Annotated in this window: 101 protein-coding genes, 3 tRNA genes and 1 pseudogene; 66 read left to right on the forward strand and 39 right to left on the reverse strand. The window is 68.0% G+C overall.

Features of this window, described 5'->3' with window-relative positions; translation table 11 throughout:
* A pseudogene (locus FHU13_RS00005) lies at positions 1–180 on the forward strand (glucose-1-phosphate thymidylyltransferase); the annotation flags it as partial.
* A 160-nt stretch (positions 181–340) separates the two neighbouring features.
* Here FHU13_RS00005 and FHU13_RS00010 read toward each other — a convergent pair.
* Both FHU13_RS00010 and FHU13_RS00015 read right to left on the reverse strand, forming a co-directional pair.
* Entirely contained in the window at positions 341–1,021 is a 681-nt protein-coding gene (locus FHU13_RS00010; RefSeq protein WP_183434280.1) for a hypothetical protein, read from the reverse strand.
* Positions 1,022–1,546: 525 nt separating this feature from the next.
* On the reverse strand, positions 1,547–2,986 hold the full coding sequence (locus tag FHU13_RS00015) for a multicopper oxidase family protein (RefSeq protein WP_183433822.1): 1,440 nt from the start codon (positions 2,984–2,986) through the stop codon (positions 1,547–1,549).
* 163 nt (positions 2,987–3,149) lie between these two features.
* On the opposite strand from FHU13_RS00015, the gene FHU13_RS00020 reads away from it, so the two are divergent.
* The 6 genes from FHU13_RS00020 to FHU13_RS00045 all read left to right on the forward strand — a co-directional run bounded on the left by FHU13_RS00020 (position 3,150) and on the right by FHU13_RS00045 (position 9,967).
* A tRNA-Leu gene (locus tag FHU13_RS00020) sits at positions 3,150–3,234 on the forward strand.
* 114 nt (positions 3,235–3,348) lie between these two features.
* A complete protein-coding gene (gene tig / locus FHU13_RS00025) occupies positions 3,349–4,785 on the forward strand; it encodes a trigger factor (protein WP_183433823.1) in 1,437 nt (478 codons plus the stop codon).
* Positions 4,786–4,920: 135 nt separating this feature from the next.
* Positions 4,921–5,547, forward strand: coding sequence for an ATP-dependent Clp protease proteolytic subunit (locus tag FHU13_RS00030; RefSeq protein WP_183433824.1), 627 nt, complete (start codon positions 4,921–4,923; stop codon positions 5,545–5,547).
* 252 nt (positions 5,548–5,799) lie between these two features.
* Entirely contained in the window at positions 5,800–7,071 is a 1,272-nt protein-coding gene (gene clpX / locus FHU13_RS00035) for an ATP-dependent Clp protease ATP-binding subunit ClpX (protein ID WP_183433825.1), read from the forward strand.
* A gap of 267 nt (positions 7,072–7,338) precedes the next feature.
* A complete protein-coding gene (lon, locus tag FHU13_RS00040; protein ID WP_183433826.1) occupies positions 7,339–9,762 on the forward strand; it encodes an endopeptidase La in 2,424 nt (807 codons plus the stop codon).
* 129 nt (positions 9,763–9,891) lie between these two features.
* Positions 9,892–9,967, forward strand: a tRNA-Val gene (locus FHU13_RS00045).
* A 382-nt stretch (positions 9,968–10,349) separates the two neighbouring features.
* Here the strand turns inward: FHU13_RS00045 and FHU13_RS00050 are convergent.
* The 5 genes from FHU13_RS00050 to FHU13_RS00070 all read right to left on the reverse strand — a co-directional run bounded on the left by FHU13_RS00050 (position 10,350) and on the right by FHU13_RS00070 (position 14,484).
* Positions 10,350–10,580: a hypothetical protein gene (locus FHU13_RS00050; RefSeq protein WP_246714428.1), complete on the reverse strand. Its 231-nt coding sequence runs from the start codon at positions 10,578–10,580 to the stop codon at positions 10,350–10,352.
* 306 nt (positions 10,581–10,886) lie between these two features.
* Positions 10,887–11,834 (reverse strand): L-histidine N(alpha)-methyltransferase, encoded by a 948-nt coding sequence (gene egtD / locus FHU13_RS00055; protein ID WP_183433828.1) that lies wholly within the window; start codon positions 11,832–11,834, stop codon positions 10,887–10,889.
* The gene (locus FHU13_RS00060; protein WP_183433829.1) at positions 11,831–12,856 is read right to left on the reverse strand and encodes a class I SAM-dependent methyltransferase; all 1,026 of its coding nucleotides are present in this window, start codon (positions 12,854–12,856) and stop codon (positions 11,831–11,833) included. Before FHU13_RS00060 ends, egtD begins: the two co-directional genes overlap by 4 nt.
* A 2-nt stretch (positions 12,857–12,858) precedes the next feature.
* A complete protein-coding gene (gntA, locus tag FHU13_RS00065; RefSeq protein WP_183433830.1) occupies positions 12,859–13,614 on the reverse strand; it encodes a guanitoxin biosynthesis heme-dependent pre-guanitoxin N-hydroxylase GntA in 756 nt (251 codons plus the stop codon).
* A gap of 273 nt (positions 13,615–13,887) precedes the next feature.
* Positions 13,888–14,484: a DUF1989 domain-containing protein gene (locus FHU13_RS00070; RefSeq protein WP_183433831.1), complete on the reverse strand. Its 597-nt coding sequence runs from the start codon at positions 14,482–14,484 to the stop codon at positions 13,888–13,890.
* A gap of 168 nt (positions 14,485–14,652) precedes the next feature.
* Here FHU13_RS00070 and FHU13_RS00075 point away from each other — a divergent pair, with 168 nt between their 5' ends.
* The 3 genes from FHU13_RS00075 to FHU13_RS00085 all read left to right on the forward strand — a co-directional run bounded on the left by FHU13_RS00075 (position 14,653) and on the right by FHU13_RS00085 (position 17,349).
* On the forward strand, positions 14,653–16,674 hold the full coding sequence (locus tag FHU13_RS00075; RefSeq protein WP_183433832.1) for an OPT family oligopeptide transporter: 2,022 nt from the start codon (positions 14,653–14,655) through the stop codon (positions 16,672–16,674).
* 194 nt (positions 16,675–16,868) lie between these two features.
* Positions 16,869–17,012 carry a hypothetical protein gene (locus FHU13_RS00080; RefSeq protein WP_183433833.1) on the forward strand — a complete coding sequence of 48 codons (144 nt, stop codon included), beginning with the start codon at positions 16,869–16,871 and terminating at the stop codon, positions 17,010–17,012.
* A 261-nt stretch (positions 17,013–17,273) separates the two neighbouring features.
* A tRNA-Ala gene (locus FHU13_RS00085) sits at positions 17,274–17,349 on the forward strand.
* A gap of 233 nt (positions 17,350–17,582) precedes the next feature.
* On the opposite strand, the gene FHU13_RS00090 is transcribed toward FHU13_RS00085, so the two are convergent.
* Complete coding sequence (locus FHU13_RS00090) at positions 17,583–18,305, reverse strand: hypothetical protein (RefSeq protein WP_183433834.1); 723 nt, start codon at positions 18,303–18,305, stop codon at positions 17,583–17,585.
* A 223-nt stretch (positions 18,306–18,528) separates the two neighbouring features.
* On the opposite strand from FHU13_RS00090, the gene FHU13_RS00095 reads away from it, so the two are divergent.
* Positions 18,529–19,713 (forward strand): YihY/virulence factor BrkB family protein, encoded by a 1,185-nt coding sequence (locus FHU13_RS00095; protein WP_183433835.1) that lies wholly within the window; start codon positions 18,529–18,531, stop codon positions 19,711–19,713.
* A 322-nt stretch (positions 19,714–20,035) separates the two neighbouring features.
* Here the strand turns inward: FHU13_RS00095 and FHU13_RS00100 are convergent, their stop codons facing one another.
* On the reverse strand, positions 20,036–20,371 hold the full coding sequence (locus FHU13_RS00100) for a hypothetical protein (RefSeq protein WP_183433836.1): 336 nt from the start codon (positions 20,369–20,371) through the stop codon (positions 20,036–20,038).
* A 500-nt stretch (positions 20,372–20,871) separates the two neighbouring features.
* On the opposite strand from FHU13_RS00100, the gene polA reads away from it, so the two are divergent.
* Positions 20,872–24,012: a DNA polymerase I gene (gene polA / locus FHU13_RS00105; protein ID WP_183433837.1), complete on the forward strand. Its 3,141-nt coding sequence runs from the start codon at positions 20,872–20,874 to the stop codon at positions 24,010–24,012.
* Between the two features lie 18 nt (positions 24,013–24,030).
* Here polA and nfi read toward each other — a convergent pair whose 3' ends face one another.
* The 5 genes from nfi to FHU13_RS00130 all read right to left on the reverse strand — a co-directional run bounded on the left by nfi (position 24,031) and on the right by FHU13_RS00130 (position 27,955).
* Positions 24,031–24,693, reverse strand: a complete 663-nt coding sequence (gene nfi, locus FHU13_RS00110; RefSeq protein WP_183433838.1) for a deoxyribonuclease V — start codon at positions 24,691–24,693, stop codon at positions 24,031–24,033.
* A gap of 12 nt (positions 24,694–24,705) precedes the next feature.
* Entirely contained in the window at positions 24,706–25,803 is a 1,098-nt protein-coding gene (ychF, locus tag FHU13_RS00115) for a redox-regulated ATPase YchF (RefSeq protein ID WP_183433839.1), read from the reverse strand.
* 79 nt (positions 25,804–25,882) lie between these two features.
* Entirely contained in the window at positions 25,883–26,515 is a 633-nt protein-coding gene (pth, locus tag FHU13_RS00120) for an aminoacyl-tRNA hydrolase (RefSeq protein ID WP_183433840.1), read from the reverse strand.
* 101 nt (positions 26,516–26,616) lie between these two features.
* Complete coding sequence (locus tag FHU13_RS00125) at positions 26,617–27,303, reverse strand: 50S ribosomal protein L25/general stress protein Ctc (RefSeq protein ID WP_183433841.1); 687 nt, start codon at positions 27,301–27,303, stop codon at positions 26,617–26,619.
* A 169-nt stretch (positions 27,304–27,472) separates the two neighbouring features.
* Positions 27,473–27,955, reverse strand: a complete 483-nt coding sequence (locus FHU13_RS00130) for a pilus assembly protein N-terminal domain-containing protein (protein WP_183433842.1) — start codon at positions 27,953–27,955, stop codon at positions 27,473–27,475.
* 373 nt (positions 27,956–28,328) lie between these two features.
* Between FHU13_RS00130 and FHU13_RS00135 the strand changes: the two genes are divergently transcribed.
* The 12 genes from FHU13_RS00135 to FHU13_RS00190 all read left to right on the forward strand — a co-directional run bounded on the left by FHU13_RS00135 (position 28,329) and on the right by FHU13_RS00190 (position 40,403).
* Positions 28,329–28,523, forward strand: a complete 195-nt coding sequence (locus tag FHU13_RS00135; RefSeq protein WP_183433843.1) for a Flp family type IVb pilin — start codon at positions 28,329–28,331, stop codon at positions 28,521–28,523.
* Between the two features lie 217 nt (positions 28,524–28,740).
* Positions 28,741–29,250, forward strand: coding sequence for a prepilin peptidase (locus FHU13_RS00140; RefSeq protein ID WP_183434281.1), 510 nt, complete (start codon positions 28,741–28,743; stop codon positions 29,248–29,250).
* Between the two features lie 192 nt (positions 29,251–29,442).
* The gene (gene cpaB / locus FHU13_RS00145; protein WP_183433844.1) at positions 29,443–30,228 is read left to right on the forward strand and encodes a Flp pilus assembly protein CpaB; all 786 of its coding nucleotides are present in this window, start codon (positions 29,443–29,445) and stop codon (positions 30,226–30,228) included.
* Positions 30,229–30,239: 11 nt separating this feature from the next.
* On the forward strand, positions 30,240–31,739 hold the full coding sequence (locus tag FHU13_RS00150; protein WP_183433845.1) for a type II and III secretion system protein family protein: 1,500 nt from the start codon (positions 30,240–30,242) through the stop codon (positions 31,737–31,739).
* Between the two features lie 125 nt (positions 31,740–31,864).
* Positions 31,865–32,611 carry a CpaD family pilus assembly protein gene (locus FHU13_RS00155; RefSeq protein WP_183434282.1) on the forward strand — a complete coding sequence of 249 codons (747 nt, stop codon included), beginning with the start codon at positions 31,865–31,867 and terminating at the stop codon, positions 32,609–32,611.
* 94 nt (positions 32,612–32,705) lie between these two features.
* Complete coding sequence (locus FHU13_RS00160) at positions 32,706–33,950, forward strand: CpaE family protein (protein ID WP_183433846.1); 1,245 nt, start codon at positions 32,706–32,708, stop codon at positions 33,948–33,950.
* Between the two features lie 47 nt (positions 33,951–33,997).
* The gene (locus tag FHU13_RS00165) at positions 33,998–35,446 is read left to right on the forward strand and encodes a CpaF family protein (protein WP_183433847.1); all 1,449 of its coding nucleotides are present in this window, start codon (positions 33,998–34,000) and stop codon (positions 35,444–35,446) included.
* Positions 35,443–36,414, forward strand: coding sequence for a type II secretion system F family protein (locus FHU13_RS00170; protein WP_183433848.1), 972 nt, complete (start codon positions 35,443–35,445; stop codon positions 36,412–36,414). Before FHU13_RS00165 ends, FHU13_RS00170 begins: the two co-directional genes overlap by 4 nt.
* A gap of 82 nt (positions 36,415–36,496) precedes the next feature.
* The gene (locus tag FHU13_RS00175) at positions 36,497–37,468 is read left to right on the forward strand and encodes a type II secretion system F family protein (RefSeq protein WP_183433849.1); all 972 of its coding nucleotides are present in this window, start codon (positions 36,497–36,499) and stop codon (positions 37,466–37,468) included.
* A 100-nt stretch (positions 37,469–37,568) separates the two neighbouring features.
* Positions 37,569–38,567 (forward strand): MaoC family dehydratase, encoded by a 999-nt coding sequence (locus tag FHU13_RS00180; RefSeq protein ID WP_183433850.1) that lies wholly within the window; start codon positions 37,569–37,571, stop codon positions 38,565–38,567.
* Positions 38,564–39,826, forward strand: a complete 1,263-nt coding sequence (locus FHU13_RS00185) for an MFS transporter (protein ID WP_183433851.1) — start codon at positions 38,564–38,566, stop codon at positions 39,824–39,826. The genes FHU13_RS00180 and FHU13_RS00185 overlap by 4 nt, the downstream gene beginning before the upstream one ends.
* Before the next feature lie 151 nt (positions 39,827–39,977).
* On the forward strand, positions 39,978–40,403 hold the full coding sequence (locus FHU13_RS00190) for an organic hydroperoxide resistance protein (protein ID WP_183433852.1): 426 nt from the start codon (positions 39,978–39,980) through the stop codon (positions 40,401–40,403).
* 54 nt (positions 40,404–40,457) lie between these two features.
* On the opposite strand, the gene FHU13_RS00195 is transcribed toward FHU13_RS00190, so the two are convergent.
* On the reverse strand, positions 40,458–41,021 hold the full coding sequence (locus FHU13_RS00195) for a CoA-binding protein (protein WP_183433853.1): 564 nt from the start codon (positions 41,019–41,021) through the stop codon (positions 40,458–40,460).
* Between the two features lie 43 nt (positions 41,022–41,064).
* Between FHU13_RS00195 and FHU13_RS00200 the strand changes: the two genes are divergently transcribed.
* A complete protein-coding gene (locus tag FHU13_RS00200; protein ID WP_183433854.1) occupies positions 41,065–41,496 on the forward strand; it encodes a PaaI family thioesterase in 432 nt (143 codons plus the stop codon).
* 36 nt (positions 41,497–41,532) lie between these two features.
* Here FHU13_RS00200 and FHU13_RS00205 read toward each other — a convergent pair whose 3' ends face one another.
* The 4 genes from FHU13_RS00205 to FHU13_RS00220 form a co-directional block, all read right to left on the reverse strand.
* Positions 41,533–42,858 (reverse strand): MFS transporter, encoded by a 1,326-nt coding sequence (locus tag FHU13_RS00205; protein WP_183433855.1) that lies wholly within the window; start codon positions 42,856–42,858, stop codon positions 41,533–41,535.
* A 368-nt stretch (positions 42,859–43,226) separates the two neighbouring features.
* Positions 43,227–43,646: a BA14K family protein gene (locus FHU13_RS00210; RefSeq protein WP_183433856.1), complete on the reverse strand. Its 420-nt coding sequence runs from the start codon at positions 43,644–43,646 to the stop codon at positions 43,227–43,229.
* Between the two features lie 155 nt (positions 43,647–43,801).
* A complete protein-coding gene (locus FHU13_RS00215; protein ID WP_183433857.1) occupies positions 43,802–44,713 on the reverse strand; it encodes a PhnA-like protein in 912 nt (303 codons plus the stop codon).
* 70 nt (positions 44,714–44,783) lie between these two features.
* Positions 44,784–45,116, reverse strand: a complete 333-nt coding sequence (locus FHU13_RS00220) for a CsbD family protein (RefSeq protein WP_183433858.1) — start codon at positions 45,114–45,116, stop codon at positions 44,784–44,786.
* A 300-nt stretch (positions 45,117–45,416) separates the two neighbouring features.
* Here FHU13_RS00220 and FHU13_RS00225 point away from each other — a divergent pair, with 300 nt between their 5' ends.
* The 10 genes from FHU13_RS00225 to bchI all read left to right on the forward strand — a co-directional run bounded on the left by FHU13_RS00225 (position 45,417) and on the right by bchI (position 53,979).
* Positions 45,417–45,791 (forward strand): helix-hairpin-helix domain-containing protein, encoded by a 375-nt coding sequence (locus FHU13_RS00225; RefSeq protein ID WP_183433859.1) that lies wholly within the window; start codon positions 45,417–45,419, stop codon positions 45,789–45,791.
* 96 nt (positions 45,792–45,887) lie between these two features.
* Positions 45,888–46,517 carry a ribonuclease D gene (locus FHU13_RS00230; RefSeq protein ID WP_183433860.1) on the forward strand — a complete coding sequence of 210 codons (630 nt, stop codon included), beginning with the start codon at positions 45,888–45,890 and terminating at the stop codon, positions 46,515–46,517.
* Between the two features lie 269 nt (positions 46,518–46,786).
* Complete coding sequence (locus FHU13_RS00235; RefSeq protein WP_183433861.1) at positions 46,787–47,545, forward strand: lipopolysaccharide-assembly, LptC-related protein; 759 nt, start codon at positions 46,787–46,789, stop codon at positions 47,543–47,545.
* Positions 47,542–48,294 carry an LptA/OstA family protein gene (locus FHU13_RS00240; RefSeq protein WP_183433862.1) on the forward strand — a complete coding sequence of 251 codons (753 nt, stop codon included), beginning with the start codon at positions 47,542–47,544 and terminating at the stop codon, positions 48,292–48,294. Before FHU13_RS00235 ends, FHU13_RS00240 begins: the two co-directional genes overlap by 4 nt.
* 17 nt (positions 48,295–48,311) lie before the next feature.
* On the forward strand, positions 48,312–49,181 hold the full coding sequence (gene lptB, locus FHU13_RS00245; protein WP_183434283.1) for an LPS export ABC transporter ATP-binding protein: 870 nt from the start codon (positions 48,312–48,314) through the stop codon (positions 49,179–49,181).
* 378 nt (positions 49,182–49,559) lie between these two features.
* A complete protein-coding gene (rpoN, locus tag FHU13_RS00250; RefSeq protein ID WP_183433863.1) occupies positions 49,560–51,095 on the forward strand; it encodes an RNA polymerase factor sigma-54 in 1,536 nt (511 codons plus the stop codon).
* Between the two features lie 112 nt (positions 51,096–51,207).
* On the forward strand, positions 51,208–51,819 hold the full coding sequence (gene hpf, locus FHU13_RS00255; protein ID WP_183433864.1) for a ribosome hibernation-promoting factor, HPF/YfiA family: 612 nt from the start codon (positions 51,208–51,210) through the stop codon (positions 51,817–51,819).
* A gap of 195 nt (positions 51,820–52,014) precedes the next feature.
* Positions 52,015–52,482, forward strand: coding sequence for a PTS IIA-like nitrogen regulatory protein PtsN (gene ptsN, locus FHU13_RS00260; RefSeq protein ID WP_183433865.1), 468 nt, complete (start codon positions 52,015–52,017; stop codon positions 52,480–52,482).
* Between the two features lie 2 nt (positions 52,483–52,484).
* Entirely contained in the window at positions 52,485–52,814 is a 330-nt protein-coding gene (locus FHU13_RS00265; RefSeq protein WP_183433866.1) for a hypothetical protein, read from the forward strand.
* Between the two features lie 181 nt (positions 52,815–52,995).
* A complete protein-coding gene (gene bchI, locus FHU13_RS00270) occupies positions 52,996–53,979 on the forward strand; it encodes a magnesium chelatase ATPase subunit I (RefSeq protein WP_210287394.1) in 984 nt (327 codons plus the stop codon).
* Between the two features lie 10 nt (positions 53,980–53,989).
* On the opposite strand, the gene FHU13_RS00275 is transcribed toward bchI, so the two are convergent.
* The 4 genes from FHU13_RS00275 to FHU13_RS00290 form a co-directional block, all read right to left on the reverse strand.
* On the reverse strand, positions 53,990–54,628 hold the full coding sequence (locus FHU13_RS00275; RefSeq protein WP_183433868.1) for a 2,3-bisphosphoglycerate-dependent phosphoglycerate mutase: 639 nt from the start codon (positions 54,626–54,628) through the stop codon (positions 53,990–53,992).
* Between the two features lie 143 nt (positions 54,629–54,771).
* The gene (dapB, locus tag FHU13_RS00280) at positions 54,772–55,575 is read right to left on the reverse strand and encodes a 4-hydroxy-tetrahydrodipicolinate reductase (protein WP_183433869.1); all 804 of its coding nucleotides are present in this window, start codon (positions 55,573–55,575) and stop codon (positions 54,772–54,774) included.
* A 140-nt stretch (positions 55,576–55,715) separates the two neighbouring features.
* On the reverse strand, positions 55,716–56,405 hold the full coding sequence (locus FHU13_RS00285) for a MarC family protein (RefSeq protein ID WP_183433870.1): 690 nt from the start codon (positions 56,403–56,405) through the stop codon (positions 55,716–55,718).
* 39 nt (positions 56,406–56,444) lie between these two features.
* Complete coding sequence (locus FHU13_RS00290; protein ID WP_183434284.1) at positions 56,445–57,179, reverse strand: class I SAM-dependent methyltransferase; 735 nt, start codon at positions 57,177–57,179, stop codon at positions 56,445–56,447.
* Between the two features lie 268 nt (positions 57,180–57,447).
* On the opposite strand from FHU13_RS00290, the gene gloB reads away from it, so the two are divergent.
* The 5 genes from gloB (at position 57,448) to FHU13_RS00315 (ending at position 63,271) form a co-directional block, all read left to right on the forward strand.
* Positions 57,448–58,227, forward strand: coding sequence for a hydroxyacylglutathione hydrolase (gene gloB / locus FHU13_RS00295; RefSeq protein WP_183433871.1), 780 nt, complete (start codon positions 57,448–57,450; stop codon positions 58,225–58,227).
* A 167-nt stretch (positions 58,228–58,394) separates the two neighbouring features.
* Positions 58,395–58,547 carry a histidine kinase gene (locus FHU13_RS00300; RefSeq protein ID WP_183433872.1) on the forward strand — a complete coding sequence of 51 codons (153 nt, stop codon included), beginning with the start codon at positions 58,395–58,397 and terminating at the stop codon, positions 58,545–58,547.
* A complete protein-coding gene (locus FHU13_RS00305) occupies positions 58,544–59,518 on the forward strand; it encodes a site-specific tyrosine recombinase XerD (protein ID WP_183433873.1) in 975 nt (324 codons plus the stop codon). The genes FHU13_RS00300 and FHU13_RS00305 overlap by 4 nt, the downstream gene beginning before the upstream one ends.
* Positions 59,519–59,699: 181 nt before the next feature.
* Entirely contained in the window at positions 59,700–60,908 is a 1,209-nt protein-coding gene (locus FHU13_RS00310; RefSeq protein ID WP_183433874.1) for a diguanylate cyclase, read from the forward strand.
* Positions 60,909–61,042: 134 nt separating this feature from the next.
* The gene (locus FHU13_RS00315) at positions 61,043–63,271 is read left to right on the forward strand and encodes a glycoside hydrolase family 3 N-terminal domain-containing protein (protein WP_183433875.1); all 2,229 of its coding nucleotides are present in this window, start codon (positions 61,043–61,045) and stop codon (positions 63,269–63,271) included.
* 6 nt (positions 63,272–63,277) lie between these two features.
* On the opposite strand, the gene FHU13_RS00320 is transcribed toward FHU13_RS00315, so the two are convergent.
* From FHU13_RS00320 to FHU13_RS00330, 3 genes are all read right to left on the reverse strand, one after another.
* Complete coding sequence (locus FHU13_RS00320) at positions 63,278–64,480, reverse strand: ABC transporter permease (RefSeq protein ID WP_183433876.1); 1,203 nt, start codon at positions 64,478–64,480, stop codon at positions 63,278–63,280.
* Between the two features lie 37 nt (positions 64,481–64,517).
* Entirely contained in the window at positions 64,518–64,955 is a 438-nt protein-coding gene (locus FHU13_RS00325; RefSeq protein ID WP_246714444.1) for a DUF4112 domain-containing protein, read from the reverse strand.
* A gap of 85 nt (positions 64,956–65,040) precedes the next feature.
* Positions 65,041–66,225 (reverse strand): aminotransferase, encoded by a 1,185-nt coding sequence (locus FHU13_RS00330; protein ID WP_183433878.1) that lies wholly within the window; start codon positions 66,223–66,225, stop codon positions 65,041–65,043.
* Between the two features lie 379 nt (positions 66,226–66,604).
* Here FHU13_RS00330 and FHU13_RS00335 point away from each other — a divergent pair, with 379 nt between their 5' ends.
* The 6 genes from FHU13_RS00335 (at position 66,605) to zwf (ending at position 78,021) form a co-directional block, all read left to right on the forward strand.
* Positions 66,605–66,835 (forward strand): hypothetical protein, encoded by a 231-nt coding sequence (locus FHU13_RS00335; protein ID WP_210287418.1) that lies wholly within the window; start codon positions 66,605–66,607, stop codon positions 66,833–66,835.
* Between the two features lie 157 nt (positions 66,836–66,992).
* Positions 66,993–68,381 (forward strand): MdtA/MuxA family multidrug efflux RND transporter periplasmic adaptor subunit, encoded by a 1,389-nt coding sequence (locus FHU13_RS00340; RefSeq protein ID WP_183433879.1) that lies wholly within the window; start codon positions 66,993–66,995, stop codon positions 68,379–68,381.
* Positions 68,382–68,393: 12 nt separating this feature from the next.
* A complete protein-coding gene (locus tag FHU13_RS00345) occupies positions 68,394–71,531 on the forward strand; it encodes an MdtB/MuxB family multidrug efflux RND transporter permease subunit (protein WP_183433880.1) in 3,138 nt (1,045 codons plus the stop codon).
* On the forward strand, positions 71,528–74,842 hold the full coding sequence (locus FHU13_RS00350) for an efflux RND transporter permease subunit (RefSeq protein ID WP_183433881.1): 3,315 nt from the start codon (positions 71,528–71,530) through the stop codon (positions 74,840–74,842). Before FHU13_RS00345 ends, FHU13_RS00350 begins: the two co-directional genes overlap by 4 nt.
* Positions 74,843–74,915: 73 nt before the next feature.
* Positions 74,916–76,403, forward strand: a complete 1,488-nt coding sequence (locus FHU13_RS00355; RefSeq protein WP_183434285.1) for an efflux transporter outer membrane subunit — start codon at positions 74,916–74,918, stop codon at positions 76,401–76,403.
* Positions 76,404–76,512: 109 nt separating this feature from the next.
* The gene (gene zwf, locus FHU13_RS00360; RefSeq protein WP_183433882.1) at positions 76,513–78,021 is read left to right on the forward strand and encodes a glucose-6-phosphate dehydrogenase; all 1,509 of its coding nucleotides are present in this window, start codon (positions 76,513–76,515) and stop codon (positions 78,019–78,021) included.
* A gap of 99 nt (positions 78,022–78,120) precedes the next feature.
* Here zwf and leuB read toward each other — a convergent pair whose 3' ends face one another.
* The gene (gene leuB / locus FHU13_RS00365) at positions 78,121–79,230 is read right to left on the reverse strand and encodes a 3-isopropylmalate dehydrogenase (protein ID WP_183433883.1); all 1,110 of its coding nucleotides are present in this window, start codon (positions 79,228–79,230) and stop codon (positions 78,121–78,123) included.
* Positions 79,231–79,310: 80 nt separating this feature from the next.
* On the reverse strand, positions 79,311–79,628 hold the full coding sequence (locus tag FHU13_RS00370) for a hypothetical protein (protein ID WP_183433884.1): 318 nt from the start codon (positions 79,626–79,628) through the stop codon (positions 79,311–79,313).
* Between the two features lie 274 nt (positions 79,629–79,902).
* On the opposite strand from FHU13_RS00370, the gene FHU13_RS00375 reads away from it, so the two are divergent.
* From FHU13_RS00375 to FHU13_RS00385, 3 genes are all read left to right on the forward strand, one after another.
* Positions 79,903–81,393, forward strand: coding sequence for a hypothetical protein (locus FHU13_RS00375; protein ID WP_183433885.1), 1,491 nt, complete (start codon positions 79,903–79,905; stop codon positions 81,391–81,393).
* Positions 81,394–81,552: 159 nt separating this feature from the next.
* Positions 81,553–83,241 carry a thiamine pyrophosphate-binding protein gene (locus FHU13_RS00380; protein ID WP_183433886.1) on the forward strand — a complete coding sequence of 563 codons (1,689 nt, stop codon included), beginning with the start codon at positions 81,553–81,555 and terminating at the stop codon, positions 83,239–83,241.
* Positions 83,238–83,684 carry a thiol-disulfide oxidoreductase DCC family protein gene (locus tag FHU13_RS00385; RefSeq protein ID WP_183433887.1) on the forward strand — a complete coding sequence of 149 codons (447 nt, stop codon included), beginning with the start codon at positions 83,238–83,240 and terminating at the stop codon, positions 83,682–83,684. The genes FHU13_RS00380 and FHU13_RS00385 overlap by 4 nt, the downstream gene beginning before the upstream one ends.
* Positions 83,685–83,691: 7 nt before the next feature.
* Here the strand turns inward: FHU13_RS00385 and FHU13_RS00390 are convergent, their stop codons facing one another.
* Entirely contained in the window at positions 83,692–84,654 is a 963-nt protein-coding gene (locus FHU13_RS00390) for a polyprenyl synthetase family protein (RefSeq protein ID WP_183433888.1), read from the reverse strand.
* Between the two features lie 36 nt (positions 84,655–84,690).
* On the opposite strand from FHU13_RS00390, the gene mtgA reads away from it, so the two are divergent.
* A complete protein-coding gene (mtgA, locus tag FHU13_RS00395) occupies positions 84,691–85,476 on the forward strand; it encodes a monofunctional biosynthetic peptidoglycan transglycosylase (protein ID WP_183433889.1) in 786 nt (261 codons plus the stop codon).
* Positions 85,477–85,481: 5 nt separating this feature from the next.
* Here mtgA and FHU13_RS00400 read toward each other — a convergent pair whose 3' ends face one another.
* On the reverse strand, positions 85,482–86,885 hold the full coding sequence (locus FHU13_RS00400; protein ID WP_183433890.1) for a deoxyribodipyrimidine photo-lyase: 1,404 nt from the start codon (positions 86,883–86,885) through the stop codon (positions 85,482–85,484).
* Between the two features lie 546 nt (positions 86,886–87,431).
* Entirely contained in the window at positions 87,432–88,553 is a 1,122-nt protein-coding gene (locus FHU13_RS00405; RefSeq protein WP_183433891.1) for a TRAP transporter substrate-binding protein, read from the reverse strand.
* 135 nt (positions 88,554–88,688) lie between these two features.
* On the opposite strand from FHU13_RS00405, the gene FHU13_RS00410 reads away from it, so the two are divergent.
* Positions 88,689–89,264 carry a tyrosine phosphatase family protein gene (locus FHU13_RS00410; protein ID WP_183433892.1) on the forward strand — a complete coding sequence of 192 codons (576 nt, stop codon included), beginning with the start codon at positions 88,689–88,691 and terminating at the stop codon, positions 89,262–89,264.
* A 21-nt stretch (positions 89,265–89,285) separates the two neighbouring features.
* Here the strand turns inward: FHU13_RS00410 and FHU13_RS00415 are convergent, their stop codons facing one another.
* The 4 genes from FHU13_RS00415 to FHU13_RS00430 all read right to left on the reverse strand — a co-directional run bounded on the left by FHU13_RS00415 (position 89,286) and on the right by FHU13_RS00430 (position 95,459).
* A complete protein-coding gene (locus FHU13_RS00415; RefSeq protein ID WP_183433893.1) occupies positions 89,286–90,410 on the reverse strand; it encodes a branched-chain amino acid ABC transporter substrate-binding protein in 1,125 nt (374 codons plus the stop codon).
* A 247-nt stretch (positions 90,411–90,657) separates the two neighbouring features.
* Positions 90,658–91,830, reverse strand: a complete 1,173-nt coding sequence (locus FHU13_RS00420; protein WP_183433894.1) for a polysaccharide biosynthesis/export family protein — start codon at positions 91,828–91,830, stop codon at positions 90,658–90,660.
* A 203-nt stretch (positions 91,831–92,033) separates the two neighbouring features.
* Positions 92,034–93,500 carry an LTA synthase family protein gene (locus tag FHU13_RS00425; RefSeq protein ID WP_183433895.1) on the reverse strand — a complete coding sequence of 489 codons (1,467 nt, stop codon included), beginning with the start codon at positions 93,498–93,500 and terminating at the stop codon, positions 92,034–92,036.
* 6 nt (positions 93,501–93,506) lie between these two features.
* Positions 93,507–95,459, reverse strand: coding sequence for a capsular biosynthesis protein (locus tag FHU13_RS00430; RefSeq protein ID WP_183433896.1), 1,953 nt, complete (start codon positions 95,457–95,459; stop codon positions 93,507–93,509).
* Between the two features lie 373 nt (positions 95,460–95,832).
* Here FHU13_RS00430 and FHU13_RS00435 point away from each other — a divergent pair, with 373 nt between their 5' ends.
* The 3 genes from FHU13_RS00435 to FHU13_RS00445 all read left to right on the forward strand — a co-directional run bounded on the left by FHU13_RS00435 (position 95,833) and on the right by FHU13_RS00445 (position 98,836).
* Positions 95,833–97,140 carry a capsule biosynthesis protein gene (locus tag FHU13_RS00435; RefSeq protein ID WP_183433897.1) on the forward strand — a complete coding sequence of 436 codons (1,308 nt, stop codon included), beginning with the start codon at positions 95,833–95,835 and terminating at the stop codon, positions 97,138–97,140.
* A 71-nt stretch (positions 97,141–97,211) separates the two neighbouring features.
* Positions 97,212–97,979 (forward strand): SDR family NAD(P)-dependent oxidoreductase, encoded by a 768-nt coding sequence (locus tag FHU13_RS00440; protein WP_183433898.1) that lies wholly within the window; start codon positions 97,212–97,214, stop codon positions 97,977–97,979.
* A complete protein-coding gene (locus FHU13_RS00445; protein ID WP_183433899.1) occupies positions 97,979–98,836 on the forward strand; it encodes a methionyl-tRNA formyltransferase in 858 nt (285 codons plus the stop codon). The genes FHU13_RS00440 and FHU13_RS00445 overlap by 1 nt, the downstream gene beginning before the upstream one ends.
* Before the next feature lie 3 nt (positions 98,837–98,839).
* On the opposite strand, the gene FHU13_RS00450 is transcribed toward FHU13_RS00445, so the two are convergent.
* On the reverse strand, positions 98,840–100,120 hold the full coding sequence (locus FHU13_RS00450; protein WP_183433900.1) for an O-acetylhomoserine aminocarboxypropyltransferase: 1,281 nt from the start codon (positions 100,118–100,120) through the stop codon (positions 98,840–98,842).
* 420 nt (positions 100,121–100,540) lie between these two features.
* Between FHU13_RS00450 and petA the strand changes: the two genes are divergently transcribed.
* The 4 genes from petA to FHU13_RS00470 all read left to right on the forward strand — a co-directional run bounded on the left by petA (position 100,541) and on the right by FHU13_RS00470 (position 104,420).
* Positions 100,541–101,089, forward strand: a complete 549-nt coding sequence (gene petA, locus FHU13_RS00455) for a ubiquinol-cytochrome c reductase iron-sulfur subunit (protein ID WP_183433901.1) — start codon at positions 100,541–100,543, stop codon at positions 101,087–101,089.
* Between the two features lie 35 nt (positions 101,090–101,124).
* Positions 101,125–102,417 (forward strand): cytochrome b N-terminal domain-containing protein, encoded by a 1,293-nt coding sequence (locus tag FHU13_RS00460; protein ID WP_183433902.1) that lies wholly within the window; start codon positions 101,125–101,127, stop codon positions 102,415–102,417.
* Positions 102,418–102,438: 21 nt separating this feature from the next.
* Positions 102,439–103,332: a cytochrome c1 gene (locus tag FHU13_RS00465; RefSeq protein WP_183433903.1), complete on the forward strand. Its 894-nt coding sequence runs from the start codon at positions 102,439–102,441 to the stop codon at positions 103,330–103,332.
* Positions 103,333–103,544: 212 nt separating this feature from the next.
* Positions 103,545–104,420 carry an S-methyl-5'-thioadenosine phosphorylase gene (locus FHU13_RS00470; RefSeq protein ID WP_183433904.1) on the forward strand — a complete coding sequence of 292 codons (876 nt, stop codon included), beginning with the start codon at positions 103,545–103,547 and terminating at the stop codon, positions 104,418–104,420.
* A gap of 114 nt (positions 104,421–104,534) precedes the next feature.
* Here FHU13_RS00470 and FHU13_RS00475 read toward each other — a convergent pair whose 3' ends face one another.
* Positions 104,535–104,798, reverse strand: a complete 264-nt coding sequence (locus FHU13_RS00475) for a YARHG domain-containing protein (RefSeq protein ID WP_183433905.1) — start codon at positions 104,796–104,798, stop codon at positions 104,535–104,537.
* Positions 104,799–104,832: 34 nt separating this feature from the next.
* Positions 104,833–105,738 (reverse strand): metallophosphoesterase, encoded by a 906-nt coding sequence (locus FHU13_RS00480; RefSeq protein WP_183433906.1) that lies wholly within the window; start codon positions 105,736–105,738, stop codon positions 104,833–104,835.
* Positions 105,739–105,929: 191 nt separating this feature from the next.
* Here FHU13_RS00480 and hisB point away from each other — a divergent pair, with 191 nt between their 5' ends.
* The 7 genes from hisB (at position 105,930) to coaA (ending at position 110,762) form a co-directional block, all read left to right on the forward strand.
* Positions 105,930–106,517, forward strand: a complete 588-nt coding sequence (gene hisB / locus FHU13_RS00485) for an imidazoleglycerol-phosphate dehydratase HisB (protein ID WP_183433907.1) — start codon at positions 105,930–105,932, stop codon at positions 106,515–106,517.
* 22 nt (positions 106,518–106,539) lie between these two features.
* Positions 106,540–107,040 carry a DUF2628 domain-containing protein gene (locus FHU13_RS00490; RefSeq protein ID WP_183433908.1) on the forward strand — a complete coding sequence of 167 codons (501 nt, stop codon included), beginning with the start codon at positions 106,540–106,542 and terminating at the stop codon, positions 107,038–107,040.
* Positions 107,037–107,699 (forward strand): imidazole glycerol phosphate synthase subunit HisH, encoded by a 663-nt coding sequence (hisH, locus tag FHU13_RS00495; protein ID WP_183433909.1) that lies wholly within the window; start codon positions 107,037–107,039, stop codon positions 107,697–107,699. Before FHU13_RS00490 ends, hisH begins: the two co-directional genes overlap by 4 nt.
* Positions 107,700–107,741: 42 nt before the next feature.
* Complete coding sequence (gene hisA, locus FHU13_RS00500; protein WP_183433910.1) at positions 107,742–108,485, forward strand: 1-(5-phosphoribosyl)-5-[(5-phosphoribosylamino)methylideneamino]imidazole-4-carboxamide isomerase; 744 nt, start codon at positions 107,742–107,744, stop codon at positions 108,483–108,485.
* A 46-nt stretch (positions 108,486–108,531) separates the two neighbouring features.
* Entirely contained in the window at positions 108,532–109,308 is a 777-nt protein-coding gene (hisF, locus tag FHU13_RS00505) for an imidazole glycerol phosphate synthase subunit HisF (protein ID WP_183433911.1), read from the forward strand.
* Positions 109,309–109,428: 120 nt separating this feature from the next.
* The gene (locus FHU13_RS00510) at positions 109,429–109,752 is read left to right on the forward strand and encodes a phosphoribosyl-ATP diphosphatase (protein WP_183433912.1); all 324 of its coding nucleotides are present in this window, start codon (positions 109,429–109,431) and stop codon (positions 109,750–109,752) included.
* The gene (gene coaA, locus FHU13_RS00515) at positions 109,749–110,762 is read left to right on the forward strand and encodes a type I pantothenate kinase (protein ID WP_183433913.1); all 1,014 of its coding nucleotides are present in this window, start codon (positions 109,749–109,751) and stop codon (positions 110,760–110,762) included. The genes FHU13_RS00510 and coaA overlap by 4 nt, the downstream gene beginning before the upstream one ends.
* A gap of 51 nt (positions 110,763–110,813) precedes the next feature.
* Here the strand turns inward: coaA and FHU13_RS00520 are convergent, their stop codons facing one another.
* Positions 110,814–111,227, reverse strand: a complete 414-nt coding sequence (locus FHU13_RS00520) for a VOC family protein (RefSeq protein ID WP_183433914.1) — start codon at positions 111,225–111,227, stop codon at positions 110,814–110,816.
* Positions 111,228–111,482: 255 nt separating this feature from the next.
* Between FHU13_RS00520 and FHU13_RS00525 the strand changes: the two genes are divergently transcribed.
* Positions 111,483–112,616, forward strand: a complete 1,134-nt coding sequence (locus FHU13_RS00525) for a transglycosylase SLT domain-containing protein (protein ID WP_183433915.1) — start codon at positions 111,483–111,485, stop codon at positions 112,614–112,616.
* The last annotated feature ends 107 nt before the right edge of the window (positions 112,617–112,723 follow it).

Raw genomic sequence — 112,723 nt, forward strand, 5'->3', positions numbered from 1 at the left:
CGGGTGCTGCAGCACCGGCAGGGGCTACAGGTCGCCTGCCTGGAGGAGATCGCCTACCTGCAGGGCTTCATCGGCCGCGAGCAGCTCCAGGCGCGGGGCGAGTTGTTCGCCAAGACCAAGTACGGCCAGAACCTGCTGCGCCTCGCCCGCGAAGGTCGCCGGCCCGATCAGGATTTTTGATCGCTCAGCCGCGCCGACTCCGGTCGGGCTTGATCGGAGCGTGCTCTCTCACGGTGAGGCGAAGCCGAAGCGATCCAGGGCGCCGCCGTCTCCGGAAAAGGCATGCTCCTGGATCGGTTCGCTCACGCTCGCAATGACGGAGCAGACCGAATCGTCCCGATCAGCGATCGCCCTGGATGAGCACCGCACCGGTATAGGTTTCGGCAACCTCGCAGAACGGCACGCCGCCGGCCGTCAGTACCGCCTCGACGGAGAACAGTGGCTCCCTGGGTCCTGGCAGGCCACCGGATTCGGGCCGCCACAGCATCGTCATCGACCGATTGCGCCGGCTCGGACCCAGCGGGCGCACGACGTGGCCGAAGGGAGCCTGCGTATCGTCCAGGGCCGCGTTCATCGCGGGCGTCAAGCGGCTGGGGACGTACCAGTTGTCGGCTTCCGACAGGACATGGGCGCCGCAGGTGAGTCGCACACGGCGGTAGCGCACGGGCTCGTCCGGCCCTACAGCGAGCCGTTCGCGCCGCGCTGCCCCGGCGGGTTTGTCCGGACCTGGAACGCGCACGGCAAGGATCCGCGGATCGGCGCTGAGTCGACGCTCGGCGCACCACGCTTCCAGAACGGCGGTGGCGCTCGGCGCTGCGAGCAAGCGGGCGCTCAGCGTTTCGATCAAGGCGCGCGCCTCGGACCCATCCTGCGCCTCCCGGCTCGTCTCGGTGGCTCCGGCGGCGGTCCCGGCTTCTTGCCCGGCTTCTTGCGCCCGTGCGCTGCCCGCATCGGCGGGTGGCACGGCGGCGCCGAGCGCCGCGAGCCCCACCGTCAGCATCCGTGTCGCCGTCCGCTCCATCGTGCAGCGCAATACGTTGCCGACGCGCAAAGGTCCATCGCATCGAACGTCGATGCCGGACTGCCGCTGCCTACCTCCATCCTCGGGGCGGCCGGCGGCGCGCTGAACCTGAGTGCCGTCGCGGGCCGGTCCGTCCACACCCTCGAGGCGGTGGCCCACAAGCCGCTCGTGCCGAACGACGTGATCCGCTCGATCGAAGGCGGCGGCTTCGATTTTTCGAAAGGGGAGGGCGGCCGACGCCGATCGCTTGAGGACCCGATCCTGTGCCATCGCACGAACGTGCATGACCGGGTGTCGAGGAGCCCTGCGGGCTTGATCGGATCCGGCCTCGCTGAGCGGCGACGCCGCGCTTCACCGCCCGGCCGACACTCGCAACCGCGCTGAATTCACGATGTGGGTCGGCGATCGCGACACGCACGCCGCCAATGCGGCCGGCTCAGCGAGGCAGTACGGCGCGCTCGCCTGCACTGAGCCTTGAAATCGCGATTTCGACGGAGCCACCCGCCGGAGGACGGCGCGCCGCCGTCAGGTGACGTCGAAGCTCGTCCACAGCCCCGTGTCGAACCGCTCCAGCACGGTCGCGCTCAGGAGCCAACGGCCCGGGTTGTCGGCGACAAAGGCGATCTGGGCGCTGCGCCCTTCCGGAATCTGGACGGTGTCGAGCCAGTAGGGCTCCCAGCCGTCATCGAGCTGGTGCAGCAGGCGGAAGACATGGCCGTGCAGGTGCAGGCTCTGGATGAAGCCGGTGTCGTTGCGGATCGCCAGCACCACGACCCCTCCGCGCTTGACCGAGAATAGGGGAGACCCACCCGCCGCCCCACTCGCACCGTTGACCTGCCAGACCTTGGCCGGATCGCCGGTGTAAGGCGTCTCGGCGCCGGGCTTGCTCTTGTCGGGCCGCACGCCACCCGCCAGCACGAGGTCACGGCGCAGGGCGCTCTGCAGGCGGATCTCGCTCGGCAGGCGCTTGTTCTCGGGCAGCGAGCCGATCGCCGCGCGCCCGCTCGGCGCCACCGGTTCGCCGGAGGCGGTCAGGGTTGCCAGCGGCAGGCCCTGACCGATCAGCGCAGTGATCGCGCCGGCCGGTCCCGCCTGGGCGGGAAGGTCGAGGAGAAGGTCGTAGCGCGTGCCCGGCGCGAGCGGCAGGGTCGCTTTCAGCGGCTCGAAGGTGTCGGTCGGCTGTCCGTCCACCGCCGCGACATAGGCCTTCAACCCGTCGAAGCGGATGCGCAGGCCGCGCGCGTTGCAAGCATTGGCCAGCCGCAGGCGCAGGCGGCTGCCGGGCCGAGCCTCGAGCTTGAGGGGAATCGGCTTTCCGTTGAGAGTGACCACGCTCCCCAGCCGCCCCGCCGCGGCAGCGAAGGCAACCTGCCCGAACGGCTGGAGTGCGCCGGCCTCATCGAGGCGCCAATCCTGCAGCAGCAGCGCGAGATCCTGATCGACCGCGGGCGGGGAGGGCTCCTCCACGATCAGCATGCCGGTGAGGCCGCGGCCCGACGGCTCGCTCGACCCGCCGATCACGAGCGGCCGGATCAGGAACGTGCCGGAATCGGGCGGTGTGAAGTCGTAGGTGAAGCTGTCGCCCGGCTTGATCGGCTCCTGCGTGACCCCGCCGACGCCGTCCATGGCGTTGCGGTTGCGTACCCCGTGCCAGTGCAGGGAGAGCGGCTTGTCGGTCCCGTTCTCGACGCGCAGCCGTACCGGGTCGCCGAGCTTGATCCGCAGGATCGGCGACGCCGCCTCGCCGAGGCGCCACACCGCCGTTTCGGGCTCGGGCTCGGGCTTCAAGCGAAGCTTGGCCGGCGCCGCCTTGAGGGATTTCGGCTCAGCAGCCCCGGCTTTCTCGGCGGGTGCTTGGGCCGCGGCGGCGCACGGCGTCAGGGCGAGGGCAGCGCTGCCGGCGAGCAGGTCGCGCCGCGAAAACGATCCCGGCTCGGGCTGGGCCATCGGGTCGGGCTTTCGCATGGCGCCTCGCGTCGTCACTGGGTCGGGCAGGCCTTGTAGACAGGCGCCGCCCGCCCCGCCACCGCACAAACCCTCCCAGAAGTTTTTTGCTGCGGCCACGGGTGCGCGTGCTATAGACGCCGGCTTCGACGGCCCGGTCCCCGGGCTCGTGTCGATGGCGCTCGCGGGCGTGGCGGAACTGGTAGACGCGCTGGATTTAGGTTCCAGTGTCGCAAGACGTGGGGGTTCGAGCCCCTCCGCCCGCACCAAGTCCGTATGGGGTCGGCGGAGGGACCGAATCGGTTCCCGCCGGGGCCTCTCCCATGGCGCAGCGGCACGCGAAGACGAGATTGCAGTTTTCAGAACACAGCGGACGAACGACGATGCAGGTGACCGAGACGACCTCCGAGGGGCTGAAGCGCGAGTTTCAGGTGCTCCTCCCCGCGACTGAGCTTGAGGATCGCCTCAACACCGAGCTCTCGAACATCAAGGGCAAGGTCCAGATCAAGGGCTTCCGCCCCGGCAAGGTGCCGGTCGCGCATCTCCGCAAGGTCTATGGCAAGTCGGTGATGGCCGATGTGCTGCAGAACGCCGTCAACGAGGCGAACCAGCAGATCGTGGCCGACAAGGGCCTTCGCCTCGCTCTCGAGCCGCAGATCGAGTTCCCGAAGGACGAGGAGCAGAACATCATCGAGCGCGCGCTCGATGCCAAGGGCGACCTCGCCTTCAAGGTGAAGCTCGAGGTGCTGCCGAGCTTCGAGCTCGCCGACCTCTCCGACGTCTCGATCAAGAAGCTCGTGCTCAAGCCCTCCGACGAGGAGATCAACGAGACGCTCGAGCGCATGGCCAAGGACAGCCGCTCCTTCGAGCCCCGCGAGGAGGGCGCCGAGGCGCAATCCGGCGACCGCGTCACCATCGACTTCGTCGGCCGCATCGACGGCACCGAGTTCGAGGGCGGCAAGGGTGAGGATGTCGATCTGGAGCTCGGCTCCAACACCTTCATTCCCGGCTTCGAGGACCAACTCGTCGGCGCCAAGGTCGGCGACAGCCGCCTCGTGAAGGTCGCCTTCCCGGCCGACTACCAGGCTGAGCAGCTCGCCGGAAAGGACGCCGAGTTCGACGTGACCGTGAAGGCGGTCGCCGCCCCCGGCGAGACCAAGATCGACGACGAGCTCGCCAAGCGCTTCGGCATGGACGACCTGGAGAAGCTGAAGGAGGCTGTCTCCAAGGCCGTCGGCGCCGATTACGAGGCGCAGTCCCGGCGCAAGCTCAAGAAGGAGCTGCTCGACGCGCTCGACGGCAAGTACGCCTTCGACCTGCCCCCGAGCCTCGTCCACCAGGAGTTCGCCGCCGTGTGGGCGCAGGTCGAGCAGGACCTGAAGAACCGCGGCAAGACCTTCGAGGACGAGGGCACCACCGAGGAGGCCTCGCAGGCGGAGTACCGCAAGATCGCCGAGCGGCGCGTTCGCCTCGGGCTGGTGCTTGCGCAAGTCGGCGAGACCGCCGATATCAAGGTCTCGGACGATGAGGTCAATCAGGCCCTGTTCGCCCGGATCCGGCAGTTCCCGGGTCAGGAGAAGCAGGTCTACGACTTCTACCGCAACAATCCGCAGGCGCTCGCCGAGCTTCGCGCGCCGCTGTTCGAGGAGAAGGTCGTTGACCATGTCCTCGGTCAGATCCAGGTCGTCGAGGAACCCGTCTCCAAGGAGGCGCTCTTCGCCGAAGACGACGAGGCCGACGCCGTGACCGGCGCGGCCGCGACGGACGAGAAGCCGAGCGAGTCCAGCAACGAGGCGGCGGCCGACAAGGCTGCCGGCTGATCGCCGACCCACCGGCTCCGCGGCGGGCGGCGATCTTGAGAGAGATCAGGCGGCATTAACGCTCGCCATGTTCGCTGTAACCATCCGGCCTCGGGCGATTCGCTCCGGGGCCGGACTCCGGAGCCGAGGGCTGAAATGAAAGATCCGGTCGCCTACTTCCACAACTCGCTCGTGCCCATGGTGGTTGAGCAGTCGAGCCGCGGCGAGCGCGCCTTCGACATCTATTCTAGGCTCCTGCGCGAGCGGATCATCTTCCTCACCGGCCCCGTCGAGGACCAGGGCGCGTCGCTGATCGTCGCCCAGCTCCTGTTCCTGGAGGCCGAGAACCCGAAGAAGGAAATCTCCTTCTACATCAACTCGCCCGGCGGCGTGGTGACCTCGGGCCTGTCGATCTACGACACGATGCAGTTCATCCGTTGCCCCGTCACGACGCTCTGCGTCGGCCAGGCCGCCTCGATGGGCTCGCTGCTGCTGGCCGCCGGTGAGGCCGGACACCGCTTCGCCCTGCCGAACGCCCGGATCATGGTGCACCAGCCCTCCGGCGGCTTCCAGGGCCAGGCCACCGACATCCTGATCCATGCCCGCGAGATCGAGGCGCTCAAGAAGCGCCTGAACGAGATCTACGTGAAGCACACGGGCCGCGACTACGAGACGATCCATCAGGCGCTCGAGCGCGACAACTTCATGACCGCCGACGCGGCCAAGGAGTTCGGCCTCATCGACGACATCCTGCACAAGCGCCCCGAACCGGCGGCCGCCTGACGGCGACCGGGGAACCCGAGGCGCCCGGGGCACGCTCGCCCGACCATGTCGGGTCATGCGTCTTTTGGGCGCCCGTCCCGGCGCGCTGCCCGGTTGATCCCGAGCCGGCTGCATGATTGCATCGGGATTCGGGCGCCTCAATCCCGACGCATCCGCCCTGTGTGACTGTTTCTTTAGGCGGATGCGCTTACATCGTATGATCGACGCGCGTGCCCTCCTGGCTGGGGCCGCGCCTGCGAACCGGAGACCGATATGAGCAAGACAGGCGGCAACGACTCGAAGAGCACGCTGTACTGCTCGTTCTGCGGCAAGAGCCAGCACGAGGTTCGCAAGCTCATTGCGGGCCCGACGGTGTTCATCTGCGACGAGTGCGTCGAGCTGTGCATGGACATCATCCGCGAGGAATCGAAGTCCTCGCTGGTGAAGTCGCGCGATGGGGTGCCGACCCCGAAGGAGATCCGGCGGGTCCTCGACGACTACGTCATCGGGCAGGACTTCGCCAAGAAGGTTCTCTCCGTGGCCGTGCACAACCACTACAAGCGGCTCGCCCACGCGACGAAGCACAACGACGTCGAGCTCGCCAAGTCCAACATCATGCTGATCGGGCCGACGGGCTCGGGCAAGACGCTGCTCGCGCAGACGCTCGCCCGGATCCTCGACGTGCCCTTCACCATGGCGGACGCGACGACGCTGACCGAGGCCGGCTATGTCGGCGAGGACGTCGAGAACATCATCCTCAAGCTGCTCCAGGCCTCCGACTACAACGTCGAGCGGGCGCAGCGCGGCATCGTCTACATCGACGAGATCGACAAGATCTCCCGCAAGTCGGACAACCCCTCGATCACCCGTGACGTCTCGGGCGAGGGCGTGCAGCAGGCGCTCCTGAAGATCATGGAGGGCACCGTTGCCTCCGTGCCCCCGCAGGGCGGCCGCAAGCACCCGCAGCAGGAGTTCCTGCAGGTCGACACGACGAACATCCTGTTCATCTGCGGCGGCGCCTTCGCCGGGCTGGAGCGCATCATCTCCCAGCGCGGCAAGGGTACCTCGATCGGCTTCGGCGCGAGCGTGCAGGCGCCCGACGACCGCCGGACCGGCGAGGTCTTCCGCTCGGTGGAGCCCGAGGATCTGCTCAAGTTCGGCCTGATCCCGGAATTCGTCGGCCGTCTGCCGGTTCTGGCGACGCTGGAGGATCTCGACGAGGAAGCCCTCAAGAAGATCCTGCAGGAGCCGAAGAACGCTCTGGTCAAGCAGTACCAGCGGCTGTTCGAGATGGAGAACGTCGAGCTGACCTTCCAGGACGAGGCGCTCAGCCTCGTCGCCCGCAAGGCGATCGAGCGCAAGACCGGCGCCCGCGGCCTGCGGTCGATCCTGGAGACCATCCTCCTCGACACGATGTACGACCTGCCGGGTCTCGACTCGGTCGAGCAGGTGGTCATCGGCCCGGAGGTGGTCGAGGGCAAATCGCGGCCGCTCTTCATTCACGGCGACCGCAACAAGGACGCACCGGCCAGCGTCAGCGCCTGACCGGCGACCATTGAGGGCCGCCCGGTTTTGAGCCGGCGGTCCTTTTTTGTTCCGGGGGAGCCCCACGCTTGAAAGCGTCCCCCGCAACGACCACTTCAGGCTCAACGCAGGACCCTACGCTTCACTCCCCCGAAAGGTTCGGGCCTGCGCCACCAGCCGCAAACTGATTATCCGCTCCCGACCCTTCGCGGCCCGGTCGGCACCTGGCAGGATGCTTGCTCTCGTTGAGGAGCGAATGCCCGGCGTCAACACATAAGGGAAGACCCCATGACCCAGTCGAAATCGCGCCAGCCGGTTGTTCCCGGTTCGACGGGCTCCTACGCCGTCCTGCCGCTGCGCGACATCGTCGTGTTCCCGCACATGATCGTGCCCCTGTTCGTGGGTCGCGAGAAGTCGATCCGTGCGCTTGAGGAGGCGGTGCGCTCGGACCGGCACATCCTGCTCGCGACGCAGATCAACGCCAGCGACGACGATCCGTCCACCGATGCCATCTACACGATCGGCACGCTCGCCTCCGTGCTGCAACTCCTCAAGCTGCCCGACGGCACCGTCAAGGTGTTGGTCGAGGGCGCCGGTCGCGCGCAGATCGAGGCCTTCGTGCGTTCGGACGAATATTACGAGGCGCAGGCCCTGACCCTCGCCGACGATCTCGGCGACCGCGTCGAGGCTGAGGCGCTCGCCCGCTCGGTGATCTCCGAGTTCGAGAACTATGTGAAGCTCAACAAGAAGATCTCGCCCGAGGTCGTCTCCGCCGTCACGCAGATCGAGGAGCCCTCCAAGCTCGCCGACACCGTCGGCTCGCACCTCGCGGTCAAGATCGCCGACAAGCAGGCGATCCTTGAGATCCCCACGGTGGCGCAGCGCCTCGAGCGTGTGCTGTCGCTGATGGAGAGCGAGATCTCCGTGCTGCAGGTGGAGAAGCGCATCCGGACCCGCGTCAAGCGGCAGATGGAGAAGACCCAGCGCGAGTACTACCTCAACGAGCAGATGAAGGCGATCCAGAAGGAGCTCGGCGATTCCGAAGACGGCCGCGACGAGCTGGCCGAGCTCGAGGAGAAGATCGAGAAGACCAAGCTGACGAAGGAGGCCCGCGAGAAGGCCACCGCCGAGCTGAAGAAGCTGCGTCAGATGTCGCCGATGTCGGCCGAGGCGACGGTCGTACGCAACTACCTCGACTGGATGCTCGGCATCCCGTGGGGCAAGCGTTCGAAGATCAAGAAGGATCTGTTGGGCGCTCAACAGATCCTCGACTCGGATCACTTCGGCCTCGATAAGGTCAAGGACCGGATCGTCGAGTACCTCGCCGTGCAACAGCGGGCGAACAAGCTCACCGGCCCGATCCTCTGCCTCGTCGGCCCGCCCGGCGTTGGCAAGACCTCGCTCGGCAAGTCGATCGCCAAGGCCACGGGCCGCGAGTTCGTCCGGATGTCGCTCGGCGGCGTGCGTGACGAGGCCGAGATCCGCGGTCACCGCCGGACCTATATCGGCTCGATGCCCGGCAAGATCGTCCAGTCGATGCGCAAGGCCAAGACCTCGAACCCGCTCATCCTGCTCGACGAGATCGACAAGATGGGCATGGATTTCCGCGGCGATCCGTCGGCGGCGCTCCTCGAGGTTCTGGATCCGGAGCAGAACGCGACCTTCAACGACCATTACCTCGAAGTCGATTACGACCTGTCGAACGTGATGTTCGTGACGACCGCGAACACGCTCAACATCCCCGGCCCGCTCATGGACCGCATGGAGGTGATCCGTATCGCCGGCTACACCGAGGAGGAGAAGCTCCAGATCGCTCGGCGCCACCTGATCCCCGAGGCCGTCAAGAAGCACGGCCTCGCAACGAACGAGTGGTCGATCACGGACGACGGCCTGATGATGCTCATCCGCCGCTACACGCGGGAGGCGGGCGTCCGGAACCTGGAGCGCGAGATCTCCAACCTGATCCGTAAGGCGGTGAAGGAGATCCTGATCACCAAGGTGAAGCAGGTCGAAGCCAACCCCGAGACGTTGCCGGAATTCCTCGGCCCGCCGAAGTTCCGCTACGGCGAGATCGACGCGGACGATCAGGTCGGCGTGGTCACGGGTCTGGCTTGGACCGAGGTCGGCGGCGAGTTGCTGACGATCGAGGGCGTCATGATGCCCGGCAAGGGTAAGATGACGGTCACGGGCAACCTGCGCGACGTGATGAAGGAGTCGATCTCGGCGGCGGCGTCTTACGTCCGCTCGCGGGCAATCGATTTCGGCATCGAGCCGCCACTGTTCGAGCGTCGGGACATCCACGTCCACGTTCCCGAGGGGGCGACCCCGAAGGACGGTCCGTCGGCCGGTATCGCCATGGCCACCGCAATCATCTCGACGCTCACCGGCATCCCGGTGCGCCGCGATGTGGCGATGACTGGCGAGGTGACCCTGCGCGGTCGCGTTCTGCCGATCGGCGGTCTGAAGGAGAAGCTGCTCGCGGCGCTCCGCGGGGGCATCAAGACGGTGATGATCCCGGAGGAAAACGCCAAGGACATCGCCGAGGTGCCCGACAGCGTGAAGAACGGTTTGGAGATCATCCCCGTCTCGCGGATGGATCAGGTGCTGCAGCACGCCCTCGTGCGCCAGCCCGAGCCCATCGAGTGGGACGAGCCGCTCCCGGCCAAGACGCCGAAGCGGGATGAGGACGGCGCGGCGGTCATCGCCCACTGATCCGATAGGCCTCCTGATGACGAAGCCCCCGGAGCCTTGCTTCGGGGGCTTTTTTCGTCGGCGGGAGAGGGCTCAGCACAGGGCCGGACTTGCGCAGCCGCGTCCGCTTCCGTAACGCTGCGCCGGTTCGGGCGGTTAGCTCAGTTGGTAGAGCGTCTCCTTTACACGGAGAGGGTCGGGGGTTCGAGTCCCTCACCGCCCACCATACAAATCAGTGACTTAGCGCAGCGGCGGCTATCGTTCCCGCGATAGCACCGAATATACTCCTTGCGCGGGATTGACCCGATCGGCGTCAAGTTCCCCCGGTCGCGAAGGGCTGTAAGTCCCGCGACGGCTTCGGCCAGGGCAGGATTGCTCGATTGCGGGCCCGACAGAGAAACTGAAACGACAGCCTGCCTTCGCGTTCTCCGTTCAGGCATGAGCGGAGGACGACATGGAAGGCGGACTGATCTGGCTCGGCATTATCGCCGGCATCTTGGGGGTGAGCGGCGTCGGCTATCTGTTTGCGTCCTGGGCCAAAGCGCGCAGGACGCAGCGCTGACGCGCCTCGCTGAGAGGGGAAACATGGGTGAGGCGGAGCCCAAGCCTCACTTCGCGACGAGCGATGGCTCCCAGTCACGCTGCCCGTGCATGTTCGGGGCTGCCTGCCCAGCCAAATTGTCGTTGTCACCGGGCTTTACGATTCCGGCAGCCGTCCGTCCGGCCTTCGCCTTCGCGCGAAGCAACAGCGGCACGAGGCGCGTCGAGCGCCGATAGATCCAGGCCTCGTGCCGCCCCCTCAGGGGCAGGCCGTACTGGACGATCTCTTTTCCAAACATGGTCATTTGTCACGGTGCCGTTTGGCTAATTTGCCCAAGAGGCTAACGGCAGACCGCCCGGACGAATTGACTGAGCGTCCCAAATTTTTGGCCGGCGTGATTCCAAGCCTGAGCGCGGCGTTGGTGCAACGCCGTATGCGGACCCCGAGCGGGCCGTGGTTTCGCTGTCTGCGGCATGCCGGTCCGCACCTGAGCGAAGCTGCCTGACGCCATTTCCCGGAAATCGGATCCAGGACGATGCGCTGGCCTCTTGTTTGCGCACCGTCGTTGATTCGAAAGCCGGCGGCCCCTTGTCGGGACATTGCTCTATCGCGCCTGGAACAGGTGCAGGCTGAAACCGCTGTCGTCGTCGACCCAAAGGCTGATCGGTTCCCAGCCCTGCGCCATCGCGAGCGCCCGAAAGGCATCGGGCGCGTATTTGTGGGAGGTGTCGGTGCGGATGCTCTCGCCGGCGGCGAAGTGGATCGTCCGGTCACCGAGCCGATAGGAGGCGGCCCGGATCGCTACGAGATGTGCCTCGACCCGGAACGGCCTGTCGGCGAGCCGTGCCTCGTGGCGGAAATTGCCGCGATCGAAGTCGCTGCCCAGCTCCCGGTTCATCCGGTCGACGAGATTGAGGTGCAGAGCCGCCATCAGGCCGCCCGACTCTCCGTAGGCGCGGCGCAGGCGGGCCGGGTCGCTAGTCGGGTCGGCGCCCACCAGGAAGTGGCTCGGACCCAGCGTCTCCCGCGCCCGTGCGAGGAAGCCGCCCGCCTGCTCCGGCGTGAAGTTGCCGATGCTGGTGCCGGGAAAGAAGCCGAGGATCGGCGGTGCCGCCGCCCCCGGCGGCAGGTGCACGGGCTTCGAGTAGTCAGCGCAGACGGGTGTCATCGCTACGCCCGGATAATCCGGCGCGAGCCGCCGGATCGCCGCTTCGAGATAGGCACCGGAAATGTCCAGGCCGAGAAAGGCGGCGGGTGCCTCCAGGGCATCGAGCAGGGTGCGGATCTTCCGGCTCGCACCGCTGCCGAACTCCACGACGCTGACCCCCGGGCCGACGAGCGCGGCGACCTCGTCCGCGACGCGGGGCAGAAGCGCCATCTCGCGCTTCGTCGGGTAGTAATCGGGGTGATCGCAGATCCGGTCGAACAGGTCGGAGCCGATCTCATCCCATAGGTACTTCCCGGGCAGGGTCTTCGGTTCACCCGAGAGGCCAGCGAGCGCCTCACGCAGGAACTCGGCGCGCTCGTTGGACTCCTCGATGACCGCGCTCATCGCGCTTCGGCCGGGCGTGTGGCGGTGAGAATGACGAGTGCGATGCGTTCGGCCGCCGCGTAACCCGGATCGTCGAGCTCCTCGCCGTACTCGTCCGGATCGAACTCGCGGTAGGACCAGTCGAGCCCAGCCCGCTCACAGATCGCCCCCGCTTCGGCCCGGAAGCCGTCATCACCCTCGACGATGGCCGAGCCCGTGAACAGGACGAGAGAGCCGCCCGGTGCCAGCCGCTCAGTCGCAGCCTCGACGACGCGCAGCGACAGCCCGGCACCGAGCGGTCCGCCGCCGTGCCGGTAAGCCCGGCCGCCGGCATCCACCATGAACGGCGGGTTGGACACGATGAGGTCGAACGAACCCTCCACGCCGGTCAGCATGTCGCTGTGGACGGGATGCGCGTTCTGCACGCCCGCGAGCCGCGCATTGTGGCGCGCCGCGCGCAAAGCGGCGGGATTGATGTCGACGAGGACGACCTCGGCTTCCGGTGCCCGCTTGGCGACGAGGATACCTGCTGCCCCCGACCCGCATCCGATATCGGCGACCCGCCGCGGCGCCGGTTGCCCGGTGCGGGCGCGCTCTTCGAGATGGGCGAGGACAGCTTCCGCGAAGCGCATGGTGTCGGGACCGAAGAACACGGAATCCGCAGCGAGCGGCGGATAGGCCGCGTGCAGGAACAGCTCGCCGTCCAGGCTCGACAGCCGCACGCGCGCCTTCATGAGGGAGCCGTCCGAGCCCTCCGTGCGATCGAGCACGCCCGCCTGCTCCATCAGGTTGGTCAGCTCCGTCGGGATCAAGCCCTCGCGGAACGGACGGCTCCAGCCCAGCACGTCGCGCAAAGACCGCGCGACGGCGTTCTCGGGCCGGGCATTGACACGGGCATGTGTGGCGGGGGTCACCGTGGTGAAGCGGTACCCGCTCTCACGCACCGCGCGGGCGAAGGCGAGAAGCGCCTCCTCGCGGTTCTCTTCGCGGGTGCCGGTCTCAGGCTGAGGGGTAGGGCGAGTCAGAACATCGGCCATGGTCATTCTCAGCCCTCCATCTGTCCGGCGACGAAGGCGCCCGAGCGCAGATCCGCCGCGACCTGCTGTGCATCCCACTGCGTCGCCCCCTCCCGGCGCCGGTAGGGGCAGACCCAATCGTCGGGCACCGCCCGCCCGCTGAACTGCCGGGCCGCAGAGCGCTCGCCGTGCTGGGCGAGCATTGGATTGACCGAGCCGGTCCAGGCGACGTCCCGCTCGACGATCGAATCGCGCAGCCGGTCGTAACGACCTTCGGCCCGCAGCCGGTCGAATTGGTCGTGCAGGTTGAACACCAGCACGGGGTGATCGAAGCGACGCGCCTTGCGGCTCGCGCCGGGATGCAGGCCGACGATGAAGAAGCCTTCGCCACCCAGGCTCATCGAGAAATGCGGGTCGTCCGGATCCGCCGAGACCCGCGGGTCCTGGGCATGACCCAGCCCGCTGTCACGGTCGGACAAGGACTGCATCCGCTTCCACAGCGCGGCCTCGAACGCTTCTTCCGTGAGGCGGGGGGATTCTTCGAACACCACGGCGAAGCTCTGAAACTGGTCGCGGCGCGCCCGGTAGCGGCAGATGAAAGCGAGGAGCGCCGGGTAGATCCGCGCATCGTCGGTATCGGAGGTGATGTCGCGGGCGACCAAAACCTTGAGCTGGCCGCGGGACAGAGCGGATTTGGCGCCGACGCAGGGGAAAGGCTGTTGGCGGATGAAGTGCCGGAAGCGCTCGGCGAGCGGATGACCGGTGTCGTCGGTAGGCAGCAGCATGACACCTCGTATGAAGCGGGCAAGCGAACGTCGCGACCAAGCCTGCCGGCCCGGTTCGGTGCAAAGCGAGATAGGTAAGGCGGCCGCCGCGCAGTCCGCCGGCCCTTGCAGAAGGTGAACTGCGCGAGGAACCTCGGCCTCGAACCATTGTTCCGCGGGGCCTGGGGATAACGATTGGGCTAGGGGCAGGGGTTCATCTGCGGATCCACTTGATCAGCGCGGCATCGTGGCGCAGATTCTAGTCGGCTTGCGAAAATATCTTCTCGGAAGCCATCAAGACTCGATCTCGTAGTGGATCGGTTTGAAGGAGAAGTTGTTCGATTGCAGCGCCGAGCAGGCGGTCAGGCCGATGACGAGATCGGTCTCCGCCACGAAGCTCACCCGGTCGCCAGCCCGGCTGAGCGGCGGGCGCACCGCGATCTCTCCACTCGCTCCATCGACGGTGACGTGCATGAACACGTTGAAGGCGACCGGAATGCGGTCCGGCACGATGCCGTAGGGTGCCAGTGCTGCGGCGAGGTTGCCGAAGCAGCCCCGGTGCGGATGTTCGTCGCCGTAGATGATCCGGAAGGTGTCGGCCGAGCAGGGCGTGAGCAGGAAGTCGTGGCGGCCCACCGTGTCCTCGACGATGCGCAGGAGAACGTTGGAGCGGTTGGAGTAGATCGGGTCGCCCGTCGTCAGGAAGATGCGCGAGGCGTAGTCGATGGTGCGGCCCGAGGAAATGACCTCGTCGAGGTCGTCCCGGCGGAAGGCGACAAGGTCGGCCACCTGCTCGCCCCGAGGGTCGATCACCGTGAGACGCTGGCCGCGGTCGAGGGTGAAGGCAGCCCCCGAGCGCGGTGGAATCTCATGACGCACGGGTCGGGTCATCTATCGTTCTCTCTTCGATGCGGGTGAAGACCGCGGGATCGCGCCGGCGCCTCGGCGACCGGGCTTGGCAGCAGCTAAGGTGCGACGGGGGATCAGACGAGGGGGCCATCGGGTTCCCGAACGGTGTCGACGTCCCGAACCGCGGGGCAGCACCGGAGACGCCTGCCCGTGGATGCACGATCCGACGAACGCTCCTCACCGCTTGGCGAGGCCAGCCAGGACGGTTCCCGTCACATTGCCGAGATTACCCTGCGAGGGCTTCTCCTCGGAGCGGTGATCACGGTCGTGTTCATGACCGCCAACCTCTATATGGGGCTGAAGACGGGCGTGACCTTCTCGACGTCGATCCCCGCGGCGATGCTCTCGATGGGCTTGCTGCGCCTTTTCGGTGGGTCCGGCATCCTCGAGAACAACATCGTCCAGACTCAAGGGTCGGCGGCGGGCACCCTGTGCAACGTCATCCTCGTCTTGCCGGGCCTCGTGCTGATCGGCCACTGGCACGGGTTCCCCTTCTGGCAGACCACTGCCGTCTGCCTCGTCGGCGGTCTGATCGGGCTCGTCTACTCGATCCCTCTGCGCCGCGCGCTGGTGATGGGCGCCGGGCTTCCCTATCCCGAGGGAACCGCCGCGGCCGAAGTGCTGCATGCCGGCGAGGCGGGCGACCGTGGCGGCCTGCGCATCCTGCTCGGGGCGGCCGGTGCGGGCGGGCTGATCGGTCTCGCCACCACCGGCTTGCGTCTCCTCGCGGACGGCCTCCACACCACGCTTGCCGCGGGGCCGGCCCTGTTCCGTTTCGCTACCGGATTCTCCCCCGCGCTCGTTGGGGTCGGCTATCTCGTCGGGCTCGGTGCCTGCCTCGCTCTGCTCGCCGGCGTGGCCCTGGCCTGGGGCATCGCGGTGCCGCTGCTCACCGCCTTCGGCGATGGCGCTGGCCCCGCAGGTGCGGAGGCGGCAGCGCGGACGGTGTGGTCGGAGAAGGTGCGCCTCATCGGTGCCGGCATCATCGCCGTCGGTGCGATCTGGACTGTCGCTTCCCTCGGCCGCTCGATCCTGGGCAGCATCCGCTCCGCGTTCCGTGCCGCACGAGGGGGCGGCCACGCCCTGCGCCAACTGCCCCGCCAGGAGCGTGACCTGCCGATCACCTGGGTCGCGAGCGCCTCGCTCCTGCTCGCGCTGCCGCTCGCATGGCTCTTCTTCCATTTCAGCACAGGTGCCGAACTCGGGGGCATGCGTTTCGCGTTGATCGCCTTCGCAACCCTGTTCACGGTCGGCTTCGGCTTCCTGATGGCGGCGGCCTGCGGCTATCTCGCCGGCCTGCTCGGCTCGTCCTCCAGTCCAATCTCCGGCATCGGTATCCTGACGACGCTGCTCGCGGCCCTGTTGCTGCCGCTGCTGCTCGGACGCGCCGCCGGGCCGGAGGGGGAGCGCTTCGTCGTTGCCGCCGTCCTCCTGCTGTCAGCCATCGTCGTTACCACCGCCTCGATCGCCAACGACAACCTTCAGGATCTCAAGACGGGCCAGCTCGTCGATGCCACCCCCTGGCGGCAGCAGGTGGCGCTGGCGGCCGGCGTCGGGGTCGGCGCTCTCGTGATCGCCCCGCTCCTCGACCTCCTCTACAACGCCTACGGCTTCGTCGGCGCCCTGCCACGCGAGGGCATGGACGAGGCCTCCGCCCTGCCGGCGCCGCAGGCGGCCCTAATGACCCAGATCGCCGGCGGTATCGTGCGCGGCGAGTTGCCCTGGTCGATGGTGGCCACGGGCGCCGGCCTCGGAGCGCTGCTCGTCGCACTGGAGACACGTCTGCGCCGGAGCGGTCGCTCCTTCCCCGCGCTCACCGTCGGGATCGGCATGTACCTGCCTCTGGAGGTGGTCGTGACAATTGCCTTCGGCGGTGTCGTCGGCTGGCTCGCTGCGCGCCGCCTCCACGGAGCCGGCGAGGCGGAGCGGGCAGGTGGGCGCCGACGCGGTGTTCTGCTGGCCTCGGGCTTCCTTGTCGGCGAGAGCGTCGTCGGCGTGCTGCTCGCGGCCGCCGACACGCTGAGCGGCCGCAGCGCCTCGCTCGCCTTCGCGGCGGATGCGCTGGGCGGGGCAGGGCCGTGGCTCGGCCTCGTCGTCTTCCTTCTGGTGCTCGCCGCCTTCTACCGCATTGCGTCGCACTCGGACGAGGCCGGACGCCGCGGCGTTTCCTGACTCGTCCTCGATTTCGTCGCGACTAGGGGCGAGCTGGTGTCGGGACGATCGCTGTGAGGATCTGTTCTATTTCAATAGGCGTTCTCTCAAGTATGTATTATCCAATTTGATTTTATATCAAAAACAGCAGTATATATCTCGTAGTATGTTGCATCGCTGGTAAAATTCAGCAATATATAATATGGAATCCGATTGTGCAGATCGTCGAGCGGGTTCGTTTGGGGCATGATCCGACGATCCCTGTCCAGATCGATTACGTCGATCTCTGCGGCTGGGTTTTCGGCAGTCTCACCATCGGATTGCTGATGGAGCGCTACGTGGTTCGGGCACAGCAGTGACGGAGACCGGGCGGCGCTGGGCGCATTCAAGCTCCGTCCCCCATGCGGCTTCATCGACCTCCGCCTGAGCCGGAGCACTTTGCGCGGACCGATCCTGAGATCGCGAGAACCCTCGGATTGAGAGACGGCTCAAAAATTCGGCCAAGCCTCCAAAAAAGGGGTTGAGTCCCGTCGATCCTCCGCTTATAGAACCGCCCATCGCCGACGCACTCAGCGCCGCCGGCGATGCCAGAGACTGGAAACGGTCACGGCAAAAATGATGGGGCCTTAGCTCAGCTGGGAGAGCGCTTCCATGGCATGGAAGAGGTCATCGGTTCGATCCCGTTAGGCTCCACCATCTTACATCTCTCGTCGACATAGCGGTAGACGCGCTGCGGATTGAACGGTCCGCAAAATGTGTCTGTGAAGTCTGCATTTTTTGTCGACGTGACTGCCGCGTTGATTGCAACTCACGCGCACGGTCGAACTTCTGCAGTGATCGGGAGCATCGTGATCAGGCAGGTGCGTCTGGGCTCCTGTTGCCCCGGCAATCTATCAGCGACGTGGCCGGATTCTCGCTTGCCGTGAGACTTATCGGGCAGTCTGCCACGGGCTGATGACGCGGGCGAGAGACGGACCTGTCTCGGCGCGGGCCTGCTGGTCGAGCGGCTCGATCGTTTCCTGCGGCGCGAGACGGCGGGCCTTGGCGAGTACCTTTCGGGCCTCATCGGCCGGCATGGCGCCCTGCGGCAGCATCATCGCCATTAACTTGCGGCGTGTCTTCACATCGATCGTGCGCGAGTGCTTCACATCCTCGAAATCGCTCATCCGGTGACGCGCGGCCTTCGCGCCGCGCCCGCGATCCTCGCGCCCCATGAAGACCTTCGGGCCGCTCGGCATGACCACGATGTCACCGGGACGAAGAGTTTCGTCGCGCAAGAGTGCCGCTGTCGGATTGGCGGCGATCGCCTTTGCATCGACTGGCTGCTTGCCGCTGATTCCGCCGCCCTCATCCTTGGGCAAGGCCGCGTAACGCACCTTCGGCAAGGCCGCGTAGCGCATCTTCGGTCGGCTCCGCTCCGCCGTGCCGCGGTGGCGGCGCCAGCGATAGCGCTCGTTGACCTCACCGCTGCCGTAGACGGGGGCTGCCGGTGACGGAGCAGGCGCCGCCTGCTGCGGGGCGAAGAGCTGCTGGAACAGGCCGCCGAGACCACCCTCCTGGGCATGTACGCCGGCAGCGGTGGAGAAAACGAGAGCGGACGAAGCCAGGACGAGCGCGAAGCGACGTCCGGAGCGGGGCGAAGTCGAGGGCATCGACGGCTCCTGAAGCGAGGTGGTCGCGTTCGACCGATGCGCTGTAAACTGAGCCGGATCTTAACAGTTCCGGCGAAAACTTGGCGCGAATGTGGACTTTTTAGGGGAGCTCGGCTCGAATACGCTGGAGGCTGAGAACCTCACATCGGTGTGAACCCGAAGTCGGGCCAAAGGGTTGCTGAACAGCGCCGCTGATCCTGCGGCGGACGGAGCCGATCTTTCGATGCCTACAACCGACCGTGCCGTTCCCGACGCCGCTGCGGGCTCAGCCGGCGCCTCCCGCTATCCGGCCCTCTGGACGATGGCGCTCGCAGCGGCCCTCCTCGGGGTCGTCGCTCTTCCGCGCAGGTCTCCTTCGTCCACGGTCGCCGCTCGGCCGCGGCCGAGCGGTGAGGCGGCGCCGGACTCGGCTCGACAGGAATCGCCCTCGCATGAGGGCGCTGACGCTCACCGGGTTGCGCAGACCGAGCGCGATCGCGGCCGTTCCGCCGACCGTCCGACCGAGGTGCCGGCCGCGGGTTGGATGGACGTCCTCAAGCGGACCTATCGCGATATCGGCGAGAATCGCCTGACCCTGGTCTCGGCTGGCGTGACCTTCTTCGTGCTCCTCGCGATCTTCCCAGCCATCGCGGCACTGGTGTCGGTCTACGGGCTCGTCGCAGACGTCGCGACCATCAACCAGCAGATCGATGCGTTGCGCGGCGTTCTCCCCTCCGGCGGCGTCGATATCGTCTCGGAGCAGGTGAAGCGGCTCACGGAGAAAGGCGACACGGCGCTTGGTCTCACAGCACTGATCGGCATTGCGCTCTCAGTCTGGAGCGCCAATGGCGGCGTGAAACACGTCTTCGATGCGCTCAACCTTGTCTACAACGAGCGTGAGCGGCGCGGCTTCTTCAAGCTCAATCTCGTCTCGCTGGCCTTCACCGCCGGTGCGCTGCTCTTCATCGTGCTCGCGCTTGCCGGCATCGTCGCCGTGCCTGTAGCGATTCAGTTCCTGGGGATGTCGGGAGACGCGTGGTGGCTCGCGCTGCTGCGCTGGCCGGTCCTCTTCGTCGTGGTGATCCTGATGCTCGCGGTGCTCTACCGCTACGGGCCGAGCCGGGACGCGCCGCGCTGGCGCTGGGTGACGCCCGGGGGGATTGGTGCCGCGTTCCTGTGGCTGGCCGGCTCACTGCTGTTCTCGTGGTACGTCTCGAATTTCGGCAGCTACGACAAGACCTACGGCTCGCTCGGCGCCGCCATCGGCTTCATGACCTGGATCTGGCTCTCGACCACGATCGTGCTACTCGGGGCTCAACTTAACGCCGAACTTGAGCACCAGACCGCCAAGGACACCACCGTTGGCGAGCCAAAGCCGTTGGGGACCCGCGACGCGCGCATGGCGGATACGGTGGGAGCCGCCGCCTGAAGGCGGCTCCTCGGCCTCAGTTTTTCGCCTTGCTTGGGGCGTCGGCGGGGGTGAGGCAGTTCACGCTGAATGCACTGCTGCCATTGACCCGGAGGACGACCACCTCGTTCGTCATCCAAGGGCGTGTGGCCTTTCCGTGGAGAGGAAGTCGAAGCCGCCCGCTTTCAGCTCGGCGCCCTCTGGCGGATCCGGCGGCTCTTTCTCCCCTCCGTGGTGGACCCATCCGTCGACGTGGCGGCGGGCGGATGGGATTACGCAAAAGAAAAGCGGCGAGGCTTGTGCCTCGCCGCTCCCTTTGACGGCGTCTGTGCGCCGGAGACGCTCAGTAGGCGGAATAGCCGGCCGCCGGACCGCGGACCGAGCCGGTCACGATGTCGTCCGCTGCGCCGACGGTCCCACCCACCACGTTGCCCGCGGCATTCACGGTGCCACCGACAATGGTCCCGGCTGCGCCGAGCGTCCCGCCGACCACGTTGCCAACGCTGCCAATGAGGCCGCCACGCTCGCGCACGGGGTCGATATGCGCACCCCAGACGTTAAGAGTGCCGTCGCGGTTGAAGCTGGCGCTGTCGGACGGAAGGCCCTGCGCGAAGCTCGGGGTCGCGGCCAGGCCGAGAGCGAGTGCGAGAGCGGTGGTGATCTTGGTGCGGTTCGTCATGATCGTACCTCTATGCGTTACGGCAGGCGACGTTGCACGGAGACTCATCTGTATTGAGCCTCGTCCAAGCCATGGACCGTCTTCGATGAGTAGGATCTGGGTTCGATCCATTCTGAGACAATGCACATTTTGTCGCAGCGCAGCATAGATATATTTCAAAACAACTGGATAAAGGGCGAAATTTCGTGCAGCGACATCGTGCGCTTTGAAAAAGGCACGTCTTTGCAGGGGTTTCCCGCATCTGCGCCGTCGGGAATCCGGCTTGTGCAGGGGCGCACACGGACACTCCGTCTCGTGATTTTCCCTGGAGCCGCCTGTTTGTCGATCGGCGTCAGGGGCAGGCCGAAGCCATCCGACGCCGCGGCACACCCCCGGCCGGGGAGAAGCGGGGGATCTGCGGCATTTCCCGACATGCGGGCGATGTCCTGAGCGGGCGAAAATGCTCTATGGATCGGCGCGGCCCGCCTCCGGGTCCCCGTTCGCCGATGGCTGTTCGACCGATGACCGCTGACACGCAACCGCAACCGGACAAGCCCGTGGGCGCCGACGACCGCGTGATCCTCGTCGACGGCTCGTCCTTCATCTTCCGTGCGTACTTCCAGTCGATCAACCAGGACCAGAAGTACAACACCCGGCCCTCCGACGGCCTGCCCACCGGCGCGGTGCGCCTGTTCTGCACCAAGATCGCTCAGTTCCTTCAGGACGGCGCGGCGGGCGTGAAGCCGACCCATCTCGGCATCGTCTTCGACAAGTCCGAGGGCTCGTTCCGCAAGGAGCTGTTCCCCGACTACAAGGGGCATCGGCCGGACGCGCCCGACGATCTCAAGCGCCAGATGCCTCTGATGCGCGACGCGGTGCGCGCCTTCGGTCTGCACGCGGTGGAGCTGGTGCGCTACGAGGCCGACGACCTGATCGCGACCTACGCGCGGCAGGCCGAGGCGCGCGGCGCCGAGGTCATCATCGTGTCCTCCGACAAGGACCTGATGCAACTCGTCTCCGACAAGATCCGGTTCTACGATTTCGAGTCGGGCGCCAAGGGCAAACCCGGCTATCGGCCCGAGCGCAACCTCGACCGAGAAGCGATCATCGCCAAGTGGGAGGGCCTCGCGCCGGAGCAGATCGGTGACGCGCTGGCGCTGATCGGCGACACCTCGGACAATGTGCCGGGCGTGCCCGGCATCGGCTTGAAGACGGCCGCCGCGCTGATCAAGGAATACGGCAGCCTGGAGCAGCTCTTGGAGCGGGCGGCTGAGATCAAGCAGCCCAAGCGCCGAGAAATGCTGCTCGCCAACATCGATCAGGCCAAGCTCTCGCGCCGCCTCGTGGCGCTCGAGGAGAACGTGCCGGTGCCGGTGCCGCTCGACGAACTCGGGGTGCCGCAGCCCGATCCGCAAAAGCTCGTCGGCTTCCTGAAGGCGATGGAGTTCAACACCCTGACGCGGCGCATCGCGCAGATGCTCCACGTCGATCCGGAGGCGGTGAAGCCCGATCCGGCGCTGCTGCCGGGCGCGCAGCCCCACGCCTACACCAACGCGGCCGGCGGCAGCGATGCCGTGCCGTTCTTCGGCGACGAGGTGCCGGTCGATCCCGAAACCGAGGCCGCACCCGAGCGGACGGATGGCGAGGCTCCGCCCGAGGCCGGCGAGGCCGATCCCTTCGCCGATCTCGACCTACCGGATCAGGCACCGAAGAAGCGTGGGCCCTCCGAGCCGACGCCCTCGACGCTGGTCGCCGCCCGCGCGGCGGAAGCCGTCAAGCCGTTCGACACGGCGGCCTACGAGACGATTTCCACGGTCGAGCAGCTCGAAGCCTGGATCGCCGAGAGCTACGAGGCCGGTGTGATCGCGGTCGATACCGAGACCGACGCGCTCGATGCGGCCAAGGCCGGACTCGTCGGCGTCTCGCTCGCCACCGCGCCGGGGCGGGCGGCCTACATCCCGCTTGCCCACGTCAAGCCCGAGGTGAAGGGCGGCGATCTGTTCGGCGACGGCGGCGCGGGGGCGGGCGCCTCCGACAAGCAGCCCGGCCAGATCGATTTCGACATCGCCCTCAAGCTGCTGAAGCCGCTCCTGGAGGATGCCGGCACGCTCAAGGTCGGGCAGAACCTGAAATACGATCTCTCGGTGCTGCACCGCTACGGCATCGACGTGACGCCCTTCGACGACACGATGCTGATCTCCTACGTGCTCGATGCCGGCAAGGGCGGGCACGGCATGGACGAACTCGCCCGGCGCCATCTCGGCCACCAGCCGATCACCTTCGCCGACGTGGCCGGGACCGGCCGCAACAAGGTCACCTTCGACCGCGTGGCGATCGACAAGGCGACCGCCTACGCGGCGGAGGACGCCGACGTGACCTTGCGCCTGTGGCGGATGATGAAGCCCCGCCTCGCCGCCGAGCACCGGGTGACCGTCTACGAGACGCTGGAGCGTCCGCTGGTGCCGGTGCTGGCGCGGATGGAGCGGGCGGGCATCGTCATCGACCGCAACATGCTGAGCCGCCTCTCCGGCGATTTCTCGCAGATCCTGGCACGGCTCGAAGAAGAGATTCAGGAGGACGCGGGCGAGCGGTTTCAGGTCTCCTCGCCGAAGCAGATCGGCGACGTGCTGTTCGGCAAGATGGGCCTGCCGGGTGCCAAGAAGACGCCGTCGGGCCAGTGGGCCACGCCCGCGACGCTACTCGAAGAACTGGCTCAGGCCGGCCACGACCTCCCGAAGAAGATCCTCAACTGGCGTCAGCTCTCCAAGCTGAAATCGACCTACACCGACTCGCTGCAGGAGCATGCCGACCGCGGCACCAACCGGGTCCACACCTCCTTCGCGCTGGCCGCCACGACGACCGGCCGGCTCTCCTCCTCGGACCCGAACCTGCAGAACATCCCGATCCGCACGGAAGAGGGCCGGCGTATCCGCCGCGCCTTCGTCGCGCCCGAGGGCAAGAAGCTGATCTCGGCCGATTACAGCCAGATCGAGCTGCGCCTGCTCGCCCACATCGCCGACATCCCGCAACTGCGCGAGGCGTTCGAGCAGGGGCTCGACATCCACGCGGCCACGGCGTCCGCCATGTTCGGCGTGCCGCTCGACCAGATGACCGGCGATCTGCGGCGGCGGGCCAAGACCATCAATTTCGGCATCATCTACGGCATCTCGGCCTTCGGGCTCGCCGACCGCCTCGGCATCGGCCGCGAGGAGGCCTCGGTCTTCATCAAGCAGTACTTTGAGCGGTTTCCGGGCATCCGCGACTACATCGACACCACCAAGCGCGCGTGCCGCGAGAAGGGCTACGTGACGACCCTGTTCGGGCGCGTCTGCCACTACCCGCAGATCCGCTCCAACAACCCGTCCGAGCGGGCGAGCGTGGAGCGTCAGGCCATCAACGCGCCGATCCAGGGCACCGCCGCCGACATCATCCGCCGGGCCATGACGCGGATGGAGGGGGCGCTCGACGCAAAAAAGCTCACCGCGCGGATGCTGCTGCAGGTGCACGACGAACTCGTGTTCGAGGTGCCCGACGACGAGGTCGAGGCGACGATTCCGGTGATCGCGCGGGTGATGGAGGAGGCGCCGGCACCCGCCCTGACGCTGAGCGTGCCGCTGGTGGTCGAGGCGCGGGCGGCAGGGAATTGGGAAGAGGCTCACTGAGGCGGCCGGAGGCGGTCCTCAAAAATCGCCGGCCGTCTTGTGAGCGAGTCGGATCGGCTCCGGCAGGCGGTACTTCGGCGAGCAGGCCAGCACCAATTCGACCGCGCTCGGAATATCGGCGCGGTGGCCCGGCGAGATGAACAGCGGGTGTGTGGCCGTGCGCGTGCGGACGACCGCGCCGATGGTCTCGCCCCGGTCGATCAGGGGGACGTGCGCGCCCTTCTCCTCGGGGAGTGGCGCGTTGGTGCCGACGAGCCGGGTCTTGCCGACGCCGATGGTCGGGCGTTCGAGCCACAGGCCCATATGGCTGGCGATGCCGATGCGGCGCGGATGGGCGATGCCCATGCCGTCGAACAGGAACACGTCCGGCTCCGCCCGCAGGCGCCCGAACGCTTCCTCCAGCACCGGGCCTTCGCGGAAACTCAGGAGGCCGGGAATGTAGGGGAACGGCGTCGGCCGCTCGGCGACCGCCGTCTCGACGAGGAGAAAGCCCGGAAACGTCACCACGACGATCGCGGCGCGGGAGCGCTCGTTCTTCACGCTGACATCGACCCCGGCCACCAGCCGCACCGCGCCGAGATCGATCGGCCGATCGGCCACGATCTCGGTGCGAAGCCGGCGTTGCAGCGCCACGGCCTCGGCCGGCGTCAGGTCCCAGGCATGGCGCGGGTGTAGCTCCATGCCGGGGCTCCCTCAGTTGGCGAAGCGGAAATGCAGCACGTCGCCGTCCTGCACCACGTAGTCCTTGCCTTCCAACCGCAGCTTGCCGGCGTCGCGCGCGCCGGCCTCGCCGTTGAGCGCGGTGTAATCCTTGAAGGCGATGGTCTCGGCCCGAATAAAACCCTTCTCGAAGTCGGTGTGGATCACGCCCGCCGCCGCCGGGGCGCGCGTCCCCTTGGTGATGGTCCAGGCGCGGGCCTCCTTCGGACCGACGGTGAAGTAGGTGACGAGGCCGAGCAGATCGTAGCCGGCGCGGATCACCCGGTTGAGGCCGGGCTCGGTCAGGCCGACGGCTTCCAAAAACTCGGCCTGATCGGCCGGCGGCATCACCGCGATCTCACTCTCGATCTTGGCCGAGACGACGACGGCAACCGCGCCCTCTGCCTTGGCCCGTTCGAACACGGCTTCAGACTTCGCATTGCCCTTGTCGGCATCGCCCTCGTCGACGTTGCAGACGTAAAGCACGGGTTTCGCCGTCATCAGGCCGAGCTGCTGGAACAGCCGCTCCTCCTCGGGCTTGCGCTCCACGAGACGGGCCGGCTTGCCGTCGCGCAGGAGCGGGAGCGCCCGGTTGACGAGGTCCAAGAACTCCTTGGCCTCTTTGTCGGCGCCCTTGGCGCGCTTCTCCAGTGCGACGACGCGCTTCTCCAGGCTGTCGAGATCGGCCAGCATCAGCTCGGTCTCGATCGTCTCGATGTCGGCGATCGGATCGACCTTGCCCTCGACGTGGGTCACGTCGCCGTCCTCGAAGCAGCGCACCACGTGGGCGATGGCATCGACCTCGCGGATGTTGGCGAGGAACTGGTTGCCGAGGCCCTCACCTTTTGACGCGCCGCGCACGAGCCCGGCGATGTCGACGAAGGTCAGGCGCGTCGGGATGATCTCCTTCGAGGAGGCGATCCGGGCGAGGTCATCGAGACGCGGATCGGGCACCGCGACCTCGCCGACATTCGGCTCGATGGTGCAGAACGGGTAGTTCGCGGCCTGGGCCGCTGCCGTCTGCGTCAGCGCGTTGAAGAGGGTCGACTTGCCGACGTTCGGCAGGCCGACGATGCCGCATTTGAAGCCCATGGCTGGTCCTAGAGGTCCGTTGTGATCGGTCGGGAGCCGCGCCCGGAAGCCCGCTCCATCGGGGTCCGGCGGCGCCGTGTCAATTCGCGTCGCGCGCTTTCGCCTTGCCGGCCTCGGCGGGCGTCTTCACCGTGTCCCAGCCGCGGCCGACCATGGCGAGATGCACCTTGTTCTGGAAGCTGGCATCCTCGCCGGCCGCGAGCAGCGGCGCATGGTCGGCCGTGGCGCGGCAGAGATCCTCGACCCACGGCTCCTCCGACTTGGCGAAGTCGTTGAGGACGTAGGCGTGCACCAGCGCCTTGTCACCGGGATGCCCGATGCCGAGCCGGACCCGGCGGTAATCGTTGCCGCACAGAGCGGTGATGGAGCGCAGGCCGTTATGGCCGGCATTGCCCCCGCCGAGCTTCACCCGCAGCTTGGCCGGCGCGAGGTCGAGCTCGTCGTGAAGCACGATCACGTCGGCGAGCGGGATCTTGAAGAATCGCTGCGCCTCGCCGACCGAGCGGCCGGATTCGTTCATGAAGGTCTGGGGCTTCAGCAGGATCGCGCGCTCGGAGCCGAGCAGGACCTCAGCGGCCTCGCCCTGGAATCGGCGGCGGAATGGCGCTGCCCCGTGAACGCGGGCGATCTCGTCCACGGCCATGAAGCCGATGTTGTGGCGGTTGCGCGCGTAGCGCGCGCCGGGATTTCCCAATCCGACGATGAGCCGCATGCTCGCTTCCGATTCGATGCCCCGACAAATGGAAATGCCCCGGCCGGGCGGCCGGGGCATCGTGTGTTTCGCAGGACAGGCGCTCGCAGCGCCCGTCGCGGCTACGCCTCGGTCTCGTTCTTCGCAGCAGTGGCCTCGGCCTCGGCGTCCGCCTTCTCGTCGGCGGATTCCGCAGCCTGCGCCTCGGCGATCGCGGCTTCCTCGGCCTCGACCTCGGCGCCGAGCACCGTCGGCGGCAGGAGATTGGCGACCGTGTCGGTCGGCTCACCCGTATAGGTGCCGGCCGGCAGGCGCAGGTCGGAGGCGTGGATCACGTCGCCGATCTCGCGACCGGTCAGGTCGACCTCGATCGCGTCCGGGATCTGGTCGGGCGCCACATCGAGGGAGACCGTGTGCAGCGCGATGTTGAGGGTGCCGCCCTTCTGCTTGATGCCCGGCGCCTGATCCTCGTTCACGAAGTGGACGGGAACATCGACCGTGACGGTCTGGCCGGCGACGACGCGCAGGAAGTCGACGTGCAGCGGCGCACCGGACACCGGATCGAGCTGGTAATCGCGCGGGATCGCGCGGGTATTCTTACCACCGACCGTGATGTCGAACAGCGTGGTCTTGAAGCCGCCGGCATAGATCAGCGTGCGGGTCCGGATGAGGTCGATGGCGATGGCCTGCGGGGCCTGGTTGCCGCCGTAGATGACGGCGGGAATCTGGCCCTGGCGACGTACGGCCCGGGCGGCCCCCTTGCCGACCCGGTCGCGTGCCACGGCCTCAAGCGTCTTGGTGGCGCTCATGGCGTGATCCTTCTCGAAGATATGGAGCCGGGCCAACGACAAAGGCCGCCCGAAGCGGACGGCCTGACCGTGTCCCAGCGCGCCCGTGCCTCCAAGGGTGTCTCAAGGGCGCGAGCGGGCCATACACGCAACGCCGCCGCGTGGCAACGACGTCTGAGCGACAGCCGCTCTACTTGTTCGCGGTCGCCATCGTGCGGCGCGCCTCGGCCTGCTTGCTGGTTTCGTCGAAGTATTTGGTGGCGTCGCCTAGCTGCACCGAGGGTTGGCAGTTCGGCGTACAGGAATAGGATTCCCGGTCGAGGCCGCGCTGAACGGTGATGATCGAGGCCTGTGGCGCCTGCACGCTGATGGTCGATTCGGCGAGCATCGCACCCTTGCCATCGAGCGCGATCAGGTTGGTGATGCCGAAGCTCTTGCCCGTCAGCACCACGACGCCGTTCTTCTGCAGGGTGATGTCGGCAATCATCGGATTGCCTACCACGACGGTCTGCGTCTTCTCCGGCAGGCGGATCACCTTCGCGTTGTCCACCTGCACCGAGACCGCGCCTTGCGACACCGCCTCGTTCGCAAGCGCGGGCGACGTCAACACGATGAGCGCGAGGACCGCCGGGACGGCGTGGAGCGGAGAGCGGTAGGGGCGCAGGCGGGGCATGAAGGGTCGGTCCGATCGCGCGGAGTGCGGGACTCGCCACCGGAGGTCGCGCCGTATCGACGGCACATATCCGGAGCAGACGCATCTCTCGTCACGGCACGGAACAGGAAACTGATGAAGGAAGCGCTAACCGTGTTCCGGACTCGGCGGTCAGCCGTCCCTGCCGGTGCTCGCACGGCACCATGCGGACCATTCGATCGATCTTTGCAATACGTCATTAACTGCTCTTGTCAGACTCGTGACAGGAGGCTTGGTTAGGCAATCGATTTAACGCAAATGCAACGCGTCGGGACTACACCTCGACACGTCGACGATCGGGGCCTCTACAGACTTCCGACGGTCGTCCATCGGATTTAAACAAGTGGAGATCATCGTGAAGAACATCGCCAAACGCTTCATCTCTGACGAGTCCGGCGCGACTGCCATCGAATACGGCATGGTTGCTGCCATGGTCGGCGTTGCCATTGTCGGTATTTTCTCCACCTTCGGCACCAAGCTGAAGACGGCGTTCGATACCCTCGGCACCGGCCTCAACACGCAGACGACGAAGCTCGGCACTGCCAACTAATTCTTCGACTAGGCGACAACGTTTTTCAGCGCATGGCGGAATTCTTCCGCCATGCCTCCTAATCAGCGATCTGTCCCGATTGATAATCGTCGCCTAGCAGAAGCGCCGGTCGCGGAAGAGACAGGCGGTCAGGAACACGACGCGCTCCGCCAGATCAAATCAGGCTGCGCATGAGACCCGAACGAACCGACCGATTGGGAACAGTTCCGTGTCGAGCATGGCGGCCTATCTCCTCCTGTGTGTCGTTTTTCCGTTCCTCATGGCCTACGCCGCTGCGAGCGATCTGCTGACGATGCGGATTTCCAATCGCGTAACCGGCTTGGTCTTCGCAGGCTTCGTGGTCTACGCACTCATATCCGGCATGGCTTGGACCGACTTGTTCTGGCACCTCGCGGCCGGCGTGCTGACCCTCGTGATCACGTTCATCATGTTCGCCCGGGGATGGATCGGCGGAGGCGATGCCAAGCTCGCCGCAAGCACCGCTCTCTGGATCGGCCTCGCTCATCTACCGGATTACCTGATCCTGGCGTCGCTTCTCGGCGGTCCTCTGACGCTTACGATCCTGTCTGCCCGCACATATCCGTTGCCGAAGCTTGCGCTCAAACTTCCCTTCGCGGTGCACCTGCACGACGCAAAGACGGGAATACCTTACGGCATTGCATTGGCCGCCGCCGCTCTGGTCGTGCTGCCGAACGCCGTCGGATTCAATCAGCTCGCGCTGCCCTGATCGACAGTCATGAGACAAACCGAGGAGGCCGCCAAAAGAGGCGGCTTTTTTGTTTGCGTAACTTCGGGCGTGAGGCGAGCGGGACAGCCCTGAAAAGAACGCGGTGACGCTCGGTTAACCCTAACTTGACGATTCCGGGGCAAGTCTCGGAACCGGACGGCGACCGAGCCGTCGCCACGGTTCCGCGCCCCCATGAAACCAGCCCGTCTCGCCGTTCTGGGAATCGCACTCGTCGCGGGCTGCGGCGCCGCCCTGCTGATGCAGGGCGAGGAGAAGGCGCCCGAGCCCGCCCCTATCGCCAAGGCCGAGCCCGTCGCGCCCATTCCGATGAGCGAGGTGCTGGTCGCCGCTGCCGAGCTGCCCATGGGCCAGACCCTCAAGCAAGAGGATCTGCGCTGGATGCCCTGGCCGGAGCAGGCGATCTCTCCCGGCCTGATCGACCGCCGCGCGGCGCCGAAGGGGCTTGAGGACTCGGTTGGCGCGATCATCCGCACCGGCTTCTCGGCCAACGAGCCGATTCGACCCGAGCGGCTGGTGAAAGCCGGCAGTGGCTTCATGTCGGCGATCCTGCCACAGGGCATGCGAGCGGTGGCGATCACGACCGACACCCGCGGGTCGAGCTCGGCCGGCGGCTTCATCCTGCCGAACGATTATGTCGACGTCATCAAGACCAGCAGCGAGGGGAGCGAGCAGTTCGCCGAGACTCTGCTGACAAATGTGCGCGTGCTCGCCGTTGGCCAGATCGTGCAGGAGAAGAACGGCGCCAATGTCGTGACGGCTGAGACGGCCACCCTGGCTCTCACGTCGACCCAGGCCGAGAGCGTGACGCTGGCGCAGAAGGTCGGGCAGCTCTCCCTCGTGCTGCGCAGCATTCAAGATTCAGCCCGAACCGCTGCCATCTCCGAGGAAGCGGACATGCCGACCGAGGGCCCGTTGACCGTGGTGCGATTCGGCGTCGCCAAGCAGCAGCGCCGGTGAGGACAGGACCGATGACGACCCCCTCTCGCTTCCGCCGCCTCGGCCTTGTTCTGCTCTCCGGCGCCTGTCTGGCTTCGACGGCCCTGTGGAACCCGGCCGCCGCCCAAGCCGGTCCCGCTGGTGCCTCCCCGGTTCTGACGATCGGACCGAACGAGGCGTCAGTGTCCCGGCGGGTTGAGCTGAGCAAGGGCCGCTCGCTCATCGTTGATCTACCCCGCGACGCTAAGGAGGTGTTCGTGGCCAATCCGGCGGTCGCGAACGCCGTTGTCCGCTCCAGCCGCAAGCTGTTCCTGATCGGCATCGACAACGGTGCCACCTCCATCTTCGTGATGGATGCCGAGGGGCGCCAGATCGCGGCGCTTGATGTCACCATCGCCCGCGACATCAACGTCCTCCGGCAGTCGCTGCAGCAGAGCTTGCCCGGTGGCCGGTTCGACGTGAAGGCGGTTGGCGAATCGCTCGTGCTGTCGGGCAGCGTCCGCTCGGCCTCGGAGGCGCAGCAGGCGCTCGACATCGCCAACGCATTCGTCGGCCTCGGCGCCGGCGTAGGGGCTGGGACTCGCGGCGCCGTCATCAACAATCTGACGATCCGCAACAAGGATCAGGTGATGATCCGCGTCACCGTGGTTGAGGTGGCGCGCACAGTTCTGAAGCAGTTCGGTATCAATGTCACCGGAAACTGGTCGGCACTGAATCCTCTGAGTCCCACGGGGAACGTCCTGACGAATAACACGCTGTTTCCGATCACCGGTGCTTACACTCCGGATGGCAACGCCTTATCTGCTTCAATCCGATCTGGCGGCGCCTCGCTCCAGGCAACGTTGCGCGCCTTCGAACAGGCCGGCGTCTCCCGCATCCTCGCCGAGCCGACGCTGGCCGCGATTTCAGGTGAGTCGGCCAAGTTCACCGCCGGTGGCGAAATCCCCGTTCCCGCGAATTGCGCCGCCGGAACAGCCGGCGCGGCCTGTACCGTCGCGCTTGAGTTCAAACCCTACGGCGTCAGCCTCGCCTTCACGCCGGTCGTGCTAGCGGAGAACCGCATCTCGATCCGGGTCGCCACCGACGTGACCGAACTCGACCGGCAGAACAGCTACAGCTTCTCCTTCCCCGGCTCCAACCGAGTCACACCCGTTCCGGCGACGACGCGGCGCAGCTCCGAGACGACGGTGGAGCTGGCCTCGGGCGCCACGATGATGACGGCCGGCCTGATTCAGCAGAAAAACCGGGCGGCGATCGGTGGCCTGCCCGGGCTGATGAACCTCCCGATCCTCGGCGCCCTGTTCCGCTCCCGCGACTATCAGCGCGACGAGACCGAACTGATGATCATGGTCACGCCGTACATTGCCCAGCCGATGGAGGCGCGGCAAGTCCAGCGGCCTGACGATGGTTTCGTCGATGCACCGGACGGGCAGGCGGTGCTGCTCGGACGCCTGAACAAGATCTACGGCACGGTTGGCGGCGGCACCCTCGGGCCGGCCTATCGCGGCCGGGTTGGCTTCATTGCCGATTGACCCCGCCTGGAGCCGTTCCTGACCGCTCTAAGTCCGGGAACGGCTCCAGGAGCTTGTTTGAACGCGCTCATACCCAGAGCCGGCCTCCACTTCGGCGGAGAGCGCTCTTGCAGGATCGAAGCCCAATGTCCTCCCCCGCTCGCAACCTCGTCGTCAGCGTCCGGCCTGTCGCCTCGGTCGTTCTGTTGGCCGCTCTGCTCGGCGCATGCCGCGCGGACCACGTCGCCACCACAGGCTCGACCTACCCGATCGATGTGCGCACCCGGCACCCAATCGTGCTGGCGGATGCCGACCGCACCCTCGATGTCTTTCCGACCGGGATTGGTCATATCGATCCCCGCCAGCGCGCGGATCTCGAGGCTTTCCTCATTGAGTATCGCCGTTACGGCCGCGGCATCCTCGTCGTCGAGGTACCGCGCGGCGTGTCGCCAGCGCTGGCAGGTCCTGTCGAGCGCACTGGCGCGGCGATTCGGCACCTCGTGGCGGAGATGGGCGTCCCGCGTGGCGGCGTGCGCATGGCCGTCTATCCGGTTGCCAGCCCGACATTGGCCTCGCCGGTACGTCTGAGCTTCCAGCGGATGCAGGCTAGGGTCGCGGATAAATGCGGGCTCTGGCCACGAGACCTCGGCGTCAGCGACCTGCGGGCCGACTGGTCGAACGAACCGACATGGAACTTCGGTTGCGCGATGCAAGCGAACGTCGCCGCCCAGATCTCCGACCCGGTCGATCTGGTCCGCGGCCGGCCCGAGGGCCGCATCGATACGATCAGGCGCACACAGGACATCGGCCAGCTCCGCGAGGGCAAGGATCCGTCAACCCGTTGGCGTCAAGATGGAAAGACCAATGTCGGCAGTGACGTGAAGAGCCAGTAGGGCACCAGACAAGACCCCAGACACGAAGATCGCCCTTCGGCAGATTTGCGGAATTCCCCGTCCACCTCGGCATAAGAACCGGAAACCACGCATCATGCCGGACACTCACGAGGCCTCAGAGCGGACCATCGCCCCGGTGCCGCGCATCACGATCCAGGCCTTCTGCGAGACGCCGGAGACGGCCGCGATGATCGAGGGCATCGCATCCGACCGCCGGATGCAGAAGGCCCATGTCAAGGTGCACATGGGCGGGGGCGCCGCGGCCCTGGAGGCCTACCGCCACGCGCCGACGCCCAATGTCATCGTGATCGAATTCCTGGGGCTCAAGTCTCGGCCGCTCGAGTGCCTCGACCAGCTCGCCGAGGTTTGCGACGAGGGCACCAAGGTGCTCGTGATCGGCCACGTCAACGACGTGCTTCTCTACCGCCAGTTCATCCAGCGCGGCGTGAGCGAGTACCTGATGGCGCCGGTCGAGCCGGTCGGCATGATCGCCGCGGTGTCCGACCTGTTCGCGGCGCCGGGCGCGAAGCCGGTGGGGCGCACCATCGCCGTCTACGGCGCCCGCGGCGGCGTCGGCAGCTCCACGATCGCCCACAACCTTGCCTGGACCGTGGCGCGCGAGCACGGCACCGCCACCGTGATCGCCGACCTGGATGTCGCTTTCGGCACGGCGGGCCTCAACTTCAACCAGGACCCGCCGCAGGGAATCGCCGAGGCGGTATTCGCGCCCGAGCGCCTGGATTCCAACCTGCTCGACCGGCTGCTCTCGAAATGCGCCGACAATCTCAGCCTTCTCTCGGCGCCGGCCACCCTCGACCGCACGGTCGACCTGATCGAGCCTGCCTTCGACGCGCTCACCGATCTGCTGCGTGCGACCGTGCCCTGCATCGTCCTCGACGTGCCGCATCAATGGTCGGCTTGGACCCGGCGCGTGCTGGTCAGTGCCGACGAGATCCTGATCGTCGCCGCGCCGGATCTGGCGGGGTTGCGCAACGTCAAGAACCTGCTCGCGCTGCTGCACCAGCAGCGTCCCAATGATGCGCGCGCCCGGGTCGTCCTCAACGGCGTCGGCATGCCGAAGCGGCCGGAGATCGCGGCCACCGAGTTCGCCAAGGCGCTCGATGTGCCGCTTCAAGCGATCATCCCCTTCGAGCCGGCTCTGTTCGGGACCGCAGCCAATAACGGCCAGATGATCGCCGAAGTGCAGGCCGGTTCGAAGCCTGCGGAGATCTTCTCCGAACTCGCAGCGGCCGTGACCGGCCGGGCCGAGATCCGCCGGGCCAGGGCGAATCTCTTGGAGCCGCTGCTCGCCCGGCTGACCCGCAAGAAGGCGTCGTGACGGTGCCCTGCGCTCTCTCCTCTCAACATTGCTGAAGGCGCGGCGCCATGTTCGGTCGACGCTCCAACGCCGCATCGGCTCCTGCCCCGGCCACTGCCGCAGCCGGGCCGCCGACGGTCGCCCCGCCGGTCCTCCAGCAGGAGGCGGTACGCGCTCGCCCCGAGCCGCCGCGCGTCCCGGTGCCTCAGGCGCCGCTGCCGAAGTCCGAAGACTACTTCCGCACGAAGAGCATGATCTTCGGCGCACTGATCGAAGCCATCGATCTCGCGCAACTCGCCCGGCTCGAAGGCGAGGCGGCGCGGGAGGAAATCCGCGACATCGTCTCCGAGATCATCGGTCTCAAGAACATCGTGCTGTCGATCGCCGAGCAGGAAGAACTGCTCGACGACATCTGCAACGACGTTCTCGGCTACGGTCCCCTGGAGCCGCTGCTGGCCCGTGACGACATCGCCGACGTGATGGTGAACGGTGCCGACCGGACCTTCATCGAGGTTGGCGGCAAGATCCAACTCACCAACGTCCGCTTCCGCGACAACCAGCAGCTGATGAACATCTGCCAGCGGATCGTCAGCCAAGTCGGCCGGCGCGTGGACGAAAGTTCGCCGATCTGCGATGCGCGCCTGCCCGACGGCTCTCGCGTCAACGTCATCGCCCCCCCGCTCGCCATCGACGGGCCGGCGCTGACCATTCGTAAGTTCAAGAAGGACAAGCTCACCCTTGATCAGCTCGTACGCTTCGGGGCGATCTCGCCCGAGGGCGCGAAGATCCTGCAGATCATCGGCAAGGTCCGCTGCAACGTAGTGATCTCGGGCGGCACCGGCTCGGGCAAGACGACCCTGCTCAACTGCCTCACCGCCTTCATCGAGCACGACGAGCGGGTCATCACCTGCGAGGACGCGGCGGAGCTTCAGCTGCAGCAGCCGCACGTAGTGCGCCTGGAAACGCGACCGCCGAACCTGGAGGGCCAGGGGCAGGTCACCATGCGTGACCTCGTCAAGAACTGCCTGCGCATGCGTCCCGAACGCATCATCGTCGGCGAGGTGCGCGGCCCAGAAGCCTTCGACCTGCTGCAGGCGATGAACACGGGCCACGACGGCTCGATGGGCACGCTGCACGCCAACTCCCCGCGCGAATGCCTCGCGCGTATCGAGTCGATGATCACGATGGGCGGCTTCTCACTGCCCTCGCGAACGCTGCGCGAAATGATCACCGGTTCGGTCGACGTAATCATCCAGGCCATGCGCATGCGCGACGGTTCCCGGCGCATCACCCACATCACGGAGGTGATGGGGATGGAGGGCGACGTCATCATCACCCAGGACCTGTTCGTCTACGACGTGCTCGGCGAGGATGCGAACGGGCGCCTGATCGGCCGCCACCGCTCGACGGGGATCGGCCGACCGCGCTTCTGGGAACGCGCCCGCTACTACGGAGAGGAGCGGGCGCTGGCCGCTGCCCTCGACGCCGCCGCGGAGACGGTGGAGCAGCCCCTGTGAGCGCACTCAACGCCCCTCTCGCCGCCGGCCTCGTGGCGGTGGCCTCCGGCGCGCTCGCCTACGTCTTCCTGATGCCCGCTCTTTCGGGCGAGCGGCGGGCCGAGCAGCGCCGCAAGGCGTTGGGTCAGCCGCGCGCGGTGCTCGCGGAGCGCGGCGCCGCTGCCAACCGCCGCGAGCAGGTCGCCAAGAGCCTCAAGGAGTTGGAGGCCAAGAAGGACAAGACCAAGGTCACCCTCGAGCTGCGCATCGCCCGCGCCGGCCTCGATTGGTCCCGCCAGAAGTATTACGTCGTCTCCGCGATCTTGGCGTTCGTCCTCACGCTCGCCGCCTTTCTCGTCTCTCAGAACCTGATCATCAGTCTGCTCGCCCTCTTCGTGGGCGGGTTCGGCCTGCCCGCATGGATGCTCAAGTGGCGACAGAAGCGTCGTGTCGCGGCCTTCATCGAGGAATTGCCCAATGCCATGGATGTGGTGGTGCGCGGCCTGCGCTCGGGCATTCCGTTGGGCGACTGCCTGCGCATGATTTCGCGCGAGGCGAAAGAGCCTCTGCGCAGCGAGTTCCGGGTGGCAATCGAGGCGCAGGCGCTCGGCCTACCGATGTCGGACGCGATTCTGCGCATGTACGAGCGGGTGCCGGTGACCGAGGTGAACTTTTTCTCCATCGTGATCGGTATCCAGCAGAAGTCCGGCGGCAACCTCTCGGAAGCGCTCGGAAATCTGTCGCGGGTGCTGCGCGAGCGCAAGAAGATGGCCGGCAAGATCCAGGCGATGAGCATGGAGGCGAAGGCCTCGGCTGCGATCATTGGTGCCCTGCCGTTTGTCGTCGGAGGAGGAACCTATCTGTCGAGCCCCGAATACACGGCACTCCTTTGGACGACCTCGGTCGGTAAGATCGCCCTGGTGGTCTCCGGTTTGTGGATGCTCGCCGGCGTCCTCGTCATGAAGAAGATGATCAACTTCAACATCTAGAGCGCTCCGCTTCGACGCGGAGATTGGACGTAGGCGGGGCGGTTCGAGCCGCGCCGCAAGGGACGGGCTGGACCGGACTGAGATGCTGGATGACTTTGTCAACACGGCGCTAGCCCCGCGCACCGTCGCCGCGGTGCTGACCGGCATCGCCGCAGCAGCCACGGTCTTCACCGTGATTCAGCCTCTGTTCGAGGGCGACCAGCTCGCCAAGCGGATGAAGCTCGTCAGCGACGAACGCGAGCAGATCCGTCAGCGCGAGCGTGAGCGGCTCAACAACCGCGCAAGTCTGCGCGTCGAGCCGAAGGCCTACATGAAGCGGGTCGTCGAGCAGTTCAATCTCAGCCGCTGGCTCGGTACGGAGACTGCCAAAGCGAAGCTGATCCAGGCCGGTCATCGTGGTGCGGGCGCGGAGACCGCCTTTCTGTTCTTCCGCCTGGTGATGCCGATCGTCCTCACGGCCGTCGCCTTGTTCTACCTGTTCGTGCTGGAGGTGCTCGATCAACCCCTCGCTGTCCGGGCCGGCCTCGTCTTCGCCGCAGGGTTCCTCGGCCTCAAGCTGCCGGAGGTCTACCTGTCGAACATCACCACTAAGCGGCAGGCCGACATCCGCCGAGCGTGGCCCGATGCCCTTGACCTGTGCCTGATCTGCGTCGAGTCGGGTATGTCGGTCGAGAACGCGTTCCGGCGCGTCAGCCTGGAAGTCGCGAGCCAGTCGGCTGTTCTCGCCGAGGAACTGGCACTCCTGACCGCCGAACTGTCCTTCCTGCCCGAGCGGCGTGTGGCTTACGAGAACCTCGCGCTGCGCACCGGCCTCGAGACCGTCAAGTCTCTCACTACCGCGCTGATGCAGGCCGAGCGCTACGGCACGCCCGTGGGTCAGGCGTTGCGCGTGCTGGCCCAGGAGAGCCGGGACTTCCGCATGACCGAGGCCGAGAAGAAGGCGGCCGCGCTCCCTCCGAAGCTGACCGTGCCGATGATCCTGTTCTTCCTGCCGGTGTTGTTCGTCGTGCTCCTGACGCCTGCGGGTATCCAGGCCTACGCGCTGATGAAGTGAGGCAGGCCCACGGGTGGATGGCCTTCGGGTTCATCGCCGGATGCGCTTGGCCGTTCGATGATGTAGCCACGCGCGGATCTCCCCCGCGACGCGGCATCCCATGGCTCTGCTTTCCCTCGACGATCTCGCTTCCGGCCAGGAGTTCACCGCCGGACCGATCACGGTCAGCCGGGACGAACTCGTTGCTTTCGCCCGCGTGTACGATCCCCAGCCCTTCCACCTCGACGAGGCGGCCGCGAAGGGCACTTTCGTCGGCACCCTGATCGGTTCGGGCTGGCAGACGGCGGCGCTGGGCATGCGCCTGTTCGCGCAGGCGCTGATCTCGCATTCGACCTCGATGGGTTCGCCCGGCATCGCCGCCCTGCGCTGGCTGAGGCCCGTCTTGCCGGGGGACGCCTTGAGCGCCACCATCCGCGTGGAGGAGGTCCGCCCGTCGTCCTCGAAGCCCGACCGCGGCATGGCGCGCCTCTCGATGACGCTGACGAACGGGCGCGGCGAGGCGGTGATGACGCAGGCCTTCGCGGTTCTGTTCGCGCGCGCCGGCGCTGTGCCCGCGCCGCGTCCGGTCGAGCTGGCGACGGAAATGGGGCCCGTGCCGGAGCCGGACGACGCGGTACCGCTGCCTTACCTCGCACGGGCGGAGCTTGGCGCCACCCGTGAACTCGGTGCCCACCGCTTCGAGGCGGACGACATCGTTGCCTTCGCGCGGGCCTACGATCCGCAGATCTTCCACCTTGATGCGGAGGCCGCGCGGGCCACGCATTTCGGCGCGCTCTGCGCCTCGGGGTGGCAGACCGCGGCGGTCTGGATGAAGCGACTCAACGCGACCTTCGCCCGGGATATCGCCTTCACTGCCCGCTCAGGCCCGGTGCCGCAGCTCGGTCCCTCGCCTGGCTTCAAGGACCTGAAATGGCTGCGGCCGGTCTATGCCGGCGACACGATCCGTTACGCCAGCACGCTCATCGACCGGCGCGCTTCCGCTTCGCGGCCCGGTTGGGGCATCGCCACGCACCACAACACCGCCGAAAACCAGCGCGGCGAGCCGGTTTTTGAGTTCACCGGCACGGTGTTCTGGCAGTGGGAGCCGCCGGCGGCATGAGCGCTCCATCTGCCCGCCGGATCCTGATCGCGAGCTTCGTCGGCACCGCGATCGAGTTCTACGACTTCTACATCTACGCCACCGCCGCCGCGCTGGTGATCGGGCCGATCTTCTTCCCCCAGGGTGAGCCCGGCGTTCAGACGCTCCAGGCGTTCGCGACCTTCGCCATCGCCTTCCTCGCCCGGCCGGTCGGGGCGGCGGCCTTCGGCCATTTCGGCGATCGGATCGGGCGCAAGGCGACGCTGGTTGCCTCGCTGATGATCATGGGCCTGTCCACTGTCCTGATCGGCTGCTTGCCGGGCTATGCCAGCATCGGCTGGTGGGCGCCGGCCCTGCTTTGCCTGCTTCGCTTCGGCCAGGGCGTCGGCTTCGGTGGCGAATGGGGCGGCGCAGCCCTGCTCGCCGTCGAGAATGCGCCGCCGGGGCGCCGGGCGCTCTACGGCATCTTCCCGCAGCTCGGCGCGCCGATCGGCTTCATCGCAGCCAACCTCCTGTTCCTCGGGCTCAGCGTCTTCTTGAGCCCGGCGGATTTCGAGGCCTGGGGCTGGCGGCTTCCGTTCCTGGCCTCGGCGGCTCTCGTCGGCGTCGGGCTTTACGTTCGCCTCAAGCTCACCGAAACACCGGCCTTCCGCGCCGCCCTCGAACAGGCGCCGCCGGAGCGGGTGCCCTTCGCCACGATTTTTTCAGCGCATCTGCTCGCAACGCTGCTCGGCACGCTCGCCATGGTGGCGGCCTACGCCGTCTTCTATCTCTCGACGGTGTTCGCGCTGAGTTACGGCACCGGCACGCTCGGCTACGCGCGCAAAACGTTCCTGCTGTTCGAGTGCGTGGCGATTCTGTTCATGGCGGTAGCCATTCCGCTGTCGGGCTGGGCGGCCGACCGTTTCGGGCGCAAGCCCGTGATGCTGTCGGGGCTCACTGTCACGGGTGCGCTCGGCGCCGTGCTCGGGCCGATGCTCGGCAGCGGCGAGCCCGCATTGGTACTTGGCTTCCTCTGCCTCGCGCTCTTCGCGATGGGCTGGATCTTCGGGCCGATGGGCGCACTCCTGCCCGAACTGTTCCCGACCCGGGTGCGCTACACCGGCGCCTCCGTCACCTACAATCTCGCCGGCATCGTCGGCGCCTCGGGCGCGCCCTTCGCCGCGCAGTGGCTCGCCGGCTGGGGCGGCATCGGCAGCGTCGGGCTCTACCTCGCTGCCGCGGCCGGGATCAGCCTCGCCGCCGTTGCTGCCATGCCTGAAACCGGGCGCGACGCCTGAAGCCGCGACGACGCCCGATCCAGACGGGACAGCCATGCACCGGGCAAATGGATCGCGCACGATTTAGATTGCGCGCAATCTAAATGCTCGGTATCAAGGTCTCCAGCCGAACGGATCGGCCCCGTTCAACCCCGATCACGAGGACAGACCCATGACCGTCGATGTGAAGTACCGGACCACTGCCTCCGCCACCGGCGGCCGTGACGGCTCCGCCCGCACCGAGGACGGCAGCTTCCAGGTCCAGCTTTCGACCCCGAAGGAGCTCGGCGGCGCCGGCGGCCCGGGCGCCAACCCCGAGCAGCTTTTCGCGGCGGGCTACTCCGCCTGCTTCATCGGTGCCCTGAAGGTGGCCGGCGGTCAGCTCAAGCTGAAGGTTCCGGCCGATACGACCGTCACCGCGACCGTCGGCATCGGCCCGCGCTCCGAGGGCGGCTTCGGCATCACCGCTGATCTCAAGGTGAGCCTGCCGGGCCTCGACCGCGCCGATGCCGAGCGCCTCGTCGAGGCGGCCCACCAGATCTGCCCCTACTCCAATGCTACGCGGGGGAATGTCGACGTCGGGCTGACGGTGGCCTGAGCCTCCCGCTCCTGCCTCGAGCGCCCCAGGCCGATGGCCGGGGGCGTACTCGTGTCAGGGCCCCTCGATCGTCCGCTTCTGCACGCCGCCCTTCGCCATCTGCGGCTTCTTCGCGCTGAGAATGCGGGAATTCACGCCGGTCCAGCCGATCTCCCCCGAGAGCCGGCCGTACTCGATCTTCGGGCAGCGGTTCATGATGACCGTCATGCCCGCCGCCTCGGCCCGCGCCGCGGCCGCGTCGTCGCGCACGCCGAGCTGCATCCAGATCACCTTCGGCGGCACCGGGAGCGCAAGTGCCTCGTCCACCAGCGGACCCGCCGCGGCGGAATTGCGGAAGATCTCGACCATGTCGACCGGCCCGGTCAGGTCAGACAGCCGCGCGATCACCGGACGGCCGAGCAGGCTCTGGCCCGCCAGCCCCGGATTGACCGGCGTCACCGCGTAGCCGCGCTCGGCCAGGTACTTGAAGACGATGTAGCTCGGCCGCGCTGGATTAGCCGAGGCGCCGACCAGGGCGATCGAACGCGTCTCCTTCAGGACGGCGCGAATCTGCGCATCGGGATAGCGGCCGTGCCGCGTGGCAATGCCCTCGGGCGCGTTGTCGATTGTCGGGATCATACCGCCCTTGTCCGCCATGCGCCGGCATGCTGCAAGGCAGGTCATGAGCGAGACCGTGATGAGCCTGGAGGAGACCGCCGCCTTTCTGGAGCGGGATTTTCCGCAGATGAACGCGGGCGGGCGCCACTACCATCTGGAGGCGGTCGGCCCGCTCTCCGCGCGGATGCGACTCGACTATCACGATCGCCACCTGCGCCCCGGCGGCACGGTGTCCGGCCCGTCGATGATGGCGCTGGCCGATTACGCCCTCTACGCAGCGATCCTCTCGAATATCGGCCCGGTGGCGCTCGCCGTGACGACGAGCCTGAACGTCAACTTCCTGCGCCGGCCCGGCCCCGCCGCGCTGGTGGCCGAGTGCCGCCTGCTAAAGCTCGGGCGACGCCTCGCCGTCGGGGAGGTCGCGATTCGGAGCCAGGGTGGCGAGGCCATCGTCTGCCACGCCACCGGCACCTACTCGATCCCACCGGAGCGGTGAGGCGGTAGAGGCCCGTGACGGGTTTGCGGGCCGAGTCTACTCGGCCGGTGCCGCGAGCGGTGTCGCGGGCGTTCTCGGTGGCGCGTCGGTCGGGCGGGACTCGTAGCCGAGCGTTTCGGGCATGAACAGCAGGTAGAGCGCGAAGCCGGCCGCTGCGATCGCCGCGAGCACGAGGAAGGCCGCCGCGTAACCGGCGCCGACGATGACCACGCCGGCCAACGTCGCGCTGAGCGCCGCGCCGAGACCCTGAGCGGTTGCCGCCGCACCCTGGGCGACGTTGAATCGGCCGGTGCCGCGGGTGAGGTCGGCCACGACGATCGGAAACAGCGCGCCGTAGATGCCGGCGCCGACGCCGTCGAGGCACTGCACGGCCACGAGGTAGAAGGGATTGTCAGAGAGCGTGTAGAGCACGCCGCGCAGGGCCAGAACGCCAAAGGCGACCAGGAAGATCGGCTTGCGCCCGAAGCTGTCGGCCTTGGCACCGACCAGCACCGCCATCGGCACCATCACGCATTGCGCGGCGACGATGCAGACCGCGATCAGCGAGGTCGCGTTGTCCTTGCCGACGACCTTGGTGAGCAACTGGCCGACGGAGGGCAGCATCGCCGCATTGGCGAGGTGGAATGCGGCGCAGAGAAGCGCGAACAGCAGCAGGTGGCGGTTGCGCAGGAGCAGGCTCAGGCCCGAGGGCTGCTCGCAGTTCTGGTCCTCGGCACAGTCGAGGCCGCGGGCGAGGTCGTCGTCGATCTCCTCGGACGGCACCACCAGCATTGCGACGATGGAGCAGGCAGCGAGAAGTCCCATGAGCCAGAACACGACGACGGGGCCGAAGGAATAGGCGAGCCCGCCCGCGAGCATCGCCGAGATCGCGTTGCCGGCATGGTTGAACCCCTCGTTGCGGCCGATGCGCTTCGAGAACTGTTTCGGTCCGACGATGCCGAGCGTGATTCCGGTGAGCGCGGGCGCGAAAACGGAGCCCGCCATGCTGGCGAGCGCCTGCGTGCCGGCCACCAGGGTGAAGTTCGAGATCCAGGGCAGGACGAGGCAGCTCACGGTCACGACCACCGCAGCTGCGATGACGACGCTGCGCTTGGCATTGGTGCGGTCGATCAGGGCTCCCGCGGGCGTCTGGGCCAGCAGCCCGGCGATGCCCGCGATCGTCATCACCAGACCGATCGTGGCCTCGTTCCAGCCTTGGTCAGGCCCGCGCACGGCAAGTAGGTAGATGGCGAGGTAAGGGCCGAGCCCGTCGCGTACGTCGGCGAGGGTAAGATTGAGCAGATCGAGCCCGCGCAGGGCACGCCGGGACGGCTTGCGCGCGTCGGAGTCGGATTCGAGCGAGGCACGTGCATCGATGCGCATCGGCAGTTCCCACGGGCGAGCGCAACCTCACGGAGCCGGGAGGAGGCTTCGGGAAGAGGACGACTCGGAAACAGAATTTCCCCATGTCGAGCACCGCGAGCTGCCTCTTGAGGCTGCTGAGCGCTGGCTCGATCCACGCGCTAAGTCTTGCTCAGCGGTGTCGTTCCGAGCCGAGATCTTTTAATCCATGCCTTTAGTTCACGTCTTCGTGCGGCTCGAGGAGCCGCCCCGGTGCGCTCCCGACGCGACGGAGGCCGGGCCTCGCGGCCGGCCCGGCCTTAGGCTCATCGCCTTGTGACGGTCATCCGCGTCGGTCACCCGCGCGCTGAAGCCGTCAGCGCCCGGGTGAACCAACGACAGTGCCGCCCTCACGGGCAGGGATGGCGCGCGCCGTCATTGCCGAGATACGTGCCGCTCCGCGCATCGTAGGAACGGAAGCGGCGGGCACAGGCAGCCACGGCCTCCGGATCGGCGCCGCCCTGGACCACGACAGGGGCCGCCTGGGCCTGCGAATTGGCGATGGCACCACCGATGATCGCGCCGGCCGCGAGTCCCGCTACGCCTGCTCCCACCGCCGCCCCGACGCCCGGTCCGCGGCGATAGCCCCGGCCGTAGCCGTAGCGGCGGGGTCCGTAATGGCGATGACCGTAGCGGCGGTACTGAACGTAGCCGGTCGACAGGTCGCCCCGGACCAGGGCATCCACCGGGCTCTGCGGCGCAGGCGCGGCCGAGGCCGGCGCACTGATGAGGAGAGCGGCGACGGCGGCGAGGGCGAAGGACGATTTCATCAGTCTGGCAAATCCTTGATGGTCTTTGAGCATCGTGTCGAGGTGAGAGCACCGGCCGATTCAACCGGCTGGCGCTGTTGGTAGAACGTGTGAGCGGCGTTTCCAAATCCGGCGGCGTGATGTCGCCGGGGCGGAGCCGGTTGTCGGTCGAAGGCTCAGTCGCGGAGAGTCAGGGAAACCGGCTTCGGCGCGGCGAGGAGCCCGCCGAGGAAGGCGGCGATGGCACCGAGTATCAGCGCGATCGAGGCGTAGAGAGCGCCCTGGGTCGCGACCGACTTCGCGGTCTTGGCAGCCTCTTCAGCCTGCTTCTTGGCACTGGCGACCGCCTGCTCGTACTGCTTCTGATAATCCTGCACCTGCTGGCGCGCCTGATCGACCGGGATGTTCTGCGCCTTGGAGAGGGCCTCGGCAGCGCGCGTCTCCGCCTGCTGCTTGTCGGCGGCATCGCCGGAGAGCAGGGCACGCACGGCCGACACGGCGGCGTCGCGGGCGGCCTGCGGATCCTGGCCGGCAGCTTGATTCTTCACCCGCTGCTCGATCTGGTCGAGGGGGTTGGAGATCTTGCCGAGCGAAGGCGCGGCAGCCTGAGCCGCGGTCTGGACCGTTCCACCGACAAGATTGCCCGCTCCGCCCAGCGCCGAGCCGACCGTGCTGACGGCGGTGCCGACGATGCCGCTGGCAGCCGAGGTCAGCAGGTAGAGGACGACGAGGGTGGTGACGACCCAGGAAACGAAACCGTGCAGCCCGGCGGTCCCGCGCAGGGGCTTGCCGGCAAGGCGCCCGGCAATGAGACCGCCGATGAGGGAGGCGATGATCCCGGAAGCAACGAACCACGCGCCGGCCCCGAGCGAGAAGTTCGATGCGGTCGGGTTCTCGGCCGTGTCGAGGCCGACCGAGGCGAGGCCGGCGGCCACGCCCACGAGGTTGATGACGACCTGAGTCACCAGCGCCGTCGCGGCACCGGCGAAGACGGCCCCCCAGGAGACTTGGTTGAGGGCGACGGTCTCATGGGCAAGAGTCCGTGTCCCATCGACGGGAGAGGGTTGAAAGCCGGAAGGATACGTCACTCTGCTACTCCAAGTCTTGAGTCGTCAGTCTCCGGCCGTCAGTTTCCGACCGGTTGTTAAGGGCTGGGCGTCAGCTGCGCCCGCGCACGAGGAGGCCGAGGCCGAAGCCGATCAGACCGGCGACGAGCAGGGAAGTGTGCGGCCACTCAACCGAGCGCTCGTGACCCTCCTGCAGGGTGCGGCGACCGCGATCGTAGAGCTCCTCGGCGGTGTCGTAGGCCTCATCGGTGGCGTGCCGCGCAGCGTCCTTCGCTTGGCCGTACAGGGTCTCCGCCCGGCCCGCGGCTTGGCGCAGGCGGCCCTCGGCGGAATCATCGCGGGAGCCGGCCGCATCTCCGAAGGCGCCCTGCACCTTGCCTCCGACTTCCCGGGCGGCACCCGTGATCCTGTTGCCATCGACCATGGTCGCGATCCTCGTTCCAAATGTTCTGGTCCGGCCGTCTTCGGGCGGAGCGTCGTTCGATGCTGGCCGTCAGCTTGGCCGGGCAGCGGTGCACGAACGGATTGCGGACAATGTGGTTCCGGCGCCGCTGCACCGATCCATGGTCACGATCGCGCCATGCCTGCACACACGTTCAACGGGCGCCGCCGCGCGAAGTGCCCGCATCGGCACGAGATTGCGTTCAAGGACGGTTCAACCAGGCCGCCCTACTAATCGAGGACCGGCGCGGCGCCCTGCCGCCCGAGCTGTCGGGAGATCGACATGCGTTCCTCACTTCTGCGCACCTTCACGATCCTGATCGGACTCGCCGCCGCTCCCGCGCTGGCGCAGGCGCCGAACCCGGTCATGCCGCCCGCCACTGGAAAGCCGCCCGCCACTGCACCCTCCACGCCGCCGCCGCCGCCGGCGGCAGCGGCCAAGCCTGATGCGAAGTCGGATGCGAAGGCCGAACTCATCGACATCAACTCGGCCAGTGCCGAGGAGCTGAGCCGGCTCAAGGGGATCGGCGAGGCGCGCTCCGCGGCGATCGTCAAGGGCCGCCCCTACCGCGGCAAGGACGAGCTGGTCCGCAAGAAGATCCTGCCGGAATCGGTCTATGCCGGCATCAAGGATCAGATCATCGCCAAACAGAAATAGAGTTTCACGTCCCCGCCCTCAGGGTGGGCCTATCGGGACGGCGCGCGCGATGCTACGCGCCGCCGGACCCGACCTTCGAAGACGCTCGAACAACCCATGTCCGCCGCCAACTTTCGGATCCGCCTCCATCAGGGCGACCTGCCGCTCGACTTCGCACCCGCTGCGGCCATTGCCATCGATACCGAGACGCTGGGCCTCAACCCGCACCGTGACCGGCTCTGCGTCGTGCAGGTCTCCCGCGGCGACGGTAGCGCCGATGTGGTTCAGATCCGGCCCGGCGATCCGGCGCCGGAGCGGTTGGCGGCGGTCCTCGCCGACCCGCAGGTCGTCAAGATCTTCCACTTCGCCCGGTTCGATCTCGCGGTGCTGTTCAAGGCGTTCGGCGTGATGCCGGCACCGGTCTACTGCACCAAGGTCGCTTCCAAGCTCGCCCGCACCTACACGGACCGTCACGGCCTCAAGGACGTGGTGCGCGAGCTCGTGGGTGTCGATCTCTCCAAGCAGCAGCAATCGTCCGATTGGGGCGCGGCGGCGTTGAGCCAGGCGCAGATCGATTATGCGGCCTCCGACGTCCTCTACCTGCACGCTGCCCGCGAGCGCCTGGACACCATGCTCGCCCGCGAAGGCCGCACCGAGATGGCACGGGCCTGTTTCGACTTCCTGCCGACCCGGGCCAAGCTGGATCTGGCCGGATGGCCGGAAGTCGACATCTTCGCTCACACCTGAGTCGCGCGCGCTCCTCGAAGGTCAGCGTCGCTTCCGCGAAGAGGAACGCGGCCGAATACGTGGCCTGAGGCCGAGGCCGGCAGCGATGCCGGCCGGCAACGCCTCCGCGGAAGAGTGCCGAGACGCGGCACTTCGCGCTGCTTTCGGTGCGGGGGCGCACGCGGGTGGCGTTGATCATTGCTCGAAGACGAGGCCATAACTTCGCCACCGCACCGGGGCATCCGGCCGGCAGGGCGCGATCGCGGGCGCGCCGACCCTTCAGGAACGCGATGCAGGCGGCCGACACCATCCAGACGGAGACGGATCTCCTCGCGCTTGCCGCGAATGAGAACGCGCGTCGCAAGCGGGCGCATGGGCGGGCGCGCCGGCACAGCGCGCAGGTGCGCACGTTGCGCCGGGTCATTCCCGTTGCCGCCGGGCTTGCCGTCTTGGGTCTTGCCGGGATCGTGCTGTGGAGCCCGCTCTCCGGCAGCATCCCCAACGTCTCCATCGGTCCGATCAGCGTCTCGGGCACGAAGGTCACGATGGAGAACCCGCGTCTGTCCGGCTTCCGCAAGGGCGAGCGGGGCTACGAGGTGGTTGCCGACGCTGCGCAGCAGGACGTGCGCAAGCCCAGCATCATCGAGCTGCAGGCCATGAAGGGCCACGTCGCTACCGACGAAAAGGGTGGCCGTGCCTATCTGCAGGCCCAGGGCGGCGTGTTCGACTCCACCCGCGAGTCGCTCAACCTCGAGAACGACATCCGCCTCTGGACCGACAAGGGCGAGGAGGTTCGCCTCTCGGTCGCCACCGTCGATTTCAAGACCGGGAGCCTGCGCTCCTCTAAGGCCGTCACCGTGACGGTGCCCTCGGGCTCCATCGTTGCCGACAGCCTCGACGTGGTCGAGAACGGCCGGGTCGTCTCCTTCGTCGGTCGCGTTCATGCCGTGTTCCACGGCGAGGACGCCGAGAAGGAGAGCGGTACCAAGGTCGCCGCGCGGGCGGACGTCGAGCGCATCCACACCTCCGCGGCGGAACCCACGCGATGAAACCGCGTCTCGGCCCGGTGCTTGTCACCGGCCTCGCTCTCCTCCTGGCGCAGTCCGCCGCCGCAGCTCCGGCCAAGGATGGTGCCAAGGACGCGGTGAAGGAGAAGTCTGCGCCGCTCGGCACCGTCGGCGGCGGCAAGGGGCCGATCAAGATCGACGCCGACCGGCTCGACGTGTTCGACAAGGAGAACAAGGCGATCTTCGCCGGCAACGTCGTGGCGGTGCAGGGCGAGAGCACGATCCGCTGCTCGGCCATGACCGTCCATTACAAGCGCGACAAGGACAAAGACCCGGGCAAGGATGCGGCCAAGGATGCGGCGAAGGCCGATCCGAAGACGGAGGCCCAGGCCGCCGAGGACGCGAAGGCCAAGGCGGCGATGGGTGGCAGCGGCATCCGCAAGGTCGAGTGCGCCGGCCCCGTCACCGTCGCACAGAAGGATCAGATCGCCACCGGCGACAACGCGGTGTTCGATCAGGAAGCCAAACGCATCGTGCTGAGCGGCAACGTTGTGCTCAGCCAGTGCCAGAACGTCACCCGCGGCTCGCGGCTCGTCTACGACATGGCGACGGGCCGGGCGAATATGGATCCGGTGGCGGGCGGGCGCGTCTCGGCGATGTTCGTGCCCGGCGAGGGTGGCGAGGCCAAGGGCGGCCAGCCGAAGGGCTGCGCGCAGCCCTCCGTGGCCGCCAAGCCCGGCGGCAAGGCGGCCGAGAAGCCGGCCGCGAAGACGCGGGCGCAGGCGAACTGACCGTGACGGGAGCCGGGATGCCCGCGGGCGTGCCGCTTCGGGCGGTCGCCGAGCCGAGGCCGGCGAGCCGCGGCCGCAGCGGCTCATGGTTCGGCCGTGTCTTCGGGCGCGGCGGATCGGCGCCGCAGACGGCGCCCGATGCCGCCCTTGCCGAGGGCAGCGGTCCGGGCGTGCTGCATGTGCGGGGCCTTCGCAAGAGCTACGGCACGCGCACCGTCGTCCACGAAGCGGGCCTCACCGTCCATAACGGCGAGGCGGTGGGGCTGCTCGGGCCGAACGGCGCCGGCAAGACCACGATCTTCTACATGATCACCGGCCTCGTGCCGGCCGACCGCGGCTTCATCAGCCTCGACGGCATGGAGATCACGCACCTGCCCATGTACCAGCGGGCCCGGCTCGGCATCGGCTACCTGCCGCAGGAAGCCTCGATCTTCCGCGGACTGTCGGTCGAAGACAATATCCGCGCGGTGCTGGAGGTGGCCGAGCCCAATCGCAAGGCTCGCGAGCGCAAGCTCGACTCGCTGCTCGAAGAGTTCGACATCGCTCGCCTGCGCAAGTCGCCCTCGATTGCGCTCTCGGGTGGTGAGCGCCGCCGCTGCGAGATCGCCCGAGCGCTCGCCTCCTCGCCGACCTTCATGCTGCTCGACGAGCCGTTTGCCGGCATCGACCCCATCGCCGTCGGTGACATCCAGGATCTGGTGAAGCATCTGAAGCAGCGCGGCATCGGCGTGCTCATTACCGACCACAATGTCCGCGAGACGCTAGGCCTGATCGACCGCGCCTACATTGCCCATTCGGGCCGCATCCTGACCGAGGGCACCCCCGAGCAGATCGTGGCGAACGAGGATGCGCGTCGGCTCTATCTCGGCGAGGATTTCCGGCTTTAAGCCGTCCTTCCCGAACGGCCGCGGGTGCCCGGTGTCGTTGAATGGTCGCTCCGGAGAAGATCCAGCGGCGGTAACCACCCCTGAACCACGCGCGTCGACGCCCAGGTCGCGCGCAAGGTTTTCTTGATCCTTGAAATGCAATCCATCCGATGAGCCTCACGCAGCGCGTGTGGGAGCTTCGTCCTGTTTGATCGGCGAAGGTCTGTGGCAATGCTGCCGGGGTGGAGGGATTTCGGGGAGTGGGCGCCAAACAGACTTTGACGGGCGGTTCAGATGTGGCTAGACCTAAACTAAGGAGAAGCAAAGAACGTGCCGAAAGCGGCGCGGCTCGCGCTCGGTCTGCGATTTATCAACGATTTCTGGGGGTTGGACGTCGAGATGAGTCTGTTGCAACGGCTCGAAATGCGCCAGGGCCAAGCCCTGGTGATGACGCCGCAACTGCTGCAGGCGATCAAGCTGCTGCAGCTCTCGCAGATCGATCTCACAGCCTATGTCGATGCCGAGCTGGAGCGCAATCCGCTCTTGGAGCGCGTCGAGGGTGACGGAACGCCGGAGCGCGAGGCGCCGGAGGCGTCAGGTGACGGCGAACACGAAGGCAGCGACGGTGCGGAGCCCGACGCGTGGCTCGCTTCCGATATGACGGCGAGCCGCAGCGAGATCGAGAGCGACCTCGACACGCGCCTCGACAACGTGTTCGCCGACGAGAATCCGGCGCCGCGCGAGACGGGGGCCGGCGACATGCTCTCCCTGACTCCCGCGCCCTACGGCAATGCCGGCGGCAGCTTCGACGGTGAGCTTCCCGACTTCGAGTCGACGCTCACCGCCGAGACGTCCTTGCGCGAGCACCTCGCCGCGCAGCTCGACCTCGCGACGCACAACCCGTCCGACCGGCTGATCGGCAGCTTTCTCATCGATGCGGTGGACGATGCCGGTTATCTGCGCGAGGACATCGACGGTGTCGCTGAGCGGCTCGGCGCCTCGCTCGATGATGTCGCTCGCGTCCTGAAGCTCGTCCAGACCTTCGACCCGCCGGGCATCGCCGCCCGAGATCTCGCCGAATGTCTCGCGATCCAGCTGCGCGAGCAGGACCGGTTCGATCCGGCCATGCAGGCGCTGGTCTCGCGCCTCGACCTCGTGGCCAAGCGCGACTTCCCGGCCCTGCGCCGTTTGTGCGGCGTGGACGACGAGGATCTCGTCGAGATGCTGTCCGAGATCCGCCGGCTCGACCCGAAGCCCGGGCGCGCCTTCGGATCGCACGCCGTCGAGGTGCTGATCCCCGACGTGTTCGTCCGCCCCGCTCCGGACGGCTCCTGGCTGGTGGAGTTGAATTCCGAGGCGCTGCCGCGGGTCCTGGTCAACCAGAGCTACTATGCCCGCGTCTCCAAGGGAGCCGTGGCAGAGGGCGACAAGGCGTTCCTGTCCGAGTGTCTGCAGACCGCCAACTGGCTCACCCGCAGCCTCGAGCAGCGGGCGCGCACGATCCTCAAGGTCGCCACCGAGATCGTGCGCCAGCAGGACGCCTTCTTCCTCCACGGCGTCGCCCACCTGCGCCCGCTGAACCTCAAGACGGTTGCAGAAGCGATCGGCATGCACGAATCCACCGTCTCGCGGGTCACCTCCAACAAGTCGATCGGCACGAGCCGCGGCACCCTGGAGATGAAGTACTTCTTCACTGCCGCGATCCCCGGCGCGGCGGGCGCGGCGGCCCACTCGTCCGAGGCCGTGCGCCACCGCATCAAGCAGCTCGTGGACGCGGAAGCCTCCGATGTCCTGTCCGACGACGCGCTGGTGCAGCGCCTGCGCGACGAGGGCGTCGATATCGCCCGCCGCACCGTCGCCAAGTATCGCGAGTCGCTGCGCATTCCTTCGTCGATCGACCGCCGCCGCGCCAAGATGGCGACGGCTGCCCGCTGACGCCGGGAGCGGCGACGGCACGCGAAAGCCTTGTGCCGGCTCGACTTCGCGTTGACTTGATCCGTCCCCCTTTCTAACTCTCGAAGCCCTCGGGAGAAAAGCGGAGACGTCGATGGCAGGTTTGCGGGTGACGGGGCATGGCCTCGATCTCGGTACGGCCCTGCGAGGCCGAGTCGAAGACCGCATGGCGGCGACGCTTTCGAAGTACCTCGATCCGCATATGAGCGGGACCTGCACGGGGCACGTGACGCTGCGGCGAGACGGGGCCGCCTTCCGCACCGATTGCGTGCTGCATCTCGTCACCGGATTGACGCTGGAAGCCTCGGGCGCCGCTCATGACGTGCATGCGAGCTTCGAGCAGACTGCCGACAAGCTCGAGAAGCGCCTGCGCCGCTACAAGCACAAGCTGAAGGCTCACGGCGCGCCGAGCCATAACGGTGCGGATGTCGAGGCCGCCTACGCCGTCTTCGCCGCGCCCGACGAGGAGGTCGATGATGAGCCTGCCGAGGCCGCCGACGCGGAGGAGGGCGATCATCCACCGGTGGTGGCCGAGAGCACCCGCACCTTGAAGCGCCAATCCGTGAGCGAGGCGGTCACTGCCCTCGACATGACCGGCGCCCCGGTCGTCGTCTTCGTTCACGCTGGCACCGGGCGCATCAACGTCGTATATCGGCGCAGTGATGGTGCGATCGGGTGGGTCGATCCGCCCGCCGACCGGGGGTAAGGCACGGCTCCGTTTCGGGGTACCTCGGGCGTGAACCTGAATCTCTCTCACGAAGCTCCGGCTGCGGCCGGAGCGCAAACTTCCGGATGCCGGAAGGCCGTGAGAGACGCTCTGCCGGGGCCGGCCGGCTCTGGAAGCCGTGCATGGGAACGCGGGACCTGACGGTGGATCCCGCCGACGAGGCGTTTAGTTTTCATGCCGATGCTCGAATTCCTGAACCCGGACTCCGTCGTCTCTGCCTTGCGCGTGCGGGATAAGAAGCATGTGCTCCAAGAGTTGGCCGTCCACGCCGCCCGCCGCGTGCCGGGCCTATCCGACCGGGACATCTTCGAGACGCTGCTTCAGCGCGAGCGCCTCGGCTCCACCGGCATCGGCGACGGCGTGGCCATTCCTCACGGCAAGCTCGCGCAGCTCGATCGGCTGTTCGGCCTCGTCGCCCGACTTGAAAAGCCTGTGGATTTCGATGCCCTCGACGGCCAGCCCGTCGATGTCGCCTTCCTGCTGCTCGCTCCAGAGACGGCGGGCGCCGACCACCTGAAGGCGTTGGCCCAGGTCGCCCGGCTCCTGCGCGAGCCCGGCATGCTGGAGCGCATCCGTAGCGCCCGCGACGCCACCGCTCTCTACGCGCTGCTGGCCAACGGTCCGACGACGCAGGCCGCCTGACCATGGTCGCGTTCCGTCCGCGCAATGCCATCATCCTGGCACTGCTCCTCGCTCCCGGCAGCCTGCGCGCCCAGGGCGAGGCGGCCTGTGCCCGTGACGTGCTGGTGGCCGGGTCGATGCAGCGGCAGGCGATCGAGCAACTCGAAGGCGGCGGCGAGGACGAGGCGAGCCTCTGCCGCGTCTGGCGCCGCCACGTCGAAACCATGCGCCGGATCGCGGGCGTCTATGGCCGCTGCCTGTCCGGGCCCGAACGGACTGATCGCCTGTCCCAGGTTCAGACCTCGGAGAAGGAGTTTGCGGGCCTCGTGCGCAGCCGCTGCCGCGGGATGTGAGGCCCGGCGCCCTCTCTCCGCGGATGACGGCCATGATCAGAGGTCGAGCGCGGCTGTTCGTGCCGCGCAATTCGTGCATGATCGGTGCAGCCGCCCGTGAGCCTCGTCCGGGCCCCTCCGGTCCGGAAGCTGATCGACCGTGCTCCCCTTTCCCTTCACCGCCATCGTCGCCCAGGAGGAGATGAAGCGGGCGCTGCTGATCGCGGCGGTCGATCCCTCCGTCGGTGGCGTTCTGATCTTCGGCGATCGCGGCACCGGCAAGTCGACCGCGGTGCGGGCGCTCGCGGCGCTGCTGCCGAAAATCCGGGCGGTGGCGGGCTGCCCCTATTCCTGCTCGCCCGACAGCCCGGCCGAGGCCTGCCCACACTGCTCTCAGCAGAGAGGGCAGGGGAGAGGCAAGAGCCATCAGATCCCGGTGCCGGTGGTCGATCTGCCGCTCGGCGCCACCGAGGACCGGGTGGTCGGCGCCCTCGATCTGGAACGGGCACTGACGCGGGGCGAGAAGGCGTTCGAGCCGGGCCTGCTGGCGCGGGCCAACCGCGGCTTCCTCTACATCGACGAGGCGAACCTGCTGGAGGACCATCTCGTGGACCTCCTGCTCGATGTGGCGGCCTCTGGGGTCAACACGGTGGAGCGCGAGGGCCTGTCGCTGCGCCACCCGGCCCGCTTCGTCCTCGTCGGCAGCGGCAATCCGGAGGAGGGGGAGCTGCGCCCGCAGCTTCTCGACCGTTTCGGTCTTGCCTGTGAGGTGACGACGCCGACCGACATCGCTACCCGAATCGAGGTCGTGCGGCGGCGCGACGCCTACGAGCGCGACAGCCAGGGGTTCTGCGCCGCGCAAACGAAGGCGGAGAAGGTGCTGCAGAAGACGATCCTGTCGGCCCGCGAGCGCCTCGTCGGCATGAGCGTGCCAGACGCGGTGCTGGAAAGTGCGGCCCGGCTCTGCCTCGCGCTCGGTACCGACGGCCTGCGCGGCGAACTCACCCTGATGCGCACCGCCCGCGCACTCGCGGCCCTCGAAGGTGCGGACGTCGTCTCGATCGGGCATCTGCGGCAGGTCGCCCCGAGCGCGCTCCGCCATCGCCTGCGCCGCAATCCCCTCGACGAATCGGGCTCCACGGCGCGCGTGGCGCGGGCCGTGGAGGAGGTGTTGGGCGCGGGCTAAGCCTTACGCCTCAGTCGTCCTGGTCGATGTCCTTGTCGAGGATCAGCTTCGACTCGACCGTGGTGTCGGCCTTGAGGTGGTAGACCAGCGGGATGCCGGTCGCGATCTCCAGGCTGGCGATGGTCTTCGTAGTCATGCCATCGAGCACCATGACCAGCGCCCGCAGCGAGTTGCCGTGGGCCGCGACCAGAACCCGCTCGCCCGACATGACGCGTGGCAGGATCGTCTGAATGTAGTAGGGCAGCACCCGCGCGGCGGTGTCCTTGAGGCTCTCGCCGCCGGGCGGCGGTACGTCGTAGGAGCGGCGCCACTCGTGGACCTGCGCATCGCCCCAGCGCTCGCGGGCGTCGTCCTTGTTGAGGCCGGAGAGATCGCCGTAATCGCGCTCGTTCAGCGCCTCGTTGCGGATCGTCTCTAGGCCGCTCTGGCCCATCTCCTCAAGGATCAGGGCGCAGGTGTTCTGGGCGCGCCGCAGGTTCGAGGTAAAGGCCACGTCGAACCGCGTGCCTTGGGCTTTGAGCCAGCGCCCCGCCCGCCGCGCCTCATCGATTCCGAGTTCCGTCAGCTCCGGGTCGCGCCAGCCGGTGAACAACTTCTTCAGGTTCCATTCGCTCTGGCCGTGCCGAGCGAGGACGAGCAGGCGCTCCATGGGAAGGGTCTCTCCGGAGAAGGGCAAGGTGAGGCCGCCGTGGCACGGCGCCTCGCCATCATGGGGCGGGCCTCTACCAGAGGCGGCGGCGCCTCCCAAGCCCAAGCCTGACGTTCCGCCGAATTCGTTATTCGAGAAACAGTCTAATCTCTCAGGCCCAGCACGTCCTCCATGCCGTAGAGCCCCGGCGGCTTGTCGAAGGCCCACTGCGCCGCCCGCACGGCGCCGCGGGCGAAGATCGCGCGATCCTCGGCGTGGTGCGAGAGCGTGATCCGCTCGGAGGGGCCCGCGAAGATCACGCTGTGGTCACCGACCACCGAGCCGCCGCGCAGGGTCGCGAAGCCGATATCGCCGGGTCGCCGCGCGCCGGTATGGCCGTCGCGGGTCGAGACGCGGGTCTCGGACAGCGCCACCCGACGCCCTTCCGCGGCCGCTTCGCCGAGCAGCAGTGCCGTACCGGAAGGGGCATCGACCTTCATGCGGTGGTGCATCTCCAACACCTCGATGTCGAAGTCCTCGCCCAACGTTGCGGCGACCTTGCGCACGAGGCCTGCAAGAAGGTTCACGCCGAGCGACATGTTGCCCGAGCGCACGATGCGGGCGTGGTAGCTCGCCGCCTCGAGCCGCTTCAGGTCGGCCTCGGAGAGTCCCGTGGTGCCGACGACATGGACGATGCGGGCCTGTGCCGCGAGCTCGGCGAAGGCGACCGTCGCCGCCGGGGCGGTGAAGTCCAAGACCCCGTCGGCGGCCACGAACAGGGACAGCGGATCGTCGCTCACGCTCACGCCGAGATCACCGATGCCAGCCAGACGTCCGGCGTCCTGCCCTATGGCGGGTGAACCCGCGCGCTCGACCGCACCGTGCAGCGTGCAGCCCCTGGCCTCCGCGACCGCCCGGATCAGCATCCGCCCCATGCGCCCCTCGGCGCCGACAACGACGAGCTTCATGATGATCGACTTCCCGCTGAGATGGGTCGTGGGCTATTGCCGGACGGCATTTAACTGAAATCGCGGCCGACGAGGCGCCAGCCTTCTGTTTTTGCGCTGCCTTTTTCCGAAAGCCGGCGGCCAACTTTCGGGAAGATGCTTCAAGCCCGCTGCGACGCGATCAGTGGTCCGAGCACATCCGATACGCCGTTGACGGTGATCTGAGTGCCGACACACAGCAGCAGAAAGGCCGAGAGGCGTCCGAGCACCCGCGCCCGCACCGGCCCGATCAGGGTCACGAGCCGGTCCGCCGATCCGTAAGCGAGGCGGATCATGCCGGCAATGGCCATGGCGGCCAGAGACGCGCCGATGAAGAAACCGGCGAGATTGGCTGGCTCGGAGGGGCGGTTGGCGCCCAGCGCAATGGCGACCGCGATGGTGCCCGGCCCTGTGGTGAACGGCAGGGTGAGCGGGAAGAAGGCGACTTCGGCGAGATTCTCGCCGGCCTCCGGCTCCGCCTCGGCATGTTTGCGCGCCTCCCGCGTCTCGGGCGCGTTGAGCAGGGTCCAGGCGAAGGCCGCCACGAACAGGCCTCCGGCGATGCGTAGGGCCGCGAGCGAGACACCGAAGAAGTTGAGGATCGGGGCGCCCGCCCAGAGGGCAGCGAGCATCACAAGGGCGGCGTAGAAGCCGATCCGTCGCGACAGCTCCGCCCGCTCCGCTTGCGAGCGGTCGGCGGTGATCTGCGCGAACATCAGCGCCGAGCCGACCGGGTTCACGATGGAGAACAGGCCGGACAGCGCGAGCAGGAAGCTCGCCAGCACGGTCTCGAATCCGATGGATGCCAGCATGCGGGCTCGGCTCGGCAGTCTGCGGGAAAGGAGCGGGCTTTAGCCCGGCTGTCCGGCCGGCACCAGCACCCGTGCGGGCACGCGGCTCTCCAGGCGACGGACCTGTCGCACCGCGACCGGTCGGTAGAGCTGCTTGGTCGCATCGACCACGTGAAGACCGGCGAACGGCATGGCGAGGCCGGTGCCGAACCGCTCCCAGGCGGCGGCGGTGCGCAGCCAGAAGCGACTGCGGATCGGCGGCATGTAGAGCGTCTCGGCCCATCCCTCAGGCGAGAACAGCGTCTCGCGCATCAGCCGCGAGAGCTGCGAGCGGCTGTACGGCTGGCCGTGACCGAAGGGGGTCGCGTCGCGCCGCGCCCAGACGCCGGTGCGGTTGGGCACGACGAGGATCAGACGCCCGCCCGGCGTCAGCACCCGCCAGACCTCGGCGAGCAGTTCGCTCGGGCTCTCCACGGCTTCGAGGCCGTGGACGAGCATGACGCGATCGACGGCCGCCTCGGGCAGCGGCAGCATGGTGAGATCCGCGAGCGCCGTCACCGAGCGCCCGCTGGAAGGCCAGTTCACCACGCCCTGCGTTGCCGGCATGAAGGCCAGCGTGCGCTCGGCGATGACGTGGACCGGGCCGAGATAGGGCGTGACGTAGCCGAGCCCGAGCACGCGCAGCCCCGAGACCGAGCCGAGGAAGCCGTGAATGGTCCGGCCGACGACACGGTGCGTGACGACGCCGAGCGGAGAGGCGTAGAAGGCGCGCAGGTCCGTGACGTCGAGGCGCATCGGATGGGGTGCCGGCACGGCCGGTTGTCCTCCACGAGACGGATGCCGCAAGGCTGGTGCCGCATCAATGGGGATCGCGGGCGCGTCCGGCAAGCGGGTTCGGCATGTCCCCCGGCGAGACGCGCGCAAGCGTGGCGGTGCCGTTGACTTCGGAACCGTCACGGTCGTGCAAAGGTTCCGAACCGGGTGCGTCCCGCGCTTGGCTTGTGCTACCGGTCCGAGCCAAAAAGTCAGCCGGAAAAAGTTAGTCCTGGCGAAAGGGTCTTCGATGACGAGAGCGGCCCCCGAAATCCGCACCTTCCTGTGCCGGAGCGACAATATCGGCGTGCTGATCCGCGATCCCGCCAGCGGCGCCTGTGCCGCCATCGACGTGCCGGAGGCCGGGCCGGTTCTCGCGGTCCTCGACGCGGAGGGATGGCAACTCACCGACATTCTCGTCACCCACCGGCACGGCGACCACATCGAGGGAATTCCGGAGGTGGTGGAGCGCACGGGCGCGCGGGTGACCGCGCCGGAGAAGGCGCGCGCGGCGGTGCCGGATGCCGCCCGCTACGTCAGGGAAGGCGACACGGTGACGGTCGGCGGTCTCTCGGCCGCGGTCTGGGAGACGCCGGGGCATTGCGCCGACCACGTCACCTATCATTTCACTGACGCCGGCGTGGTGTTCGCGGGCGACACCCTGTTCACCCTCGGCTGCGGCCGGGTGATGGAGGCCGAGCCGGCCACCCTCTGGCACTCGCTGGCCCGCTTCCTTGAACTGCCCGACGCGACGGCGGTCTATAGCGGCCACGATTACGTGCTCTCCAACGGCCGCTTTGCGCTCGCCGCCGATCCGGGCAACGCCGACCTGAAGGAGCGCGTGGCCGAGGCCGAGCGGCTCGCCGAGACGGGCGGCTTCCTGATCCCCTCGACCATCGGTGAGGAGAAGGCGACCAACCCGTTCCTGCGCGTGGGCGAGCCGGTTCTCGCCCGCTCGGCGGGGCTTGAGCCGGGCTCCGATCCTGCGGTGGTATTCACCGCTTTGCGCATGTGGAAGAACCGCTTCTGAGGCTTTAAGGACGGGCGGGGAGCGGTTTCGCATCGGTTCGATAGACCGGTCCGGGTGTGTTCGGCGAGACCTTGCCTTTGCGTCGGCGCTGTGTGATCGAAGCCCACGGTTTGCGCATCGCAACACGACCCGCTCGTCCGCGTATCCTCGGCGAAAGGCCGGTTCCCTTGCCCACCCTGTTCCGTTTCCTGGCCACGATCGCGATCCTCGCAGGCCTCGTCTTCGCCGGCATGTTCGCGCTGGCCACCTTCGTTCAGCCAACCCCCCGGGAGATGAGCGTCCCGATTCCTCCCGCGAAGCTCCAGCCGGGCAGTCGATGAGCGCGGACGGTTCCACGCTCCCGGACGGGGCGGAGGATCCGGGCCAACTCTTTCTCGACATGCTCGCGGCCGAACGTGGCGCAGCGGTCAACACCCTGGCTGCCTACCGGCGCGACCTCGACGATTACCTCGGATATCTTGCGGAAGGCGGCATCGACCCCGAGGAAGCGCAGGCCGACCAAGTCCGCGCCTACGTCGCCTCCCTGGAGCCCCGCGGGCTGAAGGCGTCCTCGGCCGCACGGCGTCTCTCCTGCATCCGCGGCTTCCACCGCTTCCTCTACGCGGAGGGCTATGCCGAGACCGATCCGACTGCCCCGGTCGCCGCCCCGCGCCGTGCAAAGGGCCTGCCGAAGATCCTGTCGGTGGCGGAGGTCGACCGCCTGCTCGCGACGGCGCGCGAGCGGGTCGATGCGGCGGGTGACAATCGGGCGGAGGCCCGGGCCGCCGCGCGGATGCTCTGCCTGCTCGAACTCCTCTACGCCACGGGCCTGCGCGTCTCGGAACTGGTGGCCCTGCCGCGATCGGCTGCCGCGACCCGTGAGCGCTATCTCGTGGTCAAGGGAAAAGGCGGGCGCGAGCGCTTGGTGCCGCTGACCGACCTCGCCCGAGATGCGATGCGCGCCCACGTCGCGCATCTGCCCGCGGACGGTCCCTGGCTGTTCCCGGCCGAGAGCGAGAGCGGTCACTTGACCCGGCAGGCCTTCGCCCGCGATCTCAAGACCGCCGCCGCCGCCGCCGGCCTGCGCACGGACCGGGTGAGTCCGCACGTCCTACGCCATGCCTTCGCGAGTCACCTGCTCCAGAACGGTGCCGATCTGCGTATCGTCCAAGAATTGCTAGGACATGCCGACATCTCAACGACACAGATCTACACCCATGTCCTCGACGAGCGGTTGAAGGGCATGGTGCGCGACCTCCATCCACTCAACGATCCAAACGATTACACCGACATCGAGACTGTTTCGACATAAGAACTGTATCGAAACATAACATAGTGCCAATTTTTCAGCAGAAGTGGCGGCGCATTGCTATAAATTTCGGACTCGATGCGATATATTGCCGTTGACATTGAGGTCGTGGTCTGCCCTTTTTAGCAGGCCACGAGACTGAGGAGGCGGTGCAGCGGCTCAACCGGGCCGGTGCCAGGATACGATGCGCCTCGATCTCGCGACTCTCTTCATGATGACGACCGCCGTCACCTTCACGGTGGGCGTGCTGTTCCTGCTGTCGTGGGGCCAGACCCGCCGCGAGCGCTCTCTGGTGGTCTGGGGCGTCGCGCACCTTATCGGTAGCTTCGCCTCGCTGATGCTGGCCCTGCGCGGCCAGATCCCGGACAGCCTGTCCATCGGTCTCGCCAACGCGCTGATGATCGGCGCCTACGGATTGATCTGGAGCGGCGTGCGCGCCTTCGAGGGCCGCCGGCTGCGGCTCGACTGGGCTTTGGCCGGCGCGGCCCTCTGGCTCGCGGCCTGTGCCGTCCCAGCCTTCTTCGAGTCGCTGGCCGCCCGCGTCAGCCTCGCCTCGACGTTGGCCGGGCTCTACTGTGCCTCCGGTGCGCTCCTGATCTGGCGCGGCCGCGGCGAGCCGCTGGTGTCCCGCTACCCGGCCCTGGCGCTGCTCGCGACCTATGCAGGCCTCTATTGGGCCCGCGTACCGCTGGCGGTCACCATGCCGCTGCCGGTCTCCGTCGCAGTCGCCTCGCCATGGTTCGCCATTCTCTGCTTCACCGGCACGTTGTTCTCGGTCGCCATCGCCTTCGTGTTCATGGCGCTGACCAAGGAGCGGGCCGAGCGCGAGCAGCGGCTGGCCGCCGAGACCGACGCTCTGACCGGAATCGCCAACCGCCGTGCCCTGGTCGCCGTGGCCGAGCGGCGTCTCGCGATCGAGCCCGCCGCGCTGCTCCTGTTCGACCTCGATCACTTCAAGACGATCAACGACCGCTACGGCCACAGCGTCGGCGATGCGGCTCTGGCCGCGTTCTGCCACATCGCCGCTCCCCTGCTGCCGCCCGAGGCGGTGTTCGGGCGGATGGGCGGCGAGGAATTCGCCTGCCTGCTGCCGCGGTTGGATGAGCGGGCGGCGGCGCGCGTGGCCGAGCGGATCCGGGCCGGCGTCGCCGGGTTCGCTCAACCGGACTATCCGGATTTGAGGATGAGCGTGAGCGTGGGCGTGGCCGCCGAGGGCCAGATCGGCGGCAGCCTCGACTACCTGCTGCGCCGGGCCGACGACGCCCTCTATCGGGCCAAGCGGGCCGGGCGCGACCGGGTGGTCACCTGTGAGGGCGATCCGCTTCCCCTCGCCGAGGAGGTCTCCGGCACAGGGCTGCGCGCCGGCCGTCGGAGCCGGATGCGGTCGCCGTGAGCGCCGTCCACATCGATTGGCCCGCAACCCGGTGAAGCCGGCCGGTGTCGCATCGACGGCACGCCCCTTCATGAGGCATCGTCGCACGCCGTGAGACAGGGCGGCCGAAACCGCTCCCGGGGGGGACGGTGACGATGCGGCGGCTGGCTCGGAGAATCGTCCACGGCATTGCGTGGTCCGTTCTCCTTATCGGTTCGGTCGAAGCGGCCGAGCCGGTCGAGAACCGGATCGAGGCGCTGCTCTCGCGGATGACGCTTGAGGAGAAGGCTGGCCAGCTCAACCTGATCTCGCACGAGCCGATCCTCGACCTCGACAGCTTCCGCCGCGGTGAGGTCGGGGCGGTCATCAACTTCAACAATGCCGGTCTCGTCGCACAGGCCGACCGGCTCGCCCGCTCATCACGGCTCGGCATCCCGCTTCTCGTCGGGCTCGACATCGTCCACGGCTACCGGACGATTTTTCCGCTGCCGCTCGCCATGGCCGCGAGTTTCGATGCCGGGCTCGTTCGCCGCGCCGCCGCCAGCCAGGCGCGGGAATCCGCGGCGGTCGGCCTCAACTGGACCTTCTCGCCGATGGCCGACGTTGCCCGCGACCTGCGCTGGGGCCGGGTGGTCGAGGGCCTGGGCGAAGACCCGTGGCTGACGGGACGGCTCACCGCCGCCCAGGTCGAGGGCTTTCGCGACGGCGGGCTCGCGAGCACGCTCAAGCATTTCGCGGGCTACAGCGCGGTGGTGGGTGGGCGGGACTACGACGCGACCTTCGTCGCCCCGACCGAACTGCACGACCTCCACCTGCCGCCGTTCCGCGACGGCATCCGGGCCGGCGCCGACGCGGTGATGACGGCGCTGACCGCATTGAACGGCCTGCCCACCACCGCCGACCCGGCGCTGATGACCGGCCTGCTGCGGTGGCAGATGGGATTTTCCGGGCTAGTCGTGGCCGATTGGCAGGCGGTCGCCAGCCTGGTGAAGCACGGCGTCGCGCGGGACGGCGCCGAGGCCGCGCGCAAGGCGCTGATGGCCGGCGTCGACATGGACATGACGAGCGGACTGTTCCTGCGCCACCTGCCCGAGGAGGTGCGCGCCGGGCATATTCCCGAAAGCGCCGTCGATGCGGCGGTGCGCCGGGTGCTGCGCCTCAAGTTCGGGCTCGGCCTGTTCGACCGCCCCGTGATCGACCCGGACGGCGCGGAGGAGAAGCTGCTGCGCCCCGAGACTCGCCGGCTCGCCCGCGAGGCGGCGCAAGCGAGCCTCGTCCTGCTCCAGAACCGGGACGGCGTGCTGCCGATCGATCCGGCCAAGGTGCGCCGCATCGCCGTCATCGGCCCGTTCGCCGATTCGGCCTGGGATCAGGTCGGGCCGCACGAGGGCGCGGGGCAGGAATGGGATGCGGTGACGATCCTGGCGGGCCTGCGCGAGCGATCCGCCGCGTCGGGTGTCGCGGTCGACTTCGCGCCCGGCTGCCCGCGGGTCTGCGACAGCCGCGTGGGTTTTGCCGCCGCGGTCGAGGCAGCGAGGGGAGCCGATCTCGTCGTGGCGGTGATGGGCGAGCCGCGAGACCGATCGGGCGAGGGCTCGTCGAGCGCCCATCTGTCCTGGCCGGGCCTGCAGCACGACCTGCTCGCGGCGGTCGCGGAGGTCGGCAAGCCGGTGGCGCTCGTCGTGGTCGGCGGACGCCCGACCGAACTCGGGGATGCCCCGTCGCGGGCGCAGGCCGTGCTGATGGCGTGGCTTTCGGGCACCGAGGGCGGCCCGGCGGTGGCCGGGACGCTGTTCGGCGACGTCGACCCGTCGGGCCGGTTGCCGGTCTCCTGGCCGCGCACCGTCGGGCAATTGCCGCTAACCTACGACACTCTGCCAGGAGGACGCCCGCATATTCCGGGCACCCGCTGGACCATGGGCTATGCCGACGAATCGCCGCTGCCGTTGTTCCCGTTCGGCTACGGCCTCTCCTACACCCGCTTCGCCTACGGCGAGCCGGAGATCGTGACGCCGCGCGTCGGTGTCGGGGACCGCTACGACGCCGTGCTGGAGGTGCGCACGCCCGTCACCAATTACGGCACACGGGCGGGGCGAGCAGTGGCGCAGCTCTATGTCAGCCAGCCGGTGGCGAGCCGCAGCCGGCCCCGGCGCCTGCTGAAGGGCGTCGCGCTCATCGACCTCGCCTCCGGCGAAACCGGAATCGCAAGTTTCCGCGTGCCCGCGCGCGACCTCGGCTACCATGAGCCGGACGGCACGCTCGTGGTGGAGGCCGGCGCCTATCTCGCTCATGTCGGCGGTGATTCCGTTGCCACCCGCAGCGCCGGCTTCACCGTCGAGACCGGCTGGCGCGGCCCACCGGGCAGCGACGAGGCGCGGCGCTGATTCACGTCAGCCGAAGGTTTTCCTCGGATCGAACGCGTCGCGCACCGCTTCACCCGCGAAGACGAGCAGGCTCAGCATCGTCGCCACCACGAAGAAGCCGGTGAGCCCGAGCCAGGGCGCGTTGATGTTGTCCTTTCCCTGCGCCAGCAGTTCGCCGAGCGAGGGCGAGCCCGGCGGCAGGCCGAAGCCGAGATAATCGAGCGAGGTCAGGGTCGTGACCGAGCCGTTCAGGATGAACGGCAGGAAGGTCAGCGTCGCTACCATGGCGTTGGGCAGGAGGTGGCGCGTCATGATGCGCACGTTCGACAGGCCGAGCGCGCGGGCGGCACGCACATATTCGAAGTTGCGGGCACGCAAGAACTCTGCGCGCACGACGCCGACGAGCGCGGTCCACGAGAACAGCGTCAGGATGCCGAGCAGGGTGAAGAAGCTCGGCACCAGGAAGGCCGACATGATGATGATGAGGTAGAGCGTCGGGATCGCGCCCCAGATCTCGATGATCCGCTGGAAGATCAGGTCGGTCCAGCCCCCGAAATAGCCCTGCACCGCCCCGGCGATCACGCCGATGACCGATGAGATGCCGGCCAGCACGAGGCCGAACAGGATCGAGATGCGGAAGCCGTAGATCACCCGCGCCAGCACGTCCCGCGTCGCGTTGTCGGTGCCGAGCCAGTGCCACTCGATGTCGCGGCAGCCGAGTTCGCGCCCCTCGACCTTCACGCCCGCCCGCTCGGCGACCGGGCGGCACTCGGCGTCGCTCAGCATCCAGGTCGGCGGCGAGGGGGCCGGCGTCGGCAGGTCCCGCATGTAGGTGTTGTCGGCGTAGGGGATCGGCGGCCAGAGCGCCCAGCCGTTCTCCTCGATCTCCTTGCGCGTCTCGGGCGCCCGGTAGTCGGTCTGAGCCAGGAAGCCGCCGAACTTCTCGTCCGGGTAATCGATCAGGACGGGGAACAGCCACTCGCCCTTGTACTGCATGACGATCGGGCGATCGTTGGCGATGAGTTCCGCAAACAGGCTCAGCACGAACAGCACGGTGAAGATCACCGCCGACCAGTAGCCGCGCCGATTGGCCCGAAAATTCGCCAGCCGCCTCCGGTTGAGCGGCGACAGGCCGCGCCGTGTGGCGGTCGGCAGCGGCTGCATCTGCGGCGCGTTGCCCGGTGCGGTGACGGGCACCGCATCGGGTTCGGGTCGCAGGTGCTCGTTCATCGGCTCCAACCCTCACGCTCGGGCGGCCGATGCCGGCTCAGTCGAGCCGGACCGCGGTGCCCTCGATCTCGCTCGGCCGCAAGTCGCCCTTGCGCTCGAGATGGCGGCGCAGCAGGCGCACGTTGCGGCGGTTCGCCTTGAAGGCCGCGTCGAGCAGGTCGCCGGCCAGCGGCACCGAGCCCACCGCCCCGTCGAGGGCGACGTTGGCCATCATGCGCCAGACCAGCCAGCGCGGCGCGCCGAGCCGTTTTGCCTCGTAGACGATGTACGAGGCGATCGCCATGCCCGCGATGTCGCCGAGCACGGGGACGAGACCGATCACCGCGTCGAGGCCGACGCGGCGGTTGATGCCCGGCAAGAGAAAGGCCGAGTCCATCAGGTGGGCGAGTTGCTCCAGCCGCTGGAGGCTTGCCTCCGTGCTGGTGTCGGTGAGGCGGCGCAGCTGTGCCGCTCCTGCAGACTCGCGATAGGCCATGCTGGGGGTATGGACGGAGGTGGTCATGGCGGATGATGTGGCCCCGCCTCGAGCCTTGCACAAGGAAGTGGATCCCCGCCCTCGCTCATGCAGGGCGGAATAATCCCGCCAGCCGCTCGACCGCCGCATCCAGGGTAGCGTCCGTCTTGGCGAAGCAGAAGCGGGCGAGGTTTTTCACCTCTCCCTGCGCGTAGAAGGCGCTGACGGGAATGGCGGCCACGCCGTGCTCCGTCACGATCCGTTCGCAAAAGGCAACGTCGTCGGCGGCGAGATCCGCGATATCAACGGTAAGGAAGTAGGTGCCCGCACTCGGAAGCACCGAGAAGCCGATCCGCGACAAACCCGCCGCCAATCTGTCGCGGGAGCGGGCGAGTTCGGCTCGCATACCCTCGAAATATCCCTCGTCCTTGGACAAACCATAGGCGACCGCCTCCTGAAGGTTCGGCGGCGTGGTGAAGGTGAGGAACTGGTGTGCCCGCGAGAGGACGCGCATCAGCGGCTCCGGCGCCATCACGAAACCGACCTTCCAGCCGGTGAGGCTGAAGATCTTGCCCGCCGAGCCGATCTTCACCGTCCGCTCGCGCATGCCGGGCTGAGCCATCAGCGGGAGGTGGCGCCGACCATCGAAGATCACGTGCTCCCACACTTCGTCGCAGACAGCGACGGCGTCGAAGCGCCGGCAGAACGCCGCGAGCAGGGCGAGGTCGTCCTGTCCGAAGACGGTGGCGCTCGGGTTGAGCGGGTTGTTGAGCAGGACGATCCGGGTGTGCTCGGAAAACACTTCCGCCAGCGCCCCCTCCTCGATCCGGAAACGCGGGGGCTTGAGTGAGACGAAGCGCGGCACGCCGCCGGCTCTGCGCACCAGCGGCAGGTAGGCGTCGTACATCGGCTCGAACAGCACGACTTCGTCGCCGGGCCGCACCAGTGCCATCAGCGCGCCGGCCAGCGCCTCGGTCGCGCCCGAGGTCACCATCACCTCCCGCTCAGGATCGAGGTCGAGGCCCTGATGGTGCCGGTAATGCGCCGCGACGGCCCTGCGCAGCGAGGGCAGCCCCAACATCGGCGGATACTGGTTGCTGACGCTCTCCAGCGCCCGCGCCGCGGCGGCGCGCAGGTCGTCCGGGCCCTGCCCGTCGGGAAAGCCCTGGCCGAGATTGATCGCGCCGTGCTGCCGCGCCAGACGCGACATCGATTCGAACACGGTTTCCGGCAACTCGGCGAAGACGGGGTGGCCGATGAGAGAGGGGGTGCGATTCGACGCAAGAGTCATGGCCGATGTCTTCGCAGAGTGGCTGCGCCGCTCCAAGCGCCTTCACGAAGAAGGGAGTTGGGAGAAAACCTGTGCGCGATTGGTCTCTTCATGCCCGAAGACAAGGGGTGTCTTGCAGGAGCTTGGCGATAACGTCGCGGCTTAGTTGATGCGACGTGCGTTCACGCACACGAGCTTGCGGATTAGCCGCCAAATCCGTTTTTTGCGACGCATCGAGGGGGTGACGAATGTTGACGATCATCAGTCGTAAGCGCATGTTCACCCCACGGTCGGACCGGCCGCCGCGCTGAAGGGACTTCGCCCCCTCGTCTCTTAGGTGTGGCAGGCCGGTCCGGTCGTCCTCATGAAAAGGCCGCCGCTCGACACGGCGGCTTTTTTCATGTCCGATCGGACCGCGCGTTTCTCGTCGCGGCGGCCTCCTCACCATCGGCGGATCATGCGTCTGGGAACCTGTCTGCTGCTGGCCTTCGTTTCCGCGGGCCTAGGGCTCGGTCTGCGCCTCGCTGTGCCGGTAACGCCTGTCGATGCATCGTTTCGCGACGTGATGCGCCTCTATCAGTCGCAGGGCGAACCGGGGCGCAGCAACATGCCGGAAACGTCGGCGCCGTAGGAACACCGCATTGCCAGGCGACGCTCGCCGGCCGTACCGAGGCAGGCCCTTTCGGGCAGCACGGTATCGACGGGATCGGACTTCCGGCCGACTGACGCGTTCCTGCGGACCGGCCCGCATTCGATGGCCGTGAACGACATCGACGAGTGTGTGAGGGATGAACGAGAGTTCGCCGATACGCAGGGAGACCGCCCGGGAGTACCGGACCGCGGACCCGGTGCCGACCGCGCCGGTCCGCCGACGCCGTAAGTTCGGCCGCTGGATGCTCGCGCTACTGATCCTTGGCGGGGCCGGCGCGGTTGCCCACCGCACCTACGACGCCCGACAGAAGCCGGCCGAGGAGTCGGCGCAGGCACCGGGACCCACCGGGCACGGCCGCGGCGGGCGGACCGGAGAGATGAAGCAGGCGGTCGGCGTCGCGCCGGTCGTGACCGGCGACATGCCGGTCGTGCTCCAGGGCCTCGGCACGGTGACGCCGCTCGCCACCGTCTCGATCCGCTCGCAGATCAGCGGCTATCTCACCAAGATCGGCTTTCGCGAGGGCCAGATGGTGAAGGAGGGCGACTTCCTCGCCCAGATCGACCCGCGGCCCTACGAGGCGCTGCTCGCGCAGTATCAGGGCCAGCTCGCCCGCGACCAGGCATTGCTGCAGAACTCGAAGCTCGATCTCCAGCGCTACCAGACCCTGAACCGGCAGGATTCGATCTCGAAGCAGAACGTCGACACCCAAGCCGCTCTGGTGAAGCAGAACGAGGGCACGGTCGCCGCCGACCAAGCGCTCGTCGATCAGCAGAAGCTGAACCTCACCTATGCTCGGATCGTCTCGCCGGTGGAGGGCCGCGTCGGCCTGAGGCAGGTCGATCTCGGCAACTACATCACCGCCGGATCGACCAACATCGTCGTCGTCACGCAGCTTCGCCCGATCTCGGTGGTGTTCGTGCTGCCGGAGGACGACGTGGCGCGCGTGATGCGCCGGGTGCGCGAGGGGGCAAAGCTGACGGTGCGTGCCTACGATCGCAGCGACCAGCACGAGATCGCCACCGGCCGCCTCGATACGGTCGACAACCAGATCGACACCACGACCGGGACGGTGAAGCTGCGGGCGATGTTCGCGAACGAGGACGAGACCCTGTTCCCGAACCAGTTTGTCAACGCGCGTCTCACCGTCGAGACGATCCAGAATGCCCCGCTGGTGCCCAACGCCGCGATCCTGCGCGGCACGCCGGGCACCTACGTCTACCTGATGGATGGCGACGAGAAAGTCACCGTGCGCCCGATCAAGACCGGCGAGACCGACGGCGTCAACACGGTCGTGCTGTCGGGCCTCGCCGCGGGCGACCGGGTCGTGACCGACGGCACCGACCGGCTGCGTGAGGGCGCACCTGTGCGTGTCGTCGGCCACACGACCGGGCCTCAGGCCGCCGGACCGGCGGCGGGTGCTCCCGGTGCGACGCTTCCCACGACGCCCGCGGCCGGAGCACCGGCCGAGACGGGGACGACCCAGGGCGGCCAGGAGCGCCGGGGACGCCGGCGCCCGGCGCCGTAAACGGGCACGGCCATGAACCCGTCTCGCATCTTCATCCTGCGCCCCGTTGCCACGACGCTGTCGATGCTGGCGATCCTCATCGTCGGCGCCGTTTCCTACCTGAACCTGCCGGTCTCGGCGCTGCCCGCCGTCGATTATCCGACGATCCAGGTGCAGACCTTCTATCCCGGCGCCAGCCCGGAGGTGATGACTTCGGCGGTGACCGCGCCGCTGGAGCGGCAGTTCGGCCAGATGGCCAACCTCAACCAGATGTCCTCGCAGAGTTCGGCGGGGGCGTCGGTCATCACGCTCCAGTTCAACCTCGATATCCCGCTCGATATCGCCGAGCAGTCGGTCCAGGCGGCGATCAATGCAGCCGGCAACCTGCTGCCGACCGACCTGCCGGCGCCACCGATCTACGCGAAGGTGAACCCGGCCGATGCGCCGGTGCTGACGCTGGCGCTCACCTCCGCGACGATGCCGCTGACGCAGGTGCGCGACCTCGCCGAGACGCGGCTCGCTCAGAAGATCAGCCAGATCGCGGGGGTCGGCCTCGTCAGCATGGGCGGCGGGCAGCGGCCGGCGGTGCGGGTGCGGTTCAACTCCCGGGCGATGGCCGCCTACGGCCTCAACATCGACGACCTGCGCACGACGATCGCCAACCTCAACGTCAACACGCCCAAGGGCAACATCGACGGGCCGACCCAGTCCTACGCCATCAACGCCAACGATCAGGTTCGCGACCCGGCGGTCTATGCCAGCGCGATCATCGCCTATCGCAACGGCTCGCCGGTGCGTCTCACCGATGTGGCTCAAGTCGTGGACGGCGCGGAGAATACCCGGCTCGGCGCCTGGGCCGACCGCACGCCCGCGGTCATCCTCAACATTCAGCGACAGCCCGGCGCCAACGTCATCGACACCGTGGACCGCATCAAGCGGCTGCTGCCGCAACTTCAGGCGACGATGCCCGCCTCGGTCTCGGTCGCGACGCTGACCGACCGCACCACGACGATCCGCGCCTCCGTCCACGACGTGCAGTTCGAGCTGATGCTCGCCATCGCGCTCGTCGTGATGGTGATTTTCCTGTTCCTGCGCAGCTTCTCCGCGACGCTGATCCCCAGCCTGTCGGTGCCGCTCTCGCTGATCGGCGCGCTGGCGGCGATGGATGCCTGGGGATTCTCCCTCGACAATCTCTCGCTGATGGCGCTGACCATCGCCACCGGATTCGTCGTGGACGACGCCATCGTCGTCATCGAGAACATCGCCCGCCACGTGGAGGAGGGCGACAGCCCGTTCGAGGCGGCGCTCAAGGGAAGCCGCGAGATCGGCTTCACCATCATCTCGCTCACCGTCTCGCTGATCGCGGTGCTGATCCCGCTCCTGTTCATGGGCGACGTGGTCGGGCGCCTGTTCCGCGAATTCGCGATCACGCTGGCCGCGACGATCGTCATCTCGGCGGTGGTCTCGCTCACCCTCGTTCCGATGATGTGCGCGCGGCTCTTGAAGCCCGTTGCCCACGGCGCCGACACGCCGGCCGCCCGCCGCGAGGGTCCCATCGCCCGGGCGGGCCGGCGGCTCAACGACGGCGTGATCGCCCTCTACGGCCGGGCTTTGCGCGTCGTGCTGGCCAACCAGGGCCTGACGCTGCTTGTCACGCTCGGGACCGTGGCGCTTACCGCCTACCTGTTCGTGGTGATCCCCAAAGGCTTCTTCCCCGTGCAGGACACGGGCGTGATCCAGGGCATCTCACAGGCCGATCAGAGCGTCTCCTACGAGGCCATGGCCGAGCGCCAGCAGGCGCTGGCCGACGTGGTGCTGAAGGACCCGGACGTCGCGAGCCTGTCCTCGTTCATCGGCGTGGACGGGCAGAACGTCACCCTCAATTCCGGCCGCTTCCTCATCAACCTGAAACCCCGCGATGAGCGCAGCGCCGATGCCAGCACGATCATCCGCCGCCTCAACGCCGCGACGAGCGGCGTGCCCGGCGTGCGGCTCTACATGCAGCCGGTCCAGGATCTGACGATCGACACCGCGGTTTCGGCGACGCAGTATCAAGTCATCCTGGAGAACCCGAACCTCGGCGACTTCGAGACCTGGGTGCCGCGCTACGTCGAGGCGCTGCGCCGCTCACCGCTGCTCGCCGACGTGACCAGCGACTACCAGGGCAATGGCTTGGCCGCCTACGTCACCATCGATCGCGCCACGGCCGGCCGATACGGCATCACGCCGGCGACCATCGACAACGTGCTCTACGATGCCTTCGGCCAGCGCATCGTCTCGACCATCTTCACCCAGTCGAACCAGTATCGAGTGATCCTGGAGGCGGACCCGAAGCTGCACACCACGCTCGCCTCCCTCGACAACCTCTACCTGCCGTCCTCGACCGCGCCCGCGGGGCAGGTACCCCTCTCGGCGGTGGCAAAGGTCGAGGAGCGACGCGCACCGCTGCTGATCGGTCATCTCGGCCAGTTCCCGGCCACCACCGTCTCGTTCAACCTCGCGCCGGGCGTGGCGCTGGGGCAGGCGGTCGATGCGCTTGACGCCGCGCGAAAGGACATCAACCTGCCGGCGAGCTTCAACGTGGTAGCGCAGGGCTCGGTCTTCGCGTTCGAGTCCGCGCTCTCCAACGAGCTGTTCCTCGTCTGCGCCGCGATCGTCACCGTCTACATCGTGCTCGGCGTGCTCTACGAGAGCTTCATCCATCCGATCACCATCCTCTCGACCCTGCCGTCGGCCGGCATCGGCGCCCTGCTCGGACTGATGTGGTTCGGGCTCTCGCTCGACATCATCGCGATCATCGGCATCGTGCTCCTGATCGGAATCGTGAAGAAGAACGCGATCATGATGATCGACTTCGCGCTCCAGGCCGAGCGCGAGGAGGGCAAGGCTCCGCGCGACGCGATCTACGAAGCCTGCCTGCTGCGCTTCCGCCCGATCCTGATGACGACGCTGGCCGCCTTGTTCGCGGCGGTTCCGATGATCGTCGGCTCGGGCGTCGGCTCGGAGCTGCGCCAGCCGCTCGGCATCGTCATCGCCGGCGGCCTCATCGTCAGCCAGGTGCTGACGCTGTTCACCACCCCGGTCATCTACCTCGCCTTCGATCGGTTGGAGCGGCGGATCACCCGGCGGCGGGAGCGGGACGGGCTGGCGCCCGGCGGGGCGGTGCCTTGAACCTCTCCGAACCCTTCATCCGACGGCCCGTCGCGACGACGCTGCTCACCATCGGCCTGCTCTTGGCCGGTCTGTTCGCCTATGTGCGTCTGCCGGTGGCGCCGCTGCCGCAGGTCGATTTCCCGGTCATCCTTGTTCAGGCGCAGATGGCCGGTGCTTCGCCGGAGACCATGGCGACGACGGTGGCCGCGCCGCTGGAGCGGCGGCTCGGGGCCATTGCCGACGTCAACGAGATGACCTCGACGAGCTCCACGGGCACGGTGCGGATCGTCCTGCTGTTCGGCCTCAACCGCGACATCGACGGTGCGGCCCGCGACGTGCAGGCGGCGATCAACGCCGCGCGCGCCGACCTGCCGACCTCGCTGCGCACCAACCCGACCTACCGCAAATTCAATCCGGCCGATTCACCGATCCTGATCCTCGGCCTCACCTCGGACACGCTGACGCCGGGCCAACTCTACGACTCCGCCGCCACGATCGTGCAGCAGCGGATGAGCCAGATCGAGGGTGTCGGCAACGTCGATATCGGCGGCTCCTCGCTCCCGGCGGTCAGGGTCGAGCTCGATCCAACGGCCCTGTTCCACTACGGCATCGGCCTGGAGGGCATCCGCGCGGGACTGGCCTCGGCCAACGCCAACTCGCCCAAGGGCGACATAGTCGCGGGCGACCGCCGCTACCAGCTCTACGCCAACGACCAAGGCCGGCAGGCCTCCGATTATCGCGACATCGTCGTGGCCTATCGCAACGGCGCCGCCGTCCGGCTCGCAGATGTCGGCGAGGTGGTCGATTCGGTCGAGGACAAGCGCAACCTCGGCCTCATCGACGGCAAGCCGGGCGTGATCCTATTCATCTACAAGCAGCCGGGCTCCAACGTCGTCGAGACGGTGGAGAGGGTCCGCGCGGCAATTCCGCAGGTGAAGGCGGCGCTGCCGGGCGACATCGACCTCAACATCTCCGGCGACCGCTCGGCCACGATCCGCGCCTCGCTGGCGAGCACCGAGGAGACGCTGATCATCGCGGTGATCCTCGTCATCTTCGTCACCTTCATCTTCCTACGATCATGGCGGGCGACGCTGATCCCGGCGGTGGCAGTGCCGATCTCGATCATCGGCACTTTCGCTGCGATGTGGATGCTCGACTACTCCCTCGACATCCTGTCGCTGATGGCGCTCATCATCGCGACCGGCTTCGTCGTGGACGACGCCATCGTCGTGCTCGAAAACATCCAACGCCACATCGAGGCGGGCAAGCCGAGGGTCGAGGCGGCCCTGCTCGGTGCCCGCGAGGTCGGCTTCACCGTGGTCTCGATGAGCCTGTCGCTCATCGCCGTGTTCCTGCCGATCCTGCTCATGGGCGGCATCGTCGGCCGGCTTTTCCAGGAATTCGCGGTCACGCTGTCGATGGCGATCCTCGTCTCGCTCGTGCTCTCACTGACGACGACGCCGATGATGTGCGCGCTGCTCCTCAAGCCGGAAGCGGAGATGCACGGGGGCAAGCGCCCCAACATCCTGCTGCGGGGATTGGAGGGCGGCTTCGACGCGTTGCTGCGGGGCTACGAGCGCAGCCTCGGCTTCGCCCTCCATCACCGCCGCCTGACGGCGCTCAGCGTGTTCATTGCGATCGGGCTCACGGTCTACGGCTACATCATCGTCCCGAAGGGCTTCTTCCCCGATCAGGATACCGGCCAGCTCATGGGCGGCATCCAGGCCGACCAGCGCATCTCGTTTCAGTCGATGAAGGACAAGCTGGAGCGGGCGAGTGCCATCGTGCAGGCGGACCCGGCGGTCGAGAGCATCGTCGGCTTCACAGGCGGGCGCGGCACCAACTCCGCCAACGTCTTCGTCGGGCTCAAACCTCTCGGCCAGCGCGATTCCATCGAGAAGGTGATGAACCGGCTGCGGCCGAAGCTCGCCCAGGTCGCGGGCGCGCGCCTGTTCCTGTTCCCACGCCAGGATCTGCGAATGGGCGGGCGCCAGAGCTTCGCTCAGTACCAGTACACGCTCCAGGGCGACACGGCGGCCGAACTCTACGCCGCCTCGCCGAAGTTGCTGCAGGCGCTCCAGAAACGCACCGACATCTTCGCCGACGTGACGTCCGACCAGCAGGAGGGCGGGCTCGAGAGCCGCCTCGTCATCGATCGGGCGACCGCCTTCCGCTACGGCATCACGCCCGACCAGATCGACAACACCCTCTACGACGCCTTCGGCCAGCGGCAGGTCTCGACGATCTACAACCCGCTCAATCAGTACCACGTGGTGATGGAGATCGCGCCGCGATACCTTCAGAACCCGGAGGTGCTGAAGACGATCTACGTCTCGACCACGGGCGGACGGGCGCGGGGCTCGGCCACCACCAACGCGGTCGCCGGCACGGTGGCAGGGGGCGGGACCACGACCGCCTCGCAAGCCTCGACGTCCGGTACATCCACCACCGATACGGCCGCCACCATCGCTGCGGATTCGGCCCGCAACGCCGCCTCCAACGCCATCGCCGCGAGCCGCGGCAGCGCCTCGTCGAGCGCGCCAGTGTCGAGCGCGAAGGAGACGATGGTTCCGCTCTCGGCCTTCGCCCGTTTCGAGACCGGCAACGCCCCGGTTCAGGTGGCGCACCAGGGCCTGTTCGTGGCCACGACCATCTCGTTCAACCTCGTGCCGGGTAAGAGCCTCGGCGAGGCCACCGCCGTGATCAACCAGACCATGCTCGATCTGCAATTGCCGCAGACGATCCACGGTGAGTTCGCAGGGGCGGCCAAGAGCTATCAGGAATCGGCCTCGCGCCAGCCGCTGCTGATCCTGGCGGCGCTGCTGGCCGTCTACGCCGTGCTCGGTATCCTCTACGAGAGCTACATCCACCCGATCACGATTCTCTCGACCCTGCCCTCGGCCGGGATCGGCGCCATCGTCGCGCTGCTCACGACGGGCACCGAGTTCACCATCATCGCCCTGATCGCGGTGTTCCTGCTGATCGGCATCGTGAAGAAGAACGCGATCCTGATGATCGATTTCGCCATCGACGCGGAGCGGAACCGAGGATTGACGCCGGGGGACGCGATCTACGAGGCCTGCATCCTGCGCTTCCGTCCGATCATGATGACGACGCTCGCTGCCCTGCTCGGCGCGGCGCCGCTGATCATCGCCGGCGGCGAGGGTGCCGAGCTGCGCCGGCCGCTGGGCACGGCCATTGTCGGTGGACTCATCGTCAGCCAGATCCTGACCCTCTACACGACCCCGGTCGTCTACCTGTATCTCGACCGTCTCCGGCTCTGGGCGAAGCGTCGCCGGGGCGGACCCGCGACGGTGCCGGCCGAGTGAGGATGGTTGTTTCGTGATCAGTGACTTGCGCGAAAGCCGCCCGCGTCGAGCGCGGAGGGAAGGGGCTGCGGTCCTGCTGCGCCTTTCAGGCGTCGCCGCGCTCGCCGCGACGACCTCCGGCTGCCTGGTCGGCCCCGACTATTCGCGTCCTTCCGTCGAGACGCCCCTCGCGTTCAAGCAGGGCGGTATGCGGGAGGACAGCCTCGCTTACGTCCAGGCGCAGAAGGGCTGGCGCCCGGCGGTGCCGAACGATGCGGCCGAGCGCGGCGACTGGTGGCGGGCCTTCAACGATCCGACCCTCGACCGGCTGATCCGCTCGATCGACGTCGACAACCAGAACCTCCGCGCCCAGATCGCGGTCTACGATCAGGCCCGCGCCCTCGTGGCGCAGGCCCGGGCCGCGCTGTTTCCCACGGTGATCGGCGCCCCCAGCATCACCCGCTCGCGGGCGCTGGGAACCGAGCGCACGACGGTGTCGCTCCAGGGGCAGGCGAGTTGGGAACTCGACCTGTTCGGCGGCATCCGCCGCCAGATCGAGAGCGATGTGGCCTCCGCCCAAGCCTCGGCTGCCGACCTCGCCCTGGTGCGCCTCAGCCTCCAGGCGGAACTGGCGACGGCCTATCTTCAACTCCGCTACCAGGATGCCCTGAAGCGGGTGCTCCAGGAAAACGTCGAAGGCTTCAAGCGCAGCCTCGCGATCGCTGAGAACCAGTACAATGCGGGCGTGGCGGCCCGCTCCGACGTCATCACCGCACAGACGCAGCTCCAGACCACCGAGGCCTCGCTGATCGCCGTCGATCTGCAGCGGGCCACCTTCGAGCACGCCGTGGCGATCCTGACCGGTCGGCCGCCCTCCGAGTTCAAGCTCCCGTTCTCGCCCCTGCCGGTGCGTCCCCCGTCGGTGCCGGTCGGCATCCCCTCCGACCTTTTGGAGCGCCGGCCCGACATTGCTCAGTCCGAGCGGCTGGTGCAGGCGCAGAGCGAGCAGATCGGTGTGGCGGTCTCCGCCTTCTTTCCCACGGTGACGCTCTCGGCCTCAGGCGGCTTTTCGGGCGCGACCAGCAACGGCGTGTTCTCGGCGGCCAACCGCGTCTGGTCGATCGCCGCCAACGGCAGCCAAGTGTTCTTCGATGGCGGCGCCCGCGCCGCCGTGCTGCAATCGGCGCGCGCTGCCTACGAGGCGGCGGTGGCCAATTACCGCCAGACGGTGTTGACCGCCTTCGGCGAGGTCGAGAACGGGTTGGCCGGTGTGCGCATCCTCGCGCGGCAGCAGGCGAAGCAGGATGAGGCTGTGGCCTCGGCGCGGCGGGCGGTCGAGATCGCACTCAACGAGTACCGGGCCGGTACGCAGAACTACACCACCGTAGTGACGGCCCAGGCGCTGCAGATCAACAATGAGATCACAGCGCTGCAGATCCGTCTCAACCGCTTCACCACCGCCGTCTCGCTGATCCGGGCGCTGGGCGGCGGCTGGGATGCCCGCTCGCTGCCGACCGGCGAAGAGCTGAAGGGCGTGCGCCTGCCGATCGACGGAGGCTCGGCGGTTCGCACGGACGAGTAGGGTCGGCGGCGCAAGCAAGGCAGCTCGGCCGGAACATGGACCGCCTGCCTCTGTTGAAATTGGAATTCCATCGGTCGGCCCGTCGCTGGCCGACAGCCCCGGACGTTCCATGTCTGATGCCTGCGTTCACGACAGCCCCGATCCGCCGCAGGCCCCGCCTTGCACCCTCGTGATCTTCGGTGCCGGCGGCGATCTCACGAAGCGCCTCCTGATGCCCGCCCTCTACAATCTCGCGAGCGGTGGGCTGCTCGACCAAAAGTTCTCCATCCTCGGCGTCGATCATAACTCGCTCACCGACGAAGGCTGGCGCGACGACCTGACCGCGACGATGGAATCCTTCACCAAGGACCCGTCCGCCGAGTTCCATGCCGAGCGGATTGATCCGCAGCCCTGGGGCTTTATTCGCGAGCGCCTGCACGTGATTCAGGGCGACTTTGCCGAGGAAGCCACGTTCAAGGATCTCGCCGGGCGCCTCACCGGCAATGTCGTGTTCTACCTTGCGGTCGCCGCCCGCTTCTTCGGGCCCGTGGTAGAAGGGCTGGGCAAGGCCGGCCTGCTCAAGCAGACCGACGGGGCCTTCCGCCGCATCGTCATCGAGAAGCCGTTCGGCGCCGATCTCGCTTCCGCCAAGGCGCTGAACGAGACCATCCTGGCGCAGGGCGACGAGAGCCAGTTCTACCGGATCGACCATTTCCTCGGGAAGGAGACGGTCCAGAGCATCCTGGCGATCCGCTTCGCCAACGCGATGCTGGAGCCGATCTGGCGGCGCGAATACGTCGACTACATCGAGATCACCGCCGCTGAGACGATCGGCGTCGAGGAGCGCGGCCGCTTCTACGAGCCGACGGGCGCGCTGCGTGACATGGTGCCCAACCACCTGTTCCAGCTTCTCACGATGGTGGCGATGGAGCCGCCGGGTGCCTTCGACGCCGAGGCCGTACGCGACGAGAAGACCAAGCTGGTGACGGCGATCCGCCCGGTCACGCCGGAGAACGCGGTGCGCGGCCAGTACGCCGCCGGCCGCGAGGACGGACAGGACGCGGCGGCCTACGGCGACGAGCCGGACGTGGTCGAGGATTCACGGACCGAGACCTACGTCGCCCTCAAGCTCGAGATCGAGAACCCGCGCTGGTCCGGCGTGCCGTTCTACCTGCGCACCGGCAAGCGGCTGGCGGGACGGCGCACGGAAATCGCGATTCACTTCAAGGCGCCGCCTTTCACCCTGTTTCGCGGGGCGGAGGGCCGCGGGCTCGTCCAGAACGTCATGCGCCTGCGGATCGACCCGGAGCCCGGCTCGGCCACGCGCCTGAACGTGAAGCGGCCGGGACCGCAGATGCATCTCGCCGCCATCGAGACCGGCTTCTGCTACGCCGACTTCTTCGACCCGGCGCCCACCGTCGGCTACGAGACGCTCCTCTACGACTGCATGATGGGCGACCCGACCCTGTTCCAGCGCGCCGACACCATCGAGGCGAGCTGGGCCGCCGTCGATCCGCTGATCCAGGCCTGGAAGGATGCGCCGGTGTGCTTCTATCCCGCGGGCAGCCCCGGGCCGAAGGAGGCGGACGAACTTTTGGGCCGGGACGGGCACGTCTGGCTGCCGCTGGGTGAGAAGTAGGGAAACATCTCCGCCGTCATTGCGCGCGTAAGCCAAGCAATCCAGCAGCGCGGCGCTATGGATTGCTTCGGCTTTGCCTCGCGATGACGCGACGAGTCCTCAGCCCGCCTGTATCTCCAGCTCGCGCAGGATCGCGTCGCCCATTTCAGCGGTGCTGATCGGGGTCTGGCTCTCGCCGACGATGTCGCGGGTGCGGGCGCCCGCGGCGAGCGCCCGGGTGATCGCGCCCTCCACGAGGTCGGCTGCCTCGCCGAGGCCGAAGGAGTAGCGCAGGCACATGGCGAGCGAGCCGATCATCGCGATCGGGTTGGCGTAGCCCTTGCCGGCGATGTCGGGGGCCGAGCCGTGGACCGGCTCGTAGAGCGCCTTGCGGGTGCCGCGCGCGTCGGTCGCGCCGAGTGAGGCGGAGGGCAGCATGCCGAGCGAGCCGGTGAGCATCGCCGCGACGTCGGAGAGCACGTCGCCGAACAGATTGTCGGTCACCAGCACGTCGAACTGCTTCGGGCGCCGCACGAGCTGCATGGCGCAGTTGTCGGCCAGCACGTGCTCCAGCTCGACCTCGCTATAGTGCTCGGCATGAACGCGGGTGACAACCTCCTTCCACAGGACGCCGGTCTTCATCACGTTGTTCTTCTCGGCCGAGGCGACCCGGCCGGAGCGCTTGCGCGCGAGATCGAAGGCGACATGGGCGATCCGTTCGATCTCGGCCGTGGTATAGACCTGCGTATCGACCGCCCGCTTCGAGCCGTCTGCAAGCGTGGTGATCTCCTTCGGCTCGCCGAAATAGACGCCGCCGGTGAGCTCGCGCACGATCATGATGTCGAGGCCCTCGACCAGCTCGCGCTTCAGCGCCGAGGCGTCCGCCAGCGCCGGGTAGCAGATCGCCGGGCGTAGGTTGGCGAACAAGCCGAGATCCTTGCGCAGGCGCAGCAGGCCGGCCTCCGGGCGGATGTCGTAGGCGACACCGTTCCATTTCGGTCCGCCGACCGCACCGAGCAGGATCGCGTCGGCCGCGTCGGCGCGGGCGAGCGTCTCGTCGGCGAGTGGCTTGCCGTGGACGTCGATGGCCGCGCCGCCGACGAGATCGCGCTCGGTCTCGAAATCGGCGAGACCCGCGCGCTTGAGGCAGCCGACCAGCTTCTCGACCTCGGCCATCACCTCGGGGCCGATGCCGTCGCCGGGCAGGAGCAGAAGCTTGTAGGTGGTCATGGGGCTGTAATCCGGGCTGATGGCACGCGCCACGTCGCCCGCGCTCTATCGGCGCGGCCCGGCCCCCGCAAGTCCGTCTCTTATCCTGGGCGTTTGGCCGAGCGGAACGGGCGCAGCATCCAGGCCATGCGCCCGACCTCGTCCTCGTCCGGGCGCTTGCCGGAGCGGACGGCCCGCTCGGGCGCGGAGGAGCCGATTTCGTGGACGATCTGCCCGAGCAGGGGCGGGATCTCCTGGCCGTACTCGTCGAGGAGCACGGCGGCGTCCAGCAGGGCCTGGACCTGATCGTCAGGAATCGGACGGCTCATGATCTGCGCGTCGAGCGCCTGATCGGCCAGCAATGTCGCGAGGCGGGAGACCTCCGACAGACCGGCCGGTGCCGAGAGACCGCTGCTCATCGATGGGATGCCCTCTTGATCGAACGGACACACACGATAATCCGTGTTGGTGAGCCAATCCTTTCACCATGTTCGGTTCTCGCGTGTCGAAAACGACCTGATCGTGATGGGGAAGGGCTGCGGAGGTTGCTTCCCGAAAGTGGGCTGGTAGGGCTAAGGTTTCGCCGTGCACAAGCCGCGCCTTTTTCCCTCCTTCGCCGCAGGATGCGGTTCCCTCGAGTCCGAAGCCGGACCTGTTCCACGCGGGGCGGGGGTCTCCGCTCTCGCACTGGCCATGCTCGCGATGCCGGTCATCCCGTCCCAGGCCGGGTCGTCCCGCGGCGGTAACAGCGCTTGCTTCGTCACCGGCGGCGGTGCCCTGGAGATCTGCCGGTCGGCGGACGAGGCCGAGGGCGTCTACGCCCTGCCGCCGCCCTGCCGCTTCGTCCATGACGTGCAGATCCTTCGCCTCAAGGAGGCCGGGCCGCCGGGCCCGCTCCAGGTGATCTACCGGTCCGAGCCCCCTCGCTCGGGCGGTCGCCGCGGCGAGGACGCCTGCCAGTCCGATCTGCGCGCCACGGATCCGACGGCGGGAGGCGCCGTGCGCATCGGCCGGCAGATCGAGACGCTGGCGACGATCCTGCCGCCGACCGATCCGCGCTTCTGGAGCGAGGGGCTCAAGGGGGCCGGCGCGGCGCGGGCCGAACAGCCGCGCCGCCGCAGCCGGGCGAGCCGGCAGGCGCGACGCGAGGCCCGCCGGGCGGCGCGCGAGGCGGGGCAAGGGGACAAGCCGGCGGACAAGATGACCTTCCGTGCCCAGGCGCCCGCGCCGGAGGACGATCCGTCCGGCAACGCGATGATCGTCGCCGGGCGCGATTGGGCGGGCGATCCGTACTACGCCATCCTCGCCACCGCGACGGAGCCGTCGGGAGAGGGGCGCCGCCGGGTCCTGGTGCAGGCCCGGACCTACGACTTCCAGAGCCTCGACCTGCGCGTCGAGGCCGATCCCGGCACCGAGTGGAGGCCGTTCGGGGCGCCTCCCTCGGAGGAGAGGGGGCGTCGGCGCGGGCGCGCACGGCCGGCGGCGGGAAAGCCCGCCCCCGTGCTCGACGACGCCGGCAAACCGATCGTCGGGAACTGCGCCGCGCCGGATTTCGAGGCACGCGGCCTGACCGGTTCGATCAGCGTCATCGATCGCGTCTACCACTACTTCTACACCGACGTGCTGCCCGCCGATTGCGAGGCGCCGCGGAACAAACGGCGGATGGCGCTGTATCTGCGCACGAGCCGCGACCCGCTCGCGGAGCGCACGTGGTCGGCGCCCGTCACGCTGATGGAGAATCTGCCCGCCGAGACCGAGATCCGTGTGGCCAAGGCGCGGGGCATGGACCGTTGGGCCGTGGCCTATTCCTGCTCACGGCCGGTCACCGTCTCCGGCGGACCCGTCGCCGACATCTGCCTGCACTACACCGCCGACCTCTCGCCCGGCAGCATCACCGCGCTGACGCTCTATTCGGAACCCGTCGCCGCCGGCCATTCCACCGCCTATCTCGGCCTGCGCTCCGGGGGCGACGCGCTGGGGCGCTTCACCCGTGACGGCTTCGGCTGGATGACCGACCGCTACGGCAACCTCGACGCACCCGCGATCTACCCCGACAAGGGTGGCTTCCTGACTTGGCTCGATCGCCGGGCGCCCCGGATCGACGGCAGCGACGCCTCCTCGCTCTACGGGCGGCCGGTCTACTGGGCGACCTGGACCGTGCGGCCCCGCCCCACCCAACCCTGAGCCGGTGACGATTTCGGCCCGACGTTCGACAGAAGGATGAGCGGCCCTCGCGCCGGCGTCGATGATGGGAGACCTTGGACGCTCTTCGCTGCCGGACATTGTCCCGGTGCGTGAGACGCGCGGTGAGAGGGGCTCTCGAGGGCGCGAAAGGAGCAGGCCATGACGGTCACGACACTCGACTCCCTGTCTGAGCGGCGCGGTGCCGATGTGCTGCTGGAGGTGCTGCGCTCGGAGGGTGTCCGCTACATCTTCGGCAATCCCGGCACGACCGAGCTGCCGCTGATCGACGCGCTGACGGATGCGCCCGACATCGCCTACGTGCTCGCACTACAGGAGGCGAGCGCCGTCGCCATGGCCGACGGCTACGCGCAGGGTGCGCGCCGGTCGGGCTTCCTCAACCTGCACACGGCGGGCGGTCTCGGCCACGGCATGGGCAACCTGCTCAACGCCCAGATCTCGGGCACGCCGCTGGTGGTCACGGCGGGACAGCAGGATTCGCGGCACGTCATTACCGACCCGCTCCTGTTCGGGGACCTGACCACCATCGCCGCGCCCACCGTGAAGTGGGCGCGCGAGGTGACGAACGCCGACCAGCTTCCGGTGCTGCTGCGCCGCGCCTTTCACGATTGTACGGCGGCGCCTTCGGGGCCGGTCTTCCTGTCGCTGCCGATGGACGTGATGGAAGCGAAGACCGCCGCGCCGCTCGGCGAGATCTCCACCATCGACCACCACGCGGTCGCCGGCTCCCTCGACCGGCTGGCGGACCACCTCGCCGGCATCGTGCCAGGGCGGCTCGCCGTGATCGCCGGCGACGAGGTCGATGCCAGCGACGCTTCGGCTCAGGCTGTGCGGCTCGCCGATCTTCTCGCGGCGCCGGTCTACGGCTCGTCCTGGCCGGCACATATCCCGTTCCCGACCGCCCACCCGCTCTGGATGGGCAATCTGCCGACCAAGGCGAGCGGCATCGCTGAGATTCTGGGCCGCTACGATGCGGTCTTCGCGCTCGGCGGCAAGTCGCTCATCACCGTGCTCTACACCGAGGGCTCGGCGGTGCCGCCGGGTACGCAGGTGTTCCAGCTCTCGGCGGATGCGCGCGACCTCGGCCGCACCTACGCGACGCAGCTCTCAACGGTGGGCAATGTGCGCGCCTCCCTCGACGTGCTGCTACCGCTGCTCGAGGCGCGCCTCGCGCCCCGCGCCGACATCTATGCCCACTTGCGGAGCGAAGCTGTCGCGGCCAACGACGCGCGCCGGGCCGCGCTTGAGGCCAAGGCGGATGCCGCCTTCGCCGATCCTGTCATCCACCCCCTCGTCGCCGCCCGCGAGATCGCCCGCGCCGTCGGCTCCGATATCGCCATCATCGACGAGGCGCCGGCGACGCTCGGGCATCTGCGCACGATCCTGCACAGCACCTGGACGCGGCAGTACTCCTCGATCCGCGGCGGTGTGCTCGGCTGGGGCATGCCGGCCTCGGTCGGCTTCTCGCTCGGGCTCGACCGGGCGCCGGTTGTCTGCATCGTCGGCGACGGGGCGGCGATGTATTCGCCCCAGGCGCTCTGGACCGCCGCGCACGAGCGGCTGCCGGTGACCTTCGTGGTCATCAACAACGCCGAGTACAACATCCTGAAACAGTTCATGAAATCGCAGACGCACTACGCCTCAGTGCGGGCGAACCGCTTCATCGCCATGGACCTCACCGAGCCGCGCATCGACTTCCTGGCGCTCGCGGCCTCAATGGGCGTGCCCTCGCGGCGGATCGAGCGGGCCGGAGATATCGCCGGGGCTGTCGAAGCAGGCATCCGTTCAGGTCAGCCGAACCTCGTGGAAGTGGTCGTCAGCGCCTCGTGACGGCCTCCCCGCCACGGACGCCGCCGATTCTCGTCTTCGATACGGATTGCGTCCTCTGCGCAGGGTCGGTGCGCTTCGTGCTCGCGCACGAGCGCGACGATCGCCTGCACTTCATGGGAGCGTGGTCGTCGGAGGGGATCGATCTCGCCGCTGTACACGGCTTCAGCGCGGAGGACCTGAACGGCACCTTCCTGCTGGTCGAGAACGGGCGGGTGCTGACGCGTTCGGATGCCGCTCTCGGAGTCACACGGCATCTCCGGGCACCCTGGCGCTGGCTCCGGGTGCTCAAGTTCGTCCCAAAGCCACTGCGCGACCGCGCCTACGGCCTCGTCGCGCGCTATCGCTATCGTTGGTTCGGCCGCCGCGAGGATTGCGCTCGCGTGCCGCCGGGGCAGCGGCACCGCTTCCACGGTGTGCGGCCGGAGGACCCGCCGCACCCCTAGCCGAAAATCACGCCTTGCGCGCCACCGTGAAGCGGGCGGCATCCTTGAGCACCTGGGCCCGCTCGCCCCAGGGAGCCACGGCCTCTTCGCACAGAGCGACAAGCCGATCGCACTCGGCACGCGCGCCGTCGAGGCCGAGGCGGTCGACGAGCGTCGCCTTGCCGGCGTCCTTATCCTTGCCGGTGGCCTTGCCCATCGCTTCCGGTGAGGCTTCGCGGTCCAAGATGTCGTCGGCGACCTGGAAGGCTTGGCCCAGCGCCTTGCCGTAGCGCAGCAGTGCGGCCCGCTCGTCCACGTTCGCACCGCCGACCAGGGCGCCGGCCTCGACGGAGAAGGCGAGGATCGCGCCGGTCTTCATCGCCTGCATCCGCAGGGTGTCGTCGATGTCCATGTTGGCCGGGCCGAAGCGCCCCTCGGCCGAGAGATCGAGGAGCTGGCCGCCGACCATTCCGCCGAGCCCGGAGGCGCGGGCGAGGCCGAGCACCAGTTCGGCGCGGATCGCCGGATCGGGCTGCCAGCGCGGGTCGGCGGTGACTTCGAAGGCCAGCGTCTGGAGCGCGTCGCCAACGAGGATCGCGGTCGCCTCATCGTAGGCCTTATGCACGGTCGGCTTGCCGCGACGCAGGTCGTCGTCGTCCATGGCCGGCAGGTCGTCGTGGACGAGGCTGTAGCAGTGGACGAGTTCGACGCCCGCGCCCGCTGCGAGCGCGGCCTCCTCGGCCCCGCCGAGCATCCGCGCGGTCTCGATGGCGAGGAAGGGCCGCAGCCGCTTGCCGCCGCCGAGTACCGCGTGGCGCATCGCCTCCATCAGCCGGGGCGGCCGAGCGATCTCGCCCGTCTGCAGGGTCGGACCGAGCAGATCGACGAGGAAGGTCTCGACGGTGTCGGCGACCTGAGCGAGCCTGTGGGTAAAGTCACCCGTATAGGCGTCCGCCTTGACCGAGGGGTGGGAAGCCTGCGTTGAGGTCATCGGAACTGGCCTGGATCAGGGAGGGGCGGACGCAAGGTGGCGGTGCCGGAGGAGAGCGAGGCGGAACGGCACGGGCGCGACCTGCGAAGGATTCCGTCGTCGAGGCCTCTCGCGAGGACTGCCGCTCCGAGGAATCCCGCGCCGAGGCGTCGAACCGGGCTGCGGCGCGCCGCCACCCTGATCACCCTCGCTCCCATTGCCATTCTTGCCTTCACGCTCACGCTCGCGCTCGTCTATAGCGTGGCGACCCCGCCCTCAACCCTGATGCTTGGCCGATGGGTGACGCTCCAGGGAGTAGAGCAGGACAGCGTGCCCCTGGATGCGATCGCCCCGGCCCTGGTCCAGGCGGTGATCGCCTCGGAGGATCAGCGCTTCTGCCTGCATAACGGCGTCGACTGGGGGGCGCTGCGCGACGTCGTGGACGACGAGGAGGGCCCGAGCCGGGGTGCCTCGACCATCACCATGCAGACGGTCAAGAACGTCTTCCTCTGGCCGGGCCGCTCGTACATCCGCAAGGGCCTGGAGATCCCGCTCGCGGTGATGGCCGACGCGGTCTGGGGCAAGCGCCGGACGATGGAGATCTATCTCAACGTCGCCGAGTGGGGGGAGGGGATTTTTGGCGCCGAGGCCGCCGCCCGTCACTGGTTCCGCAAGAGCGCGCGCGATCTGAGCCGGGGCGAGTCTGCACTGCTTGCCGCCGTCCTGCCGAACCCGATCCTGCGCAGCGCCGGCAAGCCGACCCGCGGCGTGCGGGCGATCGCCGGGCGCATCCAGAGCCGCATGGGTCAGGTCGATGGATTGATGGGGTGTTTGAAGCGCTGATCTGTTCAGCCCTTCTCGGCCTCGCACAGCCGCGTCACCGCCCGCTCGTAGCCCTTCGCATCGAACTTCCTCAGCGAGTTCTCGCTCTGATAGCGCACGCTCCCGAAGATCGGGCGGGTCTGCCATGGGCGGTCGTGCAGCCCGAAGATCCAGGCGACGTTGGTGAAGGAGTTCGCGTCACGCCCGTCGAGGAAGTAGCGGTTGTTGAGCCGCAACGTCCGGGCGAACGCCTCTTCCGGCGAGGGCGACCATTCGAGGATCTTCTTGCCCCAGTACATGCGCAGCTGGTTATGCATGTAGCCGGTCTCGCGCATCTCGCGCATGGCGACGTTCCAGTAATGGTCGTGGGTCTCCCCCTCGGCCAACTCCTCCTCGGAGTAGAGGTTCGGGCGCGGATCGTCGGCGTGCTCGGCGAGCGTCTTGCGCGCCCATTCCGGGACGGCGCGGGCGTAGTCGTCGTAGCCCTGCCTGTGGAACACATGGTTCATCGCCAGCCCGCGCCGGACGATGAGTTCCTCGAGATAGGCCGAGCGGTCATCGCGGTCGGCGTCCTTGGCCACCCGGATCGCCAGCGCGATCTCGACCGGCGAGATGTGCCCGAAATGCAGGTAGGGACTCATATGTGAGGCCGCTCCCGCTTCCGGCTTGTTGCGGCCGGCACCGTATCCGGCGAACGCGTTCTCTAGAAAGAGCTCCAGATGTCCGGCAGCCTCGGTGTAGCCGCCGCGGAAGCGTTTCACCGGGCCGACCGTGGTGTCGAGTGTCAGCTTCGCGAGCAGCTTGTCCGGGTCCGAGACGTCGAGGCCGACGTTGAGCTTCAGCCTCTTGGTCAGTCCCTCGGCGGGATTCTCGACCGTACGCGGCGCCAGCGGCTCAAGATAACCGTCCCAGAGCTTCTGGAGCTTCGGGCGCAGGGTGCGGGCAGCGTATTCATGCTTGGTCGAGGCGGTCTCAAGCGGCACCACCACGTCGCCCTCGACCTGGACAATCCGGCACTTCGCCGCCCGTCCGATCTCATCGTACCAGCGCTTCTGGATCGCGAGGTAGCCGCGGTCGAGCACCAGCAGCGCGGCTCGTTCCGAGAGATCGATGGCGACCTCGGCAGGCGTCGCCCGCTGCACGAGGAAGGCGATGCCGCGCCTGCTTAGGGCGGCGGCCACATCGGCGAGCCCCTGCAACAGGAAGGCGTAATGCCGGGCGTTGGCCTCGGGGAAACCGTTGGCGCCGTCGAGCAGGCCGAAGCAGACGAGAAGCGGGAGTTTGAGGCGGTTGGCCTCCTCGATCGCCCCTTCCAGCGCCGGATTGAACGGGACGCGCATGGCCTGCTGCATCAGGTACAGGACGTAATCGGCGCCATCCCGCGGTGGCACGTCGTTCAGCACCCGGATACGGGCCGGTTGGATCGCCATCGCTCGAAATCGCTCCCGTCTCGGCTCGTCTCGCCTGACCTCACCGAGGCTGCCGGCCGTCTCGGCCGATTCGACCTCGGCAGCGGGATTTGGGATTCGCCCTTCGGTTCAGCGGGGCGGACGGCCCGTCGCGGCAGGGAATGCGCCAAGGCCGCAAACGTTGCATCGTCATCGAGCCGCAGCGGTCCGGCAATCCGTGGCGGTGCGGCTGGCGGTTCTGAAATCGTGAACCGCTTCAATGATCTGGCTCACCACGAAAGCAGGTCGCGCGCGTTCGTCTACTGCGACGGTCGCCGCGATGATTGCATTGGGGTCACGAGAGAACCTGCGGCATTCGAGTGACAGGCTCTGTACAACGTGTGCCTCCGCACCCGCAAACGCGATCATTGCCGGCCAAGCGACTTGCAAAATTCCGGGCGAAGATCATTTTGTGCATTGCGGGAACGCGGACGGCGTCCGCCTCCCGCTGCCCTCCTTGGGCGTTTCCTCCCTAGACTTCGGGCCGCTCTCACGAGCGGCTTTTTTTTGCCCCGACGTTGCGTGCGGTCATCCGCGCGCGCGGGCGCGGATCATGAAGTTGTCGTAGGTGTACTCGGCCACCTGGAACCAGAGGTACTCCTCGTTCCGGAAGGTCTTCATCGCGTCGTAGATCCGCTTGAAGTCCGGGGTCTTGGCAGAGAGGTCGGCGTAGACCTCGTTCGACGCCTTGAGCGCCGCCTCCATCACGTCCTGCGGAAAGGGACGGAGCTGCGCCCCGCCCGAGACGAGCCGGCGCAGGGCCTGCGGATTGCGGGCGTCGTAGCGGGCCTGGACGTCGGCATTCACCTGGGCTGCTGCTGCCTGCAGGATCGCGCGGTAGGTCTTCGGCAGACCCTTCCAAGCCTCGGCGTTGATCCAGAAATGCAGGAGGGCGCCCCCCTCCCAGAAGCCGGGATAATGGTAGATCGGCGCGACCTTCTGGAGGCCGAGCTTCTCGTCGTCGTGCGGGCCGATCCACTCGGCCGCGTCGAGTGCCTTGCTCTCCAGCGCGGCGTAGATCTCCGGTCCCGGCGTCGCCTGCACCGCCGCGCCGAGCTTGGCCAGCACCGTGGCGCCGAGCCCGCCAACCCGCAGCTTGAGCCCCTGGAGGTCGCCGACCGTCTTGATCTCCTTGCGGAACCAGCCGCCCATCTGCGCTCCGGTATTGCCGCCGGGCAAAGCCACCAATCCGTTCTTGGAAAAGATCTCGGCGAACAGCTCGGCCGCACCGCCCTGGAGCCACCACGCGTTCTGGCCGCGCGCGTTGAGCCCGAACGGCATCGCCGTGGCCAGCGCGAAGGCGGGGTTCTTGGCCATGCCGAAGCTGGCCGGCGCATGCCCCATCTCGGCCTTGCCGCTCCCGACCGCGTCGAGCAGCCCATCGGCGGGGATCGCTTCACCGGCGGCCGAGACCTGGATCTGGAAGCGCCCGTCGGTCGCCTCCGCCACCGCCTTCGCGAGGCTCTCGGAGGCGCCGAACAGAATGTCGAGACTGCGCGCATAGGCCGAGTTCAGGCGCCAGCGCAGTTCGGGCGCGGATTGCTGGGCCAGGGCCGGGCTCGCCAGCGTTCCGGCGGCACTCAGTCCGGCGCCGAGTCCGGCCGTCAGCAAGGCGCGGCGCTGCAGGGGCTTTTGCAGGGGTTTTGGCATGAATCTCCCGGCTCGTCCCGATAGGCTCGATTGCCCGCCCGCGGGCCGACCGTTGCCTTACACGTGAAGAGCGCCATCCGGAAACGGGGTCGTGCCCCGTCGCCTCCGGCGTCGCGGCGTGATAGCAGGCTCGGCGTGAATACCGAGAAACTCAGCCTCCACACCGTCTGCGGTCTCGACGAGCTCGTCGAGCATCAGGCCCGCGGCGTCAGCCACGTCCTGTCGATCCTCGATCCCGACCGGGCGGATCCGGAGGCGTTCGGCTCCTATGGCACCCATCGGCGCACGGTCCTGCGCTTTCATGACGCCATCGAGCCCGGGCCGGGCGTCGTCCTGCCGGAACGTGGGGATATCGAAAGAATCCTGGCCTTCGGCCGCGATGCGATCGCCGACGGCGGGGAGATCCACATCCTCGTTCACTGTCATGTCGGCATCTCGCGCTCGACCGCGGCGCTGGCGACCCTGTTCGCCGAGGCCGAGCCCGATACCTCGGCCGACGACCTCATCGCCCGCCTCCACGCCCAGCGAGAGAAGGCTTGGCCGAACGCGCGCATGGTCGCGTTTGCCGACGAGATGCTCGGACGCCAGGGAACCCTCAGCGAGGCGGTGCGCCGTCTGCACGCGCTGCAACTGCGCAAGCGTCCGCATCTCGATCAGGTAATGCGCGACCTCGGCCGCGGCGCGGAGGTGGACGCGGCCTTACGCGACTGACGGTGCCGGTTCGCTCCGGCGTCAGTTCGATTTGGCCGGCGTGAAATTGCCGTCGCGCCAGACATAGAGCACGTAGCCCTGGGCGGTGATGTCGCCCTTGGCATCGAAGCCGACGGAGCCGAGCACGAGGTCGAAGCGCTCGCTGTGCAGGGCTTTGGCGATCGGCGCGGGCTCTGTCGTGTGAGCGAAGTTGCCGGCTTCCACGAGCGCCTGGAGCGCGGCGTAGCCGTAAATCATCGAGCCGTCCGCCTCGATCCCCTGCGCCTTGAAGGCGGCGACCACCCCTTGTGCCTCGGGCTTTCGACTCGGGTCGAGGTAGAAGGTCATCAGCACGCCGTTGCTGGCCGGTCCGGCGATCTTGGCGAAGTCTGGCGTGGCAATGGCCGACGTTCCGAACCATTGCGGACGAAAACCCCGCTCGGCCGAGATGCGGACCAGCCGGCCCATCTCCTGGGCGTCGCCGCCGTAATAGACCACGTCGATGCCTGCCCCCTTCAGCCGGTCGGCGAGCGCGGCATCGTCGGCATCGGTCGGCTGGAAGGCCGTGGCCAGAGCCTCGTTGACGCCGATGCGGTTGAGGTTGTCCTTGGTCGCCGCCGCGAGGGTGCGCGAGGCCGGCGAGAGGTCGCTGAGGATGGCGATCTTCCGGTCGCGGAACCGCTCGGCGAGGATCGCGGCGGAGAGCTTCGCTTGGTCGTCGTCACGGCCGCAGACCCGGAAGATCGTGGGCAGGCCGCGGTCGGTCAGCTTGGCGGCGACGGAGGCCGCCGTGATCATCACGATTCCGTTGGCGGCGTAGACATCCGACGCTGCGAGCGACGCATTGGAGCAGACGTGCCCCACGACGAGCCGCACGCCCGAGTTCACGTAATGGTTGGCGACCGCCACTGCCTGATTCGAGTCGCAGGAATCGTCCTGCACGTCGAGCACGATGGTCTCGCCGTTCATCCCGCCCTTGGCGTTGGCGTCCTTGGCCGCCGCCTCGACGCCGCGCAGAACCTGCTCGCCGACGACGACGTACGGGCCAGTGCGCGGCACCGCGACGCCGACCTTCACCTCCGCCGCTGCCGGAAGGGCCGAGACGAGCAACCCGGTCAGCAGGGCGAGGCAGGCCGCACCGAGGGCGAGGGGGCGTCGGACCGTCATGGCGCCTCTTTCCCAGGCCGCTGCCCCGTTGCCAAGGTCTGCCGGTCCGGACCGTTGTCATCTGTCAGGACCACCGTCCTGCGTCGGCTCCCTTTTCGGGACCGGCACAGCCGCGCATCCGACATCACATTCAATGCATGGAATGACGCGGGCTGGGCCTTTGGCAAGTCGGCATCTCGATGAAACAGGTCAGACTTTCGCAGAGGAGAGCACACCGCGCCTGCACCTGCGTTCCCGGACAAGGATCCTATCGTGTGACGGTGTAGAGCGAGGCACCTGCCGCGACCGGCGCCGTCACGGTCGAGAACACGCCGAGCACCTTGCCCAGCTCCGCGAAGGGCGAATTCGACACGTAGACGAGGTCGCGGTTGCGCATGCGGAAGCTCTGCGTCAGGAACAGCCCTTGCGCGTCGCGCAGGTTCACCCGGTACACCACCGGCACCTGCGGCGATGCCAGGAGCGGCGAGTTCGGCCGCAGCCGCCGCACCACCGCCGCCGGCTCGTAGCGGAAGATGAACACGCCTTCCGGATCGGCCTGGAAGTCGCGCAGACCCGCGGCGCGGGCCAGCGCCTGCGACAGTGTCAGCCCATCGGCCGAGAAGGGCACCTCCGTCGTGGAGCCGAGCGCGCCCACCGATAGGAAGGTCTGCGGGTCGCGCACCAGCGTCAGCGTGTCGTCGGGGCGCACGAAGATGTTCTCGCGCGGATTGGCGACGACTGTGCTCATCGGCACGGTGACGGTGCGGTTGCCGCGTGACAGCCGCACGAAGGTCTCGGCCACCGGCGTGCGCACGCCGCCGGCCTGGGCGATGACGTCGAGCAGGCGGTCGCCGCGGCCCGACAGCGGCACGCGCTTACCTGTGGCCGCCTCGCCGGTGACGGTGACCGATTGCGAGACCGGCTTGGTGACGGAGACGAGCACCTGTGGCTGGATCGCCTTGCCGGCGAGTTCGGTCTCGATCAGCGCCTGCACATCCTGGGTGCGGCGACCGACGACCTTGATGCGGCCGGCGTAAGGGACGGTGATGCCGCCATCGGGGCCGACCACCTGCTCGGGGATCGTGGCGGACTTGGAGCCGGCGGAGAAGCGGTCGGCGACCAGCGGACCGGAGAACAGGCCGCCGGAGCCGGCTTCCCAAACCTGGACCGCCACCGAGTCGCCGATGCCGATCACGGGCTCGACCGAGGGGCGATGGTCGCCGAAGGTGACGAGGAGGCTGTCGAGGGGGCGGGTTCGCAGGGCCTCGACGATGGCGGGGGTGACGTCGATGATCTCGTAGCGGGCGAACAGGCCCTCGGCGGTGGCGACGTCGGCGCCGTTCTCGATCGCCGAGGTGGTCGGCCCCGCGGCCGGCAGGATCGAGCACCCCGGCAGGGTGAGGGAGGCAGCGAGGATCGCCAGGGCCGCAGCGCACTTCATGGGAGATTCCATCCGGGCGGGGACGGATCGCGTATTCACGTCCGTCCCCTTCCCGATAGCTGCGCAATCACTGCGATCCATTGAACACGGGCCCCGGCCTAACTCTTGGGTGACGCGTACGATGCGCCGATGGCCGGCGAGGGCTCACGCAGCAATGCGTCACCACCGTGGCACGGCCACGCTTATCCCCTCAATCCTGCTTGTTAGGGAACGAGGGCGTCCCGCAGGACACAGCCGAGCTGCGCCGCGGTGAGATCGATCCGAACGGGTGACGGGTCGTCGCCGCGGCCGAACCGGAACAAGGCGTAGTCGGTCGCGACGGGCCCGGACGGAGGGGGGCGGCATTCCGGCAGAGAGGGTGCGTGGTCGCCGAACACGCAGAGCGTCGCCCGGCGCCCGGCGAGCCCATCGATCAGCCGCTCCACCGCCTGACCGGTATGGGCGACGTGGTGGAAATACTGCGCCAGGGGTTCATCGATTCCGGCGAGCCGGCCCCTCTTCCAGGGGCCGTGGTTCTCCATGGTGACGGAGAAGACGAAGCTGCGACCCGCGGGTGCGTGATCCGCGGCCGGCGCAACCTCCGCCAGAATGCGCTCGGCGACCGCGACATCGGCAATGTAGGGGCCGACGCGAGGTGCACCGGAGAAATCCTCTTCCATGACGAGGCGGTCGAAGCCGAGTCTCTGAAACACCCGCGCCCGGTCGAAGAAATCGCGGTGGAACGGATGCACGAACACCGTCGCGAAGCCGCCGGCGCGGGCGAGGCGGGCGAGGCTGGTCGGTTCCTCGCCCTTACGGGCCAGGTAGGGATCGTAGCGGCCGAAGCCGAGATGGTCGGGGTCTAGGCCGGTGAGCACGGCGTGCTCGGAGCGCATGGTGTAGGCGCCGTGCGCGGGGACCGTGAGGCGACCGTACTGCGCCGCCTGCGCCCGGATCCGCGTCATCAGCGGCAGATCCGGCCCCCCGAGGCGGGCCGGATCGAGGAAGGATTCGAGCTGGACGACCACGACGACTTCGTCGTCGGGGTTGCCTCCGGCCCTCGCCGGCACCGGCCGCGCATCCGCCTCGCCGAGGCGGCGCAGCGCGTAGCCCATCATGGTCGCGGCGAGCCCGTAGCGCACGACGTCGCGGGTGAGGTCGGGACGCGGGAAGAGGCGGCGCAGCGCCGCTCGGCCGGGTGGGCTCAGTCCCGCGAGCACGAGAGCCGCCAGCCCAGCCGGCAGGCCGAGGATCGCCAGTGCGGACGCTCCCGCCGCCTCCGGCAGAGCCGCCGGTTCAAAGATGTACCAGGCGACGACCATGACGAGGCCGAGCAGCAGAGGTCCGGCGATCCGGAGGTCGGTGAGTGGCAGGGTGTAGTAGAGCTGCGGGTGGCGCGGCACCTGGGCGAGCAGGGCGAGGTCGCTGAACACCACCGGCTCGCCGATCACCTGACGCTTCAACCTGTCCACCACCGAGAGGATGGCGAGCGTCAGCAGGCACGACGAAGCGGCGAGCCAGGGTCGCCACGAGAACTGGAACCAGAACAGCGTGATGAGGGCATAGCCGACGGCACGGATCGCCAGATCGGCCGGACGGAGGCTCGGGCGCTGCGGTGAGGCCGCCGCTTCGATGGCGAAGGCGCCGACAAGCGAGACTGCCAGCGGCACGAGAGTGGTCGTGAGGCTCATGCCGTCTCAGCGGCCGGATTCGCTGCGCACGCCGCGGCGGGCGCGCAGACGGCGCAGGATCGGATTGATCAGGGCATAGCGCAGCCGCATCGTCGCGTGGCGGGCTGCGCCCAGGGCGAGCCGCGAGGGCGGCGCGGCGGCCCGGGCCTCGCTGAGCCGGTCGAGCAGGTGCTCGGGCGTGCAGGGCTTCATCGCCACCGGATCGAGATAGAGCGGGTAGAGGATCAGCGCGCCCGCCACCAGTTCGTCGAGGGACAGCCTTCGGCCGCGCGCGGCGCCGGGCGCCAGATCCTCGGTGAGCCCCCAGCCGGCATAGAAGGGGCGGCCGTGGACGGCGACGGTCAGGCCCCGGATCAGCGCCTCGAACCCCGCCAGCGAGGTCATGGTCTCGACATGGTGGCAGCGGTCGAGCAGGTCGACGATGGAGAACCCGCCGACCACGCGGTCGGCGAGTCGCCGCACCTCGTCCTCCGGAATCGCGCCGGGCCGGAAACCGGCCTCCACATCGGGATGCGGCTTGTAGAGCAGGAAGGCGTCCGGGTTGCGAGCACGGGCCGCTTGCAGGAGGGCGAGATTGCCGCGCACCTGCGGCGACCCAGTCAGCACCGAGGCATCGTCCTCGACTTGCCCCGGCACAAGCACGATCCGCCGATCCGTGGGCCAGTCCTCGCCCACAGCTTCCAGGCCGACATTGTACTTGCTCAGGCGCCGCGCCACGATCGACTCGCGGAGGGCCGCCGCGCGGACGGTCAGTCCGGTCGGAAACACGGCCTCCTTCAGCGTGCGAGCCAGCCGGCTCTCGACCCGTGGGTCGTAGTAGATTCCGAGGTCGTCCACGACGATCGAGGCACCCGGTTCCAGGCTGGCTCCGAGCCCGACCGAGCGCAGGAAGCCGTCCTCGATTCGCGCGAAGGGAATCCCGGCCTCGGCGCAGAGGCGCGGCAGCTGCTCCGGGCAGCGGGTCGCCCAGGCCTGGACTCGGCCGTCATGGCTGCGGGCGAGCGTCGCCGCTTCCTCCGCGATCATGGTGTGGAGCGGTGATCCCGCCGGCCCGGTGGCGAAGACATCGAGCGCGGCCCGCTTCCAGCCGGAGACGCCGACGAGCACGACGCGGCGGTCGTTGCCGAGGAAACGGTCGCGCAGCCAGGCCACACGCTCCACCGCCTCCGCGAGCGGGATCAGCTGTCGCGTCCACGGATCGAAGCCGTGCACACCGGCACCGTAGCGGAGCGCCAGGAACGCCATCTCGTCCACCGGGCGCGGGCCGGCAGCGGGATCGGGACACTCGGCCTCGAAGCCGGCCAGAGCCGCCTCGCAGGCTGCGTCCCAGCGGGCCACATGGATGCGCGCGGCAAGCGGAAACAGGGCCCATGGATCGGCCGGGTTCGCGATCACGGTGAGCCGCGGATCTGTCGGTGCCCCATCCCGCGGACATCCGTCGGGACCGGCAGCGACGAAGTGTGTGCCCGGATTCTCGGCGAGCAGTCGCGTCAGGAACGCCCGCAAGGACGGCGGTGACGCGGCGGTGACCGGATCGACCAGGGCGAGTGCGGGCCGATCGCTCTCTGCAAAAAGGCTTGCCGATGCCTGCTTGAGAGAGCGAGCGAAGCGGTTGGAACCTGAAAGTCCGCGTGCGCGCAGAAGATCGCCGAGGTCGGGGGAGGGCGGCTCTCCGCCGATGGGGCGGCCGGCGTAGCGCAACTGCAAGCTTGAAAGGCCGGTCTCCGGCGAATCGTAGGGGCTGAGGAGCGGACCCGGCGCCACTCGCAGAATCGCCCCGCCATCCGCCTTGCCGGTCGCGGACCACAGCGCGGGTGGGCCGGGCGAGCGGAAGCTGAGTGAGGCTCCGGTCGCCGCCTCGATCTGCACGCGCAGAAGCCGGACCGCTCGGCCGAGCGGCAGGTAGGAGCGGGGCAGCCCGTTATCCCCGCGCGGCTCGATGTGGCGCAGGCCGATCATGGTGGGTCGATCATGGCCAGTCGATCATGGCGAGGCCCGCTCCATAGCCCAAGCCCCGGCTGCGGCCCAGGCCGGTCCATGCATCCAGTACACGCGTGGGCCGCAGCGTCCGATCCGGTGACACGGCCGGTCCCGGATTGCGGGCGCACTTTTCGGGGGATGATGTTCGGGTGGACACAACGGAGCCGCAATCTGGCGCGACAGGGTCTCTCAACCGATTGTCGCAGGGGCTGCGTGATGGATCGGCAACGGAGGCTGTAAATTCTCACGGTCGGCTCGTGCAGCGATTGTCGTGTGCGGGATTGTCGTGAGAGGCGTTCAGCCGGACGATGCAACGCAGATCGCTTCACGACTAGGGATTGAGCACCTGGGAATGTCGCAGCCTCGTGCCAAGACGATAGGCCCCCGCGCCGCCACGTTCCTCTTCCTGCAGGGGATTGCCTCCCCGTTCTTCTCGGTGCTCGGAAGCGCCCTGCGCGAGCGCGGCCACGGAGTCCGCCGCATCAACTTCTCGGCCGGCGACTGGCTGTTCTGGCCCCATCCCGCGGATCACTATCGCGGCAAGCGCGACGGTTGGGAGGCTTATCTCGAAGCCTATATCCGCACGCACGCCGTCACCGACATCGTGCTGTTCGGCGACTGCCGCCCTTATCATCAGGCGGCGGTGCTGGTCGCCAAGCCGATGGGCTTGCGCATCCACGTGTTCGAGGAGGGCTATATCAGGCCCTACTGGATCACCTGCGAGGCGGGCGGTGTGAACGGCAACTCGACCCTCCCTAAGCGGGCGGAGGAGATCCGCGAGCTGGCCCGCAAGCTGCCGCAGCCGGGACGGGCCATGCCGCTGACCGGGGATATGGCCCGGCGCAGCCTGTGGGATATCGGCTTCAACATCGCCAATATCGGCTTCCCTTACCTTTATCCGGGGTTCCGCACCCACCGGCCGAACCACATCGCGGCCGAGTATGCCGGCTGGATCAGGAAGTTCGTGCGCCGCCGCCGCACCCGGCGCGAGGCGGCGCGGGTGAACGAGATCTACCAGGCGATCAACGCCGACTACTTCCTGCTGCCGCTCCAGCTCGACAGCGATTACCAGATCCGCGTTCATTCGCCCTTTCTCGGCGTCGAGGGCTTTATGGATCGGGTGATCGCCTCCTTCGCCAAGCATTCTCAGGCGCCGACGCGGCTCCTCGTGAAGCTGCACCCGCTCGACAGCGGCATCATGAACTGGCGCAAGCGGGCCCGCCAATCGGCCAAGCGCCACGGCTGCAACGACAGGCTCGACTTCATCGACGGCGGCGACCTACCGAAGCTGATCGACGGAAGCCGCGGCGTCGTGCTGGTGAACTCCACCGTCGGGATGCTCGCCCTTGAGCGCGGACGGCCGACGCTGGCCTTTGGTTCGGCGGTCTACAACATGCCGGGCCTGACCCATCAGGGCGACATCGACACGTTCTGGCGCGAACCGCAGGCGCCGGACGCGGACCTGATGCAGGATTTCTTCCGCGTCGTCATGCATCGGACCCAGATCAATGGCGGCTTCTTCTCCCGTTCGGCGATCGAGCGGGCCGTGGCCGGTGCCGTTCCGCGCCTCGAGGCGGCGTTGCCGCCCGCCTCCCTCGCCGCCGCCCGCGACGCCCTCGAACAGGCCGGCCGCGACGGAAGCCTCTCGCCCGCCTATTGACCGCCGGCCTTCGAAGCGGGTCCAGGTTCCTTCGGCCGAGATCCCAGCTTCTTGCGGAAAGACACGCATCCTTGCCCGTCATCCTCATCACCGGCGCCTCCAGCGGCATCGGCGCGGCCCTCGCGCGCTTCTACGCGGCGACGGGTGCGAGCCTCGTGCTCACGGGCCGTGATCGGGAGCGGCTGGAGGCGGTGGCGCAAGGCTGCCGGGCGAAGGGCGCCGAGGTCCGCACGCGGCTGATCGACGTGCGCGAGCGGGAGGCGGTCGGCGCCTGGATCCGCGAAGCCGATGCGGCGACGCCCCTCGATCTCGTGATCGTCAACGCTGCGGTGAACGGAGGCCATCCGTCCGGCGGTTTGGAAACGGAGGCGACGGCATTCGAGACGGCGGACATCAACCTCATCGGGGCACTCAACGTGATGCTGCCCTGCGTGACCCTGATGAGCGCCCGCGGTCGGGGGCAGATCGCGTTGATCTCGTCGCTTGCGGCCTACGCGCCCCTGCCCGACGCGCCGGCCTATAGCGGCGCCAAGGCGGCGCTCCTCGCCCACGGCCTTGCGCTACGCCAGAAGCTGAAGCCGCTAGGCGTGCGCCTCAGCGTGGTGACGCCGGGCTACGTGAAGACGCCGATGGGCGGCGTCATCAAGGGCTGGCGCCCCCTCGAAATGAGTGCGGACGAGGCCGCCACCCGCATCGCCCGTGGGCTGGAGCAGGACAAGGATGTGATCGCCTTCCCCACGATCCTGGCGGCGCTCGCCCGCGGCGCGCTGCTGGTGCCGGAATGGGTGCGCAGCGCCGGTCTGCGCGGCTTCCGCTTCCGCAACCGGCCGCGGCGCTGATGGCTTCGCCTCGGATCGCCCTGTTCGCGCTGGAGGCCCTGCCGAACGCCCGCGCGGTGCGCCGCTTCGTGGCGGATCACGCGGACGCAATCGCCTTCGTCGGGCTCTCCAATGTCGAGCGGCCCGCGACCGGTGGACTGGTCGGGCAGGTCCGGCGCCATCTCGTTCGATCCGGCCCAGGCTTCCTTCCCTATCTCGGCGTCAATTTCGGGCTGCCTGACCTGCTACGCCCGCTCTCGCCTCTCACCCAGCGCCTCGCCGGCAGCATCGGGACGCCCGAGGCGACGCCGCTCGCCGCCCTCTGCCACCAGCTCCAAATCCCAGCCCTGCGCGTCGATGACGTGAACGGCGAGGACGTGACCCGGGCTTTCGCAGCGCATGCGCCCGACCTGATCGTTGCCTACCACTTCGACCAGATTTTTTCCGCGGCGACGCTCGGGCAGGCGCGGCTCGGCGGGATCAACCTCCATCCGAGCCTGCTGCCGCTCCATCGCGGCCCCGTTCCGACGATCCACGCTCTGGCCGATGGACGAGCCGAATTCGGCGTCACCGTCCACCGCCTCGCGCCCGCGATCGATGCCGGGGCGATCCTGGCGCAGGAAGCAGTGCCGCTGCCCGCGGACACAACGGCCACCCGCGCGGCGGTGAGGCTGCACGAGCACGGCCGCATCCTCTTGGATCGCGTGCTCGGCGACATCGCCGCCGGAGGGGCGATCCCGGCAGGCCGAACCGTTCCGGTGCGGCCCTATCGCGGTTTCCCCGACCGGGCCCTGCTGGCGAGGATCCGCCAGGAGGGCCGGCTCCTCACCGATGCTCGGGACCTGCGGGACGCGCTCACGCTGTCCCGCAGGGTGTGAGGCTCACGCCCGCAGGGCGGCGTCGAGATCGTCGATGAGATCCTGCGGATCCTCGATGCCGATCGAGAGGCGCACCACCTCGGGGCCGGCGCCCGCCGCCCGCTTCTGCTCATCGGTGAGCTGGCGGTGCGTGGTCGAGGCCGGGTGGATCACCAGCGAGCGGGTGTCGCCGATATTGGCGAGGTGGCTGAAGAGCTGGAGGTTCGAGACCAGTTTCACGCCGGCCTCGTAGCCACCCTTGAGGCCGAAGGTGAACACGGCGCCCGCGCCCTTCGGCGTGTAGCGCTGTGCCAGCGCGTGGTAGCGGTCGCTCTCCAGGCCCGGATAGCTCACCCAATCGACCAGATCGTGGCTGTTGAGGAAGTTCGCCACTTTCAAAGCATTGTCGGAATGGCGCTGCATCCTGAGCGGCAGGGTCTCGATGCCGTTGAGGATCAGGAAGGCGTTGAACGGCGAGAGCGCCGGGCCGAGATCGCGCAGAGACAGCACCCGCACGGCGATGGCGAAGCCGAAATTCCCGAAAGTCTCGGCCAGCACCATACCGGCATATTCCGGCCGCGGCTGCGACAGCATCGGGTAGCGCGCATCGCCCAGCCACTGGAAGGTGCCACCATCGACGATGAGGCCGCCGATGGAGTTGCCGTGGCCGCCAAGGAACTTGGTGGCCGAGTGCACGACGATGTCGGCGCCATGCTCGAACGGCTTGATCAGGTACGGCGTCGCCATCGTGTTGTCGATGATGAGCGGGATGTTGTGACGCTTGGCGATCACCGAGAGCGCGGCGATGTCGGTGATGACCCCGCCCGGATTGGCAATGCTCTCACAGAAGATCGCCTTGGTGCGCGGGGTGATGGCACGTTCGAAGGAGTCCGGATCGTCGGTGTCGGCCCAGACCACCTGCCAGCCGAAGTTCTTGTAGGAGTGGTTGAACTGGTTGATCGAGCCGCCGTAGAGCTTGTTGGCGGCAATGAACTCGTCGCCCGGCTGCATCAGCGCATGGAGGGTCAGGAACTCGGCGGCGTGGCCCGAGGCGACGGCGAGTGCCGCGGTGCCGCCTTCGAGGGCGGCGATGCGCTCTTCCAGCACCGCGTTCGTCGGGTTGGTGATGCGGGTGTAGATGTTGCCGAAGGCCTGGAGCCCGAACAGCGAGGCGGCGTGGTCCACGTCGTCGAAGACGAAGCTCGTCGTCTGATAGATCGGCGTCGCCCGCGCGCCCGTGGCCGGGTCTGGGGTCGCGCCGGCATGGATCGCGAGGGTGTTGAAGCCGGGCTGGCGGTCGGTCATCGGAAAACTCCTCAAGACGCGTCGTTTACGCCCGTGCTCTTTAGCGGTGCAAGCGCTGCGGCCCCACGTGACCTCCTGCGTCGGTTGCGCAGCCGGAGCGCCAAGCATGAGCGCCGCGACCCCCTGCATGACCTGAGCATGCAGGATGGTGCCTTGCGGTAACGATCGAAGGGGATCGTTGCAGTGCCGCACGGCGCATCAAGCGCGGCAGTCTAGACATGTTCGCATCTGGCATGTCAGAGAGCCGCGCAGGAAATAAAACGGCAATCCGGTGACCCACGGTCGCATTGATTGCCGCGGCGCGATGGTGTCTGCCGTTGCGCAGATTTCGAATTTGAAAGCCTCCAAGGCGCACGTGGCCGAGACCGGCCCAACGCGCGGTGAGAGGCTCGGCGCGACGGCTGACGGGAGGGTTGCACCTTGGCGGACGAAGGGCCTCAGGGCACCAAGCGAGATTTCCTGTTCCTCGCCACCGGCGCGGGGTTGGCCGTGGGGGCCGGCGCGGTCGCGTGGCCCTTCGTGGCCTCGATGGCGCCCGACGCTGCCACGGTCGCGGCCGGTGCGCCGCTCGACGTGGACCTCAGCCCGATCCAGGACGGCCAGATCGTCAACGTGTTCTGGCGCGGCAAGCTGATCTTCGTGCGCAAGCTCACGGAGAAGGAAGTCACGGACATGAAGGCCGTGCCTCTGTCCGAGATGATCGACCCGGCCTCGTTCGAATCCCGGGTGAAGAAGGGCCACGACCAGTGGCTCGTGAGCTACGGCAACTGCACCCATCTTGGCTGCGTGCCGATCGGCCATTCCGGCAATTACGAGGGCTGGTCCTGCCCTTGCCACGGCTCGCAGTTCGACGCCGTCGGGCGCGTGCGCCGCGGCCCGGCGCCGACCAACCTGCCGATCCCGCCCTACGCCTTCGAGACCGATACGAAGATCAAGATCGGCGAAGAGGGCGGCAAGGCGGTCGCCTGACAACAGGACACGAGAAGCCGGAGCGGGCAAATCTGATGAGCAGCGCACACGCGACCTCGACCTACGTACCCAAGAGCCGCCTCGCGAAGTGGTTCGAGTCACGGCTGCCGCTGGTCGGGCTGGTGCACTCGTCCTTCGTCGCCTTCCCGGTTCCGCGTAACCTCAACTATTTCTGGACCTTCGGCGCGATCCTGATCGCGTTCCTCGGGATCCAGATCATCACCGGCGTCTGGCTGGCGATGCACTACGATCCGAGCTCGGCCAACGCGTTCGAGAGCGTCGAGCACATCATGCGCGACGTGAATTACGGCTGGCTCCTGCGCTACGCGCACGCCAACGGCGCGTCAATGTTCTTCGTGGCGGTCTACGTCCACATCTTCCGCAACCTCTATTACGGGTCCTACAAGGCCCCACGCGAGGTGCTCTACCTCCTCGGCGTCATCATCTACCTCTTGATGATGGCCACCGCCTTCCTCGGCTACACCCTGCCGTGGGGCCAGATGAGCTTCTGGGGCGCCACCGTCATCACCAACATCCTGGCAGCGATTCCGGTGGTCGGCGACACGATCCAGAGCCTGCTCTGGGGCGGCTATTCAGTCGGCAACCCGACCATCAACCGCTTCTTCTCGCTGCACTTCCTGCTGCCTTGGATGATCGCCGGCGTCGTTGTCCTGCACGTCTGGGCGCTGCACGTGACGGGTCAGAACAACCCGGCCGGCATCCCGATCAAGTCGAGCAAGGATGCCGTGCCCTTCACCCCCTACGCGACCATCAAGGACGTGTTTGCGGTGGTGGTGTTCATGATCCTGTTCGCCTGGTTCATCTTCTACCAGCCGAACTATCTCGGCCACGCCGACAACTACGTCCCGGCCAACCCGTCGGTGACGCCCGCGCACATCGTGCCGGAATGGTACTTCCTGCCCTTCTACGCGATCCTGCGTGCGGTGCCGGATAAGCTCGGCGGCGTCATCCTGATGTTCGGCGCGGTGCTGATCCTGGCCTTCGCGCCCTGGCTCGACACCTCGCGGGTCCGCTCCTGCAACTACCGCCCGGTCTATCGGGTGTTCTTCTGGGTGTTCCTGGTGAACGCCATCCTGCTCGGCTGGCTCGGCGCCAAGCCTCCGGAAGGCGGCTACGTCCTCGCCTCGCGGATCTGCACCGTCTACTACTTCGCTCACTTCCTCATCGTCATGCCGCTGGTCGGCCTGTTCGAGACGCCTGACCGTCTGCCGGGTTCGATCCTCGAGACCGTGACCGGTCCGGGCAAGCAGGTGAGCGGGTCCGGCATGCCCGCAGGTGCTGCGGCCGAACCGGCCAAGCGCGGCTAAGGCCCGAGGGAGAGAACAACGATGCGCATCGCACGCCTCGCCGCCGCGACCCTGCTCGCGGCCTCCCTCGGTGCCGGCTCAGCCGTTGCCGAGGACGGACACGGCACCAATCCGCCGCGAGAGAAGTGGAGCTTCGCCGGCATGTTCGGCCGGTTCGATCAGGCGCAGCTGCAGCGTGGCTTCCAGGTCTACAAGGAAGTCTGCGCCAACTGTCACTCCATGCGGCTGGTCGCCTTCCGTAACCTCGCGGAACCGGGCGGGCCGGGCTTCACGGAAGGGCAGGTCAAGGCTTTGGCCGAGACCTACAGCGTCAAGGAACTCGACGATTCCGGCGCCGAGAAGGAGCGTCCGGCGCGGCCTGCCGACCGCTTCCCGCCGCCCTTCCCGAACGACAAGGCGGCTGCCGCGGCCAATGGCGGCAAGGCGCCGCCGGACTTCTCCGTGCTCGCCAAGGCCCGCACCTACGAGCGCGGCTTTCCGCTCTTCGTGTTCGACGCGCTGCCCATCACCGGCTATGCCGAGCAGGGCGTCGATTACATCCACGCGCTCCTGAACGGCTACGAGGAGGCCCCGAAGGGCTTCACGATGCCGGAGAGCGGCTATTACAACAAGTATTATCCCGGCCACGTGATCGCGATGCCGAACCCGCTCAGCGACGGGCAGATCACCTACGCCAAGAACGACAAGGGCGAGCCGGTGGTGCCCGAGACGGTCGAGCAGTACTCGCGCGACGTGTCGGCCTTCATGGCCTGGGCGGCCGAGCCGCACATGATGGCCCGCAAGGCGCTGGGTCTTCGCGTGATCCTGTTCCTCATCGTGCTGGCCGGACTGCTCTATTACGTGAAGAAGCAGATCTGGAAGAAGGTCGGCGGCGAGGTGCACGGCCTTCAGCCGGAGCTGCACAAGACCTACTGACCGCATCACGGATCGGATGGACGACCTCACGAACGGGCCCCTCGCGGGCCCGTTTGCCTGTCGGGGGACGGCTGCGGTAAGGGTTCCCCATTGCCGGACGAGCCCATCCGCGCACATTCAAAACGTCATAGCCGAGCCCTATGCCCGCTTCCGCGAGGACGTCGCGGGGCGTGGGCCGCAAGAGTTTCGGCCACACCACAAGGGATTCTTGCATGACGGCAGCGGTTCTCGGCGTGATTGGCGGCTCGGGCGTCTACGACCTGCCCGGCCTGGAGGATGTCCGCGAGGAGACGATCACCTCGCCCTGGGGCGAACCCTCCGACGCGCTGCGCATCGGCCGCATCGGGCAGACCAAGGTGGTGTTCCTGGCCCGCCATGGGCGCGGCCATCGCTTCTCGCCCACCGGCATCAACTACCGTGCCAATATCGACGTGCTGAAGCGCGCGGGCGTGACCGACATCGTCTCGCTCTCTGCCTGCGGCTCGTTCCGCAACGAGTTGCATCCCGGCCTGTTCGTGCTGGTCGACCAGTTCGTAGACCGTACCGTCGGCCGTGCGGCCTCGTTCTTCGGCAATGGCTGCGTTGCCCACGTGCCCTTCGCTCACCCGGTCGGGCCCCTGCTTCAGAAGCGCATCGCCGCAGCGGCGGAGGCTGAGGGCATCTCGGTGCACAAGGGCGGCACCTACGTCTGTATGGAAGGGCCGCAATTCTCCTCCATGGCCGAGTCGAAGCACTACAAGGCCGCGAATTTCGATGTCATCGGCATGACCAACATGCCGGAGGCTAAGCTCGCCCGCGAGGCTGAGATCACCTATGCCACCATCGCCATGGTGACGGACTACGATTGCTGGCATCCGAGCCATGACAGCGTGGACGTGGCCTCGGTGGTCGCGGTGGCCCGCGCCAATGCCGGCAAGGCCGCGCAACTGGTCGCGCGCGTTGCTCGCGACTTCCCGGCCGAGCGCGAGGATTGCCCCGCGGGCTCGCATCGGGCGCTGGACGGCGCGATCATGACGGCGCCCGCCCAGCGCGATCCGGAGCTGTTGGCGAAACTCGACGCCGTGGCCGGGCGGGTGCTGAACGGCTGAATCAGCATCGCGCGGCGGAGGCGAAGTCATCCAGGCGGCGCCGCTTCAAATCGGGTGTCTGGCCCGTCCGGGCCGCGCCCCTGGACGGCTTCGCTCACAGTGACGCAAGCGGAATCAGCGCGCGCAGCCGGCGGCGCGCTCCTGGCGCTGGATGTCAGCGATGTCGGCTCGCTGGCGGGCGGACAGGGGAACGTCGGCCAGCTCGTCGTACTTGCAGCCGGCATTGCCGAAAGCGCGGATCGCGCGCTCGGTGCGGAAGCAGTAGCCCGCATCCTTGTAGATCGCGTTGCGCTCGCCCCACAGCTCGTCGCAGGGAAAAGCCGCCAGCGCGGGCGAGGTCGTGATCGACACGAGAATTGCGGCGGCGAGGAAACGCATAGAAATAGCTCCGATCGCCGGAGCACGGGCGTCCTCAGGCGGGCTTGAGGGTCAGCGAGCGGCTCGGTTCGCGACCGAATCCGCGGATCTCCAGGCGGTCGCCCGAGATCTCGACCACGGCAAAGGCCGAGTGGTCGGGCGTGTCTACCATGCCGTGGAAGTTGACGTAGTGGATTCCGTCGCGCTCGACGTAGTTGCCCGCATGATTGTGGCCGTTGAAATAGGCGATGACGTGCGGCTGCCGCGCGAGGAGACCGGTGATGCGGTCCGCATCCCAGAGATTGTGCGGGTTGTCGGGCGTGACGGGATAGTGGTTGAGCACCACGACCCGTTCGCCGGCCGCCCGAGCCGCCTGCAGGCTGCCCTCCAACCACGTGAACTGTGAGTCGCTGAGCGAGCCGTTCCAAGGCTTGGCGTTGACGAGCCCTGCCGCTTTGGCCTGCTCCAGCCGCTCTGCGGCGAGCATCCGGCGCGGATCGTCCGGCGGAGGTGCGAAGAGCGAGACGTCGTTGCCGTCGAGCACGATGAAGCGGATGCCGGCGACCGTGAAGTCGTAATGCGGGCCCTCCATTCCAAGCAGGCCCGGCACCTGCCCGCGGTGTTCAGGTGCCAAATCGAAATCGTGGTTGCCGAGCACAAAGCGGGTCTCGTGTCGGAGCGTCCGGTAGATCGGCAGGATCTTCTCGTAACTCATCACGTCGCGGTCGATGACGTCGCCCAGCGTCACGACGAAGCGGAGGTCTTCCCCATTGAGGGTGTCGACGGCCGCACGCATCTTGTCGAGGCTGTTGGCATAGTAGCGGCCCAACGTCAGGTTGGGTGGTGCCTCGGCATATTGCGGGTCGGCGATCACGCCGAAGCGCAACCGTCCCTCGGCGGCTCCGGCCTTGCCGGCGAGAAGCGCGGCGCTGGCAGCGAGGACGGAACGGCGGGACAACAATGGCGGCTCCTCACGGCTGAGCGAGAGCGGCAGGCTGGCCCCGCCGTATGACCGGCGGATGACGAACATTCGGATCATGGCAGGGCCGAATGCCAAGACCCTTCCCCCAACGGGTCATTCCACACTACAAGGCAGGCCCGGCCGGCCGCTGAGGCCCGCCGACCGTTCCAGGATCAGACATCCAGCACGCGATGCGTACAGCCAGCATCAGCCGCCGCACGGCGGAGACCGACGTTTCCGTCTCGATCGATCTCGACGGCACCGGCAAGGCCGAGATCTCGACCGGCGTCGGCTTCCTCGACCACATGCTGGAGCTGTTCGCGCGGCACGGCCTGTTCGACGTCACGATCAAGGTCGAGGGCGACCTGCACGTCGATCAGCACCACACCACCGAGGATGCCGGCATCGCGCTCGGCCAGGCGGTCGCTCAGGCGCTCGGCGACAAGCGCGGCATCGCCCGCTACGCCGATATCCACCTGCCGATGGACGAGACGCTGAGCCGCATTGCGATCGACATTTCCGGCCGGCCGTTCCTCGTGTTCCGCACGAGCTTCCGCGTCGAGAAGATCGGTCAGTTCGACACCGAGCTGGTGCGAGAGTTCTTCCAGGCTTTCGCGATGAACGCCGGCATCACGCTCCACGTCGAGACCCTCTACGGCGAGAACGCGCACCACATCGCTGAGAGCGTCTTCAAAGGGCTGGCCCGTAGCTTGCGGAAGGCCGTGGCCATCGACCCGCGTGAGGAGGGCCGCGTTCCCTCCACCAAGGGATCGCTCTGAGACCATTTGAGGAGGAGCGAGAATGCGGACCTACACGCTGCACGTTCCCGAGGGTTCGGTTCGCGGTGACCCCCGCGCGCTGGAGCAGGCGCACCTCGTGCGCGACGGCTTCTCCTGGGGCGCCTTCGCCTTCACGGTGCTGTGGTTCCTGCGCCACCGCCTCTGGCTCGCAGCGCTCCTCGTGCTGGGGGGACTCGTCGGACTCGCCTTCGCCGGCCGGGCGCTCGGCCTCTCGCCCTTCGCGGCGCTGATCATCACGGGGCTGGCGAGCCTTCTGATCGGCATGGAGGCATCGAGCCTGCGCCGCTGGACCTATGGCCGCCGCGGCAAGCCCGCCCGGGACGCGGTGATCGCGGGCTCGCAGGAGGAGGCCGAGTTGAAGGCCGCTACCCGCTGGCTCGATGCCGAGTCGGTTCCAGGTATGGGCGCGACAGGAGCCGCGATCACCGCCGTGACCCGCCCGGCTCATCGCCGCGATGATGCGGTGATCGGCCTCTTTCCCGCGAGCGAGGGTGGACGGTGAGCGAACAGACCGTCGCAATCATCGATTACGGGTCGGGCAACCTCCACTCGGCGGCCAAAGCCTTCGAGCGTGCGGCCCGCGAGGTCGGGCTCGACGGCACCCGAATCGTCGTCACGGATGTGCCGGAGGCAGTGGCCGGGGCCGACCGCGTGGTGCTGCCCGGCGTCGGTGCCTACGCCGATTGCCGCCGTGGACTGGACGCAGTGCCCGGTATGGTTGAAGCCATGACTGAGGCCGTCAAGAGGCAGGGCAAGCCGTTCCTCGGCATCTGCGTCGGGATGCAGCTTATGGCGAGCCGCGGCCTCGAATACGAGGAGACCGCGGGCCTGAACTGGATCCCAGGCGACGTCGCTCCGATCGAACCGGCTGATCCGGCCCTCAAGATCCCGCATATGGGCTGGAACACCCTGCATCTCGACCGCGAGCACGCGCTGCTGCGCGACATCGAGATCGGGGAGGGCGGGCTCCACGCTTACTTCGTCCACAGCTTCGCGCTGAGAGCCGCCGAGCCGGCGGACGTGGTCGCTCACGCCGAGTATGGCGGCCCGGTCACGGCGATGGTCGCACGCGACAACATCGCCGGGACCCAGTTTCACCCCGAGAAGAGCCAGCGCCTCGGTCTCGCGCTCCTCGGCAACTTCCTGCGCTGGCGCCCCTGAGGGCGCCCGCTTTCCGACACATCGTTTCCGGCGAGTCCACGCGTGATCCTGTATCCGGCCATCGACCTCAAGGAAGGGCGCTGCGTCCGCCTCGTTCAGGGCGACATGGCCCAGGCCAAGGTCTTCAACGACGATCCCGCGGCTCAGGCCGAAGCCTTCGAGATGCAGGGCTTCTCCTGGCTCCACGTCGTCGATCTCGATGGCGCCTTCGCCGGTGCACCGCGCAACGCGGCCGCCGTCGACGCGATCCTCGCCCGTGTCACGCTTCCGGTGCAGCTCGGCGGCGGCGTGCGCGAGATGCGCACCCTCGAAGGCTGGCTGGAAAAGGGCGTGAGCCGGGTCATCATCGGGACGGCGGCAGTCCGCGACCCCGCCTTCGTGCACGAGGCGGCCCGGCGGCATCCGGGGCGCATCGCTGTCGGCATCGACGCCAAGGACGGACGCGTCGCCGTCGAGGGTTGGGCGCAGACCTCCAGCATGACCGCGGAAGAACTCGGGCGCCGCTTCGAGGATGCGGGCGTCGCCGCCATCATCTACACCGACATCGCCCGCGACGGCATCCTCAAGGGCCTCAACATCGAGATGACGCTGGCGTTGGCCGCGGCAGTCAGCATCCCCGTCATCGCGTCGGGCGGTCTCGCCTCGATGGCGGATGTCGAGCGCCTGCTGGAGCCCGATTGCGCCGTGCTCGCCGGCGCCATCACCGGCCGCGCCCTCTATGATGGGCGCATCGACCCGAAGGAGGCGCTCGCGGCGATTGCGCGCGCCAAGGGAAACGCCGCGTGATCGCTGCGCTTCGACCGCCGGTTCCGTCAGCCTGAAGGCATCCCGCGTGCTCAAGACCCGCATCATCCCCTGCCTCGACGTGAAGGACGGGCGCGTCGTGAAGGGCGTGCAATTCCTCGAATTGCGCGATGCCGGCGACCCGGTCGAGTCGGCCAAGGCCTACGACGCGGCCGGCGCCGACGAACTCTGCTTTCTCGACATCACCGCGAGCCACGAGGACCGCGGGACCCTGCTCGACGTGGTGAGCCGCACGGCAGAGGCCTGCTTCATGCCACTCACCGTCGGCGGCGGGGTGCGCACCGTGTCCGACGTCCGCACGCTCCTGCTCGCGGGGGCGGACAAGGTCGGGATCAACACGGCGGCCGTGAAGAATCCCGACTTCGTCGCCGAGGCGGCGGAAAAGTTCGGCGACCAGTGCATCGTCGTGGCGATCGATGCCAAGCGCGTCTCCGCTCCCGGCGAGGCCGAGCGCTGGGAGATCTTCACGCATGGCGGCCGCAACCCTACCGGTATCGACGCGGTGGAGTTCGCCCAGAAAGTATCGGAACGCGGGGCCGGCGAACTCCTCGTCACCTCCATGGACAAGGACGGAACCCGCTCCGGCTACGACCTCGCGCTCACCCGCGCCATTGCCGACGCGGTGAAGGTACCGGTGATCGCCTCCGGGGGCGTCGGCGGGCTCGACGACCTCGTGGCCGGCGTCCGCGACGGCGGCGCCAGTGCAGTGCTCGCCGCCTCGATCTTCCACTTCGGCCAGCACACCGTCGGCGAGGCCAAGAGCCACATGGCCGCCGCGGGACTTGCGATGCGGCTCGATCCGTAACGGGTAACCGGTGGGCGGATGCCCGCGCCCCTTGACCGGGGCGCCGGGCCTGCGCAGGGTCCCGAGCGCCGGTATCCGATCATGCGATGCCGCATGGTACGGGTTCCGTTTGCGCGCCTTATGACGAAGTTCAGCCTCGACGACCTCGCCGCCCTCGTGGACAGCCGGGCGGGCACGCCTCCCGAGACTTCCTACACCGCAAAGCTCCTCTCCGAGGGCACTGCCAAGGCGGCCAAGAAGCTCGGCGAGGAGGCGGTCGAGGCCGCCATCGCCGCCGTGCAGGGCGACCGCAAGGCGCTCGTGTCGGAGGCGGCGGACGTTCTCTACCACCTCGTCGTGATGCTGAAGGCGGCCGGCGTGCCGCTCGACGATGTGATGACGGAGCTCGGCCGGCGCACGGCCCAGAGCGGGCTCGCCGAGAAGGCGGCGCGGAGGCATACATGATCGGCGCCCCGATCCCGTCGGCCGGGATCGAACCGGAAGAGCGCCAGAACCCGGTGACCGGCCAGGGGCCGGGCCGCCTCTCGCCCTACCGGATTTTTTCGCGCGAGGAATGGGCCCAGCTTCGCGCCGACACCCCGCTGACGCTGACAGCCGAGGATATCGGTCGGCTACAATCCCTCAACGACCCGATCTCCATCGAGGAGGTCGTGGCGATCTACCTGCCGCTCTCGCGCCTGCTCTCGCTCTACGTCGCGGCGACACAAGGGCTGTTCAAGGCGACGCAGCGCTTCCTGCTCGCCGAGCACGAAGCGAAAGTACCGTATATCATCGGGCTCGCCGGCTCGGTGGCAGTCGGCAAATCGACCACGGCGCGGGTGCTGAAGGCGTTGCTCGCCCGCTGGCCCAACACCCCGAAGGTCGATCTCATCACGACCGACGGCTTCCTCCATCCCAACGCCGAACTGCAGCGCATGGGCGCGATGGAGCGCAAGGGGTTCCCCGAGAGCTACGACAGCGCCGCCCTTCTGCGGTTCCTTGCCGACATCAAGGCTGGCCACAAGCGGGTCTCGGCGCCGGTCTATTCCCACCTCGTCTACGATGTGGTCCCCGGTGAGGAGCAGGTGATCGAGTCTCCCGACATCCTGATCGTCGAGGGTCTGAACGTCCTCCAGCCCGCTCGCCTGCCGCGGGACGGTACCGCGATTCCCTTCGTCTCCGACTTCTTCGACTTCTCGATCTATCTCGACGGACACGAGGACGACCTGCACCGCTGGTACGTCAACCGCTTCCTGCGGCTGCGCCAGACCGCCTTCCGCGATCCACTCTCCTACTTCCGCAAATATGCCGAGGTCACCGAGAGCGACGCGCTGGAGATCGCGGACCAACTCTGGACCACGATCAACCTGCCGAACCTGCGCGACAACATCCTGCCCACGCGACAGCGGGCCAGCTTGATCCTCGCCAAGGGGCCGAGCCATCGCATCGAGAGCGTGGCGCTGCGGCGGTTGTGACCGGAGGCTGCGGTCGCTGCGTGTCCCGCTGTCTGCATCGATCGCCGCCGCTCAGTAATTCGGCCAGAGCCCTCGCGTCGCGAGTTCGAGCATGTGTCCGTCCGGATCGCGGAAGTAGAGGCTCGTCGCCCCGCTCGGCCAAGAGACGCGTCCTTCGATCACGACGCCGTTCGCGTCGAACTTCACCTCCCAGGCGGGCAGCTCGTCTTCGGTCGTGCCGAAGCAGAGATGCAGCGGCCCCGTCCCATCATGCGCCGGGATCAACCCGCCATGCAGGCGCTGCGGGGACACGGATGCCCCCCTCCTGAAGAGCAGAAGCACATTCCGGCCACCGACATCGTAGGCCCAGAGCGTCTCCGACTTCAGGATGCGCTCCAGGCCGATGACGGTTTCATAGAACTCGTGAGCTCTCTGCAGATCATCGACGTAGAGCGCCGTCTCCAGGATGCGATCGGGGCGTGGCATCGGTGGGAGTGTCCTTCCATCCGTCAGGCGACGCGGATCGGCCGTCACCCATTCTCCTCTCATCCCCGTTCCGCTGTGAACCGCATCCCGGTGGAAAACACCGGGGACAACCCGCCAAACGGCTCAGCTTGCCTGCAAATTGCCCCGGCTTGCCCTGGGGATGCCACAACCTCGGCCGTGTTTGCGCCACATCCGGCAGCGCAAGTGTTGCCTACACGCCGCTGGCGCCATCACGAAGAGTGAGCGACGACAACGATGCAGGGCCGTACGATCGGATCGCCGCGTACCACCTCGATGCCTCGCAAGAGCGGGCGTCCCACCCCGTCCTCCGACGTCATCACCCTCAATTCCCGCACGGGGCGCGACCATGGCAGCCGCACGGCGCTCGTCCGCTCCATCCTCTCCATGACCCTGCTGGCCGGAGGCCTGAGCGCGGTTCTCCTCAATGCCGGCACCGATCTCGGCCGAGCCGAGGCTTCGACCAAGATCTCCGATCTGGCCATGCCGAAGCCGCGCCTTCAGGCGCTGGCGCCCGAGAGCCCGGTTCCGTCGATGCTGGCGGCCTCATCGAGCTTCCACCCCGTGGGCGACCTCGACACCGAACTCGGTGCCAACACGGTGGACCGCGTTTCCTACGACTTCCTGCTCTCGCAGACGTCGACCGGCGATCCGAACGACATCCTCGAATTTGGCCCGATGAAGATCCGCCGCCACCTCGTGCAGACCATCGTCAAGGCGGCTCAGGCCGTCCAGACCGATCCGGTTCTGCTCATGGCGGTGGCCGACAAGGAGTCGAGCTTCATCACCGCCGTCCAGGCCAAGACCTCCTCGGCGACCGGACTGTTCCAGTTCATCGAGCGCACCTGGCTCGGCGTCATCCGCGATTTCGGCCCGAGATACGGGTACGAGAAGGAGGCTGCCCTGATCGTTCCGGACGCGAACGACCGGCCGTCGATCCAGGATCAGGCCGAGCGCACCCGCATCCTCGACCTGCGCCGCGATCCCTACCTCTCCGCCGTCATGGCCGGCGAGATGCTGAAGCGCGATGCCGGGCGCATCGCCCTGAAGATCGGCCGCGAGTTGTCCCTGGGCGAGGTCTACCTCGCGCACTTCCTCGGGCCGGACGACGCCGAGAACTTCCTGTCCCGGGTGGTCGACAAGCCGACCGCCGCCGCCGCGGCCCTGTTGCCCGGCCCGGCTCGGGCCAACCGCTCGATCTTCTTCGGCGGCACCACCGGCCGGGGCCGCCACCGCAAGCCCGCGAGCCTCTCGGTCGCCCAGGTGCACCAGAAGTTCGAGGCGATGATGAGCACCCGCGGCGATCGCTACCGCGATGTGCGCAGCGTGGCCGGCCTCGTCGCCCTCGCCGATGCCGAGGCGGTTCAGTAAGGCGAAGGCTGCGGCCGCCCGACGCGCGGCAAGCCCGCGGCGGTGAAAATCTCCCTTCGACGCAACTGAGCGGCATCTGCCCGCTTTGTTGTGCTGTGCGGCGCTTC

It is taken from the genome of Methylobacterium sp. R2-1 (assembly GCF_014191355.1).
Lineage (GTDB): Bacteria > Pseudomonadota > Alphaproteobacteria > Rhizobiales > Beijerinckiaceae > Methylobacterium.

Excerpts from the sequence above, each read along its gene's own strand:
- FHU13_RS00010 (WP_183434280.1), bottom strand. The coding sequence starts at position 1,021 with ATGGAGCGGACGGCGACACGGATGCTGACGGTGGGGCTCGCGGCGCTC.
- FHU13_RS00015 (WP_183433822.1), bottom strand. The coding sequence starts at position 2,986 with ATGCGAAAGCCCGACCCGATGGCCCAGCCCGAGCCGGGATCGTTTTCG.
- tig (WP_183433823.1), top strand. The coding sequence starts at position 3,349 with ATGCAGGTGACCGAGACGACCTCCGAGGGGCTGAAGCGCGAGTTTCAG.
- FHU13_RS00030 (WP_183433824.1), top strand. The coding sequence starts at position 4,921 with ATGAAAGATCCGGTCGCCTACTTCCACAACTCGCTCGTGCCCATGGTG.
- clpX (WP_183433825.1), top strand. The coding sequence starts at position 5,800 with ATGAGCAAGACAGGCGGCAACGACTCGAAGAGCACGCTGTACTGCTCG.
- lon (WP_183433826.1), top strand. The coding sequence starts at position 7,339 with ATGACCCAGTCGAAATCGCGCCAGCCGGTTGTTCCCGGTTCGACGGGC.
- FHU13_RS00050 (WP_246714428.1), bottom strand. The coding sequence starts at position 10,580 with ATGTTTGGAAAAGAGATCGTCCAGTACGGCCTGCCCCTGAGGGGGCGG.
- egtD (WP_183433828.1), bottom strand. The coding sequence starts at position 11,834 with ATGAGCGCGGTCATCGAGGAGTCCAACGAGCGCGCCGAGTTCCTGCGT.
- FHU13_RS00060 (WP_183433829.1), bottom strand. The coding sequence starts at position 12,856 with ATGACCATGGCCGATGTTCTGACTCGCCCTACCCCTCAGCCTGAGACC.
- gntA (WP_183433830.1), bottom strand. The coding sequence starts at position 13,614 with ATGCTGCTGCCTACCGACGACACCGGTCATCCGCTCGCCGAGCGCTTC.
- FHU13_RS00070 (WP_183433831.1), bottom strand. The coding sequence starts at position 14,484 with ATGACCCGACCCGTGCGTCATGAGATTCCACCGCGCTCGGGGGCTGCC.
- FHU13_RS00090 (WP_183433834.1), bottom strand. The coding sequence starts at position 18,305 with ATGCCCTCGACTTCGCCCCGCTCCGGACGTCGCTTCGCGCTCGTCCTG.
- FHU13_RS00095 (WP_183433835.1), top strand. The coding sequence starts at position 18,529 with ATGCCTACAACCGACCGTGCCGTTCCCGACGCCGCTGCGGGCTCAGCC.
- FHU13_RS00100 (WP_183433836.1), bottom strand. The coding sequence starts at position 20,371 with ATGACGAACCGCACCAAGATCACCACCGCTCTCGCACTCGCTCTCGGC.
- polA (WP_183433837.1), top strand. The coding sequence starts at position 20,872 with ATGACCGCTGACACGCAACCGCAACCGGACAAGCCCGTGGGCGCCGAC.
- nfi (WP_183433838.1), bottom strand. The coding sequence starts at position 24,693 with ATGGAGCTACACCCGCGCCATGCCTGGGACCTGACGCCGGCCGAGGCC.
- ychF (WP_183433839.1), bottom strand. The coding sequence starts at position 25,803 with ATGGGCTTCAAATGCGGCATCGTCGGCCTGCCGAACGTCGGCAAGTCG.
- pth (WP_183433840.1), bottom strand. The coding sequence starts at position 26,515 with ATGCGGCTCATCGTCGGATTGGGAAATCCCGGCGCGCGCTACGCGCGC.
- FHU13_RS00125 (WP_183433841.1), bottom strand. The coding sequence starts at position 27,303 with ATGAGCGCCACCAAGACGCTTGAGGCCGTGGCACGCGACCGGGTCGGC.
- FHU13_RS00130 (WP_183433842.1), bottom strand. The coding sequence starts at position 27,955 with ATGCCCCGCCTGCGCCCCTACCGCTCTCCGCTCCACGCCGTCCCGGCG.
- FHU13_RS00140 (WP_183434281.1), top strand. The coding sequence starts at position 28,741 with ATGGCGGCCTATCTCCTCCTGTGTGTCGTTTTTCCGTTCCTCATGGCC.
- cpaB (WP_183433844.1), top strand. The coding sequence starts at position 29,443 with ATGAAACCAGCCCGTCTCGCCGTTCTGGGAATCGCACTCGTCGCGGGC.
- FHU13_RS00150 (WP_183433845.1), top strand. The coding sequence starts at position 30,240 with ATGACGACCCCCTCTCGCTTCCGCCGCCTCGGCCTTGTTCTGCTCTCC.
- FHU13_RS00155 (WP_183434282.1), top strand. The coding sequence starts at position 31,865 with ATGTCCTCCCCCGCTCGCAACCTCGTCGTCAGCGTCCGGCCTGTCGCC.
- FHU13_RS00160 (WP_183433846.1), top strand. The coding sequence starts at position 32,706 with ATGCCGGACACTCACGAGGCCTCAGAGCGGACCATCGCCCCGGTGCCG.
- FHU13_RS00165 (WP_183433847.1), top strand. The coding sequence starts at position 33,998 with ATGTTCGGTCGACGCTCCAACGCCGCATCGGCTCCTGCCCCGGCCACT.
- FHU13_RS00175 (WP_183433849.1), top strand. The coding sequence starts at position 36,497 with ATGCTGGATGACTTTGTCAACACGGCGCTAGCCCCGCGCACCGTCGCC.
- FHU13_RS00180 (WP_183433850.1), top strand. The coding sequence starts at position 37,569 with ATGGCTCTGCTTTCCCTCGACGATCTCGCTTCCGGCCAGGAGTTCACC.
- FHU13_RS00185 (WP_183433851.1), top strand. The coding sequence starts at position 38,564 with ATGAGCGCTCCATCTGCCCGCCGGATCCTGATCGCGAGCTTCGTCGGC.
- FHU13_RS00190 (WP_183433852.1), top strand. The coding sequence starts at position 39,978 with ATGACCGTCGATGTGAAGTACCGGACCACTGCCTCCGCCACCGGCGGC.
- FHU13_RS00195 (WP_183433853.1), bottom strand. The coding sequence starts at position 41,021 with ATGATCCCGACAATCGACAACGCGCCCGAGGGCATTGCCACGCGGCAC.
- FHU13_RS00200 (WP_183433854.1), top strand. The coding sequence starts at position 41,065 with ATGAGCGAGACCGTGATGAGCCTGGAGGAGACCGCCGCCTTTCTGGAG.
- FHU13_RS00205 (WP_183433855.1), bottom strand. The coding sequence starts at position 42,858 with ATGCGCATCGATGCACGTGCCTCGCTCGAATCCGACTCCGACGCGCGC.
- FHU13_RS00210 (WP_183433856.1), bottom strand. The coding sequence starts at position 43,646 with ATGAAATCGTCCTTCGCCCTCGCCGCCGTCGCCGCTCTCCTCATCAGT.
- FHU13_RS00220 (WP_183433858.1), bottom strand. The coding sequence starts at position 45,116 with ATGGTCGATGGCAACAGGATCACGGGTGCCGCCCGGGAAGTCGGAGGC.
- FHU13_RS00225 (WP_183433859.1), top strand. The coding sequence starts at position 45,417 with ATGCGTTCCTCACTTCTGCGCACCTTCACGATCCTGATCGGACTCGCC.
- FHU13_RS00230 (WP_183433860.1), top strand. The coding sequence starts at position 45,888 with ATGTCCGCCGCCAACTTTCGGATCCGCCTCCATCAGGGCGACCTGCCG.
- FHU13_RS00235 (WP_183433861.1), top strand. The coding sequence starts at position 46,787 with ATGCAGGCGGCCGACACCATCCAGACGGAGACGGATCTCCTCGCGCTT.
- FHU13_RS00240 (WP_183433862.1), top strand. The coding sequence starts at position 47,542 with ATGAAACCGCGTCTCGGCCCGGTGCTTGTCACCGGCCTCGCTCTCCTC.
- lptB (WP_183434283.1), top strand. The coding sequence starts at position 48,312 with ATGCCCGCGGGCGTGCCGCTTCGGGCGGTCGCCGAGCCGAGGCCGGCG.
- rpoN (WP_183433863.1), top strand. The coding sequence starts at position 49,560 with ATGAGTCTGTTGCAACGGCTCGAAATGCGCCAGGGCCAAGCCCTGGTG.
- hpf (WP_183433864.1), top strand. The coding sequence starts at position 51,208 with ATGGCAGGTTTGCGGGTGACGGGGCATGGCCTCGATCTCGGTACGGCC.
- ptsN (WP_183433865.1), top strand. The coding sequence starts at position 52,015 with ATGCCGATGCTCGAATTCCTGAACCCGGACTCCGTCGTCTCTGCCTTG.
- FHU13_RS00265 (WP_183433866.1), top strand. The coding sequence starts at position 52,485 with ATGGTCGCGTTCCGTCCGCGCAATGCCATCATCCTGGCACTGCTCCTC.
- bchI (WP_210287394.1), top strand. The coding sequence starts at position 52,996 with ATGAAGCGGGCGCTGCTGATCGCGGCGGTCGATCCCTCCGTCGGTGGC.
- FHU13_RS00275 (WP_183433868.1), bottom strand. The coding sequence starts at position 54,628 with ATGGAGCGCCTGCTCGTCCTCGCTCGGCACGGCCAGAGCGAATGGAAC.
- dapB (WP_183433869.1), bottom strand. The coding sequence starts at position 55,575 with ATGAAGCTCGTCGTTGTCGGCGCCGAGGGGCGCATGGGGCGGATGCTG.
- FHU13_RS00285 (WP_183433870.1), bottom strand. The coding sequence starts at position 56,405 with ATGCTGGCATCCATCGGATTCGAGACCGTGCTGGCGAGCTTCCTGCTC.
- FHU13_RS00290 (WP_183434284.1), bottom strand. The coding sequence starts at position 57,179 with ATGCGCCTCGACGTCACGGACCTGCGCGCCTTCTACGCCTCTCCGCTC.
- gloB (WP_183433871.1), top strand. The coding sequence starts at position 57,448 with ATGACGAGAGCGGCCCCCGAAATCCGCACCTTCCTGTGCCGGAGCGAC.
- FHU13_RS00305 (WP_183433873.1), top strand. The coding sequence starts at position 58,544 with ATGAGCGCGGACGGTTCCACGCTCCCGGACGGGGCGGAGGATCCGGGC.
- FHU13_RS00310 (WP_183433874.1), top strand. The coding sequence starts at position 59,700 with ATGCGCCTCGATCTCGCGACTCTCTTCATGATGACGACCGCCGTCACC.
- FHU13_RS00315 (WP_183433875.1), top strand. The coding sequence starts at position 61,043 with ATGCGGCGGCTGGCTCGGAGAATCGTCCACGGCATTGCGTGGTCCGTT.
- FHU13_RS00320 (WP_183433876.1), bottom strand. The coding sequence starts at position 64,480 with ATGAACGAGCACCTGCGACCCGAACCCGATGCGGTGCCCGTCACCGCA.
- FHU13_RS00325 (WP_246714444.1), bottom strand. The coding sequence starts at position 64,955 with ATGGCCTATCGCGAGTCTGCAGGAGCGGCACAGCTGCGCCGCCTCACC.
- FHU13_RS00330 (WP_183433878.1), bottom strand. The coding sequence starts at position 66,225 with ATGACTCTTGCGTCGAATCGCACCCCCTCTCTCATCGGCCACCCCGTC.
- FHU13_RS00335 (WP_210287418.1), top strand. The coding sequence starts at position 66,605 with ATGTCCGATCGGACCGCGCGTTTCTCGTCGCGGCGGCCTCCTCACCAT.
- FHU13_RS00340 (WP_183433879.1), top strand. The coding sequence starts at position 66,993 with ATGAACGAGAGTTCGCCGATACGCAGGGAGACCGCCCGGGAGTACCGG.
- FHU13_RS00345 (WP_183433880.1), top strand. The coding sequence starts at position 68,394 with ATGAACCCGTCTCGCATCTTCATCCTGCGCCCCGTTGCCACGACGCTG.
- zwf (WP_183433882.1), top strand. The coding sequence starts at position 76,513 with ATGTCTGATGCCTGCGTTCACGACAGCCCCGATCCGCCGCAGGCCCCG.
- leuB (WP_183433883.1), bottom strand. The coding sequence starts at position 79,230 with ATGACCACCTACAAGCTTCTGCTCCTGCCCGGCGACGGCATCGGCCCC.
- FHU13_RS00370 (WP_183433884.1), bottom strand. The coding sequence starts at position 79,628 with ATGAGCAGCGGTCTCTCGGCACCGGCCGGTCTGTCGGAGGTCTCCCGC.
- FHU13_RS00375 (WP_183433885.1), top strand. The coding sequence starts at position 79,903 with ATGCTCGCGATGCCGGTCATCCCGTCCCAGGCCGGGTCGTCCCGCGGC.
- FHU13_RS00380 (WP_183433886.1), top strand. The coding sequence starts at position 81,553 with ATGACGGTCACGACACTCGACTCCCTGTCTGAGCGGCGCGGTGCCGAT.
- FHU13_RS00390 (WP_183433888.1), bottom strand. The coding sequence starts at position 84,654 with ATGACCTCAACGCAGGCTTCCCACCCCTCGGTCAAGGCGGACGCCTAT.
- FHU13_RS00400 (WP_183433890.1), bottom strand. The coding sequence starts at position 86,885 with ATGGCGATCCAACCGGCCCGTATCCGGGTGCTGAACGACGTGCCACCG.
- FHU13_RS00405 (WP_183433891.1), bottom strand. The coding sequence starts at position 88,553 with ATGCCAAAACCCCTGCAAAAGCCCCTGCAGCGCCGCGCCTTGCTGACG.
- FHU13_RS00415 (WP_183433893.1), bottom strand. The coding sequence starts at position 90,410 with ATGACGGTCCGACGCCCCCTCGCCCTCGGTGCGGCCTGCCTCGCCCTG.
- FHU13_RS00420 (WP_183433894.1), bottom strand. The coding sequence starts at position 91,830 with ATGAAGTGCGCTGCGGCCCTGGCGATCCTCGCTGCCTCCCTCACCCTG.
- FHU13_RS00425 (WP_183433895.1), bottom strand. The coding sequence starts at position 93,500 with ATGAGCCTCACGACCACTCTCGTGCCGCTGGCAGTCTCGCTTGTCGGC.
- FHU13_RS00430 (WP_183433896.1), bottom strand. The coding sequence starts at position 95,459 with ATGATCGGCCTGCGCCACATCGAGCCGCGCGGGGATAACGGGCTGCCC.
- FHU13_RS00435 (WP_183433897.1), top strand. The coding sequence starts at position 95,833 with ATGTCGCAGCCTCGTGCCAAGACGATAGGCCCCCGCGCCGCCACGTTC.
- FHU13_RS00445 (WP_183433899.1), top strand. The coding sequence starts at position 97,979 with ATGGCTTCGCCTCGGATCGCCCTGTTCGCGCTGGAGGCCCTGCCGAAC.
- FHU13_RS00450 (WP_183433900.1), bottom strand. The coding sequence starts at position 100,120 with ATGACCGACCGCCAGCCCGGCTTCAACACCCTCGCGATCCATGCCGGC.
- FHU13_RS00460 (WP_183433902.1), top strand. The coding sequence starts at position 101,125 with ATGAGCAGCGCACACGCGACCTCGACCTACGTACCCAAGAGCCGCCTC.
- FHU13_RS00465 (WP_183433903.1), top strand. The coding sequence starts at position 102,439 with ATGCGCATCGCACGCCTCGCCGCCGCGACCCTGCTCGCGGCCTCCCTC.
- FHU13_RS00470 (WP_183433904.1), top strand. The coding sequence starts at position 103,545 with ATGACGGCAGCGGTTCTCGGCGTGATTGGCGGCTCGGGCGTCTACGAC.
- FHU13_RS00475 (WP_183433905.1), bottom strand. The coding sequence starts at position 104,798 with ATGCGTTTCCTCGCCGCCGCAATTCTCGTGTCGATCACGACCTCGCCC.
- hisB (WP_183433907.1), top strand. The coding sequence starts at position 105,930 with ATGCGTACAGCCAGCATCAGCCGCCGCACGGCGGAGACCGACGTTTCC.
- FHU13_RS00490 (WP_183433908.1), top strand. The coding sequence starts at position 106,540 with ATGCGGACCTACACGCTGCACGTTCCCGAGGGTTCGGTTCGCGGTGAC.
- FHU13_RS00510 (WP_183433912.1), top strand. The coding sequence starts at position 109,429 with ATGACGAAGTTCAGCCTCGACGACCTCGCCGCCCTCGTGGACAGCCGG.
- coaA (WP_183433913.1), top strand. The coding sequence starts at position 109,749 with ATGATCGGCGCCCCGATCCCGTCGGCCGGGATCGAACCGGAAGAGCGC.
- FHU13_RS00520 (WP_183433914.1), bottom strand. The coding sequence starts at position 111,227 with ATGCCACGCCCCGATCGCATCCTGGAGACGGCGCTCTACGTCGATGAT.
- FHU13_RS00525 (WP_183433915.1), top strand. The coding sequence starts at position 111,483 with ATGCAGGGCCGTACGATCGGATCGCCGCGTACCACCTCGATGCCTCGC.